The organism is Stenotrophomonas sp. Marseille-Q4652, assembly GCF_916618915.1.
GTDB lineage: Bacteria > Pseudomonadota > Gammaproteobacteria > Xanthomonadales > Xanthomonadaceae > Stenotrophomonas.
Window position 1 is genome coordinate 2,494,674 of record NZ_CAKAKE010000001.1, and the last position, 113,748, is coordinate 2,608,421.

The window sequence follows — 113,748 nt, forward strand, 5'->3', positions numbered from 1 at the left end:
CAATGTTTTTTATAAGTTGTGCTTATACTGCTCACGACATGTCGACCAAGCACTCCCCAAGTCCTCGTTTTTCCTACAAATCCGACCGGCTCAAGCCGCTGCGGGCGTTCTGCCAGACGGTGCGCCTGGGGTCGGTTTCGCGTGCCTCGGAGGCCCTGTTCGTCAGCCAGCCGGCAGTGAGCCAGCAGCTGCAGGCCCTGGAACGGGAACTGGGGGTCGTGCTGTTCGAGCGATCGGGCCGGCGCCTGGTGCCCAGCCGCGAGGGCCAGCTGCTGTACGAGATGGCGCAGCCGCTGGTGGAGAGCATCGACGGGCTGGAGGCCAGCTTCCGCGACAAGGTCCGCGGACTGGATGCGGGCGAGCTCAATATCGCCGCCAATTCCTCGACGATCCTTTATTTATTGCCGAAGATCGTTGAGCGGTTCCGGCAGCGGCACCCCACCGTGCGGCTCACCCTGCACAACGCGATCAGCGCCGACGGCACCGATCTGCTGCGCAGCGATGCCGCCGACCTGGCGGTAGGTTCGATGATGGACGTGCCGGCCGACCTGTCCTATGCGCCGGTGTACCGCTTCCAGCAGGTGCTCATCGCCCCGCCGGACCATCCGCTCACCGCGCGCAGGCACATCACCCTGGAGGACCTGTCGCCGTACCCGCTGGTGCTGCCGCCGCGGCGCCAGATCACCTGGCGCCTGGTCGACCTGGTGTTCCAGCAGCACCGCGTGCCCTACACCGTGGCGCTGGAGGTCGGTGGCTGGGAGGTGATCAAGCAGTACGTGGCCATGGGCATGGGCATCTCCATCGTCCCGGCGCTGTGCCTGAACGATGGCGACCGCGACAAGCTGGCGATCCGGACCATGGACGATTACTTCCCGGCGCGCAGCTACGGGGTGGTGGTGCGCAAGGGCAAGTTCCTGTCGCCCCAGGCCCGCGCCTTCGTCGAGCTGATCCAGCCGGACCTGTTCGCCCCGCGCAGCTACGACGACACCGGGCATTCGGACCGCTGAGCCGCGGACCGCGGCCTGCGCTGTACGCCGCCGATTACAACGCCGGCATCAGAGCGGATGGTGGCGACCGACCAGCGCGCCGGGGACCGACACACCGCTGCGCAGCGCGCGGGCCGGCTCGCGGATGCGCTGCGCGGCGTAGGCCAGGCTGCCGGCGAGGATGAAGGTGTAGGCCAGCAGCTCGGTGGTTTCCTCGATCGCGTTCTTGACCGCACGGATGTACTGCTCGCCGAGCAGCCCGGTCCACAGCGCGGTCATGCCGATCAGGCGCGCATAGAACAGCAGCAGCACCAGGCCGAGCAGCAGCACGGTGCCGGCGCGCGAGGTCAGGAAGCGCACCGTGCCCGACAGCGCCGCGCGCCAGTCGCGCAGGGCGTAGACCACGCTGCCGACAGCGAGCGGGGCGACCAGGTACTTCCACGCACCATGCACCACCACGTCCAGCACCGCGTCCATCTCGCGGATGAACATGCAGGCGAAGAAGCCGGCAGCCAGCACCGCAAAGCGGCGGTCCTCGGCACGGGCCAGCGCCAGCCGCACGAAAGCCAGGGTGCTGGCCAGCAGGAAGCCTTCCTGGGTCAGCTCGACCAGCGACCACTCGCCCACCGCATTGCCCAGCAGGTGGAGGTCGCAATACAGCAGCACGGCCGGCAGCGACACCATGACGCCGAACAGGCCAACACGCCGGACGTGGGCCAGCAGGAGGTCTTTGTTCACGCAACCACCTGCGCCGCGCGGCGCCATTGAAATCGAAGTGGCGGACCTACGGTCCGCGGCCGGGCGGAATTCCCCGGAGGGCGCGGATTATCGGCGTCGTGAAAATGTATGAAAACCGTTAAACACGGAACGGACCGTTATCGGCCATCTTCCGTTCAGGCAAAAGCAAACGGCAGGGTTTCCCCTGCCGTTTGCGATGTTGCTGGGGGAGCGTCTTACTTCAGGCCGCGGTTTTCCAGCAGCGGTTCGACGCTCGGGTCCTTGCCGCGGAAATCGCGGTAGAGCTTCGCAAGCTCGACACTGTTGCCGCGCGAGAGCACCTGCTCGCGGAACGCCTGTCCGTTGGCAGCGGTCAGCCCGCCATGCTCCTTGAACCACTGGAATGCATCGTGGTCGAGCACCTCGGCCCAGAAGTAGGCGTAGTAACCGGCCGAATAGCCGCCACCCCAGATGTGGTCGAAGTAGGTGGTGCGGTACCGCGGCGGCACCTGCGGCAGGTCGACCTTGTAGCGCTTGAGCGCCTCGGCCTCGAACGTGCCCACGTCCTGCAACGGCGCATCGGCCGGCAGCGTATGCCAGGCCAGGTCCAGCAGCGCGGCCGACAGGTACTCGGTGGTGGCATAGCCCTGGTTGAAGGTGCGCGCCTTGACGATCCTGTCCACCAGCTCCTGCGGCATCGCTTCGCCGGTCCTGTAGTGCCTGGCGTAGTTGGCGAACACCTTGGGATCCAGCGCCCAGTGTTCGTTGAACTGCGAGGGGAACTCGACGAAATCGCGCGAGGTGTTGGTGCCTGCCAGCGACGGGTACTTCACCGCCGAGAACATGCCGTGCAGCGCATGGCCGAACTCATGGAACATCGTGGTCACGTCGTCCCAGCTCAGCAACGCCGGCTGGCCGGCTGCGGGCTTGGTGAAGTTGCAGACGTTGTAGACCACCGGCCTGGTACCGGCCAGGCCATCCTGCTCGACGAACACGTCCATCCACGCGCCACCGGACTTGCTGTCGCGCTTGTAGTAGTCGGTATAGAACAGCGCGAGCGAGGTGCCGTCCCGGTCGAACACCTCGTACACCTTCATGTCCGGGTGATAGGTCGGGATGTCGGTGCGTGGCTTGAAGGTGATGCCGTACAGCTGCGTGGCGGCGAAGAACACGCCGTTGTGCAGCACGTTCTCCATCTCGAAGTACGGCTTGATCTGCGCCTCGTCCAGGTCGTACTGGGCCTTGCGCACCTGCTCGGCGTAGTAGTCCCAGTCCGAGGCGGCGGCCTTGAAGCCACCGTTCTGCGCGTCGATCACCTTCTGGATCTCGGCCAGTTTACCGCGGGCCTTGGCGGTGGCCGCCGGCACGGTGTCGGTCAGCAGCTTCAGTGCCGCGGCCGGGGTCTTGGCCATCTGGTCACCAAGGCTGTAGGCGGCGTAGTTCTCGAAACCGAGCAGCCTGGCCTTCTGCGCGCGCAGCTGGGCCAGGCGCTGCACGATCTGCCGCGTGTCATTGGCATCGCCGCGCTCGGCGCGGGTTTCCGAAGCCTTGAGCACGGCGGCGCGCTGCTCGCGATCGGCCAGCGACACCAGCACCGGCTGCTGGGTGGTGTTCTGTAGCGGCAGCAGGTATCTGCCCTCGAGGTTCCGGGCCTTGGCGTCGGCCGCGGCGGTATTGAGCGCATCCTCGTCCAGCCCGGCCAGTTTCGCCCTGTCGTCCACCACCACCGCTGCGGCCGCGGTCGCAGCGACCAGACGGTTGTGGAACTGGGTGGAGAGCGTGGTCTCCTCCACGTTGAGCTGGCGCATGGTGGCCTTGTCGGCGTCGGACAGCTCCGCACCGGCGCGCACCATGCCGTCGTAGTAGCGCTCGACCAGACGCTGCTGCACGGCGTCGAGCCCGGCCTCGGCACGCTGGTCGTAGACGGCCTTCACCCGCGCAAACAGCTTCGGGTCGAGGTTGATCTCGTCACCGTGCGCGGCCAGCCTGGGCGCCACTTCTTCCTGGATCTGCTGGCGCGCGTCGTTGGTATCGGCCTGCACGAGGCCGAAGAAGATGCGCGACACGCGGGTCAGGGTCTCGCCACTGCGCTCCAGCGCCTCGATGGTATTGGCGAAGCTGGCCGGCTCGGGGTTGTCGGCGATCTGGCGCACCTGCGCCAGATGCTGGCGCATGCCTTCCTCGAAGGCCGGCAGGTAGTGGCTGTCCTGAATGCGGTCGAACGGCGGCGCCTGGAACGGCAGCGTGCTGGCGCTCAGCAGCGGATTGGTCGAGGCATCGGCCGGCTGCTGCGCCGGCGGGTTCTGGGTATCGGACACGGGGGTGGACTCCTTGCCGGAACAGGCCGCCAGCGCAAGGCTGATGGCGGCGGCCAGTACTACGGTACGTGACATGAAAGGGCTCCTGGCGAGCGGGATGACCCGTCAACGCTACGCCCGGCCAGGGTGCCCGGCATGTGCCGGACGTGGTGGTTGGATCGGCCCGGTCTGGCCGCCTGCACGGCGGTGTTCAGGCGGTGCCGCGGTTCTTGCCCTGCCACGGCAGGTACCAGCGGCGAATCGCGGCCATGTCGGCGGCGTCATCGCCGGTGGTGTGGAACAGCGGCCCCAGGCCGATGACCTTGTCCGGGTAGTGGAAGTAGGCCGGCATGATCGGCACCTCGGCCAGCCGGGCGATCTTCAGGAAGCCGCCCTTCCATTCCTTGACCGGCTTGCGCGTGCCTTCCGGCGCGATCGTGTACCACATGCGCTCGGTGTTGCGCAGCAGCTCCACCGCCTGGCCGACGGTGCCCTGCGGCGAACTGCGGTCCAGCGGGATCACGCCCAGCGAGCGCAGCAGCGGCGCCAGTGGCCACCAGAACAGCTGCGCCTTGCCGAGCACGCGGATTTCCACGCCCATCGCGATCTTGGCCGCCAGCCCCCAGAACCCATCCCAATTGGACGAATGCGGCGCGGCGATCACCACCAGTCGCGGCTCGTCGGGAATCTGCCCGACCACGCGCCAGCCGCCCAGCCGCAGCACGGTGCGGCCGAACCAACGGGTAAAGGCATTCGGCTTGACCCGCGGCATGTTCGGGGGCAAGTCCGGCAGCAACGGCTTCCGGTCGTTCAAGCAGTCAGTCCCAGTTTCTTTGCGTGCGACCGCGCTTGATCTGCGAACGTTCGCGTTTGGCATCCAGACGGCGCAATTTTGAGCCATGGGTGGGCTTGGTCGCCACTCGCGCCTTGGGCACGCTCAGCCCGGCCTGGATGAAATGCACCAGCCGCTCGCGCGCGTCCTGGCGGTTGCGCTCCTGGGTGCGGAAGCGCTGCGCATCGATCACCAGCACGCCCTCGCCGGTCATGCGCCGGTCGCGCCGGGCCAGCAGGCGGGCGCGCAGCGGCTCGGGCAGCGAGGGCGAACCGGCCACGTCAAAACGCAGCTCGACCGCGGTGGAGACCTTGTTGACGTTCTGGCCGCCGGCGCCACTGGCGCGCACGAAGCGCTCGACGATCTCGGTCTCCGGGATCGCAAGTTGCGCGGTGATGTCGATCTGCCCGGTTGCCATGGGCGGCATTGTAGGCGGACGCCGGCCCGCTGCCCTATGCTCGGGCTTTCAACGCTGTCACCGGACTGACGCCATGCCCCTGCCCCGCCTGTTCCGCACCCGCCCCGCCCGGCTGCTGCTTGCCCTCGCACTGGCCACCGCCGCCGCGCCCGCGCTGGCCGCGCCGCCCAGCGATGCCGACGTCAACCGCCTGCTGGCCGCCTCGCGCGCACAGACCATGCTCGACGGCATGCTGCCGCAGATGGAGGCGATGCAGCAGCAGCAGTTCGCCGAACTGGCCCGCAGCCGCACGCTGACGCCGGAGCAGTCCGAGCGGATGCAGCGCATCCAGCAGCGCACAAACCAGACCATGCGCCAGGCACTGGCATGGTCGAAGATCCGCCCGCTGTACGCAGACATCTACAAGCAGACCTTCAGCAAGGAGGACGTGCTGGCGATGGCCGAGTTCTACGAGAGCGACGCCGGCCAGAGCCTGCTGGACAAGACCCCGCAGCTGATGCAGAACCTGATGGTCGCCATGCAGGCGCACATGCAGCCGCTGCTGGCCGACCTGCAGAAGGACCTGGACACGATCCTGGCCGAGCCTTCGGGCAACTGACCGCCGCTGCGGTTGCATGACGGACGGCGGCCACGGAGCCGCCGTCCGCGTTTCACGCCTGCGGCGCCGAGGTGTCCGGCAGCGCCGCGGCATCCCAGCCGAACAGGCCGAAGGCCCGCTGGAACTGCGCATCCAGTCCGGCACGGACATCCACCACCTGGCCATCGTGCGGATGGGTGAAGCGCAGGCGTTCGGCGTGCAGCAGCATGCGGTGCACGCCCTGCATGCGGAAGTTGCGGTTGTGGCGACCGTCGCCGTGGCTGGTGTCGCCGATCAGGTGGTGCGACAGGTGCTTGAGGTGGCGGCGGATCTGCCGGAAGCGACCGGTCTGCGGCTGGCAGCGCAGCAGCGCGTAACGCGAGGTGGCGAACTCACCCACCGGCACTGTCAGCTCGCCGGTGGCCAGGCGCTGGAAATGGGTGACGGCCTGTTTCTTGACCGGTTTGCCGGGGCCGCCATCGAGATCGTGGTCGACAGTGAAGGCGTCCTCGGCCGGCCAGCCGCGACACACGGCCAGGTAGTCCTTGCCGACGTCGCCGCCCATCAGGACCTTGCCAAGCAGGCTGGCGGTGTCGCGGTCGAAGGCCAGCAGCAGGCAGCCGCTGGTGGCGCGGTCCAGGCGGTGGACCAGGAAGATCGGCCTGCCCAGTTGCTCGCGCAGGCGGTCGGCGAGGAAGTCATCCTCGCCTCGGGCCAGCTTGCTGTCATGGACCATCAGCCCGGCCGGCTTGTCCACCACCGCCAGCCACGGGTCCTGGTACAGCAGGGTCAGCGCCGGCTCGACCGCGGCCGGCGCTGCTTCTTCGATTTCGCTCATCGACGCAGCCAGGCCGAGAGCAATGCGCCGGTACCGACCAGCCCGGTCAGCCACGACCACAGCGGCACCGAGGCCAGCTGCGGGCCGCTGGCCTGCAGGCCGTACAGCACCGCGGCAACGACCACCAGGCCGGCGCCGCCGATGGCGGTGACCACGCGGCGCTGCATGCGCTGCAGCGTCAGGTTCAGCGCGACCAGGTCCTGCGAGCGCATCGCCAGCTGGTGGCGGCCCTCGACCTGCTGGCGCAACCAGCCGTGCACCAGCGCCGGCATTTCCGGCGCGTGGGTCATGATTTCCGGCAGCCGCTTGCGCAGTTCGCGCAGGGTGCGGCGCGGACTGTAGCGCTCGACCAGGATGCGCTCGAGCACCGGCCTGGCCACCGCCCAGATGTCGATCTGCGGATCCAGCTGGCGACCCACGCCCTCGATGTTGAGCAGGGTCTTCTGCAGCAGTATCAGCTGCGGCTGCAGGGTCAGCTGGTAGCGCTGGGCCATGCGGAACAGCTTGAGCAGCACCTCGGCCAGCGAGATCTGCGACAGCGGCCGGGTGAAGTACGGCTCGCACACCGAGCGCACCGCCGCTTCCAGCTCGTCCAGGCGCAGGTGCGCCGGCATCCAGCCCGCTTCCACGTGCAGCGCGGCGATGCGCCGGTAGTCGCGGTTGAAGATGGCCATGAAGTTCTCTGCGAGGTAGTACTGATCCTCCTGCGAGAGCTGGCCCATGATGCCGAAGTCCAGTGCTATGAAACGCGGGTTGTCGCGGCGCGCCGGGTCGTTGTCGACCCAGATGTTGCCGGCGTGGGCATCGGCGTGGAAGAAGTTGTCGCGGAACACCTGGGTGTAGAACAGGCGCACGCCCTTGGCCGCGAGCATCCGGCGGTCGATGCCGGCCGCGTCCAGCGCGGCGATGTCATCGGAGGGAATGCCCCACACCCGCTCCAGGGTCAGCGCACGCTCGGCGGTGTGGCTCCAGACCACCTCCGGCACGTACAGGTCGTTCGAGTCCTGCCAGAAGCGGCGCAGCACGCTGGCGTTGGCGCCCTCGCGCTGCAGGTCCAGCTCGGCGGCCAGGGTGTTCTCGACCTCGGACACCACTTCCTGCGGACGGATCTTGTCAGCCCGCGGATGGGTGCGTTCGACCAGCGCGGCCATCGAGCGCAGCAGCGCGATGTCGGCGTCGATCTGTTCCTCGATGCCCGGGCGCAGCACCTTGACCACCACCTGGCGGCCGTCCGGCAACGTGGCCGCATGCACCTGGGCGATCGACGCCGAGGCCAGCGGCTGGGTATCGAAGCTGGCGAAGGCCTCGGCCACCGGCCGGCCCAGCGCCTGCTCGACGATCGCGCGCGCGGCATCGCCATCGAAGGGCTTGACCCGGTCCTGCAGCAGGGTCAGCTCCTCGGCCACGTCCGGCGGCACCAGGTCGCGGCGGGTGGAGAGGATCTGCCCGAACTTGACGAAGATCGGGCCCAGGTCCTGCAGCGCAAGACGCAGGCGCGCGCCCCGCGACTGCGCAGCGATGGCAGCCGATGCACGCGGCACGAACGGCTTGGCCAGGCGCAGCCAGCGCTCGGCCGGGGTGCCGTGCAGCAGGTCGTCCAGGCGGTAGCGCAGGATCACGCGGCCGATGCGGGCCGCACGCAGCGCCGCCTTCATGCCGCACCCCGCAGGCGCTGGATGCGCACGCCGATGCGCTCGACGTCATCGCGCAGCACGTCGACGTCGTCGAGGAAGGCTTCCAGCTCGGCACGCGGGATCACGTCGCGCGATTCCTCGGTGACGAACTCGGCCGCGGTCTGGGCCAGGTCCTCCGCGCCGCGACGCACGCGCAGCAGGGCCGAGCGCAGGGTGTTGGCGACCTGCACCCCGAGCACCTCGCCAAACACGCTGACGAAGGGTTGCTGCCAGTCCGGATCGAAACGCGTGGCCAGCTGCTGCAGGCGCCGCGCCAGTTCGGCATCACCGGAAACCTTCATCCTCCCGCCCGGCACGCTGTCGTTGCGGCGCACGCGTGCCATGAACGGCAACTGCGCCAGCACCCCGCCCAGGGTGCTGCGCACCGCCAGGTCGGGTTCGGTGGCCGGATCGACCGGGCCCACGGTCAGGCGCTGGCCACTGACCCCGATCTGCATTGCCAGGGAGGGCGATTCCAGGGTCAGCGCGATGCGCTGGCCGTCCAGCGGCTGCAGGGCGTTGCGGGTGTCCGGGTCCAGGGCGAGGGCGCGGTTGAGCGCCACTTCCAGGGCACGACCGGCCAGCGGCTTGAGGGATTTGAAGGGGGAGGCAGGCATGGGGCGCATTCTACCTGCCCGCCATCGCCGGATCGTGCGCGCGCCCGCGCCAGGCGCGCAGCCGGCGGCCGGAAGGTTCATGCTATGCACCCCTCATCGATAGCGTCAGGAGCAGCAAGTCCATGGGCAAGACCCGCGTCGGCATCATCTTCGGCGGTCGTTCGGCCGAGCACGAGGTCTCGCTGCAATCGGCGAAGAACATCGTCGATGCGCTGGACAAGCAGCGCTTCGACGTGACCCTGATCGGCATCGACAAGCAGGGCCTGTGGCACCTGTGCGACCCGGCCGACTTCCTGCTCAATGCCGACGACCCGGCGCGGATCGCGCTGAACGTGTCCGGCCAGGAACTGGCGGTGATGCCGGGCCGCGAGCGCCGGCAGCTGGTGCCGGTCGATGCGGCCGCGGTGCTGGAGCAGATCGACGTGGTGTTCCCGATCGTGCATGGCACGCTGGGCGAGGACGGTTCGCTGCAGGGCCTGCTGCGCATGGCCAACCTGCCCTTCGTCGGTTCCAGCGTGCTCGGCTCGGCGGCGGCGATGGACAAGGACGTGGCCAAGCGCCTGCTGCGCGATGCCGGACTCAACGTTGCCCCGTTCCTGTGCTTCAACCGCATTACCACGGCCACCGCCGACTACCAGGCGGTGGTCGACAGGCTGGGCCTGCCGCTGTTCGTCAAGCCGGCCAACCAGGGTTCGTCGGTGGGCGTGAGCAAGGCACGCAACGAGGCCGAGTTCCGCCAGGCGATGGAACTGGCGCTCTCGTTCGACCACAAGGTGCTGGTGGAATCGGCCATCAGTGGCCGCGAGATCGAATGTGCGGTGCTGGGCAACGAGCTGCCCGAAGCCAGCGTGTGCGGCGAGGTCGTCGTGCATGACGACTTCTACTCGTATGACACCAAGTACATCAGCGAGAGCGGCGCGGACATCGTGGTGCCGGCCGACATTTCCGCCGAGGCGCAGGAGAAGATCCGCCAGATCGCGGTACGCGCCTACCAGGCGCTGGACTGCGCCGGCCTGTCGCGGGTGGATGTGTTCCTGACCCCGGAAGGCGAGGTGGTGATCAACGAGATCAACACACTGCCTGGTTTCACCAAGATCAGCATGTATCCGAAATTGTGGGGGGCCAGCGGGCTGGGTTACAGCGCGCTGATCACGCGCCTGCTGGAACTGGCACTGGAGCGGCATGCGGCCGACAGGGCGCTGCGCAGCTCGATGTAATTCGAAAGGCTACAAACCTGGAACGGAAGCGGGCCGCACCGGCAACCGGTGCGGCCCGCATCGTCATACCTTGCGGCGGAACAGCGACACCACGGCAAGGATGAGGAAGACGACGAACAGGATCCAGGCGATATTGCCGGCGGCGCCAGCGATGCCGCTGAAACCAAGCACGGCGGCAATGATGGCGATCACGAAGAAGATGACGGCGTAATGCAGCATGGCGGGGTCCCTTGGGTGGTTGCGGGTCGGTTTGGCACGGCGCCATAGTCCAAGGAGGTGAGTCGTCATCGGGTGACGGCCGCAACACGAGGCCATCAAAATTTCAGTGTTGTGATCCGTGCGTCAATGCATACCTTTGCTGGATTACGCAGGCGTGCTCGCCTCTCCGAGGCGGCGCAGGCCTTCCTCGATCGACACCCTCGGCACGTAACCGAAGTCGCGGCGCGCCGGCTCCATGCTGTACCAGTGCGGCGTACAAAGCTGCTCGGCGAGAAAGCGGGTCATCGGCGGCTCGCTGCGCAGGCGCAGCAGCGGCCACAGCCGTTCGCACACCGCACCGATGCGGTAGGCCGCCTTGAAGCTGATCGAACGTTCAACGCCGGGCGCGCCGACAGCGGCCAGCAGCCGGTTGAGCAGGTCGCGCATCGGCAGCGGTTCGCCGTTGGAAATGAAGTAGGCCTTGCCGGCGCAGGCCGCGCCCACGGCCAGGTTTTCGAACGCATCGAAGTGCGCCTGCGCGGCGTTGTCGATGTAGGTGGTGTCGATCTTGTTCTGGCCATCGCCGACGAAGCGCAGGCGGCCGGCGCGCGCACGCTCTGCCAGGCGCGGCACCAGCTGCTGGTCGCCCGGACCCCAGATCAGGCGCGGACGCAGCGCAACGGTGGCCAGGTTTGCATCGTTGGCGGCCAGCACTTCCTGCTCGGCGATCGCCTTGGTCGCCGCATACGGCGCCTGGAAGTTCTCGCCGTACGGCACCTCGTCGGCGCCCAGGCCTTCCACCGGATGGGTGGCGCGGTGGGTCACGCTCGGGGTGGAGGTGTAGACCAGCCGGCCGATGCCATGCTGGCGACAGGCCGCCAACACGTTGCGGGTGCCGACCACGTTGGCCTGGAAGTAGCTGTCGTAGCTGCCCCACGCGCCGGCCTTGGCGGCGTTGTGGAAGACCGCATCGACACCCGCCGCGGCATGGCGGACCGCATTGGCATCGGCCAGGTCGCCACGGATCTGGCCCACGCCCAGCGCCTGCAGCTGCGGGTAGTGGCCACGGTTGAAGCTGAGCACCTGGTGCCCGCGCTCAACCAGCCCGCGGCACAGCGCCTGGCCCAGGAATCCGCCACCACCGGTGACCAGGATCTTCATGCCTTGTCCTTCAATTGCTCGCTTGCCCAGGCGCCGAGTTTCTCGCGCCCGATCTTGGCGTTGTGGCGGATGTCCACCGGGAAGCCCTTGTGCCGCAGGAAACAGCCGATGCGCGCGGTATGCGCATGGCGTGCGCCGAGCTGGCGCAGCTGCGCCTCGACCTGCGGCCACGCGGAGGCATCGACGCCCCTGGCCAACTCCACGCACAGCACCGGTCGCTGCGCGCCGGGCGCACCCACGCCAACCAGTGCGGTGCGCCGCACCTGCGGATGGGTGTTGAACACCGGCTCGACCTGCTCGGTGTACAGCGGTCCATCGGCCGCCTCCACGCGCTGGGTCTTGCGGCCGCAGAACCACAGCCGACCCTCGGCATCGAAATAGCCCACGTCGCCCATGCGATGGACGATGCGCCCGCTGCCATCTGCCAGGGTCTCGTGGATCTTGGCTGCGGCGGTGGCGGCCTCGCGGTTGAAATAGCTGTCGGTGGCGGTCGGCCCGGCGACGGTGATCTCGCCAACCTGGCCGGCCGGCAGCTCACGCACATCAACCCACTGCGCAATCGGGCGGTCGTCGATGGCGATGATGCGCACCACGTTCGGCGCGACCACCGCACCGACGCAGGTGCCGGCGCCGGCTTCGGTCGCCTCGCGGGTGGACTCCAGCTCGCGGCCCTCGATCACCGCCACCGGCAGGCACTCGGTGGCGCCATACGGCGTCCAGAACTGCGCGTCTTCCGGCAGCAGGGTGCGGATCCTGGCCACCACATCCGGTGGCACCGGCGCACCGGCCGAGGTCACCCGGCGCACGCCGGGCAGCGGCCGGCCGTAGTCGGCCAGCACCCGCATCAGCGCCGGCGAGCCGAACAGCTGGGTCACGCCGAAGCGGGCGATCGCATCGTGCAGCCGGCGCGGATTGGCGCTGGCCGGCCGGGTCGGGTCCATGTCCGGGATCACGCTGGTCAGCCCCAGCGCCGGATCAAACAACGCGAAAGGCGGGAAGGTCGGCAGGTCCACCCCGCCCGGCTCCATGCCGAAGGCATTGCGCAGCAGCTCGACCTGGCCGAGGAAATGGCGGTGGCGGTAGACCACCCCCTTGGGCACGCCGGTCGAGCCGGAGGTGAACAGGATCGCGGCGACCTCGTCCGGGTCGGTGGCCGCCAGCTGGCTGCCCGCTCCGGCACCGCGGGCTTCCAGCCGGGCCAGCGTGGTCCCGCCCCAGCCCCAGCGTCCGCCCACGGTGACGATGCGGGTGGCGCTGCGCGCCCAGCCCAGCAGCCGCCGCGCCAGCTGCGCCAGCGGGATGCCGATGAAGGCCTGCGGCTGCGCCTCGTCCAGGCACTGCCGCAGCGCGCGCTTGTCGATGCCCGGATCGACCAGCACCGGCACCGCGCCGACCTTGAACAGCGCGAACATCAGCAGGAAGAACTCCGGCGACGGCCGCACCATGACCACGGCGCGTACGCCGCGGCCGATGCCATGGGCGACCAGACCGGCGGCGATCGCATCGCTGCGGCGGTCCAGGGTGCGGTAGTCGAGGGTGACGTCGTAGGCGGCCAGGCCGTTGCCCTGGGCGCGGCGGCCGGGGCAGCGGATGGCGACCTGGTCCGGCCGCTCGCGCGCCAGTTGTGGCAGGCGGGCGGCGATGTTGCAGGGCTCGTTCATCGGGCTATTGTCGCCGCTGCAGAAAAATCTTGCGCGGCGCCGGCACGCGTGGAAAATCGCCGCCTCCCTCCTGTTCGCTGCCGCCCACGGCCGGTATCCCCATGCCCCATCCCTGCCTTACCTGTGGTGCCTGCTGTACCCAGTACCGGGTCGCCTTCCACTGGATGGAGTCGGACGAAGTCACCGAAGGCGGCGTGCCGCACCAGCTGACCCAGACGCTGGACCCGCATCGCCTGTGCATGCGCGGTACCCATTCCGATCCGATCCGCTGCGTGGCGCTGGATGCGGAGATCGGGGTGTATTCACGCTGCAGCATCCATCCCAACCGGCCCAGCGTGTGCCGCGAGGTCGATGCCTCGTGGGAATACGGCAAGCCCAGCTCGCAGTGCGACCGCGCGCGCATCGCCCATGGCATGGCAGCACTGACCCCGGCCGACTGGCGCTGGCGCGATGGCGCCGACAACGACGACGACCATCCCGACGACAACGGCAACAGCCCTTCGTCGCCGCCGACCACGCCGATCGCGGCCTGACACCTGCGGAGTTGCGCCACGCCAACACGACGGCGCGACGTCCTCGGCAGTGCCTCAGTCCAGCGGATGGCGCTGCAGGAACTCGCGCACCGCCGGCACGATCACTTCGTGCTTGTCTTCCAGCACGTAGTGGTTGGCATCCTCGAAGGCCATCACCTGCGCATCCGGCAGCGCTTGGCGGAAAGTGCGCAGGAACGGGTAGTCGAAACAGATGTCACGCAGGCCCCAGGCGATGAACGCCGGGCGGTCGGCAAACGAAGGCAGCGCTTCACCGGCACGGGTCAGCAGCGACCAGCCACGGTCTTCCGGCCCCAGCGGGATGTCCTGCATGAAGCGGATGGTCGAGATGCGGTTGTCCCAGTTGTCGTACGGGGCGACGTAGGCACGGCGCACGTCGGCCGGCATGCGGCGGCTCACGCCCAGCCACGAGGCACCGGCGGAGAACGCATTGAAGGTGCGGATCAGCCACTCGCCGGGCTTCCAGTGGCGGCCCAGCGCGATCTGCCACGGCATCTTCTTGTCGGCCGGCATCGGGAAGGCGGCGGTGTTGGTGATCACCAGGCGCTTGACCTGGTGATGGTGGCCCAGCGCCCAGCCAAACCCGATCATGCCGCCCCAGTCGTGCACGGCCAGGGTGATCGGACCGGTGATGCCCAGATGGTCGAGCAGTGCGGTCAGGTCATCCACGCGCGACTGCAGGGTGTAGTCGTAGCGGCTGTCATCGGGCTTGTCCGACAGGCCCATGCCGATGTGGTCCGGCACGATGCAGCGGTACGTGTCGCTCAGCCCGTTGACCAGGTGGCGCCACAGGTAGCTCCACGACGGATTGCCGTGCAGCATCACCACCACCTCGCCGTCGCGCGGGCCTTGGTCGACGTAGTTCATCCAAATGCCGGGACGCACTTCGAAGCGGTGGGTCGTGCTCGGGTAACCGGGGAACTGGCTCATCAGATCGCACCTGCAAAAAGGGCCGGCAGAACCGGCCCTGTGTTTCGTCGGGATCTGGCGCTTACCAGACCACTTCGGCCATCGAGCAGTTCAGGCCCGAGCCGATGCCCATCAGCGCGACGCGGTCGCCCTTCTTGAGCTTGCCCAGCTGGCGCAGCTTGCTCAGCACGATCGGCACGCTGGCCGGGCCGATGTTGCCGTACTCACCGAAGATGGTCATCACCTTCTTCGGGTCGATGCCGAAGGACTTGATGAAGGCATTGGTGTGCGGCTGGCTGACCTGGTGGATCACGAACTGGTCGATCTCCTCCACCGCCCAGCCGAGGCCGGCCTTGGCGGCGACGAAGGTCTTCTGCGCCAGCTTGATGCCTTCGATCAGCAGCATGCGGGTGTCGGTGACCATGCGGTCCAGGTTGCCAAGGCACAGCTTGTTCCATTCGTTGGCCGAACGGGTCACGCCGCCCTTGTAGCGCGGGGCTTCCGGGACCAGCTCGGTACGTGCCAGCACCATCGCCGCGGCGCCCGAACCGGTGGTCAGCGCCGCCAGTTCGTTGCGGAAGTCCTCGGCGGTCACGTCCGGGGCGGTCATGCGCTCGATGGTCTTTTCGTAGACCAGGTTCGAGGTTTCGCCGTCGACGATCAGCGCGTAGTCGATGTCGCCCCGCTCGAGCATGCGTGCAGCCACGTCCATGCCGTTGATGAAGGCCAGGCAGGCGTTGGCGATGTCAAAGCTCATGCACTGGTCGCCGGTGCCCAGGTTGCCGGACACGATGCTGGCCGTGGACGGCTCCAGGTAGTCGCGGCTGACCGAGGTGTTGACCAGCAGGCCGAGCTTGTCGGCGCCGATGCCGGCATCTTCCAGCGCCTGGCGCGCGGCCAGGGTGGCGGCGTCGGAGGCCTGCATGTCGGCGTCCCACAGGCGGCGGGCGTGGATGCCGGCGATGTCGCCGAGTACGTCGGTGCGGATGCCCAGACGATCCATCGTCGGCTGCAAGCGCTCGTTGATTTCCTTGGAAGTCAGCGTATGCGGCGCATCAATGTGCGCCAGTCCCGCGATCGAGACATTCTTGAAAAGCATCGGGATAGCGCCAAAGCGTCGGCGAAGGGGGCACTATTCTAGCCCCTGCCCGTTTTCACCGCATCTTTACGAATTCACGCCCGGGCGTATGGAAACGCGCTCAGCGGCGCGGGCAACTGTAGGCCTTGAAGCGCTGGCTGCCGTCCGACGGCGCGGCCGCGGCCTGCACGGCGTTGGCGCCGGCGCTGGGCGCCTCGTTGCGGGCCAGGGTTTCCAGTTCTTCCTGCACGCGCAGCGCATTGCGGTTGTAGAAGGCGACCTTGTCCTTCACCGAGACGACGATCTCGCCCTTGAGCTGGCAGCCACCCGGGATCGGCCCGGCGGGCAGCACCTGCACGGCCTTGCCGGCGGTCTCGATCGGCACCCAGGTGCAGGCGGTGGCGGTGGCGGCGATCAGGGCGGAAACAAGCAGTGCGCGCATGGGAAGACCTTGGCAGGGAACTGGGCGGATTGTGCCGCCGGCGGATGAATCGGTGCTGTGCCGCCGCCTGCACGGGGGCAGGCGGCGGCGGGTCTGCACTTTACTTGGAAGCGGCCGTGGACGTGACCGGCTTGCCGTCGGCGTCGACGATGCTTACCTCGCCAAGGCCCAAGGCGCGGATCGGCGCTTCGGTCTGCTTGAGGTCACCCACCACCACCCAGGTCAGGGCGTTCGGGTCCAGCGCCTTGGCCGCTTCGGCCACGTCGGCCGCGGTCAGCGACTCGATCTCGGCCTTGCGCTTGAACACGTAGTCATCCGGGCGCTGGTAGCGCACGTTGCTGGCGATGGTGCTCATCACCGCGGCGGCGGTCTCGTAGGCGCCGGGCAGGCTCAGGGTCTGGATGGCGCGGATGCGGGCGACTTCGGCATCGGTCGGCGGACGCTGGCCGGTGGCGAATTCGGTGATCTCGCGATGCAGCTCCTGCAGCGACTCGGCGGTCTTGTCGATCTGCACCGGCGCCATCGTCATCCACGGGCGCTGGCCCAGCGTGTTGCTGGCCGAGGCGCGCACGCCGTAGGACCAGTGCTTGTCCTCGCGCAGGTTCATGTTCAGGCGCGAGGTGAAGTCACCGCCCAGCACGCCGTTGGCCATGTCGAAGCGGATGGAGCCCGGATCCATGCTCGAGGGCACCACCTGGCCGACGATCAGGTTGGCCTGCACCGAGCCGGGCTGGTCCATCAGGTAGATGCGCGGCGTGGACGGACGCGCGACTTCGGCCGGGGCCGGCACCTTCGGGGCCGGGCCTTCACCCTTCCAGTCGCCGAGCACGCGGTTGAGCAGCGGCACGATCTCCTTCAGCGTGGTGTCGCCGACCACGACCAGGGTGGCACCTTCCGGACGGATCCAGTCCTTGTGGAACTGCACCAGGTCCTCGCGGCCCAGCGCGGCGATCGCGCCCTCGTCACCGCTGCCGGTGAACGGGATGGCGTACGGATGGCCGGCGCCGTACAGCAGCGGCGGCAGCACGCGCATGGCCATCGCGTTGGGCTGCACCTTCTCCTGCTTGATGCCGGCGATCCAGGTCGCCCTGACCCGGTCGATCTCGTGCTGATCGAAGCGCGGCTTGCGCAGCAGGTCGGCGAACAGGGCCAGCGACGGCGCCAGGTTCTCCTTCAGCGCCGAGCCGTAGATGGTCGCGCCATCGAGCGAGGCACCGGTGCCGAAACGGGCGCCCAGCGCATCGGCGGCATCGGCGAAGGCCAGCGAACCAAGCTCGCCCGCGCCTTCGTTGAGCATGTTCATGGTGAAGCTGGCGGTGCCGGGCTTGCGGCCCTGGTCGGCGGTGAAGCCGCCATCGAACTGGTAGCTCAGCTGCACCACCGGGATGTCATGGCGCTCGGCCAGGATCAGCTGGGTGCCGTTCTTCAGCGTGGCGCGCTGCAGGGCCGGGAATTTCAGCTCCGGGAACTTCTCGGTCTTCGGCACACCGGCGCTGCGGTCGACCTGGGCCGGGGTGGTGGTGTACTTCGGATCGACCGTCGGCATCTGGAACGGCGCCGGGGTTTCCGACGGCAGCTCGGCCAGCGGGGTACGCTCGCCCGGCTCGACCACGATGGTGTGGCTGCCCACGTCCAGCCACTTGCCGGCCACGGCCTTGATGTCGGCGGCGGTGGACTTGTCGATGTTGGCCAGCGAGGTGCGGAAGCAACCCGGATCGCCCTCGTACACGGCGCATTCGGCCAGCGCGTCGGCCTTGCCGCCGAAGCCGCCGATGCGCTCGATGCCACGGATGAAGCCGGAGCGGAACGCGGTCTTGGCGCGGGCCAGCTCGTCGGCGCTCGGGCCTTCATTGATCAGGCGGCGGATTTCCTCGTCGATGATCTGCTCGACCCGGGCCGGGTCCACGCCCTGCTTCACGGTGGCCATCACGATGAAGTTCGAGCCCAGCTGCGAGGCATAGGCGCCGGCGCTGATGTTGTCCACCAGCTTGTCGTTGTGCAGCAGGCGCTGGTCCAGACGCGAGGACTTGGCACCGCCAAGCACGCGCGCGAACAACTGCAGCTGGTCGATGTCCACGGTGCCGGTCTGGGCCACGTTCCAGGCGCGGTAGATGCGGGCCTGCGGCACCTTGTCGGCCATCACCTCGCGGGTGTCGGCATCGCGCTTGGCCACGTTGACCGCCGGCTGCGCCATGGTCGGGCCGGCCGGGATGTCGCCGAAGTACCTGGCCACCTTTTCCCTGGCGGTCTTGACGTCGATGTCGCCGGCCAGCACCAGCACCGCGTTGTTCGGGCCATACCAGGTCCGGAACCAGTTCTTGACGTCTTCCAGCGAGGCGGCATTGAGGTCGTTCATCGAGCCGATGACGCCGTGGTGGTACGGGTGGCCCGCCGGGTACAGCGCGCGGGTCAGCTTGTCCCAGACCTGGCCATAGGGCTGGTTCTCGCCCTGGCGCTTTTCGTTCTGGACCACGCCGCGCTGTTCATCCAGCGCCGCCTGGTCGACCGCGCCGAGCAGGTGGCCCATGCGGTCGGATTCCATCCACAGCGCCATGTCCAGCGCGGTGGTCGGCACGTTCTGGAAGTAGTTGGTGCGGTCGGTATTGGTGGTGCCGTTCTGGTCGGTGACGCCGACCTGCTTGAACGGTTCGAAGAACTCGCCGCGGTGGTTCTCGCTGGCCTGGAACATCAGGTGTTCGAACAGGTGCGCGAAACCGGTGCGACCGGCCGGCTCGTCCTTGGCACCGACGTGGTACCAGATGTTGACCGCCACCACCGGCGCCTTGCGGTCGGTGTGCACCACCACGCGCAGGCCGTTGGGCAGGGTGAATTCCTCATAAGGAATGTCCACGGAGGCCACGGAGGACTTGGCCTTGGCCAGGGCCGGGGCCGGCACGAAGGCCGCGCCTCCAAGCAGCGCCGCGGAGAGGGCCAGGGCCAGTGCGGCAGGGCGAATGACGGTCATTCCTTTGTCCTTGCTGATGAAAGGGACCGGAATGCTAGCCGGTTAACCGGCGGCCGCACATCGGTCGGCAGTCACGGGTACCCGCCCACCCCTTCCGAGCGGCCTGCGGGCGTCCGAGGCTGTCCGCCCTTGGGCCCGGCGGACGGCCGGACAGCGTGCGGACACTGGAGGCGCGGATAAATCGTCAGGAAATCAATTACTTGCGGTTGGCACGCATCCTGCGTCAGGAAATCATGCCGAAACGGCATTCAGACAAAAGCTGACTGGATGCTTAACGAAACGCAGGAATTGAAAATTTCCCTTGCGCCTCGAGTTTCGGTGTACTACCTTACTACCACACCACTGGTCACCAACACTAAACAGGTGCAGCATGAACGCTAAGTCCTTCGCCATCTCCATCGCCCTCGCCGCCGGATTGGTTTCGACCGCGCAGGCTTCTGACCGCATCGTGACCCTGGAAACCGTGCAGGTCCGTCCGTCGGCCGAGCAGATCGCCCAGCGCCAGCACGAACTGGCCAGCGACATCCCCACCCTGGCCTCCGTGCAGGTCCGCCCGACCGTCGGCCAGGTGGTCGAACTGGCCAACGAACAGGCCGCCCGCGAGTCGGTCGTGACCCTGGCCGCCGTCGAGGTCCGCCCGTCGGCCGAACAGCGCCAGGCCCTGGCCGCCGAAACGGCCTCGCAGGGCACTGGCTCGGTTGGCTCGGCTGCCATCGCCGCCGCCCTGGCCCAGCTGTCGGCCGTGCTGCCGGCGGTCCGCCCGGTGCCGGTGCATCTCCATGGCCTGGTCGTCGAAGCCGCCGCGCAGCTGGTCAAGCACTGAGTCCTCGCTCCCGATCCGGGAGCGGGGCCGGCGTAAACTGCGCCGATGACTGCCGCGCCCACCTTCGATGTCCTGCTGTTCCAACCGGAAATCCCGCCGAATACCGGCAACGTGATCCGCCTGTGTGCCAATACCGGCGCGCGGCTGCACCTGATAGAGCCGCTGGGCTTTGACCTCAGCGACCGGCAGCTCAAGCGCGCCGGGCTGGACTACCACGAGTACGCGCGGATGCAGGTCCACCCGGATCTGGAGACCGCGCTGGAACGCATCCAGCCCCGGCGCCTGTTCGCCCTGAGTACCCGCGGCAGCGTCCGCTACGACAGCGTTTCCTTCGCCGATGGCGATGCCTTCCTGTTCGGCCCGGAGACCCGCGGCCTGCCGCAGGACCTGCTCGATTCACTGCCCGACGGGCGGCGCCTGCGCCTGCCGATGCGCCCGGACAACCGCAGCCTCAACCTGTCCAACACCGTGGCGGTGGTGGTGTTCGAGGCATGGCGCCAGCACGGCTTTGCCGGCGGCGCCTGACCACCCGGCCCCGCCTGGCGCGGGGCCAGCTCCAGTCAGAACGCGTTGATCCCGGTCAGCTCGCGGCCGATCACCAGCTGGTGCACGGTTTCCGTGCCCTCGTAGGTGATCACCGATTCCAGGTTAAGCGCATGCCGGATCGCGCCGTGCTCGGTGGTGATACCCGCCCCACCCAGCAGGTCGCGGCACTCGCGGGCGATGTCGATCGCCATCCGGCAGTTGTTCCACTTGGCCAGCGAGACCTGCTGCGGCTGCATCGTGCCGGCCTCCTTGAGCCGGCCCAGCTGCAGCGCCAGCAGCTGCGCGGTGGTGATGCGCCGGGCCATCTCCGCCAGCTTGATCTGCGCACTCTGCGTGGCCGCCAGCGGCCGTCCGAACAGGATGCGCTCCTGGCTGTAGGCCAGGGTTTCGCGCAGGCAGGCCTGGGCCGCGCCGATCGGACCCCAGCTGATGCCGTAGCGGGCCTGGGTCAGGCAGCCCAGCGGGCCCCTGAGGCCGTTCACGTTGGGCAGGCGGTTGGCCTCGGGCACGCGCACGTTGTCGAAGAACAGCGCACCGGTCACCGAGGCGCGCAGGCTCATCTTGTGCTTGATCTCCTGCGCGCTGAAGCCGGGCGTGCCCTTCTCCACCACGAAGCCCTGCACGCCGTCGTCGGTATTCGCCCAGACGATGGCGATGTCGGCGATGGTGCCGTTGGTGATCCACATCTTGGCGCCGTTGATCACCCAGTCCCCGCCGTCCTTCCTGGCGTGGGTCTTCATGCTGGCCGGGTCCGAGCCGCCGTGGGCCTCGGTCAGGCCGAAGCAGCCGATCACCCTGCCGGCGGCCATGTCCGGCAGCCAGCGCAGGCGCTGCTCCTCGCTGCCGTAGGCGTAGACGGGGTACATGCACAGCGAGCTCTGCACCGAGACGAAGCTGCGCAGGCCCGAGTCGCCGCGCTCCAGCTCCTGGCAGATCAGGCCGTAGCTGACCGCGTTGAGCCCGGCACCGCCGTACTGCTCGGGCAGGGTGGAACCGAGCAGGCCGAGGCCGGCAATCTCCGGCACCAGCTCGGCCGGAAAGCGGCCCGCATCGAAGCAGTCACCGATGATCGGCAGCACCCGCTCGTCGGTGAAGCGCGCCACGCTCTGCTGCACCGCGCGCTCTTCGTCAGTGAGCAGGGAAGCGACATCGAACAGGTCAACCGGGTTCAGGGGCATGGGCACGGCTCGCGAAGCGATGGGCAGGCCCCGATGCTGGCCACAAGCCCGGACGAAGGCAAGGCGGCCGATCATTGCAGGCCGGCGGCGATCATGCTCGACCGCCCGGTTTGCGCCCCTGCGCGGCGGCGTCATCGCATCGCGATGACGGATCATCGGCCATCAAGGGTGGAGCGCGACGCCATCCTCGGCGAGAATCCAGTCATGTCGGCCGTTGCAACCAGTAACGGTACGTCCCCTTCCACAGGTCCCCGCCCCTTTCGGCGGCCCCAACCATGAGCCCCGCATCGCATGAATACTGACGCTGCCTCCGCCCTGCCGCCACGTGAAGCCATGGAATTCGACGTAGTGGTGGTCGGCGCCGGTCCGGCCGGCTTGGCCACGGCCATCCGCCTGCGCCAGCTGGCCGTTGAGAAAGGTCAGGAACTGAGCGTCTGCGTGCTGGAAAAGGGGTCCGAGCCCGGTGCCCACATCCTGTCCGGCGCGGTGATGGATCCGCGCGCCCTGTCCGAGCTGTTCCCCGACTGGCAGGAAAAGGGCGCACCGCTGAAGCAGGCGGTCACCCGCGACGAGTTCCTGTTCCTGGACGAAACCGGCGCCAAGGCCACCCCGCAGGCACTGCTGCCGGAGTGCTTCCACAACGAGGGCAACTACATCGTCTCGCTGGGCGAGGTCACCCGCTGGCTGGCGCAACAGGCCGAGGCGCTGGAAGTGGCGATCTTCCCGGGCTTTGCCGCCGCCGAGGTGCTCTACGACGAGGCCGGCGCGGTGATGGGCGTGGCCACCGGCGACATGGGCATCGGCAAGGACGGTACCCCGGGCCCGAACTTCGAGCGCGGCATGGAGCTGCACGCCAGATACACCGTGTTTGCCGAAGGCTCGCGCGGCCACCTCGGCCGCCAGCTGATCAGCCGCTTCAAGCTCGACAAAGGCCGTGACCCGCAGTCCTACGGTATCGGCATCAAGGAGCTGTGGCAGGCCGATCCGGCCAGGCACGAGCCGGGCCTGGTGGTCCACGCCGCCGGCTGGCCGCTGGACAGCGACACCTATGGCGGCTCGTTCCTGTACCACGCCGAGGGCGGCAAGATCGCGGTCGGCTTCGTGGTCGGGCTGGACTACAAAAATCCCTGGTTGAGCCCGTTCGAGGAGTTCCAGCGCTTCAAGACCCACCCGGCCATCGCCAGGCACCTGGAAGGCGGCAAGCGCATCGCCTACGGCGCGCGTGCGATCACCGCCGGCGGCATCCTGTCGCTGCCCAAGACCGTGTTCCCGGGCGGCGCGCTGGTCGGCTGCGAGGCCGGCTACCTCAATGCCAGCCGCATCAAGGGCAGCCACGCCGCGATCAAGACCGGCATGCTGGCCGCCGAGGCCGCGTTCGAGGCGCTGGCCGCCGGTCGTTCGCGCGACGAGCTGGCCGCCTATCCGGAAGCCTTCGAGAAGAGCTGGCTGCACGCCGAGCTGCTGCAGGCCAAGAACTTCAAGCAGTGGTTCAAGAAGGGCCGCACCGTGGCCACGCTGATGACCGGCATCGAACAGTGGCTGCTGCCCAAGCTCGGCATCCGCAATGCGCCCTGGACCATCCACCGCACCAAGGCCGACCACGAGTGCCTGGAACCGGCCGACCAGCACCCGAAGATCACCTATCCCAAGCCCGACGGCGTGCTGACCTTCGACCGCCTCAGCTCGGTGTTCCTGTCCTCGACCAACCACGACGAGGACCAGCCCAGCCACCTGACCCTGAAGGATCCGTCGATCCCGGTGGCAGTGAACCTGGCCACCTACGGCGGCCCGGAAGCGCGCTACTGCCCGGCCGGCGTCTACGAATTCGTCGGCGAAGGCAGCGACGTGCGGCTGCAGATCAATGCGCAGAACTGCGTGCACTGCAAGACCTGCGACATCAAGGACCCGACCCAGAACATCGTCTGGGTAACCCCGCAGGGCGGCGGCGGCCCGAACTACCCGTCGATGTAAGCCGACCAGCCGCGGCTGACTGGCAGCCGCGGCCATTGGATGAACAGGCCCGTCGCCGCCACGGCGGCGGGCGGATGGAAGGACAAAGATGTCGCGTAGCACCTGGCTGCTGCTTGGACTCGTGCTGCTGTTGCCGGCCTGCCGGCAGCGCGATGCATTCAATTCCGATGCAGGGCTGGATGCGCACCAGCGCGAATTGCGCCGTGCCTTCGCCGTTTGCGCCGGCTGCCATGACACCGACCCGGCGATGGGCCACCGCTTCGGCCCCAACCTGCACGGGGTGATCGGCCGCAAGGCCGGCAGTGCGCCCGGCTACGACTACACCGATGCGATGCGCCGCAGCGAGATCATCTGGGACGCCGAGCAGCTGGAACAGTTCCTGCACTCGCCCACCCGCGTGGTGCCCGGCACCCGCATGGTCAATTCCACCTCGGACCCGGCCCGCCGTCGGGCGGTGATCGAGTACCTGTCGCAGCAGCGCTAGGCCCGGCTCCCGGTCTGGGCGCGCGCTGCAATCGCCAAGCCGAAGCCGCACCCCACGGTTTTAATACCGCGTGAAGAAGTTCCCGCCTGGCGCCGGTAATTTATGTACCGGTCAGTTTGATATTCAGGGGAAGTTGGGCACCCTAACGGATAATTCACAACACCGCAGCGGCCTGGACCGCTCGGATATCCAAATAAGAAAGGTGATCCCGATGAAGAATTCACTGCTTGCCCTGGGCCTGCTGGCAACCCTGCCCTTCGCTGCTTCTGCGGCCGACGGCCTGTCCTACAACTACGTGGAAGGCGGTTACGTGAACACCGATGCCAAGGGCGGCGACGCTGATGGCTTCGGCATCAAGGGTTCGGTGGCCGTGGCTCCGAACTTCCACATCTTCGGTGACTACACCAACCAGGAAACCGATTTCGGCAACGTGGACGTCGACCAGTGGCGCCTGGGCGTGGGCTACAACCACCAGATCGCCCCCACCACCGACCTGCTGGCCCGCGCCGCCTACCAGAAGTTCGACCCGCAGTACGGTCCGGACTTCAACGGCTACAGCGCCGAAGTCGGCGTGCGTACCGCCTTCACCCCGATGTTCGAAGGCTACGCCCTGGCCGGCTACGAGGACTACAGCAAGAAGCACGGCATCAACCCGGACGGCGAGTTCTACGGCCGCGTCGGTGGCCTGGCCAAGTTCAACGCCAACTGGGGTGTGTCCGGCGAAGTGAAGCTGGCCAAGGGCGGCGACAAGGAATGGTTCGTCGGCCCGCGCTTCACCTGGTAAACCGCAACACGTTTCACGGCGCGCGACTCTCTCCCCCCGCGCCATCGAAGCCCGGTCATCGACCGGGCTTCTTCTTTTCCGGCTTCGGCTACCGCCGCTGCCGGCCGCAACAAAAAGAAAGCCCGGCATTGCCGGGGCCTTCTGCTGTCACATCGCAGTTTCGATCAGCGGAACAGGGTGTCCGGGTATTCCGGCTTCTGCTCGCGGGCCAGCAACTGCTGCAGGCCATCGACCGGGCTCAGCTCGCCATGCAGCACCCTGCGCACCGCGTTGGAGATCGGCAGTTCGATGCCATGGCGCTCGGCCTGGCGCATCACCTCGTCGGCGGTCTGGATCGATTCGACCACCTGGCCGATCTCGGCCACGGCTTCCTCGATGCCCTTGCCACGGCCCAGGGCCAGGCCCAGGCGACGGTTGCGCGACAGGTCGCCGGTGCAGGTCAGCACCAGGTCACCCAGGCCGGCCAGGCCCATCAGGGTCTCCGGGCGGGCACCGATCGCCGCGGCCAGCCGCAGCATCTCGTTCAGGCCACGGGTGATCAGGCCAGCACGGGCGTTGAGGCCCAGCTGCATGCCATCGGCCACGCCGGTGGCCACGGCCAGCACGTTCTTCATCGCCCCGCCAAGTTCGGCACCGACCATGTCGTCGCCGGTATAGGCACGGAAGGCCGGGCCGTGCAGGGCTTCGGCCACCTGCCTGGAAAATTCCGCGTCGTCGCCATGCACGGTGAGCGCGGTCGGCAGGCCCTGGGTCACTTCCTTGGCGAACGACGGTCCGGTGACCACCGCCAGCGGCACGTCCTCGCCCAGTACCTCGCGGGCGACCTCGTGCAGGAAACGCCCCGACCCGGGTTCGAAGCCCTTGGTCGCCCAGGCCACGCCGGCGCCGGCCGGACGCAGCGGCGCCAGCGCGCGCACCGTCTCGGCAAACGCATGCGAGGGCACCACCACCAGGATCCAGCCGGCATCACGCACGGCTTCGGCCAGGTCGGTGGTGGCACGCAGCGACTCGGGCAACGGGATGCCCGGCAGGTAGCGGGTGTTCTCGTGGCGCTGGTCGATCGCCTCCGCCATCGCCGCATCACGGCCCCACAGCACGGTCGGATGACCGTGCCGGGCGACCAGCGATGCCAACGCGGTGCCCCAGGAACCGGCACCGAGGACGGCAATCTTCTCCGGACTGCTACTCATCCGCTGCGGCGATCAGGCGTTGCCGGCCGGCTCGGAATCGGCCAGCGAGGTGCCTTCGGCCTGTTGCTGGCGCTGGCGCAGGGTCTCGGCGTACAGGCCGTCGAAGTTGATCGGCTGCAGGAAGAACGGCGGGAAGCCGCCGGCCTGGATCAGGTCCGACACCAGCGAACGCACGTACGGGAACAGGATGTTCGGGCACTGGGTGCCGAGCAGCACGTCGATGGCCTGCGGCTCCAGGCCCATCAGGCCGAACACGCCCGCCTGCTGCACTTCGGCCACGTAGGCGGTCTTGTCGCCGACCTTGCAGGTCAGGGTCACGCCGAGGACCACTTCGAAGGCGTTCTCGGCCAGGCGCTGCACGCGCTGGTTGAGGTTGAGCTGCAGTTCCGGCTGCGCATTCTCATTGAAGATGGCCGGGGAATTCGGGGATTCGAAAGAAACGTCCTTGACGTAGATCTTTTCGATGGTGAACGCCGGGCCGGTGGCGGCTTCAGCCGGGGCAACGGCGCCGTTGGTGTTCTCTTCGGACATTTCTCAAGACTCCAGTTACAAATTTCGGATAGTGGGATTGTTGCATGCAAAGCGATGGGGGCAGCCCGTCGCCTTCACAACGCCTTGACGCGGCTCAGGCGCGACCCTTGACCAGCGGCAGGTCGGCGGCCTGCCAGGCCATCACGCCGCCCTCGAGCACGTGGACCTGCTCGAAACCCTGCTTCTTCAACGCCTTGGCGGTCGAATGGGAGGTCACGCCGCTGCGGCACACCAGCACCACCGGCGACTGTCTGGCATTGGCCAGCAGCTTGTGCGAGGCATTGGCCTGGCTTGGCAGCACGTTGCGGCTGCCGGCGATGTGGCCCTTCTCGAAGTCGGCGCTGGCCGACAGGTCCAGCACCACGGCGCCGCCGTTGTTGATCAGCAGGGTCAGCTCGGCCGGCTTGAGCGACTTGTAACCCCGGAACAGGCGCGCGATCTCGGTGGCCACCAGGGCGACGGTCAGTCCCACCAGGGCGGTGGACAGCATCGGATTTCGGCCAGCGAAGGCCAGCAACTCTTCGTAATTCACTCAGGTCACGGGTCGATAAGCGGGCGCCGATTGTCGCACAAGCCCGCGCCGCGTCACCTTGTCGTTACTGGCCTTTCCACAGGTCCGGCAGGCCGGCGGACTGCCACCAGCGCTTGGCCTGTGCATCCCAGCGCCAGACCTCGCGGCCCTGCACGGTGCGTTCGGCCAGGGTGTTGCGGTTGATCACGCCGATCTCGATGCGGCGCTCGATCGAGCCATCGGGCAGGGTGCCGGCGCCACGTTCGCGGTAGCTGGATACCTGCAGCTGGCGGTAGCGCTCCATTTCCAGCTCGGTCAGCGGGTGGCTGGCCAGGTGCTCGGGATCGATGAAGCCCAGCGCCGTCTCGAAATCGCTCCAGCGGATCGCCGCGGTGTAGGCGTCCTGGGTCTGCGCCAGCTTGTTGCGCTGGCTGCGGTTCGGGCCCGCGGCGAGGCTGACGCCGGTGGCAGCGACGAGCAGGAGCAGCAGGGCGAGCTGGAGGATGCGACGCATGGCGAACCTCGTCCGGGGGTGCAGCATCCTAACCCCTGGCCATGGCCACGAAGCGGCCTTCCAGTTCGGCGGCAGGGCTGGCGTCCTCACCGATCACCGCGCGCACCGGGATCCGCGCGCGGCCGCGTCGGCCGAAGGTCGACAGGAACTCGTCCCAGTCCGCGCCAGGCAGGGCCGTGGCGGTGGCCAGCAGGTCGTCATAGACCGGCGCGAGGTAGCGGATCTGGCTGTCGGCCACATAGACATCGGCCTCGAAGCCGGCCTGGCGCAGGCGCAGGGTCACCAGCGCCCAGCCGGCCAGGGTCATGGCCGAGGCCAGGCTGCCGCCGAAGGCATTGCCCTTGTCATTGACGTTGGCCGCCAGCGGCGCGGACAGCTGCAGCTGGTCGCCGGAAAACCCGCGCAGCTCGATGCCCATCGCCTTTACCGGCGGCATGGCCGACAGCGTGGCCTGCAGTTGCTGGACCGGGGGAACAGTTGAATCGGGAACAGGGGTCATCGGCAGCGGGGACAACGACGGGCCCGCATAATGCCCGCAATGAACGCTCGTTGCGAAAGTACGCCGGCGCACGGTCCGCGCTGGCAGCTGATCTCGCTGCGCCCCCAGGACGCGCACGGCCCGATGCGGCGCGCCGCGGCACGCGTCGGTGCGGGCGTGATCGCTGTTTCCCCGTGGCGACTGGAGACGCTGGACGACGCCGCCAGCCGCGCACAACTGGCGCGGGCGCTGCAGGCCGGATGCATCGTGTTCACCAGCCCGGCGGCGGTGGCCGCCGCTGCACGGCTGGCCCCACTGGCCGCGACCGGCGGCACGGTGTTCGCAGTCGGTGCGGGTACCGCCAGGGCACTGCGTCGACACGGCGTGGCCGGGGTGGTGGCGCCCGGGCGCATGGACAGTGAGGGCCTGCTGGCGCTGCCGCCGCTGGCCTCGCCACGGGGACGGCAGGTGGCGCTGGTTACCGCACCCGGCGGCCGCGGGGTGATCGCCGCTTACCTGGAAAGCCATGGCGCCGAGCTGATCCGCGCCAACGTCTACCAGCGGGTGCCGCTGCCGTTGTCACCGCGCACGCTGACCAGGCTGGAACAGCTGCAGGGTCCGGCCGTGCTGGCGCTCAGCAGTAGCGAGGCGCTGGAACGGGTGTGGTCGCAACTGCCGCCAGCACTGCAGGGGCGCTGGCAGCAGCAGGTGCCGGTGGTGGCGGCCAGCACGCGCCTGGCCGAGCTGGCCCGTGGCCTGGGATTTGCCCGGGTCGATACCGCTGCCGGGCCAATGCCGGTGCAACTGGCCGATGCTGCCACACGGGTCGCGACCAAGGTCTAGCTCCGGCCGATCCGGCCAACCCTTGCGGGGTTGGCTGGTGACAGCGATCCTTGCGCCGCATGCCCTTGCCACAACCGCGTGGCAGCGCGGTGCACCAAGGACCGATGCCCGATGAATGAACCCGTTTCCCGTCCCGCCCGCCGCACCTGGCTGTGGGTGGCCGGTGCTGTCCTGCTCGTGCCCTGTGCGCTGGCGGTCTGGTATGGCCACCGCCAGTGGCAGGCGCACCAGACCCGCACGACGCTGGCCGAAGCGGCCACCACCCGCCAGCTGGAGGCACTGGAGCAGAGCATCCAGGCCCTGCGCCGCGACCAGCGCGCCAATGCCCGCGCCATCCAGGACGCCGCCGCCACCAACCGCGTGCTGCGCGACGAGGTGCTTGGGCTGGGCCAGCGCAGCGCGCTGCTGGAAGCCAACCTCGCCCAGCTGGCGGCCAGCAATCGTGGCAGCGTGCCGGCCCTGCGTCGCGAGGAAGCCGAACTGCTGCTGCGCCAGGCCCAGCAGCGGCTGGAGTACGCCGGCGACCTGGAAGGCGCCAGGCGTCTGTACGCGCTGGCGGCCGAGGCGCTGGCCGGCATCGACCAGCCCGGCGACCTCAACCTGCGCCAGGCGCTGATGCAGGAACGCGCCGCGCTTGATGCCCTCGGCCCGGGCGTGGTCACCCGGCTGGACGAACAGCTGCTGCAGCTGGGTCGCGACCTGCAGCAGGTCCCCGAACCGGCGCCGGTCGATGCCAAGGCCCCGTGGTGGCACCAGCTGCTGTCACCGCTTGTTCGCATCCAGCCCACGCAGGGCACGGTATTGGTGGGGCGTGCGGATCGCCTCGCCGCCCAGGATGCACTGCAGGTCGAACTGACCCTGGCTCGCGCGGCGCTGGCCCGCGGCGATGCCGACGGCTACCGCCAGGCGCTGGAGCGGGTGGAAGCCTGGCTGCTGCGGTTGTGGCCTGATTCGCCGACCCGTGCCACGCGCCAGGCCGAACTGCGGGCCCTGCGCGAGGCGGACCTCAACCCGGTGCTGCCGGAACTGGGCAGCACCCTGCAGCAACTGCGCGCCTTGCGCACCGGGAGAAACGATCCATGAAGCCGTTCCGCACCCTGCTGATCCTCGTGCTCGTCGCCGCGGTGGGCATCCTCGCCGCGCAATGGCTGGCCCACCAGCAGCAGTACGACCTGGGCCAGGTGGTGGTACAGGCAGGTGGCAACGACTACATCGCCACGCTGCCGCAGGCGGTGCTGGCGCTGGTGATCTTCCTGGTGGTGCTGTGGCTGCTGTGGACGCTGCTGCTGTCGCCGCTGCGCGCCTGGAACCGCTACCGCCGCAAGCAGGACCGCACCCGCCTGCTGGAAGGCCTGCAGGCGCTGGACCGCGGCCACTGGCAGCGCGCCGAGCGCCTGCTGCTGGCCGCGGCCAAGCACCCGGAAACCGCATCGACCGCCACCATCGCAGCGGTACGTGCCGCCGAGGCGCGGGGTGACCAGGCTGCCGCCAGCCAGCACCTGCTGCAGCTGGCCTCGATCGATGCCACCGACCACGCCCTGCTCAGCGCCGAACGCTGGCTGGCCCAGCAGCGTCCGCTCGACGCGATCAACGCGCTGGACGTTGCCGCCGCGCAGCCGTTGCCGCCGCGCGGGGTGCTGCTGCGTACCGAGGCCCTGGCCCAGGCCGGTCGCGCGGCCGAGGCCTACGGCCAGCTCGGCGCCCTGCGCCAGCAGCAGGTGCTACCGGCCGATGCGCTGGCGGCGCTGGAAGTACGCCTGGCCGCGCAGGCGCTGGACGAGGCCGCCGACGTCAACGCGCTGGCCACGCAGTGGGAGGCCACGCCCAAGGCCCTGCGCCTGAATCCGGTGGTGGTGTCGGCCTATGCCCGCCGCGCCGCGGAGCTGGGCTGGGAGGAACCGGCGATGCGCAGCCTGGAAACCGCACTGGACACGCGCTGGGACGAGTCGCTGGTCAGGGTCTACGGTTCCCTGCCCGGCCAGCGCTGGGACGCACGCAGCGCCACCGCTGGACGCTGGCTGCAGGCGCAGCCGTCCAGCATCAGCCTGCTGCTGACCTTGGCCCGGCTGGAACAGCAGCAGGGCAACTGGGCCCAGGCCGAGACCTATCTGCACCGTGCCGCTGCACAGGGTGCCGGCGCCCCGGCCTGGGAAGCGCTGGGCGAGGGATATGCCGCCCGTGGCGAGGACACGCTGGCGCGCCAGTGCCTGCTCAACGCCCTGCGCGAGCGTCGCGGCGAGCCGCCGCTGGTGCTGACCGAACACGCGCTGCACCCGCAGCTGCCCGAACAGCGCGATGAACACGGGCTGCCGCGACTGCACGACTGATCCATCCAGGCCGGAAATGAAAAGGGCGCTTCCCTGCGGAAGCGCCCTTCTTTTTGCCGGTCAGCGGTAGCTGCCCGGTCAGCGACCGGCTCAGCGCTCGATGATCGCCACCACGCCCATGCCGCCGGCGGTGCAGATCGAGACCAGCGCGCGGCCACCGCCGCGTTCGGCCAGCTGCTTGGCCGCAGTGGCGACCACGCGGCCGCCGGTGGCGGCGAACGGATGGCCGGCGGCCAGCGACGAACCGACCGGGTTGATCTTCGTCGGATCGATTGCGCCCAGCGGCGCGTCCAGGCCAAGGCGGTTGCGGCAGTAATCCTCGCTCTCCCACGCACGCAGGGTGCACAGCACCTGGGCGGCGAAGGCTTCGTGGATTTCGTAGATGTCGAAGTCCTGCAGGGTCAGGTTGTTGCGCTTGAGCATCTCGGCCACGGCCACGGTCGGGGCCATCAGCAGGCCTTCGCCATGCACGAAGTCCACCGCCGAGACGTGCGCATCGCGCAGGTAGGCCAGCGGCTCGTGGCCATGGGCACGGGCCCACTCCTCGCTGGCCAGCAGCACCGCCGAGGCGCCGTCGGTGAGCGGGGTCGAGTTGGCGGCGGTCAGGGTGCCGCGGCCGGAAACCTTGTCGAAGGCCGGCTTCAGCGTGGCCAGCTTCTCCAGCGAGGTGTCCGGACGCAGGATGTTGTCGCGCTCCACGCCGCGGAACGGCACCACCAGGTCGCTGAAGAAACCACGGTCATAGGCCGCGGCCAGCTTCTTGTGCGAGGACACCGCCCAGGCGTCCTGCTCCTGGCGGCTGATGTTCCACTGCTTGGCCATGTCCTCGCAGTGATCACCCATGCTCTTGCCGGTGCGCGGCTCGGCCACGCCCGGGAACTCGGGCTTGAGCTCGCCCAACTTGAAGCCACCCACCAGGGCCTTGAACTTGTCGCCGGTGGTCTTGGCACGATTGGCAGCCAGCAGGCGGGCGCGCAGCTTCTTGCCATAGACGATCGGCACGTCAGAGGTGGTGTCCGAACCGCCGCCGATGCCCGAGTCGATCTGGCCCAGGGCGATCTTGTTGGCCACGGTGATGATGGTGTCCAGCGAGGTGCCGCAGGCACGCTGCATGGTGATGCCCGGGGTCAGCGGCGACAGGCCCGAGGACAGCGCGGCCTCGCGGCCCAGGTTCCAGTCCGAGGGATGCTTGATCACCGCGCCCATCGCCACTTCGCCCAGCTGCTGGCCGTGCAGGCCAAAGCGCTCGACCAGGGCACCCAGCGTGCGCACCGACATCCCGAGGTTGCCGACGTCGGAATAAGCGGTGTTCTGGCGGCAGAAGGGAATGCGGACGCCACCGAGGATGGCGACTGGACGAGCGCTGGGCATGCGGATACCTGACAGGGAGGGAGGGGGCTGCAACGCTGCCTGCACACGGGGCAGGCATAATGTTGAAAGTGTAGCTTCCACCCAGTGATGGGCCAACAGAGAAACATGACCAATCCCCTTACCGGCATGCATGCCCTGGGCGTGCTCGCGCTGGAACTTGCCGGTGGCGCCTCCCCGCAACAGGCCGCGATGTCTTCCGAGCAGGCCGGCGAACTGGCCGAACGCATGGGCCGCGACCTGGCCAAGCTGGTGCCGCAGGTCGCCGGGATGGAACTGGTGTTCGCCGGTGCCCATTTCGATCCGGCCGAAGTGCTGCGCCCCGGCTGGCCGGTGCACCGTCGCCTGCTGGAACTGCAGCAGCGCGCGCCCGGCCGTGACCAGGGCCCGCGGCTGCTGGCCTTCGGTGCCGATGCGCAGGGCGAGATCCCGATGCCGCTGCAGGCCGATCCGGCGCTGACCGGCGGTTGCCTGCGCGTTCTGCCGTTCGCGCTGGTCGGCAACGATCCGCAGCAGGTGCAGGACGCGGCCACCGCACTGGAAGACGTGCTGCTGGCGCAGGGCATGGCCGAGGCCGATACCGCCCTGCTCGCCCAGCGCGCGCTCGGCGCGCAGATCGAACACGCACGCTACCTGACCCTGCACGACCTGGTGGCGATGATGTCGATGCAGTACGACAACCAGGGCCTGGCCGCGCTGTGGCCGCTGCTGGAAGCGGCGATGCTGCAGCCCGAGGCCGAGGAATGGCTGCAGGACGGCCCCGAGCCGCTGCTGCGCTATGCCAATGGCGAGGTGCGCATGGCCCTGTTCGATCCGGCCGGCTGGTGCGCCTACTACGCCCACGACGCTGGCGAATGCGAGCGCCTGCAGCGGGTGTACGAGCAGTACCTGATGCGCCAGCGGCAGATGGCCGCGGTGCTCGAGGCCCACGGCCTGGACGTGCTGTACGTGCACGTGCACGCCGGCCAGGACGCACGCCAGCTGCTGGCCAGCTGAGGCCTGTCACTGCAGCGGCGTGCATCGCCGCTGCACACCCGCGGCGCCACACTGCAGGCAGGTCACTGCCGGAGCGCCGCATGCACACCCCCGCCCCTACCCTGCACGGGATACTGGAAACCGCGCTGTACGTGGCCGACCTGGACACCTCGCGCCGCTTCTACCGCGATGTGCTCGGCCTGGAGCCGATGCACGACGACGCGCGCCTGTCTGCCTATGCGCTGGCCCCGGCCCAGGTGCTGCTGCTGTTCGAACGGGGCAGTACCGGGGAAACCGTGCGGATGCGGTCCGGCACGATTCCTCCGCACGGGGGCGATGGCGAGCAGCACCTGGCCTTTGCCATCGCCAGCGATGCGCTGGACGCGTGGGAACGGCATCTGGCCGACCTCGGCATCAGCATCGAAGGCCGCACCGACTGGCCCGCCGGTGGCCACAGCATCTATTTCCGCGACCCGGACCGGCACCTGCTGGAGCTGGCCACGCCCGGGTTGTGGCGCAACTACTGAAACCCGGCGGCGGCGATGTGGCCGCCGCCGGGACCGTGCTTACTGCGCAGCCTCGATCACCGCACAGGCCAGGCGCGCACCGGCGTTGCCGGTCGGCTGGGTGGTGTAGTCGTCCGGATCGGCGTGGACGATCAGGCCGCGGCCGATGATGTCGGCACCGTCGCCCTGGCCGATGTTGACGCTGGGCGAAACCGGACCATGCACGCGGGCATTGCCGTCGGCATCGGCCACGATGTTGGGCATGTCACCCCCGTGGTGGACCTCGCCGGTCACCGAACCGTGGTCGCGGCTGGCCGGGTTGAAGTGGCCACCGGCGCTGCTGCCGTCCGGCGCACTGCAGTCGCCCTTCTCGTGGATGTGGAAGCCGTGCTCGCTGCGCGGCGCCAGGCCGCTGACCTGGCCCATCGCGTGCAGCTTGCCGTCCACCTGCATGAACTCGATCGTGCCCTGCACCTGGCTGTCCTTGGTCGGCTGCAGCGTGGCACGGGCCAGCACCTGGCCCTGGCCGGCGTCATGGCTGGCGTGTTCGTCGCCGGCCGGCTGGGTATCGGCGGTGGCCGGCGCGGTGACCGGGGCTTGTTCGACCGCGGCGTTGTCCTGCGAGCCGCACGCGGCCAGGCCAAGCACGCACATGGCAATCAGGGGAGTAAGGGTCAGGCGCATGGTGTCTCCTTGGTTGGGTCGGGCGGGTTTCAACGGGTAACGCGGATCACGCCGCATGCCACGCGGGCACCGGCGTTGCCGGCCGGCTGGCTGCGGTAGTCGTCGGGTCGGGCATGCACCACCAGCGCCTTGCCGGCAACGTCATTGGCCGCACCGCCGCCGAGCGTCACCTGGCGCAGCAGCACGTCGACCTGGGCCACGCCCTCGTGGTCGGCCTGCAGGTTGTCCATGTCGCCGGCATGGTGGTCACCATTGCCGGCGCGGCCGTGTGGCGCGCCGGTGGGGTTGAAGTGGCCGCCGGCGCTGCTGGCATCGACCGCGCTGCAGTCGCCGCGCTCGTGCACGTGGAAGGCCGCGACCTGGCGCGGCGCCAGCCCGCCGATGACGCCGGTGATGCGCACGCCACCGGGCGCCGGCACCAGGGCCAGTCGCCCGCTGACCAGGCTGGCCGAGGCCGGGGCGAGGTTGGCCTCGGCCTGCTGCGCAGTGCTGACCGTGACCGGGGCGGGCGGCGGCGGCGGTGCCGGGGGCGGTGCGGAACTGCACGCGGCCAGGACCAGGGAAAGCGGCAGCAGGGGCACGAAGGCAGGCAGGCGTTGCATGTTCACTCCTCGGGTTGCATCGCGGCCGCGCTCCGGGCGCAGCCTGTCATATCGAAAATCCTGGCCGCTGGCGGCCAGCTGTCGGCCACGCTAGCGGCGGGCCGGTTCACGGGCCATGAAAGCTCAGCCGCGGCGGCGCCCGGTGCCGAGCTTGCGGGTCACGGTGTTGCGACCCAGGCCCAGCCGCGTGGCGGCCTCGGCGCGGCGGCCGTGGGTGAATTCCAGCGCGGCCTCGAGCAGGGCGGCATCCATCCGCTCGCGGGCCTCGGCATGCAGCCCTTCGGCCCCTTCGGCCAGGCGCTGCCGCGCCCACTGCGCCAGTTGCCGGTCCCAGGCGCCGGCCTCGGCGGCGACCGGCATGGCGCGCTGGCCACGGTTGAGCGCCTGCTCCACGTCGTGCGCGTCAATGACGTCGGCCGCAGCCAGTGCCGCCAGTCGCCAGCACACGTTCTGCAGCTCGCGCACATTGCCCGGCCAGTGGTGCGCACCCAGCGCGCGCAGGGCGGCCGGGCTCAGCCGCTTGGGCGGCATGTCCAGCCGGCGCGCGGCGGCGGCGAGGAAGTTCTCGGCCAGCTGGGGCACGTCGCCCAGGCGCTCGCGCAACGGCGGCAGCTGCAGCCGCACCATGTCCAGGCGGTGCAGCAGGTCGGCGCGGAACCTGCCCTGCGCGACCAGCGTTTCCAGGTCCTGGTGGGTGGCGGCGATCACCCGCACGTCGACGTGGATCAGCTCACGGCCGCCGACCCGGAAGAACTCGCCCTGGGCCAGCACGCGCAGCAGCCGGGTCTGCAGCGGCAGCGGCATGTCGCCGATCTCGTCCAGGAACAGGGTGCCGCCGTCGGCCTGCTCGAAGCGGCCGATGTGGCGGCGCTGCGCGCCGGTGAAGGCGCCCGCCTCGTGGCCGAACAGCTCGCTCTCCAGCAGTTCGGCCGGGATCGCGGCGGTGTTGAGCGCGACGAACGGGCCGTGCGCACGCGGTGATTCGCGATGCAGGGCATTGGCCACCAGCTCCTTGCCGGTGCCGGTCTCGCCGTTGATCAGCACCGACAACGGCGCCTGCGCCAGCTTGCCGATGGCGCGGAACAGCGCGCGCATCGCTGGCGCATCGCCGATCAGCTGCGGGGTCTCGCTGGCCGGTGCGGGCGTGGGCGCCGGCCCGGGTTCGTCGCCGGCATCGCTGCCCGCATCCGCGGGCAGCGCGCGGCGCGCCAGTTCCACCGCATCGTCCAGGTCGAACGGCTTGGACAGGAATTCGTGGGCGCCGCCGCGGAACGCGCCGGCGGTGCTGGCCACGTCGGTATAGGCCGACATCACGATCACCGGCAGTTGCGGGTGCGCGGCCTTGAGCTTTTCCAGCAGCACCAGGCCATCGTCGCCGGGCATGCGCACGTCGGTGAACAGCAGCACCGGCACCGGGCGCTCGTCCAGTGCCTGCAATGCCGCGGCGGCACTGTCGAAACCCTCGACCGCGTAGCCGGCCTCGCGCAACGCGGTGGACAGCACGAAGCGCACCGAGCGGTCGTCATCGACCACCCAGATGGACGGCGCGGTGGAAGACGGACTCATGGGTTGGCTCCGGTATCGGGCTCGGCGGCGGGCATCGGCAGCAGCACGGTGAAGACGGTATGGCCCGGGCGCGAGCGGTAGCTGAGGTGGCCACGGTGTTCGCGCGCGACCTGCTGGGCCAGGGCCAGGCCCAGCCCGGTGCCTTCGGCGCGGCCGCTGACCAGCGGCAGGAACAGGTGCTCGGCCAGTTCCTCGGGCACGCCGCGACCGTCGTCGACGATCTCTAGCCGCAGCGCCAGGGTGTGGATGTGCTCGGCGATGCGGGCGCCGTGCTCGACCCGGGTACGCAGCGTCACTGTGGTCGCGCCGGCCTGGATGGCATTGCTGACCAGGTTCCACGCGGCCTGGGTGAGGCGGTCGCTGTCGCCGGGGAACTCAGGGATGCTGGGGTCGTAGTCGCGCTGCAGCCGCACCGACCAGCCGGCCTCGTTCTCGGCCAGGCGCAGCACCCGCTCGAGCACGGCGTGGATGTTGAGCGGTGCATGCGGGCGCGCCGGGGCCGGCGACAGCAACTGGTCCAGCAGGGTGTTCAGGCGCTGGATCTCCGAGCCGATCAGCTCGATCAGCTCGCGCTCGTCGGCATCGCGGCCGTGCGCGCGCCGCGCCAGCAGTTGCGCCGCGCCCTTGAGGCCGGCCAGCGGATTGCGCAGTTCATGGGCCAGGCCCTTGAGCGCGGCGCTCAGCGCACCGGGCAGGGCGAGCGCCGGGTCCGAAACCTCGAACTCGTCGGTCGGATAGGCCTCCAGCAGCCAGCGGCCATCGTCCAGCCGGCTCAGCCAGCCCTCGGCAAAGCGCGGTGACTCGCCCGGCAGGGCCATCGCCAGCCGGTGCAGGCGCAGCACGTCCAGCTCATCGCGGGCCAGGAAGCGGGCCAAAGCCTCGCCCTGGGACTCCAGCGCGGCCAGCGGCTGGCCAAGCAGGCGCCGCCGGCTCACGCCCAGCCAGCGCGCGAACGCGGGATTGGTGCCTTCGATGCGGCCCTGGGCATCGGCCCAGGCCACGGGGGTGCCCAGCAGTTCCAGCGAAGGGGCTTCGGCAGGCGTCGACGTCATTGCACCAATTTAGTGCAAAACAGCGGAAAAGCCTCGGTTTCAGCCGCGTCGCTGCAGCAGCAGCGAGTGCAGGATGCGCGCGTCCTCGGCATCGAGTTCGGCTGGCAGGCTGTCACTGCCGCGGAACCGGCGATGGAAGGCGCGGACCGCGGCGGCCGGATCGGCCATCGGATACCCCAGCGCCTGCAGTCCCAGCCACGCATCGAAACCATCCGGCGCCGGGCCGTGGGCCGGGTCCGGCCACTCGCCGAAGCCGGCCTCGGCCAGCTGCTGCCACGGGAAGAAGCGGCTGGGGTCCTGCTTGCGGGTCGGCGCCAGGTCGGCGTGACCGATCACCTGCCGGCGCGGAATGCCCAGGCGCGTGCACAGCTCATCAAGCAGCCGCACCAGGGCGTCGATCTGCGCCGGCGCGAACGGGCTGTCGCCATCGTTGTCGATCTCGATGCCGATCGAGGCCGAGTTGAGGTCGGTGATCGCACCCCAGCTGCCGGGACCGGCATGCCAGGCGCGGCGGCCATCGGCCACCAGCTGGTAGAGGTCGCCATCGCGGCCGACCAGGTAGTGCGAGCTGACCTTGCCGCCGGAGTTGGCGCTGCGCAGCGTGTCCAGGCTTTCCTGCACCGAATCCTGGTCGGTGTGGTGCAGCACGATCAGCACGGGCTGGCGCGCGTTGTGGTTGGGCGACGGCACCCACTGCGCGAGCGGGTTGCGCTCGCTGCGCGGCGTGCTGGAACAGGCGGCCAGCGCCAGTACTGCAAGCGCGAGGGGCAGGAAACGATGCGGGGTCATGGTCCGATTCTACGTGCCGTCGCCGGTTGGTAACGATGCGTCGTTGGCCTCGACCGCGCCGGCATCGCCGCAGGCGCGTTGTACCCGCGCGTCCCAGAAGCGCCTGAGCTTTTCCGGATCATCCAGCGCGGAGCCGGTGTTGCGGCGGCCGTTGGCCTTGTCATGGGCCAGCCCGGCCAGGCGTGCTTCGCGGGAGGCTTTCGTCATCTCGCAGTAGTCCGCATCACGGACCTGCTCGCTCCCGGGCATCCACGCCCGCACGGGCGCCGATGCGGCGGTATCGGTGGTGATGGCCTGCGCGAGCGCGGGACCGACGAACGCCAGGGCGGCGCATATCAAGGCCTGGCGCGGGGTCATGGCGTGGGCCCCGGCTGCGGCAACGGCTTGCCCTTTGGCCACAGCAGCCACAGCTGGCCCTGTTGCTTCATGTGGCCGGCCAGGTCGCCGGCGGCGTCACCGGTACCCCAGAACAGGTCGGCGCGGATCTCGCCGACGATGGCGCCGCCGGTGTCCTGCGCGGCCACCGGGCGCACCAGTGGCGTGCCATCCGGGCGGGTGGTGGACAGCCACAGCAGGCTGCCCAGCGGCACCACCGTGCGGTCCACGGCCACGCTGTAGCCAGCGGTGAGGGGCACGTTCAACGAACCGCGCGGGCCCTCGGGGCTGTCGGGCCTGCGCTCGAAGAACACGTAACTGGGGTTGCTGCGCAGAAGCTCCGGCACCCGCGCCGGATTGGCCCGGGCCCAGCCGCGGATCGCTTCCATGCTGACCTGTTCCTGCGCCAGCTCACCCTGCTCCACCAGCCAGCGGCCAATGGCGCGGTAGGGATGGCCGTTCTGGTCGGCATAGGCCAGCCGCACCTGTTCGCCATTGTCCAGGCGCACGCGCCCGGAGCCCTGCACCTGCAGCAATTGCAGGTCCATCGGATCGGTCAGCCACGCCAGGATCGGCGCCTTGACGCCTTCTGCGGTGATGGTGGCCGCATCGGCATACGGCCTGAGCACGCGACCTTCCAGCCGGCCGCGCAGGCGCTTGCCCTTCAATTCCGGATGCACGCTCTCCAGATCCACCACCACCAGGTCTTCGGGCACGCCGTACACCGGCACCTGCGCACGTGCGGTGCGTACCAGGCTGCCCGGGTAGATCGGCTCGTAGTAGCCGGTGATCAGGCCATGGGAACGGTTGCCGGCCGCACGCAGCGCGTGGACGTCCAGCTGTCCACGCAGGAAGCTGCGGACGGCGTTGGCCTCGCTCGCCACCGTGGCGGCGACGGCACAGGTATCGGCCCAGACCGGATCGCGTTGCAGCCGCGGGCAGGCGCTGCGCCATGCATCGAAGCCGGTCAGCAGGTCGGCGTCGGCCACCGCCGGCAACGACGCCCAGTCGACTTTCGAATAGCGCGTGGTCGTTGACGTGCCGGCACCGCCGCGCTCGGCCACGGTGCTGCAGCCGGCCAGCATTGCCGTGGCAAGGAACAGGCAGGCAATCGCCCGGGATCGGAATTTCATGGACAGGCTCACGGCAAGGTCGCACGCAGACGGCCGGCAAGGATGCCATCGTGCGCTTGCCGGGTAGAAGAGAGGCGGCTGTGCAATGCGGCCACGCGCCACCAGGCCATGGATCGCCGGGCGCGTGCTGCAGATACACGACCGGCGGCGCGAGGCCGCCGGTCGGTGTTGCTGTGTGTGCAGGAGCGGGCTCCTGCTGCCAGGCTCAGGCCTCGTAGGCCGATTCGCCGTGCGAGGTGATGTCCAGGCCCTGGCGCTCGGCGTCCTCGCTGACACGCAGGCCGAACACGGCCTTGACCAGCAGCAGGGCGACGATGGTGACCACGGCGCACCAGGCGATGGTGAAGCCGACGCTGACCACCTGCACCCACACCTGGTGGCCGATGTCGAAGTCGGCCTCGCCGGTGCCGCCCAGCGACGGCGCGGTGAACACGCCGGTCAGGATCGCACCGACGATGCCACCGACGCCGTGCACGCCGAACACGTCGGCGGTGTCATCGACCCTGAGCAGCTTCTTCAGGCCGGTGACGCCCCACACGCAGATCGCACCGGCGGCCAGGCCAATCACGATCGCGCCCAGCGGACCGACCGTGCCGCAGGCCGGGGTGATGCCGACCAGGCCGGCAACCGCACCGGAGGCGGCGCCCAGCGCGGACGGCTTGCCCTTGCTGATGGCCTCGACCAGGGTCCAGCCCACGACCGCCGCCGAGGTGGCCAGGATGGTGTTGATGAAGGCCAGCGCGGCGGTGCTGTTGGCGGCCGCGGCCGAACCGGCGTTGAAGCCGAACCAGCCGATCCACAGCAGCGAGGCACCGATGAAGGTGAACGGCACGTTGTGCGGCTTCAGCGCGTTCTGGCCAAAACCAATGCGCTTGCCGACGAAGTAGGCGCCGATCAGGCCGGCGACACCGGCGTTGATGTGCACCACGGTACCGCCGGCGAAGTCGACCGCACCCAGTTCGCCCAGGTAGCCGCCGCCCCACACGATGTGCGCCATCGGCAGGTAGCTGAAGGTGAACCACAGCACCGAGAACAGCAGCACCGCCTTGAACTTGATGCGCTCGGCGAAGGCGCCGACGATCAGCGCGGTGGTGATGGCGGCGAAGGTCGACTGGAAGGCGACGAACAGCAGCTCCGGGATGGTGCCGCTGAGGCTGTCGATGGTGATGCCCTTCAGGAACGACTTCTCGGTGAACGAACCGAAGAACGCGTTGCTGTCGGTGAACACCACGCTGTAGCCGTAGAAGGCCCACAGCACGATCACCACCGAGGCCACGACCAGCACCTGGCTGAGCACCGACAGCACGTTCTTGCTGCGCACCAGGCCGCCGTAGAACAGGGCCAGGCCGGGCACGATCATCAGCAGCACCAGCAGGGTCGAGGTCAGCATCCAGGCGGTGTCGCCCGAATCCAGGCTGGCTTCTTCTTCGGCCGGCGCTTCTTCGGTGGCGGCGTTGGCCACCGGCGACGGTGCATCGGCCACTTCAGCGACCGGGGCTTCGACCGCCTCGGCCACCGGCGGCGCGTCGGCCTGCTGCGCGTTGGCATCGGAGGCGAAGGCAAACGCCGCCATCGCGCTGAGCAGCATCATCAGGCACACGCCATGGAACCGGGCCTGCCACCCGGTGAAAATTCGAGTCTTCATTGTGGGGCTCCGAGTGGGGTTAGAGCGCGTCGGCGCCGATCTCGCCGGTGCGGATGCGGACGACCTGTTCCAGTGCGGTGACGAAGATCTTTCCGTCGCCGATCTTGCCGGTGCCGGCCGCGGTGCGGATGGCCTCGACCACCGCCTCCATGCGGTCGTCGGTGACGGCAGTTTCGATCTTGATCTTGGGCAGGAAGTCGACGACGTATTCGGCGCCGCGGTACAGCTCGGTATGGCCCTTCTGGCGGCCAAAGCCCTTTACTTCGGTGACGGTGATGCCGGATACGCCAATTTCGGACAGGGCCTCGCGGACCTCGTCGAGCTTGAACGGCCGGATGATGGCGGAGATCAATTTCATGCGCATATCCCGATGGTGGATGGGTCCGGCGGCACGCCGCCGGGTCGGTTCATCCGCCAGCCGCAGGTGCGGCTGTGGCTGTTGCGCCGAACGTTGCATGGGCCTCGCGCCCGGCATGCAGGTGCACGCCGGCGGTGACGCGGGAGGGAGGGCTGGGCCCATGACACGCGTCGGTCTTTCTTACCCCTGGATTACAGAAGCCGGTACTGCACATGCGTCATCCTGGTTCCCCAACCGGGACCGCATGACCGGCGCCGGGCAGACCCGACGCTGGATTTGTCCCGCGGCGCGAAGCCCCGCGGAGGCTGGCGACGATGGCGGAGGGTGGGAGGGAGGGTCCTCCGCCATCGCCGCCGCTTGCTCAGGCGCTGTAGTACAGCTGGTATTCCAGCGGGTGCGTGGCAGCGCGGAACCTGGTCACTTCCTGCATCTTCAGCGCGATGTAGCCGTCGATGAAGTCGTCGCTCATCACGCCGCCGGCCTTGAGGAACTCGCGGTCCTTGTCCAGCGCTTCCAGCGCCTGGTCGAGCGAGGAGCAGACCTGCGGGATCAGCTTCTCTTCTTCCGGCGGCAGGTCGTACAGGTCCTTGTCGCTCGGTGCGCCCGGGTCGATCTGGTTACGGATGCCGTCCAGGCCGGCCATCATCAGCGCGGTGAAGGTCAGGTAGCCGGACTGGATCGGGTCCGGGAAGCGCATCTCGATGCGGCGCGCCTTCGGGTTGGTGACGAACGGGATGCGGCAGGACGCCGAACGGTTGCGGGCCGAGTAGGCCAGCATCACCGGCGCTTCGAAGCCCGGCACCAGGCGCTTGTAGGAGTTGGTACCGGCATTGGCGAAGGCGTTGATCGCCTTGGCGTGCTTGAAGATGCCGCCGATGTACCACAGCGCCAGCTGGCTGAGGCCGCCGTAGCCGTCACCGGAGAACAGGTTCTTGCCGTCCTTTGCCAGCGACTGGTGGACGTGCATGCCCGAACCGTTGTCACCGACGATCGGCTTGGGCATGAAGGTGGCGGTCTTGCCGTTGCGGTGGGCAACGTTCTTGACCACGTGCTTCAGGCGCAGCAGCTCGTCGGCCTTCTTGACCAGGGTGTTGAACTTGGCGCCGATCTCGCACTGGCCGGCGTTGGCCACTTCGTGGTGATGCACTTCGACGTCGATGCCGACGGCGGCCAGGGTCTTGCACATCTCGGCGCGCAGGTCGTGCAGCGAGTCGGTCGGCGGGACCGGGAAGTAGCCGCCCTTGACGGCCGGACGGTAGCCGGAGTTGGCGCCGTCGAACTTGTCACCGGTCGACCAGGCCGCTTCTTCGGAATTGATCTTGAAGAAGGTGTTGCCCATGTCGTTGGCGAAACGGACCGAATCGAAGATGAAGAATTCCGGCTCCGGACCGAAGAAGGCCAGCTCGGCGATGCCGGAGGACTTCAGGAAGGCTTCGGCGCGCTTGGCGATGCCGCGCGGGCAGCGGCCGTAGGACTGCATGGTGGCCGGGTCGAGCACGTCGCAGGTCAGCACCAGGGTCGGATCGGCGTAGAACGGGTCGACGTAGGCGGTGTCGGCATCGGGCATCAGCACCATGTCCGACTCGTTGATGCCCTTCCAGCCGGCGATCGAGCTGCCGTCGAACATCTTGCCTTCCTCGAACAGCGCCGGCTCGACGATCGAGGCCGGGAAGGTGACGTGCTGTTCGATGCCACGCATATCCACGAAACGCAGATCGACGAATTCGATCTGGTTGTCCTTGATCAGCTTCTCAACGTTTTCCAGGGACATCGGTTGAAACCTCGGGTGATGAATTTCGTGATGGGTGATCGCAAACCCCGTGCCAACTTTTCTCTCTTCACAAGTCCTTGATTTTGATGACGGCCGACGGGAATCACCAAAGCAGTTCGCACCGGATTGGTGCAAAAGCTAAGCACTGCACCAATATGGTGCGGTGATGTGATGGCGTATGCTTCCGCAGCCCTTTCCAAGTCGCTTCCCGATGTCCGACCTGTTTTCCGCCCTGCTGCTGGGCATCCTTGAAGGCCTCACCGAATTCCTGCCGATCTCCAGCACCGGGCATCTGCTGATCGCCCAGCACTGGCTGGGCTCTCGCTCGGACTTCTTCAACATCGTGGTCCAGGCCGGCGCGATCCTGGCCATCACCCTGGTGTTCCGGCAGCGCCTGTGGGCGCTGGCCACCGGCCTGCACCAGCGCGAGAACCGCGATTACGTGCTCAAGCTCGGCGTCGCCTTCCTGGTCACCGCGGTGGTCGGCCTGCCGGTGCGCCTGGCTGGCTGGGAACTGCCGGAAACGGTGACCCCGGTCGCATGGGCGCTGATCATCGGCGGCATCTGGATGATCCTGGTCGAGGCCTACACTGCGCGCCTGCCCGAACGCGACCAGGTGACGTGGACGGTAGCCATCGGCGTGGGCCTGGCGCAGGTGCTGGCCGGCGTGTTTCCCGGCACCTCGCGATCGGCCGCGGCGATCTTCCTGGCCATGCTGCTGGGCCTGAGCCGGCGTGCGGCGGCGACCGAGTTCGTGTTCCTGGTCGGCATTCCGACCATGTTTGCCGCCAGCGCCTATGCCTTCCTGGAACTGGCCAAGGACGGTGGGCTGGCCAGCGAGGCCTGGGACCAGGTCGGCATCGCCTTCGTTGCCGCGGTGGTGACCGGCTTTGCGGTGGTGCGCTGGCTGCTGGGCTACGTCAAGAAGCACCGTTACACGGTCTTCGCGGCCTATCGCCTGGTATTGGGCGCAGTGTTGCTGCTGTGGTTGCCTGCCGGCCAGTGAGCCCGGGGCGGTGCCACGGATGGCGCGCCACGGTCACCAAGGAGAGAACGATGAAGCGTGTACTGCTGCTGGCCCTGTTCCTGCCGCTGCTGCCGGCGTGCAGCAGGTCCCCGGCCGCCGATGGCGAGGCCGCGCCCAGCGCCGGTTCGCCCGAAGCCGCGGCGGCCACGCTGGACCACGGCGTGCTGCATGCCAACCACTGGCGGCTGGACCATGCCAGTGATCGGCTGGGCATGCGCATCGACGCGCTGGTGTTGCGCCCGAAGCAGCCGGTGACGCTGGATTTCGATGACGACCAGGTGCGCATCAGCAACACCTGCAACGCGATGAGTGGCCCGTACCGGATCGAGGGCGACGTGCTGATGATCGGGCCGCTGGCCGCGACCCGGCGCCTGTGCGCCGACAGCGGGCTGATGAAGCTGGACGGCATGCTGGCGGCCAGGCTGCAGCAGCCGCTGCAGGTGGAAGCGCTCGATGCCGGGGCGATGAAGCTGCTTACCGCCGACGGCGATCTTCTCGAGTTTGTCGGCGAGCCCACCGCGCAGACCCGTTATGGTGGGCCGGGCGAGACCCTGTTCCTGGAAGTGGCGGCGCAGACGCAGCCGTGCAGCAGCGGCGCAATGGCCGATGCGCAGTGCCTGCAGGTGCGGCAGCTGCGCTATGACGGAAACGGGTTGCGCCAGGGCGAGCCCGGCGCGTTCGGCCATTTCCATGGCCGCATCGAGGGCTATACCCACCAGCCCGGCACCCGCCAGGTGCTGCGCGTGCAGCGTTTCGAGGTGGCCGACCCGCCGGCCGATGGCCCCAGCCAGGCGTGGGTGCTCGATACCGTGGTCGAATCGGAAACCGCCGGCTGAAGGCCACTGCGCCGTGCGCAGTGGCCGTGGCGCTTACTTCAGGTCCGGATTCAACGTGTAGGTGCCATGCAGCGCGGCCTCAGCCAGCACATGGCCCTGCATCGCCCGCTGCACATCGGCGGCGGTGAAGGCCTCCGGCAGCGACAGGGCTGGCACGTCGAGCGCGAACACGCGGAAGAAGTAGCGGTGCATGCGCTCGTCGTTGAACGGCGGATACGGGCCGTCGTAACCCAGGTACTGGCCGGCCATGTCGGCGTTGCCGGCAAACCAGCCGGTGTAGTCGTTCACGCCCTGGCGTGCACCGGCCGGCCCTGCCGGCTGCTGCTTGCCGCGGGCAGTGAAGCCGTCGCTGCAGCTGCCGGCAGCGATCTCGCCGACGCTGGCCGGGATGTCGACCATCACCCAGTGCACGAAGTCGCAACGCGGCTGGTCGGCCGGGATGCGCACGTCCTCACGGCCGACCAGTTCCGGCACGGTCGGCACGTCCGGATCCACGCACAGCAGCACGAACGAAGCCGTACCCCCGGGCACCTCCGACCACGCCAGCTGCGGGTTGCGGTTGCCGGCAAAGCCATTGGCATCGCCGGCGGCAAATTCGGCCGGGATCGGCTGGCCGTTGTCGAAACTCGTGCTCGTCAGCTTCATCGCATCCTCCTGTGATCAGGCTTCGGGATAACCCAGGCGCACCGCCACCGGCGTGAGCAGGGCAAAGGCCGGGGCCAGCACGTCGGCGTACTTGCGCCAGTGGCCGCCCTCGATGGTGGTCGGGCCGAGGCTGCGCAACTGCGGGAACGGCAGGTTGAACGCGTGCTGCATCAGCTCGGCCATGGTCCGGGGATCATTGGCCGCATCGTCGATGCGCAGCAGCATGCTCGGGTACAGGTCCTGCTCGTGCAGGATCGCCACCTGCACCATCACCCGCGCCAGCCACTCGGCCGCCTGCTGCACCGAGGTCAGCGCCAACGGCGCCGGGGCCCCCAGGGCCAGCCACTCGATCAGCATGTCGCGCGGGTCGCGCAGCACGACCACCAGGCGCGCCTCGGGCAGCTGCGGACGCAGCGCCCACAGCAGCGCGTTGTCCCACCACAGCAGCCAGTCGACGATGTTGCCGTCCTGGATGCCGCGGGCCGGCAACTGGTCACGCCACTGCTGCACCAGCTCGGCCGGATCGAGTTCGTCGGTGGCCAGGCGCTGCAGCGTCTTGTAGTTCTGGAACGGGTCGTCGGGTGGATTGCCGGCAAAGCGGTCGCCGCGCACGGCCTGGCTGCGCGCGGCCATCATCTGCACCACGCGCTCCACGCCCGAGCCCGGCGCGCCCCAGATGAAAAGCGGACGTGCGGTGCGGGACCCGTCGATCGGCGCCAGCTCCGGCCAGCTGGCCGGCGAGCGCGCCTGCGGCGGCAGCGGCAGGCGGTTGGGCGCCAGATCGTTGTGCAGCGCGACCCAGGTGGCGATGGCGCCGGCGTAATCGCCGGCCCGCTCCTGCACGGCGCCCAGCCACGAACGCAGCGGTGCGTTGTTCTCCGGCGGGGCCTTGTCCACGATCGCCTGCACGTGCGCCACCGCGGCGGCCGGGTCACGCTCGAGCAGGGCCTGGACGATGCGCTGCTCGGCCGAGATACGGCCCGGCTCCAGCGCGATGATGCGGCGCGCGGTGGCTTCGGCGGCAGCCGGGTCCTTGCGCATGTCGCTGATGCGCATCAGCGCTTCCAGTGCCGGCAGGTGTTCCGGCATCGCCCCGGTCCAGCGTTCGACCACCGCCAGCGCGGCGTCGCTGCCGACCGGCTCGATCGCCAGCCGTGCCAGCCACAGCGCGTGCAGGCCCGGGTTGCGCTCGAGCTGCTCGTCCACGGTCTGGCGTGCTTCGTCTTCGGTACCCAGGCGCTGCCACGCCACCAGCAGCGCCTGCAGGGTGCGCTGGTCATCGGGAGCCACGGCCAGCACCTGGCGCAGGTGCGCGACGGCCTCGGCCGGACGGCCGGCTTCCAGGTGGGCCTCCCCGGCCAGCCGGCGCATCGCCGGGACATCGCCGCCGGGCAGCGCCAGCACGCGTTCCATCGCCTCGGCGGCGGCATCGGGCTGGCCCTGGCGGAACGACAGCTGGGCGATCAGCGCCCACAGCGCCGGGGTGGCAGCCACCGGGGCCACTTCCATCACGCGGCGGAAGGCATGTTCGGCAAAGGCCAGATGGTCCTTGGCCAGATAGGCCAGGCCGACGGCGTAGAGCACGCGCGGGTCATCGGGCAGCTGCGCGCTGGCCGCCGACAGCAGGCCCAGTGAACGATCGACGTCACCGCGACGCAGCGCGACCAGACCATCGACCAGGGCCAGCTGCACGTGGTCCGGCTCCAGCCGCGAGGCCACGCGGCTGACGCGCTCGGCTTCGTCCAGGTCGCCCTTGGCCAGCGCCAGGTGGGCCTGCATCACGTAGGCGTTGAACTGGTTGGGATCCAGCTCGGTGGTGCGCGCCAGTTCGGTGCCGGCGTCCTGCAGCTGGCGGGTGGCCAACAGCAGGCCGGCGCGCTGCAGGTGCAGGTCGGCATCTTCCGGGGCCAGCGACAGGGCCTGGTCCAGCGCGGCCAGCGATTCGGCGTTGTGCCCCTGCTGCTGCAGGGCCAGCGCCAGCCAGCGGTGCGCCTGGGACTGCTTCGGCTCGGCCTCCACCCACTGCCGCGCCAGGGCGGTGGCTTCGTCGGCGGCGTTGCGGCGCAGGGCTTCGATGATCTTGTCTTGCATGGCGGTCCGGCTTCGGGGCAAACCCGCATTGTAGCGGGCAACGCCAGCCCCGCCGGGTCAGCCGTGCAGGACCGCGACCAGCCGTTCGGCGACCCAGCGCTCGGCGAATCCGTCGCCGCGCATGTTCTCCAGGAAACCGCAGTGGCCGCCCCACGGCGCGATGTCCAGCTGTACCGACGGCGGCAGTTGCCAGTCGCTGAAGGTGGAAAACGGAATCACCGGATCGTCCTGCGCCATCAGGATGTCGGCTGGCACCTGCAGGCCGGCCAGCCGCGCGCCGGCGATGGAATAGCCATCGAAATACGCCTGCAGCGAGCCGAACTCGGTATGCCGCTCGACCAGCCAGCCGGTGAGCGAGCGGATGTCCAGCCGCAGCACGTCGTCGTCGCAGGCGGCCAGTTCCGGGAACAGCGCGCGCTTGCGGCGCAGCGATTCGGCCCACTTGCGGCGGAAATACCAGTCATACATCGCCGGGCCGCGCTCAATGCTGTCCATGGTCAGCGCCGGATCCAGCAGCGGGCACACCGAGGCGACCTTGTGCAGGGCGATGCCGGCGGCCGGCGCACGCAGGGCCAGGCGCAGCACGAAGTTGCCCCCCAGCGAGTAGCCGGCGGCCAGCAGCGGCAACTGCGGGAAGCGTCGCGCCACATCGGCGGTGGCCTGCACCACTTCGCCGATGCGGTTGGAATGGAAGATGCCGGGATTGAGGTGGTGGGTGTTGCCGTGGTCGCGGAAGTTCAGCCGCACCACGTCGAAGCCCCGTGCCAGCAGGTGCGCGGCGGTCATGCGCATGTAGCTGGATTCGGCACTGCCTTCCCAGCCGTGCAGCAGCAGGGCCACGCCGCGCGGATCACGCCCGGCCACCGAGCTGTGCCAGGCCTGCAGGCGCACGCCATCGCCGCCGTCGAGCAGCAGTTCCACCGTGTCCGCGCCACTGCGCTGGAGCAGGCGCTGGCCACGCAGCCGGCGCATCATGCTCGAGGCCAGCATCGACTGCAGGTGCGGATTGCGCAGCCAGCGCGGCGGCTGGTAATCGGCCGCACTGAGCAGCGCCGGTCGCAATGCCGGCTCCTGGTCCATGCTCGTGGCGAGCGACGGCGGCATCGCTTTAGCCGGTCATCGCCGCGACGATGCGTGCGCGCGAGGTCTCGGCGATGCGGCGCCGACCCTCGAGGTCGGCACTGGCGATCGGCTCGAGGAAATGCACCTCGGCCCGCCGCGGCGGCTCGCCGAGCAGGCGCACGAAGTTGGCGAAGAAACTCTCGCCCGGCCCGAAGGCGACCACGGTCTGCGCATCACCGCGCTCGCCGTAGCGCAGCGCCACCGGCTGTACCGGCACCCCGGCCTCGACCGCGGCCTGGAAGATGCGCGCATGGAACGGGCCGACCTCCTGGCCGCCGCGGGTGCGGCCTTCCGGGAACACGCCCACCGCCTTGCCCTGGACCAGGCGCAGGCGCATCTCCTCCATCACCCCGCCCAGTGATTCGGTGCTGCCGCGCTGGTGGAAGATGGTCTGGCCGCGAGCGGCCAGCCAGCCGACCAGCGGCCAGCTGGCGATTTCGCGCTTGGCGACGAAGCCCATCATCTTCTGGCTGTGCAGCATCTCGATGTCGACCCAGCTGACGTGGTTGGCCACGAACAGCACCGCCCCGTCGAGCGGCCTGCCATGGCGCTGCAGGCGGAAGCCGAACACCCACATCAGCCCGCCGGACCACAGGCGCACGGCCAGCTCTTCCAGCGGCTCGCCGTTGACCCGCAGCCGGCCCCACGGCGGCATCATCGCCAGCAGCGTCAGCGGCAGCATCAGCACGATGTGCAGCAACAGCAGCGGCAGTCGGTACAGGTAGCGGACCACGCGCATCACGCCACCTCCCGGAGCAGGCGAAGGCGCGTCGCCGCACGATGACGGATGCTCAAGCGGCACCTCCCGCCCGGCCGACCGGCACCACGGCCAGGGTCAGGCGCGAGATGCACACCGGCTTGCCCAGTTCATTCTCGATCGTGATTTCCCACACCTGGGTGGTACGCCCGACATGCAGCGCGCGCGCCGTGCCGATCACCGTGCCGCCGCGTACCGCGCGCAGGTGGTTGGCGTTGATCTCCAGCCCGACGCAGATCTGCCGGGCCGGGTCCACGCACAGGTTGCCGGCGGTGCTGCCCAGGGTTTCGGCCAGCACCACCGAGGCGCCGCCATGCAGCAGCCCGTAGGGCTGGCGGGTACGCACGTCCACCGGCATGGTGGCGCGCAGCCAGTCCTCGCCGGCGTCGATGAATTCGATGCCGAGGTGGGCGATCAGCGTGTCGCGGCTGAGGGCGTTGAGCGCGTCGAGGGAAACCGTCTGGCGAAAAACCTGGGGCATTGGAACTCGCGGCAAGGAATCAGAGGATGGGGGCCAGGCCGGCGCCGAACGCGGTGAGCATCCGTACCAGCAACCACTTGCCACCGACGTTGACCTCGGGGAAGTCGCCTACCGCGGTGTAGCAGCGGTAGAACCCCGGATCCTGCCGGCGCAACGGTTCCGGGCAGTCCTGGCCCGGGTTGAATTCATACACGGTAGCGTAACGCCACGGCCAGAAATCCAGCACCGGCAGCGCCTCGGAGGCCTTGCCGACGCTGTAGTTGAGCCCGGACAGCACGAACGGCTTCTGCCGCGGCGCCACCGTCCAGGCGTTCTCCGGCCGCGTGTCGCGCAGTATGCTCTGCGCCAACGCCTCGGCAAAGGCCGGGTCGTCGATGACCACCATGCCCTCGGTGTTGTAGTTCTCGCTGCGCGGATCGAAGTTGTGGGTGCCGATCACGCCGATCCGGCGATCGACCACCAGCGACTTGGCGTGCAGGCCCATGCGCGCGCCCTTGCGGGTTACCGACAACGGTTTGTTGACCGCCTTGCTCCCCAGGAACGAGGGCCGGGTCTCGGTGCGCAGGCGCTGGCGCTCGACCTCGCTGCCGACGGCGCGGCGGCGCGCACGCGCGTTCTCGTAGGCACTGCCCTGGCGCTGCAGGCCAGGACGCACCGGGGCGCTGCCCGGCCGCGGCGTGGCCTGGCGGTCACTGCGGTTGTGGGCGCCGCTGCCGGTGGCGCTGCCACCCAGCAGCCCGCGCCCGCCATCGCCGGTGTCCGCCGGCACCGGGTCGGGCTGGCGGTTGGCCTCGCTGACCGGCGGGTCGAGCGGGAACGGCTTGTACTCGTGGATGTTGAAGCCCAGCTCGCGCAGGTTGCGGCGTTTGTACTTGTAGGACAGCGCATAGACGATCGGGTTGTCGGTAGCGGCCAGGCTGTTGGTCGACACCACCACCCGCGGCGGCTGCGGGCGCCGGCGCAGCTGCCTGAACAGGTCCTGCGCCGGATCGGACAGCACCAGGTAGGGCGTCTGCAGCAGCACTTCACGTTCGGCGCCGGCGATGACCTGGTCCAGCCTCGGCTCGCCTGCGGTGACAGTGAACGACCCGGGATTGCGGCGGTGCTTGCGCGGCAGGTCGGCGACGTAGCTGACCGAACGCACCGGCAGCGCGGTATCGACGAAGCTGCGGGCGATGTGTTCGGCGTCGTTGGCCTGCCCGCTCACTCGCGCGATCCGCTCCGGGCGCTGGTAACTGTATTCGGGCAGTGGCGGCACGCCCCCGCGCAGCAGGGTGCGGCCGACGTCGTTCAGGCGCTCGGCCGGCACGCTGCGCCGCGCGCCCCAGAACGCATCGAAGTTGGCGGCCATCTCGCGCACTTCCGGCCCGGCCAGGACCACGTCGCGGTCGCGGAAGTTGTATTCGCTGTCCCAGTCGTAATAGTCGTCCTGGTAGTTGCGCCCGCCGACCACGCCGATGGCATCGTCGATCACCAGCAGCTTGTTGTGCATGCGCTGGTTGAAGCGGCGGAAGCAGCACAGCACGCTGCCGGCGTAATCGAGGTAGTTCAGCCGCGCCTTGCCGAAGCTGGGGTTGTACACCCGCAGCTGGAAGTTCTGGTGCGCGCCGGCCAGCGCGGCCAGCACCTCCAGGTCGGAGATCGCCGAGAGCTGGTCGATCAGCACCCGCACCTTGACCCCGCGCCGGGCCGCGGCCAGCAGCTCGTCGATCACCAGCCGGGCGCTGTCGTCGGTGTCGAAGATGTAGGTCTGCAGGTCGATGCTGCGGGTGGCGCTGCGCAGCAGGTTCAGCCGCGCGACCAGCGCGGCCTCGCCCTCGTCGAGGATGGTGGCGTAGTGGCGCGGCACCTGCGCGGTGGATTCGGTGAAGGCCCGGCCGCCCAGCGCGCGCAGCGGCGAGGCCAGCGCGCAGCGGTCGGCCTGGTCGCAGTCCAGTTCGCTGCTGCGTGCCTGCACGGCAATGCCGGCGGCACGCTCGCGCTCGACGCTGGTCAGCGACGCACAGCCGCTTCCCAGCACCAGCATCGCCAGTGCCAGCAGCCGCAGCAGCACGGTCACGGGGTGGGCACCTCGGTCAGGCGCCCGCGCATCAGGAAGGTCACTCGATCACTCAGGGCTATGTGCCAGCCATCCATGCCGTAGCGTCCACGCAGGACGGTACCGCGGCCGACGAGGTCGCAATCATAGCCGGGGCGGTCGCATCCGGCCGGCATCAAACGCAGCGTCTCGCGGTGGCGGATGCCGCGCAGGGTCAGAGTGCCCTGCAGGTCGCCGCCCTCGCTGACCAGCTCCGGCTCGAACGGCAGCGAATCGAACTCCACCACCGGATGGCGCTGGGTGTCGAAGAAATCCTCGCCACGCATCCAGCCTGTGTAGCGCGGCTTGCCGGGGATCTCCACGTACTGGCTGAACATCCGCAGCCGTACCTGCCTGCGGCCGTCGGCCAGGATCTCGATGCGGCCCTCGAAGCGCGGGAACTGGCCTTCGATGCGCTGGCCCAGGCGCGTGCGGATCTCGAAACCGAAATGCGAGCGCTGCGGGTCCAGCGCGATGTGCCCGCCGGCCGCGGCGGCCGGGGGCAGCAGCAACAGGAGCAGCAGTGCGGCGCGCAGCCTGCGCATTGCCGGTGTCAGGCCCGGGAGGCGTCCGCGCCGCTCACGGCCACCAGAACGCGGCCAGCCGGGCGATGCCGGGCTCGATTGGCGCGGCCATCGGCAGCGACAGCACCACCACCGAGGAGGTCGGCATGCCGCGGTAGTCACCGGACTGGCCGCTGTGCATCAGCGCCGCCAGCCGTTCCAGGCCCGGGTTGTGGCCGACCACCAGCACGCGCTCGAGGTCGCGGTGCTCGTCCACCACCGCGACCAGGGTGCCCGGGGTGGCCTCGTAGATGCGCTCGTCCAGGCGCTGCTCGACGTAGCCGGTCAGGCCCAGCACCGCTTCCAGGGTTTCCCGGGCGCGGCGCGCCGGCGAGCACAGCACGCGGTCGGGGACCAGCTTGTTCTCGACCAGCCAGCGCCCGGCCGCCTCGGCCTCGGCCAGGCCGTGCGGGGACAGCGGGCGGTCGATGTCGGCCTGGCCGGGGCTGGCCGGTTCGGCGTTGGCATGGCGCAGCAGGATCAGTTCGCGCATTCGGTCTTACTCCAGTCAGGCCTTGTCCAGCCAGTTGAGCAACGGTTCCCAGTCCTTCTGGTGCTCGCGCACCTGGGCAGAGTGGTAATCAAACAGGCTGCGCCCCAGCCCGACCATGACCACGTAGCCCTGGCTGTCCCGTAGTTGGGTGACGACGTCGTAGGGCCAGTCGGCCAGCATCTGCCTGGCCTGCTGCGAGGTCTGGGTCCAGTGCTTGGTGCGGTTGAGCACAAGGCCCACCGGCAGCGCACGCGTATGCACCCGGGGCACCGCGGCCAGGCTGTTGAGGAAGCCGACGATGGCCTCGATGTCCAGCGCCGAGGGCAGCACCGGCACCACCACCGCGTCGGCGGTGGCCAGGAACGGCTCCAGCTCCTGCGCATGGGCACCGGCGGGGGCGTCGATGATCACCTGCTCGGTGCCATCGGGCAGCAGCTTCTCCCAGGCCTTCCTGCGATAGACGTTGATCGGCAGCACCGCGCTTTCCAGTGCGGCCCGGCGCTGTGCCCAGCGCGTGCCCGAACCCTGGGGATCGGCATCGGCCAGCACCGTTGCCTGGCCGGACAGCGCCGAATGCGCTGCCAGATGGGTGGCGATGGTGGTCTTGCCCACACCGCCCTTGGAGCCGGCCACCAGGATCGTCTTCATGCACGCCTCGTTTCCGCGGGGACCGGGCCAGACTACACCGCCCCGAGTCAGGACAGCTAGACAAGCGCTGCCGCCGGGGCAACCGGCTTGCTATCGTTGCGCCCCAGCCACGGAGCGCCCATGAGCGAGCTGCAGGACCTGACCGCGCTGATCCGCGCCAACACTCCCCTGATCGTGATCGAGACGCCCGACGAGGGGCGGATCATCGATCTGTTCCGGCAGGCGCTCATGCACGTATGGCGTGCACTGCACCGCTGGTCGATCACCGAGGGCCTGCGCCGGCTGGACCTGGACACCGAGGACGAGCCATTCGGCCCGCCCGATGCCAGCGCCGTGCTGCGCATGATCCAGCAGGCCGAACAGCGCGGCATCTACCTGCTGCTCGATTTCCATCCCTACCTGGGCTACGCCAGCCACCAGCGCCTGCTGCGCGACATCGTCCAGCGCCGCCATTGCCAGCCGCACGTGCTGGTGCTGGTCGGCGCCAGGGTCGAACTGCCGGGCGAACTCGAAACGCTGGCCACCCGCTTCAACCCGCGCCTGCCCGATGCGGCCGCCCTGCTGAAGATGCTGCGCGAGGAAGCCGACGGCTATGCGCGTGAGCACGGCGGCCGCCGCGTCACCGTGGACAACGAGGCGGTGCAGCAGATCCTGCGCAACCTGCAGGGCCTGGCCCTGTCCGATGCACGGCGCATCGCCCGCCAGCTGATCTATGCCGACGGCGCGCTCGGTGCCGACGACCTGCCGCAGCTGGCGAAGCTGAAGTTCGAGATGCTCAACCGCAGCGGCAACCTGCACTACGAATACGACAGCGCACGCTTTGGCGATGTCGCCGGTGCCAGCCGCCTGAAGCGCTGGATCAACCAGCGCCGCGTCGCCTTCGTCTCCGGCAATGCACCGCCGGGGCTGGATCCACCGCGCGGGATGCTGCTGCTGGGCGTGCAGGGCTGCGGCAAGTCGATGCTGGCCAAGGCCACCGCCGCCGGCTTCGGCGTGCCGCTGCTGCGGCTGGATTTCGGCGCGCTGTACAACAAGTACCACGGCGAGACCGAGAAGAACCTGCGCGAGGCGCTGGCCTCGGCCGAGCAGCTGGCGCCGTGCGTGCTGTGGATCGACGAGATCGAGAAGGGCCTGTCCAGCGGCGGCGAGGACGGCGGCGTGTCACGCCGGGTGCTGGGCTACCTGCTGACCTGGCTGGCCGAGCGCAAGGCGCCGGTGTTCATCGTCGCCACCGCCAACCAGGTGCACGAGCTGCCGGCCGAACTGCTGCGCAAGGGCCGCTTCGACGAGATCTTCTTCGTCGACCTGCCCTCGCCCGATACCCGGGTCGAGCTGCTGCGCCTGCACCTGGGCAAGCGCGGGCTGGACCCGGACGGGTTCGCCCTGCCCGCGCTGGCCGCGGCCAGCGATGGCTTTTCCGGCGCAGAGATCGAACAGGCGGTGGTGGCCGGGCTGTACGCCGCCCATGCCGAACAGCGCCGGCTGGATACCGAACTGCTGATGGGCGAGATCCGTGGCACCCGGCCGCTGTCGGTGCTGATGGCCGAACAGGTGCAGGCCCTGCGTGAGTGGGCGCGCGAGCGCACCGTCCCGGCCGACTGAGCCGGCAGATCAGGTCGTCGGCATCCCCGGCTGCCAGTGCGGCGGTGGATGGATGGGCAGGCCGTGTGCGCGCAGCAGCCGCAGCAGGGTCGGCACCTCACCGTACCGTGCCACCTGCTGTGCGTGGCCGGTGGTCACGTCCACCCACGGGGCCGTCGCCTGCGCTACCCACTGCAATTGCCGGTAGCGCGCGTTCCATTCGGCCACCTGCTCAGGGTCCAGCGCCTGGCGACGCATGATCGCGATCCCGATCAGTGCCGTGATCAGGGTGGGGCTGTCGGCCATCAAGGTCGCCAGCTGCCGGCACTGCAGCACCTGTGACGAAGCCTGATCGGCAGCGGGACAATGTTTGTTGAGGAGCTGGGCCGAAGGCGCCGCCGTCGCCGCGGCAATGGCGAAGGCATGCACCGTCCGGGCACTGTCCATGCCCGCATCGCGAGGCAGCGCGTCGGTTGCCTGCAACAGCCTGGCCAGCCGCGACTGCATCGGGTCGTCAAAGCGCGATGCCGTGCTGGCCGCCTGCCACAGGGGCTCACGCCCGGCCTCGGGAACCAGCCCCAGCCGCAGCAGTTGCATTGCCGCGTCCTCATCCGCCAGCGCCGTGGTCATCCGCAGCACTTGTTCCTTCGGGCAGTCGTCCTCCAGGGCAAGGCAGGCCTGAAGGCCGGCGCTGGCCAGCTCCGGATCGCGCCCGCCATCGGCCATCGCCAGCTGCAGGATGGCGTGGTGATTCCATACCCCGGCACCACCGGGCTGCAGCAACAAAGCGGCATAGCGCTCGCGCAGGCTGCCAACGGCCATCATTGGCAACAGCTTTCCCAGTGCGGCCTGGTAGCGCGCATACATGGCTTCATCCTGCACGGCCGTGGTGGTTCCCGGCGCAGGTGCACTGGAAGTGCGGACCGGTGCGGGACCTGCCGCGGCGGGCGCGGCCTCCGCAGCGATGGCGGGCGCCTGGGTTGAAACCGGCTCCCGGCCACAGGCCTGCAGCAGCAACGCGCCGCCGACCAGCGCGATCCATCGGGCCGGCCTGCGGACCCGGCCCGGCAGCGCCTTCTTCATCGGTTCTCCGTCGATCGGCGCGCGAGTGCCGGTGCCCACCGCCTCATTGCCCGGCGGTCGGCGGCAGCTCCGGCTCCCAGCGGGCCGGCGGCTGCAGCGGGATGCTGGCCTGCACCAGCTGCTCCTCCCAGGCCGCACGCTCGCCACGGGCCGCCACATGCTGCAGGAATGCATGGACCGGCTGCTTGCCGACCAGTGCCACGCCACGCTGGAACAGCCATTCCAGCGCGCGGTGGCGCTGCTGCCAATGGGCGTGGTCTTCGGCGTCGGTGGCCAGGCTCGCGCGCAGGGCGGCGCCGAGGTTGGCCTGGGCCAGGGTCGGGCTGGCCGCCAGGGTTTCGAAGATCGCGCGGCACTGCTGGTCACGCAGCGATCCGGGCGCGGCCGCCTGGCACTGGCGGACGACTGCCATCGACGGGTCGTGCAGGGTGTCGATGGTCAGCGCGGCCACCGCGGTCGCCGCCAGCACGTCCTGGCCGCTGTAGGCCAGCCCGTCCAGCACGGTACCGGGCGGAGGCGGGAGCAGGTCCCAGCCGGCGCTGGCCTGCAGCAGGGCCGGCAGCTCGACGTCGAAACTGCTCAGGTAACGGCCCGACGCCGCGGCGGCAGCCTAGGATGCCTCGTCGATGTGGCCGGCGGCATCACCGCGCAGCCACGCGCCGGCATCGTCGCCCCCCAGCCGCTGATAGTTGGCGCGGGCCTGCCGGCAGTCGCTGTCGGTGGAACAGTGCAGCAGCGCAGCGCGGGCGACTAGCAACGAATCACCCGGCGCAACCAGTGCCTGCTGCAGCCATTGCCCGCGCAGGTTTTCCAGTTCCGGCGCCTGGATCCCGTTGGCGTCAAGGTCGCCCGTGGTGGTCAGCCGCCATGCGAGGTAAAGGTTTTCGGCACCGCCCTGCCTGGCCAGATCCCGGGCATGTGCCAACACACGGTCGTCGAAGCCGCGCTCCCAGGCCGGTTCCAGCGGCGGGGACGCCAGCACGGGCGCCACCACCGCCAGCAATGCACACAGCGTCCACCCATGCCCCTGCTTCATGCCTGTCCCCTCTTCCGTGTGAGGGCCGATCATGCCATGGCCGGGTCAGCCCAGCTGGCGGATCACCCAGACCCACGCCGGCAACGTCGCCAGCGACAGCACGATGCCGTAGCCGACCAGGGCGGCGGCCAGCCGTGGGGCGAGCTTGTGCGAGATCGCCAGCGCCGCGGCGGTGATCATGCTGGGCATGGCCGACTCCAGCACATTGGCCTGCAGCATCGCGCCGTGCAGCCCGAACAGCCAGGACAGCGGCACCGCCAGCGCCGGCATCACCGCCAGCTTGAGCAGCAGGCCGATGCCCAGCGGTGCCAGCTCGTCGCGGCCCAGCCGCAGCCGGATCGAGAAGCCCACCGCCAGCATCACCAGCGGCAGCATCGCATCGGACAGGCTCTTCAGTGCCGAGCCGATCCAGTGCGGCGGCTGCTCCGGCATCAGGGTCAGGGCGAACAGCAGCGCCCACAGCGGCGGGAATTTCGCCACCCGCAGCAGGATCTGCTTCGTGGCCGGCGGGGTCTGCCCGCTGTAGCGGGCCAGCACGTACAGGCCGAAGGTCGACAGCAGGATGAAGGTGCCGAACTGGTCATAGACCACCGCGTACGGCAGGGCGTCTTCACCCAGCAGCGCGCGCACCATCGGATAGCCGATGAAGCTGGAATTGCCCAGCGCCACGCACAGCAGCAGCACCGCGAAGGTCTGCCGCTCCAGCCGCAGCCAGCGCGCCAAGGGCACCAGGATGGCCAGGGTCGCCAGCATCAGCAGCCACGGGGTGGCAGCAATGCCCAGCAGCGACACGTCCAGGTGCAGGCGCGGCACGTAGGTCAGCACCGCCGCGGGCAGGCAGACGTAGAGCACTACCGCGTTGAGCACCTCGGCAGCGTTGTCCGGCAGGGTGCGGGTGCGCGAGAACAGCATGCCCAGGCCGAGCATGGCCAGGATCAGGCAGAACGCGTCAACGGCCATGGCGGCCTCCGCCTGCGGCAGTCCACGAAAGCGGGAAGACACGCAACCGGCGCGGGCCTGCCGCGCCGGGAATGAGCGACCGCACGGGCCAGTGCCCGCCTGCGGTGCCGGAACCGATGATCACCATCGGCTTATTGTGCCGCAACGCGGCATCGCGCGTTGCGGTCGCCGGGGCTCAGGGCCAGCTCGGCGGGTTCTGCACCCAGGCCTGGTGGACCTGCTGCAGCGTGGCTCGCTCTTCCTCGCGCCAGTCCGGCAGCAGCCGGGCGAAATTGTCGGGATTGCTCCACAGCTGCGGCTCGGTACGCACGGCGGCGGCAAACCACTGCACGGCCTCGTCCCTGCGGCCCAGCGTCCACAGCGCCAGCGCGTAGGTCGGCGGGATCCAGCCCGGGTTGCTGCGCAGCGTGGCCTGGGCGCCGGTCCATTCGCGCAGGGCCGCTTCGGCGTCGCCGGTGCGGTACAGGTCCCAGGCGTAGTTCCAGCGCACCGAACGGCCCAGCGTCGAGGACGCAGTGGAGGCGCCCATCGCCTCCGAATACAGCGTCCTGCCCAGGTCATGGCGACCCTGCGACATGGCCAGGCCGGCCAGCTGGGTCGTCGCCTCGACCACCTTGCGGCCACGCTCGCGCTGCTTCATCAGCTGGTCGAGCAGGTTGGCGCTGTCCGGCGCGATGACCACCACCGGTGCGGCGGCGGCGTCGGCGTCGAAATAGAACTCCTCGATCTTCGGCAGGCTCTGCGCCTGGACGGTGGTGACCCACAGGCCGGCGGCCAGGACCAGGCCGGCAAACATTCCCCTTGCTACTGCCATGAACTTCTTCCCCCTTCGTTGCACTGCCGTACCTCCCGGGTCTGATCCTACCCGCTGGGCGGGCCCGCCGCGACCCGGGCCCGGCCGGCGCGGACCCCACTGCTACAATCCCGCCCCTTCGCGGCGTGGCGTTGCCACGCATGCCGCCAGCCGACCTTTCAGAGGCCAGCCATGACCAGCACCGCCGAACTCACCTCCCCGTCTTCCGCCAACGCGCCGCTGTACGGGGTCCGGGACGACTACTACACGCTGGAGCACAAGTACACCCGTACCGACGGCCGCATCTACCTGAGCGGCGTGCAGGCGCTGGTACGCCTGCCGCTGATGCAGCAGCTGCGCGATGCCGCGGCCGGGCTGAATACCGGCGGCTTCATCAGTGGTTACCGCGGCAGCCCGCTGGGTGGCTTCGACCTGGAGCTGTGGCGGGCGCGCAGGCACCTGGAAGCAGCGAAGGTGAAGTTCGTGCCCGGCCTCAACGAGGACCTGGGCGCGACCATGGTCTGGGGCACGCAGCAGACCAACCTGTTCCCCGGTGCCACCGTCGATGGCGTGTTCGGCATGTGGTACGGCAAGGGCCCGGGCGTGGACCGCTGCGGCGACGTGTTCAAGCACGCCAACGCCGCCGGTACCTCCCGTCATGGTGGCGTGCTGGCGATGGCCGCCGACGACCATGCCTGCCGCAGCTCGACCCTGCCGCACGGCAGCGAGGAGGAATTCGTCAGCGCGATGATGCCGGTGCTCAACCCGGCTGGCGTGCAGGACATCCTCGACATGGGCCTGGTCGGCTGGGCGATGAGCCGCTACACCGGGCGCTGGATCGGCTTCAAGACCATTGCCGAGACCGTGGAGTCCTCGGCCTCGGTGGACGTGGACCCGTTCGCACGGCAGATCGTGCTGCCCGGCGACGACGAATTCGAGATGCCCGCCGGCGGGCTCAACATCCGCTGGCCGGACCCGCCGCTGGAACAGGAGATGCGCCTGCACCGCTACGCGGTGAAGGCCGCGCAGGCCTTTGCCCGCGCCAACCGCATCGACACCGTAGTGATGGATTCGCCGCACGCGCGGCTGGGCATCGTCACCACCGGCAAGAGCTACCTGGATGTGCTGCAGGCGCTGGAATACCTGGGCCTGGACGAGCGCGCCTGCGCCAACATCGGCATCCGCGTGTACAAGGTCGGCATGAGCTGGCCGCTGGAGCCGGAAGGCATCGCCGCCTTCGCCCGCGGGCTGGAAGACATCGTCGTGGTGGAGGAGAAGAAGGCCTTCATCGAGCGGCAGATGAAGGAGCAGTTCTACAACTGGCCCAGCGCCTGGGGCGCGCGCCCGTCCATCGTCGGCAAGTACGACGAGGCCGGCCAGTGGATCCTGCCGTCCACCGGCGAGCTGACCCCGGCCACCATCGCCGGCGTCATCGGCCGCCGCATCCAGCGTTTCTTCAACACCGAGTCCATCGAACAGCGCCTGCGCTGGATGGACGAGAAGGAAGCCGAGCTGGCGCTGCCGCGCGCGCAGTTCCCGCGCGTGCCGCACTACTGCTCCGGCTGCCCGCACAACACCTCCACCCGCGTGCCCGAAGGCTCGCGTGCGCTTGGTGGCATCGGTTGCCATTACATGGTGACGTGGATGGACCGCAGCACCGACACCTTCACCCACATGGGTGGCGAAGGTGTCACCTGGGCCGGGCAGGCGGCGTTCACCGATACCGAGCACGTGTTCCAGAACCTGGGCGATGGCACCTACTTCCACAGCGGCTCGCTGGCGATCCGCCAGGCCATCGCCGCCGGGGTCAACATCACCTACAAGATCCTCTACAACGACGCGGTGGCGATGACCGGTGGCCAGCCGGTGGACGGCACCCTGACCGTGCCGGACATCGCCCGGCAGATGCGCGCCGAGGGCGTGCAGACCATCGTGCTGGTGTCCGACGACATCGCCAAGTGGACCGCGCAGCGCCAGCTGTTCCCCGAAGGCGTGGAATTCCATGACCGCGCCGAGCTCGACGCCGTGCAGAAGCAACTGCGCACGGTGAAGGGCACCAGCATCCTGATCTACGACCAGACCTGCGCCACCGAGAAGCGGCGCCGGCGCAAGCGCGGCAAGCTGCCGGACCCGGCCAAGCGCACCATGATCAACTCGCTGGTGTGCGAGGGTTGCGGTGACTGCGGGCAGAAGAGCTTCTGCGTGTCGGTGCTGCCGAAGGAAACCGAGTACGGCCGCAAGCGTGGCATCGACCAGTCCAACTGCAACAAGGACTTCACCTGCACCACCGGCTTCTGCCCCAGCTTCGTCACCGTGCACGGCGGCCAGCCGCGCAAGGGTCGGCGCAGCGAGGCGGCCAGCCTGCTCGACAACCTGCCCGATCCGCGGTTCCGCAGCGACCTGTCCCGGCCCTGGAACATCCTGATCACCGGCGTCGGCGGCACCGGCGTGGTGACCATCGGCGCCCTGCTGGGCATGGCCGGCCACCTCGAGGGCAAGGGCGCCACCGTGCTCGACCAGACCGGCCTGGCGCAGAAGGGCGGCGCGGTCACCACCCACATCCGCATCGCGCGGCAGCCGGCGGACATCCACGCCGTGCGCATCGCCGCCGGCGAGGCCGACCTGGTGCTGGGCTGCGACATGGTCGTGGTCAACGACTACTGGGCGCTGTCCAAGGTGCGCCGTGAGCGTTCGGAAGTCGTGCTCAACACCTACGAGGCGATGCCGGGCACCTTCACCACGCAGCCGGACCTGCAGTTCCCGGCCGCGGACATCATCGCCGGCGTGCGCAAGGCGCTGGGTGGCCGCGAGCCGCTGCTGCTGGACGCCACCCAGCTGGCCACCGCGCTGCTGGGCGATGCCATTGCCGCCAACCTGTTCATCCTCGGCTACGCCTGGCAGCAGGGTCTGGTGCCGATCTCGTTCGAGGCGCTGATGCGCGCCATCGAGCTCAACGGCGCGGCCGTGGCGATGAACCAGCAGGCCTTCGCCTGGGGCCGGCTGGCCGCGATCGATCCGCTGGCGGTGCAGCAGGCTGCCGGGCTAGTGAACAACGTACCCACCGATGCCGAGCGCACCCCCGGCCCGCTGCGCAACCTGCCGCCGGGCCAGTGGGAAGGGCACGAGTGGGGTGCCAATGCCGCCCCGCGCGAGACCGGCGACGAGCGCGAACTGCGTGGCCTGCCCGATGCCGGCACCCAGGATGGCGAAGCGTTCGCACCGCTGGAAGACGGCAGCCTGTCGCGCTCGCTGGACGAGCTGATCGCCCGCCGCGCCGCCTTCCTGGTCGACTACCAGGACAAGGCGTACGCGGAGCGCTACACCAAGCTGGTCGCGCGCGTGCGCCAGGCCGAGCAACAGCACGCCCCCGGCTGCACCGCGCTGGCCGAGGCGGTGGCGCGTTACTACTTCAAGCTGCTGGCCTACAAGGACGAGTACGAGGTCGCCCGCCTGTACACCAGCGGCGAGTTCCAGCGCCGGCTGCAGCAGCAGTTCGAGGGCGACTACCAGGTGCGCTTCCACCTCGCGCCGCCGCTGTTTGCCAAGCGCGACGACAACGGACAGCTGGTCAAGAAGGAATACGGCCCGTGGATGTTCAAGGCCTTCGGCCTGCTGGCGAAGCTGAAGTTCCTGCGCGGCGGCCCGCTGGACATCTTCGGGCGCACCGAGGAGCGCCGCGGCGAGCGCCAGCTGATCGCCGATTACGAGGCGACGATCGAACTGCTGCTCAAGGACCTGTCGGCCGAACGCGTGGCACTGGCGGTGGAGATCGCCAGCATCCCCGAGCACATCCGCGGCTTCGGCCACGTCAAGGAACGCCACCTGCACGCGGCCAAGGCCCGCGAGGCGGCGCTGCTGGCGCAATGGCGCAACCCCAAGGCGCTGCACATCGTGCAGGCGGCGTAGGCCTCGGCAAGACCACGGGTTGCGCAACCGCCATGCAACCTATAAGTTGCATGGCGGAAATGCAATCTATATATTGCCTTTTGTTTGTGCAAGGCATAAGTTGCCCGTGCCCATCAGACAGGCGCTTGCCATGAGCAACAAACGCCACACCGTCCGTGCCGCCCACCAGCTGGGCCCGTTGATGCGGGCATTCCGCAAGCAGGCTGGTCTCAGCCAGGGCCAGCTTGGTGAACGCCTCGGCATTTCCCGGCAGGCCATTACCGCGCTGGAACGAGAGCCCGAAGCCGCTACGTTCGAGCGCCTGATGCGGGTATGGGCGGAGCTCGGTGTGGAGGTTTCCCTGCAACCACGCAGTCAGGACACCCCAGACACCGGGATGGAATGGTGAGCCATGGGCGAACTGCGCGTATGGATGAACGGCCTGGAGGTCGCCTCCTGGCAGGAGGGGTCCCGCACCGGTCCACGGCTGACCTACCTCCCGACGTGGCTTGAATCCGAACAGCCACGCCCGTTGTCGCTGTCATTGCCGTTGCTGCCGGCCGGAGAAAGCCATCGGGGCCCGCGGGTGACGGACTACTTCGACAACCTGCTTCCGGACAACGGCGTCATCCGCAATCGCATCCGCGACCGCTTCGGCATCCGCTCATCCGCTACGTTCGACCTGTTGCAGGAAATCGGCCGCGATTGCGTGGGCGCCGTGCAACTGCTTCCTCCCGGCAGGGCGCCTGAAGACATCCACGCCATCGACTGGCTGTCATTGAGTGACGCCGAGGTGGCTGACCGCCTGCAGGCGGTCACCAGCGCCTCACTGCCTGGCCGGCACGTGGAAGACGGGTTCCGCATCTCCATTGCCGGGGCACAGGAAAAGACTGCCTTCCTGCGCCATCACGACTACTGGTGCGTTCCCGTGGGCAGTACGCCCAGCACGCACATCTTCAAGTTGCCGCTAGGGCTGGTCGGCAACATGCGGGCCGACATGCATACATCGGTGGAGAACGAATGGTTGTGCATGCAGTTGCTGGCCGCGTTCGGCATTCCCGTTGCCAACACCTCGATCGGCAGGTTTGGCGACCAGCGAGCGCTGATAGTGGAACGCTTCGACCGCCGGCTCGCCCGCAACGGCCGCTGGTGGCTACGACTGCCGCAGGAAGACATGTGCCAGGCGTTCGGCCTGCCCTCGTCGCGTAAATACGAAAGCGATGGCGGTCCCGGCATCATGCAGATCATGGAACTGCTGCGGCAATCGGAGCAGCCGCAGGATCGCGCGATCTTCTTCAAGTCCCAGCTGCTGTTCTGGATGTTGGCGGCGACCGACGGGCATGCCAAGAACTTCAGCATCCACATAGAAGCGGCGGGACGCTTCCGGCTGACGCCGATCTACGACGTGCTTTCGGTCTACCCGATCCTCGGGCGTGGCCCGGACCAGCTCGATCCTCATACGGCAGCACTTGCGATGGCGGTTACAGGCACGAACCGGCACCGCAGGCTCATGCGGATCCGCCGTCGCCACTGGAACGACACCGCACGCGCCTGCGGTATCGCCGAAGGCGCCGAACCGTGGATCGGTGAACTGCTGGAGCGCGTCGACCCGGCCATCCAGGCGGTGCAGTCACGGCTGCCGCGCGACTTCCCTGATCATGTCGCAACTTCCATTTTCGCGGGTCTGCGAGAGGCGGCCACGCGATTGGCGGGCATGGCGCCGGACGCCTGACTGCAGCCCGCAACTCCGGGCAGGCGGAAGGTCGACAGATCCCAATGTGCCCGAACTGCTGCGCAACGATCCTGCTCACCAGACCCTCTGGCCGACGATCGGCCCCAGTGGCGCAATCCGTCGGCACCGTCCCTGTGGAGACGCTCGGCTCGACGCCTCAGCCGCGTCGCCACACCAGCAGCGCGTTGTTGGCCGGCATCGCCAGGTCCTCTTCCAGCACCAGCCCGTGCTGGCCGGCCAGCTGCTGCAGCGCGGCCAGGTCGCGGATGCCCGAGCGCGGGTCGCACGCCTTCAGCCAGGCATCGAAGGTCCGGTTGCTGTCGCTGGTGTACTGGCCATCGCGGTTGAACGGGCCGTAGCTGAAGAAGCGACCGCCGGCAGCGAGCACGCCCGGCAGTGCGGCGAACAGCACCTGCACGCAGTCCCAGCCCATGATGTGCAGGGTGTTGGCGGTGAACACGGCATCGAAGCCACCGGCCGGCAGTGGCGGCGCCGGCACCAGCCCTGCCTGCGGGTCGACCTGCAGCGGCCGCGGCGCCGGGGTGTTGGGCAGGGCGGCTTCGTCCAGCCACAGGCGCATGCCGGGCAGGTGGTCGGCGTGGTCCGAGCACTGCCAGGCCAGCTGCGGCAGCGCCGCGGCGAAATGCACCGCGTGCTGGCCGGTGCCGCTGCCGATCTCCAGCATGTGACGGGCGTCGCCCAGCCGCGGCCGCAGGGCGGTGAGGATCGGCTCGCGGTTGCGCTCGCAGGCTTCGGAGAAAGGCTTGGTGGGCATCGCGCGGCAATCCGGTATCGGGCGCACAGTCTGCCTGCAGGCATGACCGTGGTCACTTGTGGCCGTCGCCGCGGGCACCGAGAGTCGGTGGTCATGCTTGCGGCCGGGGGCCGCGCCACTGGAGCCTGCGCTGTGCACCGTCGTGACTTCCTGACCTTCTCCGGCCTGGGCGTGGCCGGCCTGATGCTGCCGCACGCGCGCCTGGTCGCCGCAGAGGAACTGCTGGCACCGGCCGACGTGGCCAGGCAGAAACTGCTGGCCGATACCGTGCTGGCCGCCGCGCACAAGGCCGGGGCCAGTTACTGCGACGTGCGCATTGGCCGCTATCTCAACCAGGCCATCGTCACCCGCGAGGACCGCGTCGAGAACGTGGTCAACAGCGAGTCGGCCGGCGTCGGCATCCGCGTCATCGTCAATGGCGCCTGGGGCTTTGCCGCCGCCCACCGGACCACGCCCGAGGGCCTGGCCACGGCTGTCGGCAATGCCGTGGCCATCGCCCGCGCCAATTCGAAGATCCAGAGCAGGCCGGTGCAGCTGGCGCCGCAGAAGGGCGTGGGCGAGGTGAGCTGGCGCACGCCGCTGAAACGCAACGCGATGGCGGTGCCGGTCAAGGACAAGGTCGAGCTGCTGCTGTCGGTCAACGCCGCGGCGATCAACGCCGGCGCCGACTTCATCAACTCGCAGCTGTTCCTGGTCAACGAACAGAAGTACTTCGCCTCCTCCGATGGCTCGTGGATCGACCAGGACGTACACCGGATCTGGCTGCCGTTCACCGCCACCGCGATCGACAAGGCCAGCGGCAAGTTCCGCACCCGCGCCGGGCTGTCGGCGCCGATGGGCATGGGCTATGAGTTCCTCGACGCCGACCCGTCCGGCCGCTACGAGCTGCCCGGCGGCGTGGTCGGCTATGGCCGCTCCTACGACCCGGTGGCCGATGCCATCGCCGCGGCGAAGCAGGCGCGCGAGAAGATCAAGGCGCCGTCGGTGAAGCCCGGCAAGTACGACCTGGTGCTGGATCCGTCCAACCTGTTCCTGACCATCCACGAGAACGTGGGCCATCCGCTGGAGCTGGACCGCGTGCTCGGCTACGAGGCCAACTACGCCGGCACCAGCTTCGCCACCCTGGACAAGCGCGAGTCCGGCTTCCGCTGGGGCAGCGACATCGTCAACTTCTTCGCCGACAAGACCCAGCCCGGTTCGCTGGGCGCGGTCGGCTACGACGACGAAGGGGTGAAGACCAAACAGTGGGACCTGGTCCGCGACGGCATCCTGGTCAACTACATGGCCACCCGCGACGAGGTCCACCTCCTCGGCGAGGATGCCTCGCACGGCTGCAGCTATGCCGACTCGTGGTCGTCGGTGCAGTTCCAGCGCATGGCCAACGTGTCGCTGGCTCCGGGCAGGGCGCCGCTGACCCCGCACGAGATGGTCAAAGACGTGGAGAACGGCATCTACATCCTCGGCCGCGGCTCGTACTCGATCGACCAGCAGCGCTACAACGCCCAGTTCGGCGGGCAGCTGTATTACCAGATCAAGGACGGCAAGATCGCCGGCATGGTCGAGGACGCCGCCTACCAGATCCGCACGCCGGAGTTCTGGAACGCCTGCAGCGCGATCTGCGACGAGCGCGACTTCCGCCTTGGCGGCTCGTTCTTCGACGGCAAGGGCCAGCCCTCGCAGGTCTCGGCGGTGTCGCATGGCGCGGCCACGACCCGTTTCAACGGCATCAACATCATCAACACCGCACGCAGCCTCGGCTGAGTGCGGTTGACCCTGTCGAAAGTCATTTGACGCTGGATCAGGGCCACCGCAAGAATCGAACGACCGCAACACGCCGTGCATTTCCCTGCTGTTTCCCCGCTCCCCGCCCCGTGCGGACTGGCCTGATGGAGAGCTGCCTTGCAAAGACGTGACTTCCTTGCCCTGACCGGGCTTACCGCGGGCGGCCTGATGCTGCCGTCGATGTTCGGCAAGGCGGTGGCTGCCGAGCAGCTGCTGACCGTGATCGACCCGGCGCTGAAGAAGCGCCTGGCCGACGACGCGCTCAATGCCGCGCGCGCCGCCGGCGCGACGTACTGCGACGTACGCATCGGCCGCTACCTGCGCCAGTTCGTGATCACCCGCGAGGACAAGGTGCAGAACGTGGTCAATGCCGAGTCCACCGGCACCGGCATCCGCGTCATCGTCAACGGCGCCTGGGGCTTTGCCGCGACCAACGACCTGAGCCCGGCCGGCGTGGTCAAGGCCGCGCAGCAGGCCGCGGCCATCGCCCGCGCCAACGCGAAGATCCATACCGCGCCGGTGCAGTTCGCCAAGGCGCCCGGCTACGGCGAGGTGTCGTGGAAGACGCCGATCCGCAAGAACTCGATGGAAGTGCCGATCAAGGACAAGGTAGACCTGCTGCTGGACGTCAACGCCGCGGCGCTGGCCGCCGGTGCCAGCTTCGTCAACTCGATGCTGTTCCTGGTCAACGAGCAGAAGTACTTCGCCTCCACCGATGGCTCCTACATCGACCAGGACGTGCACCGCATCTGGGCACCGATGACGGTCACCGCCATCGACAAGGCCAGCGGCAAGTTCCGCACCCGCGAGGGCCTGTCCGCGCCGATGGGCATGGGCTTCGAGTACCTGGACGGCGCGGCCGCCGGCAAGTTCGTCAGCCCCAACGGGGTGGTGAACTACGGCATGTCCTACGACATGAAGGAAGACGCGATCGCCGCGGCAAAGCAGGCGCAGGAAAAGCTCAAGGCGCCGTCGGTCAAGCCGGGCAAGTACGACCTGGTCCTCGATCCCTCGCATACCTGGCTGACCATCCACGAATCGGTCGGCCATCCGCTGGAGCTTGACCGCGTGCTCGGCTACGAGGCCAACTACGCCGGCACCAGCTTTGCCACCCTGGACAAGCGCGAGCAGCGTTTCCAGTACGGCAGCGAGCTGGTCAACATCTTCGCCGACAAGACCCAGCCCGGTTCGCTGGGCGCGGTCGCCTACGACGACGAAGGCGTCAAGACCAAGCAGTGGGACCTGATCCGCGACGGCAAGCTGGTCGATTACCAGACCATCCGCGACCAGGCCCACATCCTGGGCAAGACCGAGTCCGACGGCTGCTGCTATGCCGACTCGTGGTCTTCGGTGCAGTTCCAGCGCATGGCCAACGTATCGATGGCTGCCGGCAAGACCCCGCTGAGCGTGGCCGAGCTGATCAAGGACGTGGAGAACGGCATCTACATCATCGGTGACGGCTCGTTCTCGATCGACCAGCAGCGCTACAACGCGCAGTTCGGCGGCCAGCTGTTCTACGAGATCAAAAACGGCCAGATCACCCGCATGCTCGAGGACGTGGCCTACCAGATCCGCACCCCGGAATTCTGGAACGCCTGCGTGGCCATGGCCGACGAGCGCGACTACCGCCTGGGCGGCTCGTTCTTCGACGGCAAGGGCCAGCCGAGCCAGGTCTCGGCGGTTTCGCACGGCTCGTCTACCGCCCGCTTCAACGGCATCAACGTCATCAACACCGCACGCAGCCTCGGCTGACCGGTCAGGAGCCCCTGAACAATGAGCATCTTCACCGAACAGCAAGCCAAGGCGATCCTCGACAAGGTCCTCGCCCTGTCCAAGGCCGACGAGTGCACCGCCACCCTGGCCGGCTCGATCGACGGCAACATCCGTTTCGCACTGAACAACGTCTCCACCAGCGGCATCGTCGACAACACCGAGCTTGCCGTGCAGGTCGCCTTCGGCAAGCGCGTGGGTGTGGCCACCATCAATGAATTCGACGACGCCTCGCTCGAGCGCGTGGTGCGCCGTGCCGAGGACCTGGCGCGACTGGCCCCGGAGAACCCGGAGTTCATGCCGGCGATCGGCAAGCAGCAGTACACGCCGACCCCGACCTGGAGCGAGTCCACCGCGGCGATCGATCCCGAGTTCCGCGCCAGGGTCGCGGCCGACTCGATCGCACCGTGCCGCGGCAAGGGCCTGGTCGCCGCCGGCTTCCTCGATGACGGCAATTCGTTCTATGCCACGGCCAACAGCAACGGCAACTTCGCCTACCAGAAGTCGACCAACTTCAACTACACCTGCACCGTGCGTACCGAGGACGGCCGCGGTTCGGGCTGGGTCGGCCGCAGCCTGCAGCATGCCTCCGAGTTCGATGCCGGACGCGAGATCGAGATCGCCAAGCGCAAGGCGCTGGAATCGGCCGATGCCAAGGCGCTGGAGCCGGGCAAGTACACGGTGATCCTGGAGCCGGCCGCGGCCGCGGGCCTGATCAGCTTCATGATGAATTTCTTCGACGCACGCAGCGCCGATGAGGGCCGCAGCTTCCTTTCGAAGAAGGGGGGCGGCAACAAGCTGGGCGAGCAGGTCTACGACCCGCAGGTCAACCTGGTCGCCGACCCGTGGAACGAGATCGGACCGGTGCTGCCGTGGGACGGCGAGGGCATGCCGCGCCAGCGCATGCCGATCATCGAGAACGGCAAGGTCGCCAACATGTTCTATTCGCGCTACTGGGCGCAGAAGCTGGGCAAGGAGGCGATCGCGCGCCCCGGCAACCTGATCATGAGCGGCGGCACCAAGTCCACCGCCGAACTGGTGCGCGGCACGCAGAAGGGCATCCTCGTCACCCGTACCTGGTACATCCGCATGGTCGATCCGCAGACCGTGCTGCTGACCGGCCTGACCCGCGACGGCACCTTCTACATCGAGAACGGCCAGATCAAGTACCCGGTGAAGAACTTCCGCTTCAACGAGTCGCCGGTGATCATGCTCAACAACATCGACGAGCTGGGCAAGCCGGTGCGCGTGGCCGGTGACGAGTCGAGCATGGTGATGGTGATCCCGCCGATGCGCCTGCGCGATTTCACCTTCACCTCGCTGTCGGACGCGGTGTAAGCCAGTGGCGGAACGGGCCTGATGTCGATGTGCGTGCCCGTTCCGTTCCACTCCGTCCCGTGCCTGCACGGGGTGTTGCGATGAACCGGCGCCAGCTGCTTCAGGCGATGCTGGCCGCCGGTGCATTGGCGCAGTTGCCGCGCGCGCAGGCCCAGTCCAGCCGCTACGACTTCTGGTTCACCCGGTTGCGCTATGACAGCGGCGACTGGGACGTCGATGCGCGCATGCCGTCGAACCTGATCACCTCGCTGATCGACTACACCACGCTGCGCGTGGATCCCAACGAGCACGTGGTCGCGCTGTCCGACCCGAAGATGCTGGCCGCGCCGTTCTGTTACCTGGCCGGGCACAAGCTGGTGGAGTTCAACCCGGACGAGCGCCGCAACTTCGAGCGCTACCTGCGCAATGGCGGTTTTGTCTTTGTCGATGACTGCAACCACGACATCGATGGCCTGTTCGCCACCTCCTTCGAACGGCAGATGGCGCAGATCTTCGGACCGAGGGCGCTGAAGAAACTGCCCAACAACCACCCGCTGTACCGCAGCTTCTTCCAGTTTCCCGACGGTCCGCCGGCCACCGGCTTCGAGCTCAATGGCTGGGGCGATGACCTGGTCCATGACTACCTCAAGGGCCTGGAGTTCAACGGCCGCCTGGGCCTGCTCTACAGCAACAAGGACTACGGCTGCGAGTGGGACTATGACTGGCGCAACAAGCGCTTCCTGGCCGAAGACAACACCCGTTTCGGCGTGAACATCGTGATGTACGCGCTGACCCACTGATTCCCCACAGGTGATGCAATGAACGCCCCCGCTTCCGAACTCGATGCCCTGCTGCCGCGGCTGGGCGAACTGCGCGGTGCGCTGGCCCAGGCCGTGGTCGGCCAGGCCGACGTGGTCGAGCAGCTGCTGATCGGCCTGCTGGCCGGTGGCCACTGCCTGCTCGAAGGTGCGCCCGGGCTGGGCAAGACCCTGCTGGTGCGCTCGCTCGGCCAGGCGCTGGAGCTGCAGTTCCGCCGCGTGCAGTTCACCCCGGACCTGATGCCCAGCGACATCCTCGGCACCGAACTGCTGGAGGAGGACCACGGCACCGGCAAGCGCGCGTTCCGCTTCCAGAAGGGCCCCGTGTTCACCAACCTGCTGCTGGCCGACGAGCTCAACCGCACGCCGCCCAAGACCCAAGCCGCGCTGCTGGAAGCGATGGCCGAGCGCACCGTCAGCTATGCCGGCACGACCTGGGAGCTGCCGTCGCCGTTCTTCGTGCTGGCCACGCAGAACCCGATCGAACAGGCCGGCACCTACCCGCTGCCCGAGGCGCAGCTGGACCGCTTCCTGCTGCATGTGCGCGTGGATTACCCCAGCGAACAGGAAGAGCAGGACATCCTGGCGCAGACCACCGGCAGCGGCAGCGGCGTGGTGCCGAAGGTGATGGACGCCGAGGCGGTGAAAACCCTGCAGGCGGCGGTGCGCCAGGTGCATGTCGGCCCGGACCTGCTGGCGTGGATCACCCGCCTCGTACGCGCCAGTCGTCCTGGCGAGGGCGCACCGGCGCAGGTCAACCACTGGGTGAAGTGGGGCGCCGGCCCGCGCGCCGGGCAGTCGCTGGTACTCGCGGCCAAGGCACGGGCGCTGCTGCACGGACGCCTGGCCGCCACCCGCGAGGACGTCACCGTACTGGCGGCGCCGGTGATGCGCCACCGCCTGCTGCTTTCGTTCAATGCCGAGGCCGAACAGGTCGGCGCCGACCAGGTGGTCGCCGCGCTGCTGTCCGCCATGCCCTACCCGGCCTGAGTTCCCGTCTGTCGTGAGCACCGCCGCGCCGCTGGTTCCCGCCGAGGTCCGCAACCGCCTGAAGGCGTTGCGGCTGGTGCCGCGCCGCGCGTCCGGCAGCCACGGCATCGGCCAGCACGCCAGCCGCAGCCGCGGCGCCGGGCTCGAATTCGCCCAGTACCGCGCCTACGAGCCGGGCGATGAGCTGCGCCAGGTCGACTGGAAGTTGTACGCACGCTCGGACCGGTTCTTCGTGCGCGAGTCCGAGCGCGAAAGCCCGATCACGGTGTGGCTGCTGCTCGATGCCAGCGCCTCGATGCAGCAGGCCGACCGCACGCGGCCGCAATGGAGCCGCCTGCACGCGGCGCGATCACTGGCCGCCTGCGTGGCCGAGCTGGCGCTGGCCCAGGGCGACCGCTTCGGCCTGGCGGCGATCGGTGGCGATGGCCTGCAACTGCTGCCGGCCGGCCAGGGACTACGCCAGCGCGACCAGCTGCACCTGCAGTTGCAGCGCGTGCAGGCCAGCGGCCAGTGGCCCGAAGCCAACACGTTGCGGCCGCTGTGGGAGCGCGTGGCCGCCAGCGACCTGGTGTTCGCCATCAGCGATGGTTTCGAGCCCGGTTTTGTCGAACTGCTGGAGCGGCTGTCGGCCGCACGCCGCGAGGTGGTGTTCGCGCAGCTGCTGACCGCCGAGGAACGCGACTTCCCGTTCGATGCCGGCTACCGCTTCGTCGACCCGGAAACCGCCCGCGAGCTGCGCGGTGATGGCCGTGCGCTGCGCCAGGACTACCTGCGCCGCTTTGGCGAGGCGCAGGCGCAACTGCAGGCGCGCCTGCATGCGGCCGGGGTGGTGCAGGCCACCACGTATCTAGACCAGCCCGTCGATACCGTGCTGCAGGCGCTGTACGCACGCCGGGGCGCGCGATGAGCCTGTCGCTGCTGTTCCCGGTTGGCCTGCTTGCACTTGGCGCGTTGCTGCTGCCGATCCTGCTGCACCTGCAGCGGCGTCCGCCCGAACAGGTGCTGCCCTTTGCCGCCCTGCGCTGGCTCGGCCTGCAGGCGCGTCCCAGCCGCAAGCTGCGCCTGCAGCAGTGGCTGTTGCTGCTGGTCCGCCTGCTGTTGCTGGCCACCCTCGCCCTGCTGCTGGCCGGCCCGCTGCTGCACGGCGTGCGTGGCAACGCGCAGCCGGTGCGCGCCGTGGTGCCCGGGCTGTCGCCACCGCCGGCCGACGACAGCCATCACGATGTGTGGCTGGCCGAAGGCTTCCCGCCAATCCAGCCCGGGCAGCTGGCGCCGGATCGCCACCAGCCGGTAAGCAGCCTGCTGCGCCAGCTCGATGCCGAACTGCCGTCCGGTGTCGCCCTGCAGGTGCAGGTGCCGGCGCGCCTGCTGGGGGTGGACGGACAGGTGCCGCGGCTGTCGCGGCCAGTGGACTGGCAGGTGCAGCCTTCTCCGGAAGAAGCACCCGCGCCGCAGGAAGCCGCGTTGCCGCGCCTGGTGATCCGCCACGATCCCGCCCATGCCGACGCAGCGCGCTGGCTGCGTGCAGTCGCGCTGGCCTGGCAGGCAGAGGAGGCGGCCGACGTCGCCCCCACCGACGTGCCGGTCACGGCGGCCGATGCCAATACCGTGATTGCCTGGCTCAGCGAGGCACCGCTGCCGGATGCACTGGCCTCACATCCGGGCGTGGTGCTGCTCGCCACGCCGCCACCCTCCAGCGCGCGCGTGCTGCTGGACAACGGCCAGGGCCGCGCCCTGCTGGTGGCTGGTGATGCCCCCGGCCGCCTGCACTGGGCACTGCCGCTGACGCCGGCCAGCGCCCCACTGCTGCTCGAGGCCGATTTCCCGCAGCGGCTGCTGCAAGCCGTGCGGCCGTCGCCACTGCCCACGGTGGCTGATGCCGCTGACCACGCCCCGCGTACCGGCGCACAGGCTCCGGCACCGAAGCCGGCAGCGCTGGCCCCATGGCTGGCCCTGCTCGCCGGCATGCTGTGGCTGCTGGAGCGCGTGCTCGCCAGCCTTCGCCCGCGCACGGAGGTGGCATGAATCCGCACGCCCATCGCCTGTGGCAACAGGCCAGGCGCCAGCGCGTACGCCAGGCCGGCTGGCTGCTGCTGACGCCGGCGATCGCCACCGTCATCACCCTCCCGGTGCTGGAAGGCTGGGCGATGGGCTTCCTGCTCGCGTCGATGGCGCTGTTGGCGCTGTGGCTGGGGCGCACGCTGCGGGCGATGGACCCGCGCTGGCTGGTACGCCAGCTCAACCATGATCCCGCGCTGCAGGACAGTGCCGACCTGCTGCTGGCCCCGGCCGACTCGCTCAATCCGCTGCAGCAGCGCTTGCGCGGCCAGCTCGAGCTGCATCTGCCCAGCCATGCGCCGCTGACCACGCCATGGCCACGCTGGGGCCGCAGCCTGAGCGTGCTCGCCGCGGTGCTGCTGGTCCTGGCCACGCGGTTGCCGCCGCTGTGGACGCCCTCGCAGGTGCCGGCCAGCAGCGGCACGCCCGCCAGCAGCCAGACCGCCACCGCGGTGCCGGTGCTGGAACAGATCTCGCTGCAGGTACGCCCGCCGGCCTACAGCGGCCAGCCACTGCAGCAGCTCGACGTGCTCGAGGCCAGGGCGCTGGCCGGCAGTCGCCTGCACTGGCGGCTGGGTTTCAGCACGCCGGTCGACTCGGCGCAGCTGCAGTTCCACGATGGCCGCGTGCTGGACCTGGCACGCCGCGAGGATGGACTCTGGGATGGTGACCTGGTGCTGGATCGCGATGCGCTCTACCGCATCGTCACCGAGCCGGCGCTGGCCGATACCCGCCTGCACCGGCTGCACAGCGTGGCCGATGCACCGCCGCAGGTGCGCGTGCTGCAACCCGAGCAGGCGCTCACCCCGGCCCCGGCGCAGCAGAAGACATGGAGCCTGCAGTTCGAGGCCAGCGACGACATCGGCCTGGCCACCAGTGCCCAGCTGCTGGTCACCCTGGCCCAAGGCAGCGGCGAACAGATCACCAGCCGCGAGACCCGCCTTACCCTGCAGGGCAGCGGCAATGCCACCCGCAAGCGCTTCAGCCACACCCTGGACCTGGCCGCACTCAGTGCCGGCCCGGGCGATGACGTGATCGCGCGGCTGACCGTACGCGACAACCGCCAGCCGCAGCCGCAATCGACGCACAGCGCCAGCGTGATCCTGCGCCTGGCCAGCGAGGAACAGCAGCAGGCCAGCGACCTGGAAGGCGCGATCAAGAAGGTCATGCCGGCCTACTTCCGCAGCCAGCGGCAGATCATCCTTGATGCCGAGGCGCTGATCGCCCAGCGTCGCCAGCTCGACGAGTCGCGCTTCGTGCAGCGCTCCGATGCCATCGGCGTGGACCAGCGCATCCTGCGCCTGCGCTATGGCCAGTTCCTTGGCGAGGAAGCCGAAGGCGGACCCAAGCCACCACCGGGCCTGCCTACCGCCGATGGCGAGGACGGCGACACCCACGCGCACGAGGCGGGCGACGGACACGATCACGACCATGCCGATGGCAAGGGCAGCGAACCCGTCATGGGCACCGGCAAGGTGCAGGACCTGCTGGCCGAGTACGGCCACACCCACGACCACGCCGAAGCGGCGACCCTGCTCGACCCGCAGACCCGCGCCACGCTCAAGGCCGCGCTCGATGCAATGTGGCTGTCCGAAGGCGAGCTGCGCCAGGGTCGCCCGCAGCAGGCGCTGCCGCACGCCTACCGGGCACTGGGCTTCATCAAGCAGGTGCAGCAGTCCGAACGCATCTACCTGGCGCGGCTGGGTCCGCAGCTGCCGCCTATCGATGCCGCCCGGCGCATGACCGGCAAGCGCGATGGCCTGGCCTCGCGTCGCCTGCCACTGGCCCCAGCACCGGTAACCGCCACGCCGTTGCCGGCGCTGTGGCAGGCGATGCAGGCGCGGCAGCCGCTGGACCTGGGTGGGCTGTCGTCGTGGCTGCAAGCCAACGGCAACGGGCTCGACGACCCGCTCTCGCTCACCGCCGCCGCCGAGACCGCGCAGGTCGAGCCGGACTGCGCGCCGTGCCGCGACGAGCTGCGGCGGCAACTGTGGCAGGCGTGGCCGCAACCGCTGACCCGTCCACGCCCGCGCACCGCGCCCGACGCAATGGGCCAGCGCTATCTCGATGCCATGGAGGGCAAGTGATGGACGCCTTGTCGCTGGCTACCGCCGTGCTCCTGCTGCTGGCTTGCCTGTACGGCATGGTTGCGTCCTGGCGTCGTGGTGGCAGCGCGCTGCGGAGGACAACGCTGACCGTACTGCAGCTGCTGGCCACCGCCAGCCTGTGGTTGGTGCTGCATCCGCCCCCGGTGACCGTGCCCGGCGATGCCGGCGTGGTGCTGGCCAGCCCCGGTGCTGTGGTTCCTTCCACCGCCCGCGATCTCCCGGCATTCGCCCTGCCCGAAGCCGGAACGGATGCCGCGGGCAAGCCCGTGTCGGACCTGGGCACCCTGCTGCGCCAGCAACCGCAGCTCGGCCGCCTCATCCTGATCGGCGATGGCCTGCCCGCACGCGACCGCCGGCCGTGGCCGCTGGCCATCGAACACCAGGTGCCGGGCCTGCGCGGCTTCGTGCAGCTGCAACCGGTAACGCCGGTAGCCCCGGGCGCGCGCTTCTGGGTGCAGGGCCAGGCACGCGACGCCGCCTCGGCCACGGTCGAGCTGCGCGACCCGGCCGGGCGCGTGGTGGCCAGCCAGGTGCTGGGCGAAGACGGCCACTTCCAGCTCGGCGCCAGCGTGCGCGATCCGGCCCTCCTCGAGTTCCAGCTGCAGTTGCGCGATGGCGAACAGGCCCTGCTCGACCAGGCACCAGTGCCGGTCCACGTGATCGAGCCGCCGGCACTGCGACTGTGGCACCTGGCCGGCGCGCCCAACCCGGAAGCCAAATACCTGCAGCGCTGGGCCATCGATGCCGGGCTGCGCCTGCGTCGCCAGCTGCCCGCCGGCGGCGGCGTGGTGCTGGGTGATGCCCCGCTGGCACTCGACGCCCGCCAGCTCGCCGAAACCGACGTGCTGCTGCTCGACGAACGCAGCCTGCTGGCTCTGGGCAGCAGCGGCCGCCAGCGCCTTCGCGCGGCGGTGCGCGAGGGCCTGGGCGTACTGGTGCAGCCACTGGCCGGCGATGCCGCGGGACTGAAGAACGCACTGGCCGAACTTGGCCTGCCGGTGGATGGCGACGGCCGGCCACGCCCGTTCGCGCTCGAAGCGCGCGCGCCCTCCCCCGAACAACTGGCGGTGCAGCGCGGCCCTCGCGCCACGCATGGCATCGCCGATACCGCGGCCCCATCGCTGGAACAGTCATCGCTGCGCCCGCGCGATGCCGGCGCCCAGCCGCTGCACGCGGGCAACGACATCGTGGTCGGCGCATGGCAGGCCGTGGGCCGCGGCCGCGTCGGCCTGCTCGACGTCGGCAACAGCTACGCACTGGTGCTGGCCGGTCGCCCGGAACTGCACGCCCAGCTGTGGGCCGAAGCGCTGGGCCAGGTCGCCCGCCCCACTACAGGCGAAGAACAGGCACCGACGCTGACCGGCCGCGCCTGGCGCGACGAGCGCAGCGTGCTGTGCGGCATCACCGACAACGCCTTGGTCGAAAGCCTGTCAGGCAACCAGCAGCGCCTGCGCATGGATCCCGCCACACCCGGCTGCGCCGCGTGGTGGCCAGAGCACAGCGGCTGGCACCATCTCGGCGACCACGCGCTCTACGTCTTCGACCCAACCGACGCCCCCACCCTGCACCGCGCCGACACCCAGGCCGCCACCGCAGTGCTGATCAACGCCCCGACACCAGCGTCAGCGCAGACGACCACCACCCAACCCGGCCCCCGCTGGCCGTGGTGGCTGGCGTTCGTGTTGCTGGTCGGGCTGCTTTGGTGGATGGAGAAACGTCGCGACGCTATTTAGAAGCTTTGGTGCCAGTCCGGCGGCAAGGTCGTCGCGGGAACTCCGTTCTTGCATCGCAACGGGATCGGGTGGCCATCATGCCGGCCGAGATTGCCTCTCACTACCATCGTCGACGGAAGCCGTTTTGTACGGAATGGATCGATGCGTGCACAGCATATTCCTAGGCATCAAGTTAATCCGGCAACGCACTAGAACGCCGAGAACTACTTGATCTCTGGTATGTCTTGAGAGGGCATCCTCAGCTCGAGAGACCTGATCGCATTCCAACATTCGTCCTTCTTCGCCCACTCCGAAACCATGCGGCCGTTCGCGGACCTGTGGATCGCCTGGTTAACCTCCACCGCCCACACACGGATCTGCGCTTTGAAGGCCTCAGAGATGTCCTGCTGATCCCAGATCCGGTCAAGCTCGATGCGATCCGCGTAAGTGCGGGAAATTATCGAAACCAGATAGATCGCGATGTTTCCCTGGAAGGCGGGAAACATCGGACGGACAAGTGAGTGGACCCGCTTGAAGAAGATCACCTTGGCGATCATGCGCTTGTATCCCTGCACGTCGGGAATGACCTCTTCGCCCTGCTCTTCCCGGCTGCGGATATCGTCCATGAAGCGTGCGAAGTTCTTCTGACCACCCAGGCTCGCCAAGTCCGGGCGGCCGTCCCATGCATTCAAGAATTTCGCCAGATCGGTCTTGGTCAACCGGCGAGCGGGAGGAACCACCACAGTCTTGAGGTTCCGGTACTTGGCAGGCGTGGTTCCTTCGCGAACCAGCATCGTGGTGTAGCTGCCGGCAGCCCGCTCATAGAACCATCGCCCCACGCCATCCGGGCAGTAGACCCTGTTGGATATCTTCTCCAGCTCGACATGGAACGGCGCATTGGCCGAAAGATCGGACTGCTTCACAGCATTCTGGCTGTTCGCATACCGCGAGATATCCGAGATCATCGCCTCCTCGGCCGCAGGATCGTCCGCTTTCAGGACGACCACCTTTGCCGGCACGCGGACCCGTCCCAGGTCGGTCTCCGGGTGTTTCTTCTTGGTGAAGTAGATGGAGGCGGTTGTCTGTCCGCCGTTGACGATCTGCATGCCTTTCAGCCAGGCGATACCCGGGCCACCGTCCCCGGTCTTTCCCAGGCGGACCTCGTCCGCGACGATGACGATGCCATTGTTGTAGGCAACGAACTTCTCTGGATCCGAGCGCAGTGTCGACTGGATTCCCTTATTCACCTTGCCAGTGGCGGTCAGAAAGGACCGGACGTTCGCCTCAAGCAGCCGCGCACCGTACTTCTCATAGAGGAACCTGAGCACTTCGCCCGGCAGTACGGTCATCGCATAGTCGTATGTGTCCGCTTCACCGTGGATATAGACACATGGGAGCGGACCGCCTGCGACATCGTCGAAGTTCACGACGAGCTCGTCACGCGGCTTCCCCTCGGACCAGTGGCGGTGGAGCCGCTCGATGTCCATCACCTCGAGTTTCACGGTCTTTCCGCGGATCTCCCGGGCCTTGAAGTTCTTGGTCTTGACCTGGCCATCAGTCAGGACATAGATCCGGATTTCATCAAGTCCCGCGTAACCCTTCTCGATATGGAGTGCCAGCTCATGCGCTTCGTTGGCAGGGTCCACGGACGCTGCCAACTTGCCCTGTGCTGACAGAGAAAGGAAGCGCAGACACTGCTCAGCAGCCTTCTGCGTCACCGAATCTGCAACAGGCTGCAACGTGTCGGCGTCGAGGTACACGCTTACGAACAGGTCCAGGCGGTCCCCCTCCGAGGAAACGGAGTAGCCACTGAGCTTGATGTTCGCGGTGCCCACCTTGGTGTCGTAGTGGCAGACCTCCGGCTCGTGGGTCATACCAACTTCTTCCATGTGGCGCATCACGATCTCGGAGAAGACCAGCTCCGGATAGGGATAGGCAGTGCCGGATACGCTCATCCGCTCGGCGATCTCACCGGCAACTTCCGCACGCGTCTGAGCAAGAAATTCAATCAGTTCCATGTTTTGCCGTCCCCAAGACTTTCAATAATTGCTCCAAACTTCGAAGCGATCTCAGGTATCACTTCAAGATCCAGCGCGTACTTGGCGCGCTGGACGCCCGCCGGAACATTCCCGCTGACCAGTCTGGGCGAGTCGGACCGGACCAGCTTGTAGCCGATGTGCTGCAAGAAGAAGCGACGGCTGTACTTTTCAGCCATCGAGTCGACATATCCAGCCGAGATCAGCTTGTCCTTCAAGGCCAGAGGACTTCCTGTCTCCTCCGCCAGGACGGCTTCCAGCTCAGCGCATATCTCCGGAAGTGTCCGGCCGTCTGGTGACAGGGAAAGGCGGACCGCAGCCACGTAAAGCGGTTGGCGAAGGGAATCATCCAGCTGCTCAAGGCTTCCTATTTCGGCGACAAATCCCCCGGGGGAAACTGTCGACTTGACTTCCAGTGCCCCCGTTCCAATCAGGTAGTCCTGAAGGCCGTCCTCGGGACCAGCCCAGTAGCTGACAGCGTCAGCGGCCGGCACGCCGCTGCCTATCATGTCGCGCAATACGACCAGCTCACCGAACAGGCCAAGCTCCGCTTCCGGACTGAGAACCCCGAAGCGATCCCGCTTCATGAAGTCCTGCCACGCACGGATCCGGCCCAGCATGGCAGCCCGGATCCGCTCACCGTCGTAGCCGCCGACCTGCGAGAACAGGGCGAGCAGATCCGCCGCCATCATTGCAAAGAGTGCCGGCTGGCCAGCGCTGGTCCGGCTAAGCGCGAACCAGGTCCAGTCACCAGCCGAATCCACAGGGTCGATGTAGGCGACGCTGAAGCCCTGCCCGCGTGGCAGGTCTGCGTCTGAGCCGACACGCAGCCCCCTCGTTCCGATGATCAGCGATTCCTCCCGACCCGGAAACCATCTTCCCGCCTGCACGACGCCATTTTTGCCACGGACAACGTCGATCACTCTCCAGCCCTGACCGCCCTCCATTCCCGCCAGAGCACGCCATGCGGATGCCAGCTGCTCTTGGTCACTCGGCACCATAGTCCTGCTCCCACGCGACATTGTTGATCTTGTAATCGATCTTCACCCCCGATTCGCTCTCAGGAAAACTGACACCGAAAGCAACCAGGCCAGGTGTGGCTTCATCCAGCTTTAAACGTGACTCGGTGGGATCAAGCACATAAAGCACAAGGAGACCTGCCTCGGGATGGGCTTCCACGCCGTCGCCACCGCAGCCCTTGACTCGCCGGATCGAGGGCCCGCTCGGAACTTCTGGAGTGCCGGCCTTCTTTGCCCTTGCCCAGGCCTCGGCGGTCAGCTGAAGCGCTGCGTTCCACTGGCGCTCATCGATATCAATTGCCTCATCCTTCGGATCAAGCAGGACACCTATCGAGTGCCGGTCCTCGAACTGGCCCTCCTCCTTGCGCCTGACCATGTTCACTGAAATCCCAGGCGCAAGTTCGCTCGGTCTCCCATCCCTGATACCAAGCAGCGCCACATTCCAATCCTTCAACTCCCCGGATCCGACCATTGCATCAATGAAGTCCGCCAAGGCAATGCTGTTTACCCTGTGGGATGCCTCACTGGTGCGATACCCGCGCAGGAAATCGACCACGGACGAGCTGGGAACCCTGCGCCAGAGATGTCCATACCATTGATACTTGGAGGGGCCGTATCCCAGGCATGGATTCACCTCCCCAGCTCTGCCAAGAGACTCGATGAAGGCGGATGCGGACTTGAAGTTTCTTCCCAGAACGCCGCCATCCCGAGGCAGCGAAACGGTTTGCATCAGCTGTCCACTGAATGAAAGCCGCAAGGTTCTTGCGCTTCGCATCTTGAGCTGCGAGGTCACAAGCAGTTCCGTGTGGGACTGGATCTTGAGGCCGTACTCCCTGGGCGTGGCCCCGGAACTTGCCATCAGATCAAACTCCTCGCGCAGCTCCGCCGCCGCATCGGTAATGTGGCGGAACCAGCGAACAAGGTCTGGAGAGGTGTAGATGCGCCCAAGGTCCAGATATCCGGGTCTGTAGCCGAACCAGCGCCCCATCTGCATGAGTGTGTCGTACATCTTGGACGCACGCAGGAAGTAGCTCGTGCACAAACCCTCCAGGGTCAAGCCACGCGCCAGCTTGTCACCACCGACCGCGATGACCTTCAGACCCTTTTCCCTGGCTTCCTCGTAGTCGAGAACGTCCTTCGCCGTGCCATTTATCATCCGCACGTCAATGTCATGGATGACATCCGGGAGAACCGTCAGGATCTCCTCCCAGCTCGGGTCGTGGTCCGGAAGGTCGCCCAGACCGGCGGCCCGGACCTGCCGCGTCGCGGGGATGAAGTCCGCTTCCCACAATGCCTGAAGCTGCTCAAGCAGCTCCTCGTGCTCAATCCCACGCGTCACCCGCTGGCGGACGCTTCTCATGTACTCCGACACCTGCTGGTGTACAGCGGCCTGCACCGAGTTGAACCTCGTAACATGGACCAGCATGGAGCTGTGCTGACTTCCCTGGCCCCGGAGTTGGCGCACGGCACAGGCAATCAGGAATGAGTGCAACGCCTCCCTGAGACTGGGCGGAAGATCTTCGGACTTCGAGTAGAGAGGCACATGTGTGGGCTTGTGCTTGGCAGGCATCCACCCGGACTCGCCGCTGCAGAAGTCCTCCACCTCTTTGACAAGTGGCAACTCCCCATCTCTTCCGTCTGGACCCGGCTGGCCGAACACCCGTGACGGTCCGACGTAGTTTGAAGGGGCAGCAAGGTTCTGGATGAACGCCGACGGGAACAGGTCAGGACCTTCCGACCTGGTCCTGCCACGTTCATGGATGAAAATGTTGGCGAACGGTGTCGCGGTGTACCCCACATAGGCGGCACGGGAGAAGGAATTCAGGATCCGCCGTATCAGTTTGTTGATGGTCGTCGGCTGATGCTCGGGGTCTGGATTCCCTTCCGCATCCACAACGGTTTCGCCAGTGTCGACCGACGCGTTGTCTGCTTCATCATCAATGATGAGAAGCGGAAACTTGGTCACTCTCTTGGTAACCCTTGGCAAGGGATCGTTCTTGTCGTTGTCGATCTCTTCCGCGGAAAGGGGGAGATCCGCAACATGGTTCTGGATCCACTTCAGCAGCTGGACCAGGACCGACTTGTTCTTCTTTACAACGAACAACCATGGTCGCTGCTCGGGAGAGATCGCAAGATGTGTGGCCGCGCGCCTGTTGAAGTCGCCATTGTTGGCGCGTGTCGTTGCACAGTTGGGGTTGATCGAATGATCCGTGTCGATATTCCCGACCCCGATGCGCCGTTTGACATTCGAGACGCCACTGGTCTCGTAACCCAGGAACCCCTCCTCAAGGCGGATCTGCGTCTGCGAGCGGAGGTTGTTGTGCAGGCCGGCGAGGACAATGATCACCTTGTACTGCGCATCCGCAGCCTTGCAGATGAGGCCGGTGTAGTTTGCGGTCTTGCCGGACTGCACGTGCCCCACAACAAGGCCGCGGCGGTCCCATGTTCCGGGACGCAGGGGGTCCTCCAGCTGCCCGAGGATCCGGTCGGTGGACTTGTCCAGTGCGTCAACCGCCGTCCACGAGAGCTTCTTCTCCAGCATCTCCCGATAGCGCTGCCAGTAGCGCCAGTTTCTCTTCCGCTGCGCATCCAGCCAGGCCACGTGGTCCTTGGCGTCCACCAGTGAACTGTCTTCGCCGATCCAGATACTGAAACGCCGGATCAGCTCGTCAGTCACCGCATTCCGGTCCAGACCAACCGCCCATCTTGGGTTCATCCGCAGAACCAGATCCATCTTCTCCGAGATAAGGGCTGGCGTGATTGCCGGCCTGTCATCCTCGCCCAGAAGGAGCTCCTGGGTGATCTTGATGACGCTAGCTGCACTGGATTCACTCATTGCGTTGTTCCGCTCGGATCATGGGAGGAAACCTCGTCCGGAAGGCTTGCCACCAGATCCGGATGAAGATCGAAAGGTTCTGTCGCGAGAAGCTGCCTGCGGGCAAGTTCCGGAGACATCCCCTTGAGGGTTATGAGGTTGCGATAGAAGACAAGCAGGACCTGCATCACCTCGGAAGAAGGTGTGGAGGTGAAGCCGGCCCTTGCCTGTTCACCTGATTCGGCCGTATCCAGCCAGATGCGCTGGACAGGAATCGTCTCCTCAAGGACTCGGAGCATTGCTTCGACACGCTCCGCGGTATCCCCCTCCCTCTCCAGCAGTGGCTGCACGGCCGGATGGGAGCGGTCTACGAGGTACTTCCTTCCAGACGTGAGGTCCTTCGAGATCCAGACAGGAGCAACCTCCTCACTGCGACCCACGGAGGTATTGGACTGGGCGCGGTGCAGGAATACCCTCCTCGCCCGCTCCCGCGCATCCTCGGCAAGCCGCGTCAGCTGGTCGCGCAATCTCACAGGTGGGTGCGCGGTCGACTTCCGTATGTCGATCTTCCAGTCCGTATCCGAGGAGTTCGGTATGTCGAGCCGGATGCGGGCCAGCCTGTGGGACTCGTCCTTCGACCATGAGCGACCACGTCCCAAGCCAAGCCAGCTGCCCGGAACCAGAAGCCGCCGCCCCCGGTACACATAGAACCCCTGCTGGGACGACCAGCCATCCGGCCCGCCAGCCTCGAGAAACTCCTTGTCTGTCATCCGATCCTTGTGCGGAAGCACATGGGTACGGGCGTAGACCTTCCAGCCCGCTGCACCGATCGGTACCTCTGGTGAGCGCCACGTTGCCGGATGCCAGGTCAGGAACGGATCCCATGCCCGGACCTTCCGACCATTGACGCGCAGCTCAACCGAAGAGCCACTTCCGTCAAGGAACCGATGGAAAACCATGCCCAGATGGCGTTCAACCCGATCGATCAGATCCAGGAAGTCCTGATCCTTGAAGCCGCTCGAGACGATCCTGTCCAGGACCTCCCACAGGACGATCGTTCCGTGCTCCTTCTGATCAAGAGATGCGATCCTGTCCCTGGAGCCGTTGTCCGGGCCCTCCAGAAGAAGCCAGTCCCCTCCGGCCTCATTCGCCAGGAAGTCCAGATCCCAGCGCAGGCAGCTGCTGTTGCGATACCTGCGGCTCGCAACTGTCAGACGTCGGCACTGCGAGAAGGACGCGGTCTTGAGTCCCATTCCGAATCTGCCAAGGTCGGAAGAGCTCCGCTCCACAAGTGGATTCCGTTCGGCGAGTCTCATCGCCTGATCGAGCTCGGGATCGGTCATTCCATGACCATCGTCGCCAATGGCGATCCAGCTCTCGCCGCCATTCCAGTGGAAGTCGACGTCAATCCTCTTCGCGCCTGCGGATATGCTGTTGTCGATGAGGTCGGCAAGGGCCGACTCGGTCGTATAGCCAAGCCCTCTCAGGGCCTCGATCGTCCCATCGGCCCTCGGCGGCGCACTCCTTGTCATGTATCCCTTCATTCCACAGTCGCTCCGTCGGGCTTCTTCTGGCTCAACTTGTAGGCAGCCAGAACTTCACTGCGTGCCGGATGCCTCAACACGCTTAGAGCCTTGGCCTCGATCTGCCTGATCCGCTCACGCGTCACGTTGAACAGGCGTCCCACCTCTTCGAGGGTCTTCTCGTTGCCATCAATGAGCCCGAAGCGGTGACAGATCACAGCCGCCTGCTTTTCTGAAAGATCCGACACGCAGGCCCGTACCGTCTTGACCAGCCCCCATTCCATCGCCACGTCCTCAGGCCCCGGACACTGGTCAGGGAAGGACATGGCCTCCTCGTACACCCCTGTTCCATCGTCGTAGCTTCCGGGCTCGGAGACCAGTGCAAGGGCCTTCCGCACCTCGGCGACGCTCATCTGGCTCTTGCGGGCGAGGTTCTCTACGGCGACGTCCGCGGCACGATCCGCACCCTCCGCCCTTGCAACAGCGTCCAGCTTTGTCCGCTTCTCAAGCATGTGGACCGGAATCCTGATCATCCGCCCCTTGTCCGCGATCGCCCGGGTGATCGCCTGGCGGATCCACCAGGTGCCATATGTTGAGAACTTCGTGCCTCGCGAGAAGTCGAACTTGTCGATGCCACGCATGAGTCCCAGGCACCCCTCCTGGATCAGATCCGTCCTGGGCAGCGGCGACCAGTAGTACTTGTTGGCGATCGATGCAACGAGCCGCAGATTGGCCTCGACCATCTCGCTCGTCAGATGGTCAAGCCTTGCTACCGCCGCATCCAGTTGTGCGCAATGGTTCCCCGCTGTTTCCACCGCGGACCTGATCCATCTGATGCCCGACCCTGTCAGCTGAAGATCCTGGATCAGTACGACAAGGACATGCTCGCGCTCGGAACCATCAGTTAGGGCGCCCGCCCGTTCTACTATTTCCCGGATGGACCCATGGATTGCCCTGAACTGCTCGGCATCGCCGCCTGCAGCGTCTGGTTCCCCGTCTCCATCCCGCTCCTCGTCATCTGACAAGGCTTCCGGAGCAGTGGCTGCCGGGGACGCAAACTCCTCCGACGCCTGCGTGGATGCATCCATACGACTGATGCTTCCAACCCGCAGCTCCCCTGAAGCAATGGCCTTCTCCATTCCAAGGAGCGCATCCAGAGCTTCAGGGTCTCTGGCTATTGCACGGCATCCATCTGCGATAGCCGCCGCGATCAGGCGGCCGATCCGCTGTTCTCCGTCACGATCCAGGATTTCCGATCGGCCAAGTGCCCGGTTCAGATGGAAGCCCGGGTCATTTCGGCGCGAATCCATCTCGACCATATAACGGTCGGCCACCTCGAGCAGGTCCTCGTCGACCTCGTCAAGGTCTTCGATATCGGACTCCGAGCACCACTGCTCATCCTCATCCGCGACAACGACTCCAAGGTCACCGAGAAGCTGCACGAGATGGCGATACATGTCGCCGTCGGATGAGCCCTCCATCCTCCATGCGAGCCTGCGTATGCGCCCAGCCCGGACAAGTCCTTCTGATTGCCCATCCAGTAGCATGGAAGCGAAGTGGAGCCGTCCATGTTCATCGAATACCGTCCGCCGTGCCTCCAGCTCCTCCACGTCCGGGAGCTCGATACGCAGATCGGACCAGTCGGCGTCGGAATCACGTATCCGGAGCGTGGTCAACGCTGCCTGGGACTGGGATACGGAGTTCCGGAGGATCGTGTCATCCTCGGGAACCTTCACATCCTCTTCCACCTCCCAGCCACCAAACTCCGGAGGTGTCTCCTCTTCTTCGAAGCCCAGACCAGGCTCCACCTTGGGCTGCGATCCGTGGTTCCGCAAAAGGTCTGCAAGCGCGGAAAAACCTCCACGCTGCGCAATCGCTGCGGCGTCGAGTCCCTCGTCATCGGTGGCCATATGATTGGCGCCATGCGCCAGCAGCAGATGGCACAGCTCAACATGCCCCTTCGCTGCGGCCAGCATCAGCAGCGTCCGCCCATGCTGATCCCTGGCCTCGGTACTGCCGCCACCATCGAGATGGGTCTGCACAAGCTCGACGCTGCCCTGCGAGATCGCAAGGCGCAGAAGGGGCCTGATGACAGGTTGGGATGATCTATGGTCCATTGGTCCTACGTCCATTGGTCCTACCAGATCATCCCGGCAGCAAGCCGGGTGCAGAGCTGTTCCAGCGTTCCTTCCCCGTATACATCGTCATTCCCCAAGGATCGCCCAGACAACCTTCGCAATCTCACGGGCGATCATTGGTGGCACCGCGTTGCCCACCTGCACGTACTGCTGGGTCCTGTTGCCGAGGAATAGATAGTCATCCGGGAACGTCTGGAGCCGCGCGGCCTCGCGGACCGTCAGACTCCGGCACTGCCGCTGGTCCCAGTGGATGAAGGCGTGGCCGTCCTTGGAAAGGTGGCTCGTGACCGTGTTCGCCACCCGGTCGCGCCGCTGGACGCGGAAGCGGTCCGCGAACGCACCGCTTGTCCAGTTCTCGTGGGCTGGCGCAAGTTGTCGCGGGAAATCGTCGCTTGAAGGGGAGCGGCCCTTGGCCTTGGCGAAGGCGGCACAGAACATGTAGCGCCCCAGGTCGGACTGCATGTGTCCGCGTGTCTCGTGGTTGAGAACGACGGTCTGCCCGGCACTCCGCAGCTTCTCCGTGAACCAGTTGCCCCCATCACCGTAATCCGCCGAGCTGCGCGGCAACGCGTGCGCTGGCTTCAGCCTTGCAAGCCGGGCGGACACGTCGACCATGTTGGAGCCGAGCAGTCTGACAATCCTGTCCCGTTCGGCCTCCATCGCCCTGCGCCACAGCCCGGCGTCATCCGCCTGCCGACTCAGACCACTGCGGAGCTTTGGCAGGCCGCCCAAGGCTGTCTCGGCCGAGACCTCCGGAACCTTGGGGATGCCCGGGATCTTCGCAATCCTCGGATGAAGGAGGTCCTCGCGGACGCCCATGATGATGACGCGATGGCGCGCCTGCGGGATACCGTGATCCTCGCAGCGGATGAGGAATGCTGCAGGATCTCCCTCGACAAGCGCGGATGTACGCTCCGTACCTTCGTCCACATGGATCGGAAGAAGGACATAACGTCCCTCCCTGCCCGTCGCCTGGGAAGATCCGGTCAGTGCGACACGCGGATCGGAGAGGTCACGCATGATGGCCGTGAACATCTCATTGTCGCCAACCTTCGACGTCAGGATGCCCTTCACGTTCTCCATGATGAAGACGGCAGGTGAGAATTCCGCGAGGATTCCGAGGTACTGCCGGTAGAGGAAGTGCTTGGTTGTGCCCTTGGTCCTGAATCCCCTCACGTTCTGCTGGCGCACCCGCCCAACCACGGAATAGGCCTGACAGGGTGGACCACCGATCAGGATCAGCTCGTCGAACTGGTCCTTCACCTTCGAAATCCTGTCAATCAGGATGCTGTTGTCCTTCTCCTCGCCAAGGGTGAGGTTCAGGGCCTCCTCTTCAGCCTGCCTCCACAGTTCGCTCCACTTCCCGCCGCCGAAATGCACCGAGGGCGGCGCCCCAGTACCCCTCGCAACCTGCTCAAGATAGGAATAGTAATCCTTCGGAACCTCACCTTCCTGACGGGTCAGAAGGCGGTAGAACGCCCTCAACCGGAGAGTGGCGTGGGCCGATTTCTCCATCTCCGCGGATACGGCCAGCTCGAACGGGCGGACGCCCGAGCCCGGGGACGGTTCAAAGCTGCTGAAACCCTCACCCAGCCCACCGGGGCCTGCGAAGATGTCGATTACTCCGACCGTGTTTCTTTTGCGCTTGGTTGTTGCTAGCAAGACTTAGGACTCTGACGATATGGTTGATGTAATGAGCGCCGTTGATCGCTCAGCATTGATGTCCCGTATCCGGGGCAAGAACACGGCGCCGGAAGTGCGCCTCCGCAAAATTCTCTGGCGAAAGGGCCTCCGCTACCGCCTTCATGGAGCGCGGCTTCCCGGCAGACCAGACCTGGTGTTCCCGCGCTGGCGCGCGGCGGTGTTCGTGCACGGCTGCTTCTGGCACCGTCACACCGGATGCCCGCTGTTCCGCCTGCCGAAGACACGGACCGAGTTCTGGGAAGAGAAGCTTCGCCTCAACCAGCAGAGGGACAGCCGCGCTGTCCACGACCTTGTGGAACGGGGCTGGAAGGTCGCCGTGGCATGGGAATGTGCCATCCGGTCCGCACCGGAGGCGGTGGGCCGGGAACTGGTTGAATGGATAAGGCATGGGGAAGGCAACATCGCAATCGAGGCCGATGGCACTACGTGCGCGACACGCGCACTCAAGTGCGCCCGTTCCTGAGCATACTGTTGCCACGGATCACCCCCCGTCAGAATATACCGCCACTGCCCTTCAGGACGATAAGACCCAACGGTCTCAGGGCCGGAGATCTCGCCCGGAATACCGTCTCGCGTCCCCCCAGTCCTAGCTCGCGGCAGAAATCCGGCAGGCAGCGAGCTGATGAGCGCAGCAGCACGTACGGTACCAGAGCGGTACCGAGGTCTGACCTCTTTTACGGACATCATCGAATCATCGTCTCTGGCCACGGCATCCCGATGGCCTGGACAAGCTGGTCACGCCTGACAAGAAGATCATTCTTCCGGACAACCCGGCTTGGCGCTCCCATCCGACGTACCTGAAGTGGCACAAAGAGCACTGCTTTAAGCGCTGACTTCTAATCTTTGACTGAGCAGTCTCCGGGCCGCATTCACAGCCCGGAGTACGCAATGCTCTCTCACTTCCTCGCAGTAAAGATCGGCGTCAGGTAGTCGCGGGTGCCTTGGATGCGCTCCAGGTGCGGGTAGCGCAGGCCGTCGTGGTAGTCGATCTGCAGGGTGCGGTAGGTATCCAGCTCCCTGACCAGCAGGGTGATCGGCTCGGCACTGTCCTTGGCCGCGCGCACGGCCTGTTCGAGCTCGTCGCCGCTGTACTGCAGGCCGTTGACCGCGACCAGTTGCATGCCGGTGCCGATGCCGGCGTTGAAGGCCGGGCTGTCCCAGCGCACTTCGCCGACCTTGCCGCTGCCGTCCACGCTCACGCCGAGCGAGTAGATGAAGTTGGCGCCGCGGCCCTTGCCCACGGCCTTCTGGTAGGCGCTGGGCTTGTCGCGGTAGACCAGACGCCAGCCGCTGGCCTCGATGCCGGCGGTCAGCCCGACGCGGCCCTCGACGCGGTCGCGCAGGAAGCTCTCCCAGTCGCCGGTGGGCTGGATCTTCTCCAGCGTGGCGACCACGTCGTCGAAGGTGTAGGTGTCCGGGCGTTCCCACACGCCATCGTCCTGGCCGAAGAAGGCGCGGGCGAAGTCATCCAGGCTGCGCTTACCGCCGCTGAGCTGGCGCAGGCGCACGTCGGCCTCCAGCCACAGCATCTGCCCGCCCTGGTAGTAGTCCTCGCTCATCTGGTAGTTGCGGTAGGGCTTGGGCTTGCGGCGGGCGATCACCGGGTCGTTGGTGGTGTCGCCCATCGAGCGCCATTCCAGACCCGGGCGGTTGTCGGCATAGGTGGCGGCGACCAGCGCCAGCGCATCGCGCGAGGCCTCCATCGGGCGCAGCCCGGCACGGGCGGTCAGCACGTTGCCCCAGTACTGGGTCTGGCCTTCGTAGACCCACAGCAGGCTGCCCTGCATCGGCACGTTGTAGTGCGGCGTGGTCAGGTCGGCCGGGCGGCGGTACTTGCCGTCCCAGGAGTGGGCGTACTCGTGGCCGAGCAGGTCGGTGCTGCCGATCTTGGCGTCCCAGCCGCTGAAGTAGTCCCGGTCCTCGGTGTTCTCGCTGGAGCGCTGGTGCTCCAGGCCGATGCCGCCGAGCTGGCTGGTGACGGCGAACAGGAAGTCGTAGTGGTCGTAGTGCTCGGCGCCGAACAGCCTGCGCGCCTGCTCGATGAGCTTGCGGTGCTGCTCGATGTGCTCGGGCTTGGCGTCCAGGTCCTTGGCGCGGTCGGCGAACACGTTCAGGCGCACCGGGCGGGTGCCGGGAGCGGACAGCTCGATGGTGCGGGCGTGGCGGCCGGCGAACACCGGCGAGTCGACCAGGATCTCGAGGTTGGCCGGCACGTAGTGCACGGTGTCGCCGTCGCGGCGGGCCTGCGGCAGCGCGCTGGCCGCTTCCCAGCCGGCCGGGTAACGCACGCTGGCTTGGTAGGTGATGGCGCTGGCGGCGTGGCCGGCCGGGTACAGCACCATCGCGTTCCACTGCAGGTTGAGCAGGTTGGGGGTCATCACCGTGCGGCCCTGGGCCGAATCGGTCGGGCTGAGGAACTGGTAGTCCATCTGCAGCTCGGTGACGCCCTCGGGCACGCGCACGTTGAAGGTGTAGACGTCCAGCGGATCGCGCTGCCAGTCCAGGCGCTGGCCGTTGGCGCTGATCACTAGGCCGGCGAGCTTCTCGATCTGGCCGGTAGGCGAGTGGTTGCCCGGCAGCCAGGCCGGATAGTGGAAGCGGCGCTCACCGGCACTGACTGGCACGGTCTGGCGCACCGAGAACACGCGCTGGCCGAGGTTGGTGGCATCGATCTCGAGCCGGACCGTGCCCGGGTAGGCGGCCTGGCTGATCTCCACGCCGCGCGCGTCGACCGTTACCGCTGCCGGCGTCGCCTGCACCCCACCGGCGCCCATCAAGGCCAGCGCCAGTACCGTCCACTGCAATCCCCGCATCCTGCTGTCCCCGAAATGGAAAGACCCGATGGTGACCCAAGCGGCGCTGCTGCGACATGGGTCGAAGGGCATGGACGCGCTCAGGCGTCCTGCAGTTTTGCGAACTCGACCGCGAGGTGGTCGACCAGCGCGCGCACCGAGGGCAGCAGACCGCGGCGCGAGGGGAACACGAGGTGGATCAGTTCCTGCGGCGGCGCCCAGTCGGGCAGCAGGTGCACCAGCCGGCCCTTGCCAAGCGCGTCGTGCACGATCATCCGCGGCAGCTGCACCACGCCGACGCCGGCGCAGGCGGCCTCACGCAGGGCGAGCATGCCGCGGGTGACCAGCCGCGGCCGATACGGTACTTCGGCCACAGCACCGTCGGGACCCAGCAGGCGCCAGACGTGTTCGTCCTGCGGCTGGCCCAGGGCGAGGCTGGGCAGCTGGCCGAGGTCGGCCGGACCCTGCGGGGTGCCGTGGCGCGCCAGCAGGTCCGGGCTGGCCACCAGCACCTGGCGGCGTTCGCCCAGCACCCGCAGTACCAGCTCGCTGTCCTGCAGCGGCGGCGGGCGCACGCGGATGGCCAGGTCCAGGCCCTCGGCGATCACGTCGACCCGGCGGTTGGTCGCTTCCAGCTGCAGCTGCACGTCGGGGCAGGTGGCCATGAACCCGGCCAGCATCCGGCCCACGCCGAAATCCAGCAGGGTGGTCGGGCAGCTCAGGCGCACGGTGCCGCGCGGCTGGCTGCGGGTCAGCTCGATCGCTTCGGTGGCGGCCTCGGCCTCGACCAGCATCGCCTGCACGTGGGAATGAAAGGTCTGCCCGGCCTCGGTGACCGAGAAGCGGCGCGTGGAACGCTGGATCAGGCGCACGCCCAGCCGTTCCTCCAGCAGGGCGACACGCCGGCTCAGCTTGGACTTGGGCTCGCCCAGCGCCCGGCCGGCCGCGGCGAAACCGCCGTGCTCGACCACCTTGGCGAAGTAGTAGAGGTCGTTGAGGTCGTGCATCACCGGTCCATCGTTCACCAGATAGGACTATGAGAGCACTTTTTGCCGACTACTGCGCCCAGCGTTGCACCCATATCGTTACCTGCAACGAGGCGCATGCCGCGCCCGCAACCGGAGCAATGCAATGAAGAAGATCAGCGGCCTGTACAGCGCCCCCCGCCCGCACTGGGTCGGCGACGGTTTCCCGGTGCGCTCGCTGTTCTCCTACAACACCCACGGGCACCAGCTCAGCCCGTTCCTGCTGCTGGACCATGCCGGTCCGGCGCAGTTCGACCCGGCACCGACCCCGCGTGGCGTCGGCCAGCATCCGCACCGTGGCTTCGAGACCGTGACCATCGTCTATGACGGCGAGGTCGAGCACCGCGATTCCACCGGCGCCGGCGGCGTGATCGGTCCGGGCGACGTGCAGTGGATGACGGCCGCGGCCGGGATCCTGCACGAGGAGTTCCACTCCCACGACTTTACCCGCAAGGGCGGCCGGCTGGAGATGGTGCAGCTGTGGGTCAACCTGCCGGCGGCCGACAAGATGGCCACGCCCGGTTACCAGAGCATCACCAGCGCCGACATTCCGGTGGTGGCGCTGGACGGCGATGCCGGCAAGGTGCGGGTGATTGCCGGCCAGTTCGGCGGTGCCAGGGGCCCGGCACGCACCTTCACCCCGATGGACGTGTGGGACCTGCGCCTGAACCGCGATGCCAGCACCACGCTGGACTTCGCCGAGGGCCACACCGTGGCGATGGTGGTGCTGCACGGCACGGTGCTGGCCAACGACAGCCAGGTCGCCCGCGAGGGGCAGATGCTGCTGTTCGACCGTGCCGCTGGCCAGGTGAAGCTGGAAGCCAATGCCGAGGCCACCGTGCTGGTATTGGCCGGCGAGCCGATCGACGAGCCGATCGCCGGTTACGGGCCGTTCGTGATGAACACCCAGGAGCAGATCCAGCAGGCGATCGAGGACTTCAACAGCGGTCGCTTCGGCCAGATGCCGAACTGACCCGCGGCGAGGACAAGGCCCGTGCACTGCACGGGCCTCTTTGTTGCTGCACGTGCACTCATCGAACCATCCCACGCCTGTGCCTTGCTCGCATGCGCCGACCCCATCGCGCTTTGGCTGGTGGCCCGGTCACAGATTGGCGCATCCATCGGTTTGGCCCCTTGCTGCAGGCGTAGAAACGGCAGCGCAGGGGGCACTTCACCGTGGGAACCGCTGATCATGAAACGCCATCACCTGGCAGCGCAGGCTGCCGTGCTCGTCGCGTTGTCCGCTCCGCCCGCCTTCGCCGCACCCACCGGAACCGCGCTGCCTGCCGAGGATGCTCTGCTCGCCCACCTGCAGCAGGAAGAAGCCGAGCTGCGCCCGCAGCGGCAGGTATTCCAGCGCCATTTCCGCCAGGCCTATGCGCGCTATCCGTCGATCCCCGCCGGCACCCTGGAGGCGATCGCCTTCGTGCAGTCGCGCTGGCAGCACCTGCAGCCCGATACCCCACTGCAGGCCGAAGCCCACCACCACATGCCGGCCGCGCATGGCGTGATGGGCCTGTACGCCGGTGATGGCTTTGCCGACCAGGTCGGCGAGGCCGCGCGGTTGCTGGGCGTGCCGGCCGAACGCGTGCGCGCCGATGCACTGACCAACATCCTGGGCGCCGCCGCGCTGCTGGATGCGCAGATCCGCCACGACCTGCCGCAGGCCGGACGCGCCGATCGCCTGGGCAGGCCCGCCAGTGTCACGCCCGAGGCGATTCGTCCGGCACTGATGCGCTACGCCGGCTTCTCGCCCTCGCCCGCGGCCGCCGCACAGGCCAGCGCGGTAGGCGAGTACGCCCGCACCAGTTTTGCCTACGACGTGCTGCTGGCGATGGACCGGGGCGTGGATGACCGCGGCATCGTCGTACCCGAGCGGGCGATTGCCTGGGAGGACGCCTTCGACGTGCCGCAGCTGGTCAAGCTGCGTGCGCCGATGCTGCGGCTGGACGTGGCCAACGACCGGGTCGAGACCGAGGCCTATGTGGTCGACCCGGTGAGCGAGACCCTGCGCGAACGCCACGCCGCCAGCGTCGGCCCGGCGACCGATGCCACCATCCAGAGCACCGACTATGGCCCGGCGATCTGGGACCCGGCATCGGCGTCCAACTACACCGCCTCGCGCAGTTCGTCGATCAGCGCGGTGACCCTCCACACCGCGCAGGGCAGCTATGCCGGGACGATTTCCTGGTTCAAGAACGCCAGCGCCCAGGTCAGCGCGCACTACGTGATCCGCAGCTCCGACGGACAGGTCACGCAGATGGTGCGCGATGCCCACACCGCCTGGCACGTGCGCAACCAGAACAGCTACACGCTGGGCATCGAGCACGAGGGCTACGTCAACAACAGCTCCTGGTACACCAGCGCGATGTACAACGCCTCGGCGGCGCTGGTGCGAAATTTCTGCAGCAAGTACAGCGCGATCTCCTGCACCAGTGCCTACAAGGGCGCGGCCAGCAGCGGCATCAACGTCCAGCCGGACAGCGTCAGGATCAAGGGCCACCAGCACTTCAGCGGGCAGACCCACACCGACCCCGGCATCAACTGGAACTGGGCCAGCTACTACAGCCTGCTCAACCCGGGCAGCGGCGGTGGCAGCGGCACGACCAAGATCCTGGACAGCTTCGAGAGCAGCGTTGGCCACTTCACCACCAGCCCGGCGTACTCGGGCAGCACCACCGGCATCTCCACCGCCTCGACCACCACCCGCGACTGCACCACGCGCAAGAACGGCAGCTGCTCGCTGCGGGTGCTGCTCAAGGACAACACCAGCACCACCGCGGCATGGAACGTGCGGCTGCTGTCGGGCACCGGAACCCCCGGCAGCAACACCACGCTGAGCCGCGCCAACGGCAGCATCGGCTTCTGGGTGTGGACCGGCGGCAGCGGCGTCAGCGTGGGCGTTGGCATCGACGACAGCGACGGCACCGAGCGCTCGACCAGCAAGGCAATCCCGGCCAACACCTGGACCTACGTGTCGTGGTCGCTGACCGATTCGTCGCAGTGGAATGCGTGGGTATCGGGCAACGGCGCGATCACCGCCGGCAGCGTCACCCTCGATGCGATCTGGCTGTACCGGGCCAACACGTCCTACGACGTCAACGTCTACATCGACGACGTGCAGATCCGGAACTGATCCGGCCCCGGGGACGCCGCAGTGGCGTCCCCGTTCCTGCCCGCCAGCCTCGCGTCAGTGCTGCGCGGGCAGCTGTTCCAGCGCGCGCAGTTGTGCGGCCAGCGGCGTGGCCAGCGCCTCTTCTGTATCGGCGGCGGCGCTGCGATGGTCGGCGTCATCGACATGGCCCTGCAGCGCCAGCACGGTGCGCGCCTCGTTGCCAAAGCACGCCTCGTCGATGCGCTGCAGGCCATTGCGACAGGCGGCCACCAGCAGCGCGATGGCCAGCCGCTCGCCCAGTGGATCGCTGGCCCGCCCGTGGTCTTGGTACAGGCGCCGCACGGCGTCCAGCGCCTGTTGCCACAGTTCGTGCAGGCGGTGATGCGGATAACGCGGGTCGCCACCGGTCACGGCGGTAGTGTGCAGCTGCACGTCGAGCGGCGCACCATTGGCTTCCCTGGCCAGCTGCAGCAGCTGGTCCGCCAGCGATGCCACGCCCCCCGTGGCGGCCCGCGCCCATGCGGCTGCCAGCGCCTCGACGTCGCTGCTGGCGGCCTGCAGCTGTTTCCAGTCGCCGGTGGCGTTGTCGGATTTCGCCAGTGCCTCGATCCGCGCAGCCAGTGCCTGCAGCTGTGCGTGGTCGAACACCAAGGTTGCACGCGTGCGTGACCGCAGCGGGCCTGTGCCATCGGCGGCGGTCAACGCCTGGTTGAGCGCTGCGATGTGGCCGGCATGATCTGCGCCACGCAGGTCGACGTGCAGGGCCAGGCAGGCATCGCCCTCGCTACCGTCCAGTCGCCGCCAGCTGGTGATCGAGGCATGGGCATCACCGGCAAGCTCCCAGCCACTGACGCGGACCTGGCTGCCATCGGCGCGCCGAAGCTGCAGCGCGCGCGTGGCCCCGTTGTTTCCGTAGGCGCCCTGCCACTGCACGCTGGACAGAGCGACCGCCTCGCTGCCCGCGACGAGCTCGCCGCTGCCGAGGAGATGCGCATAGGCCTGCTGGCCTGCCGGCTCGCCCAGCTCGAAGGTGGCGATCATCAGTCGCGCGGGCTGGGCTTCGGTATCCAGCGACACGCCCGCCCACGACAGCGGCCCGCTGCCATCGAGCCTGCGCAGCAAAGCAGTGGAGCCCAGCAGCACGCGCAGCGTGGAATCGGCAATACGCTCCACCCGCCAGGCCGTGTCCGCAGCCGCCACACCCAGCCCCGCGGCGACATGGGCAAAGCCTGCCGCCAGTGGGGTGCCGGCAAAGTCGGCCGCCTGCAGCGTCAGCCGAGCGCCCACCGGAAGGGTGAGCGGATCGAACGGATGCATTGTCGCCGCCAGCAACGCATCACCATCGGCGGATACGCTGGCCAGGTAATGGCCACGCACGCCGGCGCGGGCGCGCGGATCGGCCAGGCTGCCGCGACGCCGCGCCTCGGCCTCGCGCTGCGCGCCGGTAAGCAGTTCCATGTCGATGCGGTAATCGACCCGCCCATCGACGCTGGTGCCGGCAAACGTGACCGCGCGTGCCTCGAACAGCGAGCCGCCGGACAGCTGCAGCACATCCACGCGCTGCGCGCCGGGCATGTCGCGCTCCGGTGGCAACCATTGCAGGTGGGGCCCGGTCATGTCGGGCCCGGGAGACGGCGTGTCCATGCCGACGTGCCTGGGGGAGGCATTCATGGCGAATTCCCGTGGGGTTCCAATCGATTCTAGTAAGCGCGCCACGGGCAAACCGGGATGCCCGCGACGTTTCCTGGCAACAGTGTTCGGCGTTATCCAGACCGTGCGACACGCGCGGTTGTCACTGTGACTTCCGGCCCAGTTCTTCCGCACACGCGATCGCAATCACGTCACATGACCGACGTGGAGGCGTGATGCAGGCAGGGACAAGGACACCGCACGAGCGATGGCGGCGCTCGGCCACGGTGCTGCAGGTCGATGGCGCCATCGCCACCGTGCGGGTGGAACGTCCGTGGTTCATCGACCATCCGCAGCTGGGCCGCCTCGACGGATGCTGGGTGATCGTCAATGCGCCGTGGCGGTCCAGACGCAAGCCACAAGCAGGTGGGAGCACGCGCAATGAATACGCCACGGCATGACGTGGATCGCACAGCGCAGGCGATTCCTACAAAAGTACAGTGTCGCGCCAGGCATCCGGGTTGTTACCGTCCCGGGCCTTGTTCCCCCACCGGTACTGCCATGAGCGCTCCCACCCAGGACAGCCTGTCTGCCCGTTTCGCCCTGCGCTGCGCCCGCTTCTCCGAACGCTGGTTCCCTGATTCCTGGGTGTTCGCGGCGTTGGCGCTGGGCGTAGTCAGCATCGCGGCGATGCTCAACGGCGGTGCCGCAACCGATACCGCCAAGGCCTTCGGTGACGGTTTCTGGAGCCTGATCCCCTTCACCATGCAGATGGCCTTCGTGGTCATCGGTGGCTACGTGGTGGCCAGCTCCGGCCCGGCCTCGCGACTGATCGACCGGTTGGCGGCGCTGCCGTCGAGCGGTCGCGGTGCGGTCACCCTGGTGGCGGCGGTGTCGATGTTTTCCTCGCTGCTCAACTGGGGCCTGAGCCTGGTGTTCGCCGGCCTGCTGGTGCGTGCGCTGGCCCGCCGCACCGAACTGAAAATGGATTACCGCGCGGCCGGTGCGGCCGGTTACCTCGGCCTGGGCGCGACCTGGGCGCTGGGCCTCTCGTCCTCGGCCGCGCAGCTGCAGGCCAACCCGGGCAGCCTGCCGCCGTCGATCCTGTCGATCACCGGCGTCATTCCCTTCACCGAGACGATCTTCCTGTGGCAGTCCGGCGTGCTGCTCGGCGCGCTGGTGATCGCCTCGCTGGTCGTGGCCCATGTCACCGCGCCGGGCGCCTCGTCGGCGAAGACGGCCGAAGACTGCGGCGTGGACGTGCAGCCCACCGCGGTGGCGGCGCCGAAGAAGGCTTCGCGCCCGGGCGAATGGCTGGAGTACAGCCCGCTGCTGATCATCATGCTGGTGCTGCTGGCCGCCGGCTGGCTGGTGCACGAGTTCTCGACCAAGCCGGCGATCCAGGCCATCTCCGGGCTCAACACCTACAACCTGCTGTTCCTGATGGCCGGCGCGCTGCTGCACTGGCGCCCGCGCAGCTTCCTCGATGCGGTGTCGCGCGCGGTGCCGTCCACCGCCGGCGTGCTGATCCAGTTCCCGCTGTACGGCTCGATCGCCGCGATCATGACCAACGTCACCGGCAACGACGGCCACAGCGTCGCCCACCTGATCTCGGCCGGCTTCACCAGCGTGGCCAGCCACGACAGCTACGCGGTGCTGATGGGCAGCTATTCGGCGGTGCTGGGCTTCTTCATCCCCTCCGGCGGCGGCAAATGGATCATCGAAGCGCCGTACGTGATGATGATCGCCAACGACCTGCGCTATCACCTCGGCTGGGCGGTGCAGATCTACAACGCCGCCGAAGCGCTGCCGAACCTGATCAACCCGTTCTACATGCTGCCGCTGCTGGGCGTGCTGGGCCTGAGGGCGCGCGACCTGATCGGCTTCACCTTCGTGCAGCTGCTGGTGCATACGCCGCTGGTGCTGCTCCTGCTGTGGCTGCTCGGCACCACGCTGACCTACACGCCACCGGTCATGCCCTGAGCCACTCCGACGCCCCGCACATGCGGGGCGTTGTCCATTGCGCGCTTGACGGCTCCGGGCGCCACTGGCTATCAAGCCTGCATCCCTTCCGTGGAGCCAGCCGATGCGCCCAGCCCTGCCCCGTGCCCTGTCCGTGCTGTTGTGCATCGCCCTGCCGGCACTGGCGCATGAGCCCATTGCCACGGTGCGCGTGGCCTTCAACCGCGATGGCGTGACCGCCACGCAGGTGCATGGCCTGGCCGATGTCCGCCAGCAGCGTGCGGTCACTGCCGATGACCCGGTGCGCATCGCCTCGATCTCCAAGCTGGTGCTGACGATGGGCGTGATGCGGCTGGTCGAGGAGGGCAAGCTCGACCTCGATGCCGACGTCTCGCAGTACCTGGGCTGGCAACTGCGCCATCCGCAGTATCCGCAGGTGCCGATCACGCTGCGGATGATGCTTTCCCACCAGTCCGGGCTGACCGACGAGGCCGGCTACTGGGCCACGCCACTGGATGGCGAGACCCGCGAGCTGCTTGACGACCCGCGCGCCTGGGACCCGCATGCCCCCGGCACCTGGTTCCGCTATACCAACCTCAACTTCCCGCTGATCGCCGGGGCGATGGAACGCGCCACCGGCGAGCGCTTCGACCTGCTGATGCAGCGGCTGGTGCTGGCCCCGGCCGGGATCGAGGCCTGTTACGGCTGGGAAACCTGCAGCGATGATTTCGCCCGCCGCGCCGTGGTGCTGTACGACGACAAGGGCGAACCGGCGGTGGACGACAACCACGCCGGCAAGCCGGCCTGCAATGTGCGCCGCGCCCGCGATGGCAGCTGCGATCTTTCGCTGTGGCAGCCCGGTCGCAATGGCGGTGCGTTCTCGCCGCAGGGCGGGCTGCGGATCTCGGCCAACGGCCTGGCCCGCGTCGGCCGCCTGCTGCTCAACGGAGGGCAGATCGATGGCGCGCGCATCCTGCGCCCCGAATCGGTGCAGGCGATGACCACGCCGCAATGGACCTACCAGCCCGGCAACGGCCAGACCTGGGAAGACGGCGAGCCCGAACCGCCGCCGGGCGTGCCGCGCGCCACGCTGTGCCGCTACGGCCTGTCCACGATCACTCTGGCCAGCGGTCATCCGGACTGCGGTGATGACCCGTTCGGCGACGGCGTGGCCCGCGTCGGCCATTCCGGCAATGCCTACGGGCTGCGTTCGGGCCTGTGGATCGATCCCGCCAGCGGCACCGGCGTGGCCTACTTCGCCACCGGCATGGACGGCGCACCACTGGGCACGCATTCGGCCTACACCGCGGTGGAGGAACAACTCGCGACAGGCAAGCCTTCCAGCGAACCGCGATAAGGCACCATAACCGTCATCCCCACCCAAGGAAGCACCATGCACGGATGCCGCACTGCCTAGGCGCTTGCCGGTGGGCTGATCGCCATCGCAGTACTGCTGGCCTCGTGGCCGACCGATGCGCAGACAGTGCGCGCGGCAAGGGGCGTATCTGCGCCGGGAGCCACTCCACCGGGACGTCAGCCGCACAACTCGATGGCCCGCGACACCACGCCCTTCAACTGCGAGCAATACCGCGGCCATCCGCATCCGGGCATGGTGGGCTTCTGCCAGGGCATCGAGAACATGACGCTGCAGGACGAGGCCCGCCGGCAGGGCAGGCCCGCGCCGTCGTCATCCGTGATCCAGTGCCCGGCATGGGCAGTCCCGAAGCCAAGGCCCTGGGGTACGCCTGCATAGGGGGCCAGGCTTTCCGGCGCCTGGCCAACGGCTGGGAACAGGTCGCTGCCGCCGGTGGCAGCTGGCAGCGGTGCCAGGGCGGCTAGCGCGACTTCAGCGCGCGGGCACCCAGGTGCCACCCATCGACGTGCACGAGGCCGGCAGCGAGGCCAGGTTCTCGCCGTGGCGCTGGTAGTAGAAGCCGTCCATGCCGGTGTTGCCCATGTTGCGGCAGCTGCCCTGCGCCGGGGTCGGGCAGCGCTGCACGTACTCGATCTTCGCCGGGACACTGCCCATCTGCACGAACGCGTCGCCCAGGCCCTCGCAGGCTTTTTTGAATTCGGCCACCGAATACTTGCCGTTGGACTGCATGCAGTCGCGCACGTCCTCGTCCACTCCCAGCGCCGGAATCACCACGCGCCCGGCGATGATGCAGGCCTGCTGCGGCCCACCGCTGCCCCTGGGCTGCCGTGCCTGCAGCTGCCGCCGCACATGCTCGGCCGCGTCGTAGTTGTCCACATCCATGTCGAGGTCGTCATCGTCGTCCGGATCGAAGCGGTCCGCGCCGGCAGGTGGTGCGGCAACGCTGGGAATCGCGGCCATCCCGGCCGGAAGAAGAATGCACAGCGCAAGCAACAGCGAACGCGGGGAAATCGACATGCCATCGGGTCCTTGATGAAAGCGCCGGATCATCGGCCAAGGCATGCCGGGGCGCAACAGCATGTTCCAGCCAGCCCCGTCGGTTTTTACGGAGGCATAAAACGCCGCTGTCGATACTCGGCCTCCCTGCCCCTCCCCGGTACCCACGATGAAACGCACCCTGTCCCGCCTGCTGCTGCCGGCCCTGCTGCTGGCCGCCGCCCTGCCCGCCACTGCCCAGGAACCCGCCGAATCCGAGCCCAACGAGGCCGTCGCGTCGGTGGACCTGGACCGCTACGCCGGCCGCTGGTACGAGATCGCCCACCTGCCGATGTATTTCCAACGCAAGTGCGTGGGCGATACCACCGCCGAATACACCCCGCAGCCTGACGGCACCATGGCCGTGCTCAACCGTTGCCGCACCGAGGACGGCAGCTTCCAGCAGGCCGATGGCGAGGCCCGCAAGGTCGACGGCAGCACCTCAAAGCTGGAAGTGCGTTTCGCCCCGGGCTGGCTGTCGTGGCTGCCGATGGTGTGGGGTGACTACTGGGTGATCGCGCTGGACCCGGATTACCAGTGGGCCATGGTCGGCGCGCCCAAGGCCGACTACCTGTGGATCCTGTCGCGCACGCCGACGCTGGACGAGGGCATCCGCAAGGAGCTGATGGCCAAGGCCCGGCGCATGGGCTATCCGGTGGACAAGGTCGAGCTCACCCCACAGGGGACGGCCACGCAGGAGCAGGCCGGGCGCGACTGACGGCCCACGTGCAATGTGGCGCTCGCACAGCCAGCGCCGCTTCGTTAAGTTACGCCATCCTGGCCGCCAGCTCGGCGGCCAGACTCCATTGATGGCCGCAACGTGACCGCCTCCGCCTAGCACCCTTCGCTCGCGACCTGCGAGAACTGCCACACCGCCCTGCAGGGCCATTACTGCCATGTGTGCGGGCAGTCCGCGCATGATCCGACCCGGCACCTGGGACATGCGATCGAGGAGGTGTTCGAGTCTTTCTGGCACCTGGACGGGCGCATCTTCCGCACCCTGCGCGACCTGCCGGTTCCCGGCCGCATCGCCCGCAACTACCTCGACGGAAAACGCGTCACCTACGTGCAGCCGCTGCGGCTGTTCGTGATCCTCACGCTGTTCACCTTCTTCGTCATGAAGCTCACCGTGCACGGCAGCACGACGTTGAACGTGGTGACCCGGGACGACACCTTCACCACCGCCGCGACCGTGGCCGAAGTGGAGGCGCGGCGTGACCAGGCACTGGCCGAGCTGGACGAAAGCGTCCGCCAGGCCCCGGCGATGGCCGGGGCAATGGTCGCTCCGCGCAGGGCCCTGGAACTTGCCGCCGACCGCCGCCTGGCCGAGCTGCGCGGCGAGCCGTTGCCCACCAGCGAGGACACCGGCCTGACCCTGAACTTCCAGTCCAACGGCAAGCGCTGGGATCCGCAGACCAATCCGGTGAAGTGGGACGGCGTGCCGCAGTTCGTCAACGACTTCGTCAACCGCCGCCTGGTGCGCATGCAGGAAAACGTGCAGCGCATGGGCAACGATGCCGGCGCGTACTTCACCGCCATCCTCACCGCGCTGCCAGGCGCGCTGTTCTTGCTGATGCCGGTGTTCGCGCTGGTGCTGCGGGTGATCTACCTGCGCCGCCCGATCGGCTACCTGGGACACCTGGTGGTGGCGCTGTACAGCCATGCCTGGCTGATGGTGGTGATCCTGGCCACCACCCTGGTCAACGCCGCCGGCACCGCGCTCGGGATCTCCGACACCGGCCCGCTGATCATCAGCGGCCTGCTGTGGATGACGGTGCCGCTGTACCTGCTGGTGATGCAGCAGCGGGTCTACGGCGGCCGCTGGTGGTTGACCCTGCTGCGCTACCTGTTCATTGGCGGCGTGTATTTCTGGCTGGTGGGGGCGGCGGTGATCTACGCCGTTTTCGCCGGCATCAGCGCCTGACCCCGCACTGGATAAAAAAAAACAGGCCCCATGACGGGGCCTGTTTCGTTGTTGCCGGGTCCGATCAACGGTGCAGGACGATGTCGGCGATCACGCCCGAGGCGATGGCCACCAGCAGCGACTGGTTGTCCACGCGCCGCCACTCGTAACCGCGCGGCGGCTGGCGCAGGCCGGCGTACCTCCAGTCGTTGATGCGGACCGCACTTACGTGCGGCGGCAGGCGGTCACCGCGACGGGGGGCGACCACGACCGGACGGGCCGGAGCGTGGCGCACCACCGACGGCGGCGCATGACGGACGGACGGGGGCGCCGCGACATGACGCGGGGCAGTCACATGCTTCGGCTGCATGACCGGCGGCTTGGGGCCATGCTGCGGACCCTTGTGCGCGGGGGCGGCCATGGCCGAACCGGAGGCCAGCAGGGCGAGGGACAGGACGGTGGCAGTGATGTGCTTCATGGCGTTTCCCTTGGCTCGCAGCGTCGATGTGCTGCGGTAGGTCCAAGCTAGCGCCGCGAAAATGAACGGGCTCCTGCTGTTCCGGCCCTGCCGATGTCGCTTTGTACCGATATGTAACGAGGCGGCAACCGGTGTTTCATCGCGTGTCGGCGCGGCCTGTTCTGCTGCATTTCGACACGGATCCGCTGCCGGCACAGGTCGCGCCATCGCTGATCGATGCTGTCCTGGCGCAGTGAGCCGGGGGCGCCCGCCTGATCAGATGTCCTTGTAGCTGTTGGCCGCTGCGATCACGGCAGTCAGCCGTTCGCTCTCGGCCTTGGGGTCTTCGCCGAGGACCTGCCGGTTGCCGAAGTCCCTGGCCCCGCCGAAGCGATGGTAGACCTGCACCATGCGCTCGCTGGCATTACGGACTTCCAGCGTGGTCCACGCGCCGTCGCCGCTCACGCCCCCGATGCGCACACGCTTGCTGATGCGCTGACCGGGCTTGAGCCCGCCCTCCTGCTCGAAGTTGGTGGTGGCCCAGTAGCTGGCGACGGGGGTTTCACCGCCGTCCACGTGCAGCTGCAGGTTCCAGTCCATCTTGCTGAGCGACAGGTCACTGCCGTTGTCGATGACCATGTGCACCACTGGCATCAGGCCGAAAAAGTCCTTTTCCAGTTTCAGCCGCACTTCCGGCACGGTGATCCGCATCAGGCGGGCACGCATGGCCTCGGCCGCTGCAGCCCGGGGAGCCAGCTCGGCGATGCGGGCCGGGTACTTCTCCAGCACCGCGGCCACTTCGCCACGGATGATCTGGCGCGGCGTGGCGTGGCGTGCGGGTAGCGCGCGTGCAACTGGTCCTGGTCGATATCCGACACGGCCCAGTTGAAGGCCTTCTGCTCGTGATCGCTCATCTGCGCGAACGCCGGGTTGAGCGAGGCGAAGTAGGCGTCACTGCCCTGGCCAGTGACCAACTTGCGATCCAGCGGGCCGGCGCAGGCGACCAGCAGCACGCACAGGGCCAGCAAGCAAAGGGCACGGAGCAGGTTGTTTCGATTCAGCATGGGCATCCCGGTCAATCCGGTCTACGCCGCCGGGGGGCTACGGCGTTGCCTGGTGATCGCCCGGTGGCGGTGCGGGCGCGTCCTCGGCCCAGCGCGCGGCGCGCGCCCACTGCTCGTCGTCCAGCGGCGGTGGCCGCGCCGCGGCCCCCTGGATCTGGTCGGGGCCGCCGGTGGCCTTGTTGAGCCAGCGCCCGCCAAGGATCACGCCCTTGGTGATGCCGTACATGATGTAGCCGTGGTAATCGAGCGCGATCTGCTCGGGCGTCGGCGGGTTCCTGAAGCGCTTTGCGAAGGTGTTGGGCGGCGGCGCGAACGGATCGCGCAGCGGTTCCTCGTCCTCCGGCCTGATCGCGCGCACCTCGCCCAGCGTCACCGGCTCGCGTCCGTCATCGGCCGACGGTTTTGCGACATCGGCCGGCTGCGCCCGCGCCACATCCCATGGCGCCATGGCCAGCACCACCATTCCCATCCAGACCCTGTTGCACATTCCATTCCCTGGCAGCTGTCGATCCGGCGGCGAGCTTAGGCCGGCCCGCCTTTGGATTTCGTTAGCCAAGCTGACAGGTTCAGCCTGTGGCGCGTGTCGGTCTCACAGGCTGAGACCCCGCTGTGGTTCCATGGCGCCCTTTGACCGGCACCGGATCCTGATGGCGTTTTCCCTCGCTCCCCGCACCGAAGCCAGCGAACGGGCGCTGGCCACCACCGACGGCCTGCCCTCGCGCGATGGCGCGTTGCTCGGCCAGCGGCTGGCGCGGCGTTATGGCGACCGCATCACCGGCAGCTTCACCATTCCCGGCCGCGAAGGCAGCTACGCGCCGATCCCCGACGACGTGCCCGGGGCACTGAAGGCCGCGCTCAAGGCGCGCGGTATCGAACGCCTGTACTCGCACCAGGCCCAGGCCTGGCAGGCGACCCAGCGCGGCGAGCACGTGGCCATCGTCACCCCGACCGCCTCGGGCAAGTCGCTGTGCTACACCCTGCCGGTGGTCAGCGCGGCGATGCAGGGCAATGCCAAGGCGCTGTACCTGTTCCCGACCAAGGCGCTGGCCCAGGACCAGGTGGCCGAGCTGCTGGACCTCAACCGCGCCGGCGACCTCGGCCTGAAGGCCTTCACCTTCGATGGCGACACGCCGGGCGACGCACGCCAGGCCATCCGCCTGCATGGCGACATCGTCGTGTCCAACCCGGACATGCTGCACCAGGCGATCCTGCCGCATCACACCAAGTGGGCGCAGTTCTTCGAGAACCTGCGCTACGTGGTGATCGACGAGATCCACACCTACCGCGGCGTGTTCGGCAGCCACGTCACCAACGTGCTGCGCCGGCTCAAGCGCATCTGCGCGTTCTACGGCGTGCAACCGCAGTTCATCCTGTGCTCGGCGACGATCGGCAACCCGCATGCGCACGCGCAGGCGCTGGTGGAGGAGGCGGTCACCGCGATCACCGAATCCGGCGCGCCCTCCGGCGACAAGCACGTGCTGCTGTGGAACCCGCCGGTAGTCAACGCCGATCTCGGCCTGCGTGCCTCGGCCCGTTCTCAGGCCAACCGCATCGCCCGCATCGCGATCAAGAGCGGGCTGAAGACGCTGGTGTTCGCGCAGAGCCGGCTGATGGTCGAGGTGCTGACCAAGTACCTGAAGGACATCTTCGACCACGACCCGCGCAAGCCGCCACGCATCCGTGGCTACCGCGGTGGCTACCTGCCGACCGAGCGCCGCGAGGTGGAGCGGGCGATGCGCGCCGGCGACATCGATGGCATCGTCTCCACCTCCGCGCTGGAGCTGGGCGTGGACATCGGCGCGCTCGACGTGGTCGTGCTCAACGGCTATCCCGGCAGCGTGGCCGCGACCTGGCAGCGCTTCGGCCGCGCCGGTCGTCGCCAGCAGCCGTCGCTGGGCGTGATGGTGGCCAGCAGCCAGCCGCTGGACCAGTACGTGGTGCGGCATCCGGACTTCTTCGCCAATGCCAGCCCGGAGCACGCGCGGATCTCGCCGGACCAGCCGCTGATCCTGTTCGACCACATCCGCTGCGCGGCGTTCGAGCTGCCGTTCCTGGCCGGCGAGCCGTTCGGCCCGATCGACCCACTGGTGTTCCTCGAGGCGCTGGCCGAGACCGAGGTGATCCACCGCGAGGGCGACCGCTGGGAGTGGATTGCCGACAGCTACCCGGCCAATGCGGTGAGCCTGCGCGCGGTGGCCGACGGCAACTTCGTGGTGGTGGACCGCAGCGACGGCAAGCAGCAGATCATTGCCGAGGTCGACTACTCGGCCGCGGCGCTGACCCTGTACGAGGGCGCGATCCACATGGTGCAGTCCACCCCCTACCAGGTGGAGCGGCTGGACTGGGACGGCCGCAAGGCCTACGTCACCCGCACCCACGTGGACTACTACACCGACTCGATCGACTTCACCAAGCTCAAGGTGCTGGACCGTTTCGACGGCAACGGCGCCGGCCGCGGTGACAGCCACCACGGCGAGGTGCACGTGGTGCGGCGCGTGGCCGGCTACAAGAAGATCCGCTACTACACCCACGAGAACATCGGCTACGGCCCGGTCAACCTGCCCGACCAGGAACTGCACACCACCGCGGTGTGGTGGCAGTTGCCGCAGGCCACCCTGCTACGCGCGTTTGCCAGCCGCCAGGATGCGCTCGATGGTTTCCTCGGCGCGGCCTATGCGCTGCACATCGTCGCCATCGTGGCGGTGATGGCCGACGCGCGCGACCTGCAGAAGGCGGTGGGCAGCGGCGATGGCGCCTGGTTCGCGGTGGCCGACCAGACCGGCCGCGGCCAGCTGCGTGGCCACGAGGACGGCGAAGGCTCGGTCGAGCTGATGCAGGCCTTCGTGCCGACCGTCTACCTGTACGACAACTTCCCCGGCGGCGTTGGCCTCAGCGAGCCACTGTGGCAGCGCCAGGCCGAACTGGTGCAGCGCGCGCTCGAACTGGTGCAGCGTTGCGACTGTGCCGCCGGCTGCCCAGCCTGCGTCGGCCCGGTGCTGGCCGCGCAGGAGGAAGGCCAGGCAACCACGCCGCGCTCGCTGGCGCTGACTGTGCTGTCGCTGCTGTCCGACCAGCATTGCGATTCAGTACCGACGGTGGGCATGTGCGAGGAGGCGCTGGACCTGCTGGCATGAGCATCAGTCTGGACAAGCTCAAGGCGCTGCGCCGCCAGGCCGGACAGGTCGTTGCCACCCCGGCGACGGACAAACCTGCAGCAGCGGCGCCGGCGACCGTGCGCGATGCCGCCGCCGGTGACACCGCGGCCGAAGTGCCGGCCAATCCGCCGGCAGCGCCTGCGCGCGAGACCTCGGTGTTCGGCTGGGTCGAGCAGATCCGGCACAAGCCGGCCGAGCCGGCGCCGCCTGTCCAGCCGGTAACCACCGCCCCGGTCCGGCGCGTGGCCGACGGTGCCGCGTTGCGCCGCCTGCTGGGCTCGCGCAACCGCGCCATTGCCGAGGTCCGGAGCCCGGCGCGCAGTGGGCCGGTCGACCGCGAACTGCCCGGCACCGAGGTCGCGCCCGGGCTGCACCTGATCGAGGCGTTCCTGCCGCAGCCGATCCCCCGGCAACCGCTGTCGCTGGCCTTCAGCAAGCGCCCGGAAGAACATGTCGCCCCGGCCGACCTGCTGTTCTTCGATACCGAGACCACCGGCCTGGCCGGGGGCACCGGCACCCGCGCCTTCATGATCGGCGCCGCCGACTGGCACCACGATCCGGCGCGTGGCGAGGGCCTGCGCGTGCGCCAGCTGCTGATGGCGACGATGGCCGCCGAGAACGCGATGCTGGAACTGTTCGCCAGCTGGCTGGCACCGACCACGGTGCTGTCCAGCTACAACGGCCGCTGCTACGACGCCCCGCTGCTCAAGACCCGCTACCGCCTGGCCCGGCGTGCCGAGCCGCTGTCGGCGCTGGACCATGTCGACCTGCTGTTCCCGACCCGTCGCCGCTACCGCGGCACCTGGGAGAACTGCCGGCTGGCCACGATCGAGCGCCAGCTGCTGCGCATCGCCCGCGAGGACGACCTGCCAGGCTCCGAGGCGCCGGCGGCGTGGCTGGGCTACCTGCGCGGCGGCAGCGCGCGCAACCTGCGCCGCGTCGGCGAGCACAACCACCAGGACGTGGTGACCCTGGCCCAGTTGTTCCTGCGCCTGGTCGAGGAACAGAAGAACGACGACGAGCGCCTGGCACTGGGCATCACCGGGGAAGCGCTGGTCGGTTGAGCAACGCCGCCGGCACTACACATGCCGGCAGTATCGGAAGCCCGTGAAAAAAGCCCGCATGTGCGGGCTCTCTGGATCGCCGGCAGTAATGCTCAACCGTGGGTCGGCCGGGCGATGCCGTTGCGGATGGACTGTTCGATCAGTTGCCGCGCCTCGCGCCGGGCCCGCTCACTGGCTGCTGCCTGCTTGCGACCCAGTTCGGCCTGCTGCTTGGCCAGCTCGGTCTGGCGTGCGGCCAGCTGTTCCATCTCCTGGTGCACGCCGGAGGCTTCCAGTTCGCGCTGCGCATTCCTCACCTTCAGCTCGGCCTGCTCGCGTGCCTTGCGTGCGGCCTCGCTGTCGCCGGCATGGGCCCGCGCCTGGCGGGCGTGCTCGGCCGCCAGTGCCGCCATGCGTTCGCCCATTTCGCCCAAGCGTCCGCCCAGTTCGCCCTGGCGTTCACCGAGCTTGCCCTGCTGGTCGCCCAGTCGGCCCTGGGCCTGGCCCAGGCGCATGGTTTCGGCGTGCAGGTCGTGGAAGCGGGCCAGCGTGGCGGCATCGCGGACCACGTATTCGCGGCCTTCTTGGCGCACCCACAGCACGCCCTTGCCGTCGTCGAGACTGCGCGCGGCCTGGAGGTCCTGGGCCGAGCCGTTCATGACGTTGTGCCCGTCCTTCACCAGCACGAAGGCGTCGCGGTTGTCATGGCCCAGCCGCAGGCTGCCGTGGGTGACGGTTTCGGCGCCGGGAACCGGTGCCGGGGGCGCTGGCGGAGCAGGCGGAGCCTTGGGAGCCCGGGGCGCAGGCGGCGCGGGGGGTGCATCCGGCATCGGCGGCGCCGTCACCACCGGCACGGCGGGCATCGGCGGCGGGGACGGAGGCGATGGCATCGCCGGGGCCGCCGGGACTGGTGGCGGCGGCGGTACGACCGGCATTGCCACCAGCCGCAGCGGCAGTACGCCCAGCACGGTGACCGCGGCGAGGATCAGCCCGGCGCCCAGCCGCGGGAAGGAAGAGGTGTCCTGCAACATGAGCAATCTCCGCTTGAGACTGAGGAAGGAGGGCGACGCGCTGGCCAGGCCGGCAGCCGGTCGCGGGGCAATGCCCAGCTGCAGCAGCAGCCGGCCATAGTGCTGGCGGCAGTGGCGGTTGCCGGCGATCACCGCCGCATCCACCGCCACCTCGCGGGCAATGGCGTATTCGCGGGCGGCCAGTTGCACCAGCGGGTGGAAGAAGAACAGGTGCTGGGCCAGCGCCGGCACCAGGCCCAGCCACAGGTCATGGCGCTGCAGGTGGACCAGCTCGTGGGTCAGCGCCATGTCCAGCTCGTCGTCGTCCATCCGCGCCAAGCCATGGGCCGGCAGCAGCAGGACCGGACGCCACGGACCGACCAGTTGCGGCGAGTCGATCGCCTCGCCCAGCATCAGCCGCGGCGCACGGCGCAGGCCATGGGCTTCCGCCGCCAGCTGCAGCGCGGCGTTGAGCTTGGCGTCGTCGCAGGGCCGGGCGTGGCGCAGCTGTTCGCGGCTGGCCCGCCAGGCCCGCACCGTGCGCAGGCCCGTCACGCCGACCCCGGCCAGCCACAATGCGAGCAGGGCATGGCTCCACGACCACGTCGGCGACGTGGCTTCAAGCGCCATCGGGACGACCGTCGCTTCGACCGGCGCGATGGCCACGGCCTGCTGCACCACCACCTCGGTACCGGGCGCGGGCAGCAGCGGCACTTCCAGCGGCGACAGCCACGCCAGGCCCAGCACCGCCTGCAGCGCGACCAGCCACCACAGCGCGCACTGGGTCCGGGCCGGCAAACGCTTCACGTAGCGGCACAGCAGCCACACCACCGCTACCAGCACCACGCTCTGCAGGCTGGTGGCCCACAGCCGCTCCGCCAGGTGATCCATGAATGCATGCATGGTTCAGCCCTCCCGCCGCTGCGACTGCAGCTTTGACACCAGTGCTTCGAGTTCGGCCAGCTCGTCGTCGCTGACCTCGGCCTTCTCGGCCATCCACGCCACGAACGGCGACACCGAGCCCTGCAGGGTCTTCTCGACGAAGGTCGCCACCGCGCCCTGCACCACGTCCTGCTGCTCGGCCGTAGTCTGGTAGCGGTACACGCCATCCACCGGCTCGCGTTGCAAGTAGGCCTTGGAGCGCAGCCGCTCCATCATCGTCAGGATCGTGGAACGGGCCAGGCCACGCGGTTCGCCGAACCCGGCGGCCACCTCGCCGACGCTGGCCGGCTCGTTCTCTCCGATGTACTGCAGCAGGGCCAGTTCCTGGTCCCCGATCGTCTTGCGGCGCATTGCTCCGACTCCGTGATTACATTTGTCGTCACCGTAGGCATGACGACACTTGTAGTCAACCAGCCGGAAGTCACCCCCCGCGCCGTTACGTTGGCGTCCGTTCAGCCGCGCGGAGTCGTGAAGACCTGGCTCTCGATGCCCCAGCGTGCGAACTCGCCCTCGAAATCGGCCAGGGTCAGCAGCCCCATGCAGGCCTGCGCCCCGGACTCCAGTTCGCGGCCAGCCGCAAGCTGGCGGGCCAGCAGCACTGCGGCAAGGCACGGAATCTCCGGCCCGTGCAGCATCGGCGCGGTCAGGTCCCAGTACAGGGTGTGCGGCTGGCCGCCGCGCTGGCCACGCAGCGCGATGCGCATGCCGCCGAGGTCGGTACCGAA

General features: G+C 68.3%; 102 protein-coding genes and 1 pseudogene (1 of these 103 cut by a window edge). 40 read left to right on the forward strand and 63 right to left on the reverse strand.

The annotated features are described in order from the left end of the window. The first annotated feature begins 38 nt into the window (after window positions 1–38). Window positions 39–1,007 carry a LysR family transcriptional regulator gene (locus tag LG380_RS11880; RefSeq protein ID WP_225765364.1) on the forward strand — a complete coding sequence of 323 codons (969 nt, stop codon included), beginning with the start codon at window positions 39–41 and terminating at the stop codon, window positions 1,005–1,007. A gap of 48 nt (window positions 1,008–1,055) precedes the next feature. Here LG380_RS11880 and LG380_RS11885 read toward each other — a convergent pair whose 3' ends face one another. From LG380_RS11885 to arfB, 4 genes are all read right to left on the reverse strand, one after another. Beyond that, window positions 1,056–1,724: a hypothetical protein gene (locus LG380_RS11885; protein WP_225765365.1), complete on the reverse strand. Its 669-nt coding sequence runs from the start codon at window positions 1,722–1,724 to the stop codon at window positions 1,056–1,058. A gap of 215 nt (window positions 1,725–1,939) precedes the next feature. Then, window positions 1,940–4,096, reverse strand: a complete 2,157-nt coding sequence (gene dcp / locus LG380_RS11890) for a peptidyl-dipeptidase Dcp (RefSeq protein WP_225765366.1) — start codon at window positions 4,094–4,096, stop codon at window positions 1,940–1,942. 115 nt (window positions 4,097–4,211) lie between these two features. After that, window positions 4,212–4,772, reverse strand: a complete 561-nt coding sequence (locus LG380_RS11895) for a lysophospholipid acyltransferase family protein (protein ID WP_225766593.1) — start codon at window positions 4,770–4,772, stop codon at window positions 4,212–4,214. A gap of 46 nt (window positions 4,773–4,818) precedes the next feature. Further along, a complete protein-coding gene (gene arfB / locus LG380_RS11900) occupies window positions 4,819–5,250 on the reverse strand; it encodes an alternative ribosome rescue aminoacyl-tRNA hydrolase ArfB (protein ID WP_225765367.1) in 432 nt (143 codons plus the stop codon). 73 nt (window positions 5,251–5,323) lie between these two features. Here arfB and LG380_RS11905 point away from each other — a divergent pair, with 73 nt between their 5' ends. Then, complete coding sequence (locus LG380_RS11905; RefSeq protein WP_225765368.1) at window positions 5,324–5,848, forward strand: DUF2059 domain-containing protein; 525 nt, start codon at window positions 5,324–5,326, stop codon at window positions 5,846–5,848. 52 nt (window positions 5,849–5,900) lie between these two features. Here the strand turns inward: LG380_RS11905 and LG380_RS11910 are convergent, their stop codons facing one another. From LG380_RS11910 to LG380_RS11920, 3 genes are read right to left on the reverse strand one after another with little or no spacing between them, the layout of a single operon-like run. After that, window positions 5,901–6,665 carry a pseudouridine synthase gene (locus tag LG380_RS11910; RefSeq protein WP_225765369.1) on the reverse strand — a complete coding sequence of 255 codons (765 nt, stop codon included), beginning with the start codon at window positions 6,663–6,665 and terminating at the stop codon, window positions 5,901–5,903. Next, the gene (ubiB, locus tag LG380_RS11915; RefSeq protein WP_225765370.1) at window positions 6,662–8,320 is read right to left on the reverse strand and encodes a ubiquinone biosynthesis regulatory protein kinase UbiB; all 1,659 of its coding nucleotides are present in this window, start codon (window positions 8,318–8,320) and stop codon (window positions 6,662–6,664) included. Before ubiB ends, LG380_RS11910 begins: the two co-directional genes overlap by 4 nt. After that, window positions 8,317–8,955: an SCP2 sterol-binding domain-containing protein gene (locus LG380_RS11920; RefSeq protein WP_225765372.1), complete on the reverse strand. Its 639-nt coding sequence runs from the start codon at window positions 8,953–8,955 to the stop codon at window positions 8,317–8,319. The genes ubiB and LG380_RS11920 overlap by 4 nt, the downstream gene beginning before the upstream one ends. Before the next feature lie 122 nt (window positions 8,956–9,077). Here LG380_RS11920 and ddlA point away from each other — a divergent pair, with 122 nt between their 5' ends. Beyond that, window positions 9,078–10,172: a D-alanine--D-alanine ligase gene (gene ddlA / locus LG380_RS11925; RefSeq protein WP_225765374.1), complete on the forward strand. Its 1,095-nt coding sequence runs from the start codon at window positions 9,078–9,080 to the stop codon at window positions 10,170–10,172. A gap of 63 nt (window positions 10,173–10,235) precedes the next feature. Here the strand turns inward: ddlA and LG380_RS11930 are convergent, their stop codons facing one another. The 3 genes from LG380_RS11930 to oleC form a co-directional block, all read right to left on the reverse strand. Further along, window positions 10,236–10,391 (reverse strand): DUF1328 domain-containing protein, encoded by a 156-nt coding sequence (locus LG380_RS11930; RefSeq protein WP_225765376.1) that lies wholly within the window; start codon window positions 10,389–10,391, stop codon window positions 10,236–10,238. Between the two features lie 144 nt (window positions 10,392–10,535). After that, the gene (gene oleD, locus LG380_RS11935; protein ID WP_225765378.1) at window positions 10,536–11,531 is read right to left on the reverse strand and encodes a 2-alkyl-3-oxoalkanoate reductase; all 996 of its coding nucleotides are present in this window, start codon (window positions 11,529–11,531) and stop codon (window positions 10,536–10,538) included. Then, window positions 11,528–13,192 (reverse strand): olefin beta-lactone synthetase, encoded by a 1,665-nt coding sequence (gene oleC / locus LG380_RS11940; protein ID WP_225765380.1) that lies wholly within the window; start codon window positions 13,190–13,192, stop codon window positions 11,528–11,530. Before oleC ends, oleD begins: the two co-directional genes overlap by 4 nt. Window positions 13,193–13,293: 101 nt before the next feature. Here oleC and LG380_RS11945 point away from each other — a divergent pair, with 101 nt between their 5' ends. Next, a complete protein-coding gene (locus tag LG380_RS11945) occupies window positions 13,294–13,725 on the forward strand; it encodes a YkgJ family cysteine cluster protein (protein ID WP_225765382.1) in 432 nt (143 codons plus the stop codon). Between the two features lie 54 nt (window positions 13,726–13,779). On the opposite strand, the gene LG380_RS11950 is transcribed toward LG380_RS11945, so the two are convergent. The 4 genes from LG380_RS11950 to LG380_RS11965 form a co-directional block, all read right to left on the reverse strand. Beyond that, window positions 13,780–14,673, reverse strand: a complete 894-nt coding sequence (locus LG380_RS11950) for an alpha/beta fold hydrolase (protein ID WP_225765384.1) — start codon at window positions 14,671–14,673, stop codon at window positions 13,780–13,782. A 61-nt stretch (window positions 14,674–14,734) separates the two neighbouring features. Further along, a complete protein-coding gene (locus LG380_RS11955) occupies window positions 14,735–15,751 on the reverse strand; it encodes a 3-oxoacyl-ACP synthase III (protein WP_225765386.1) in 1,017 nt (338 codons plus the stop codon). 100 nt (window positions 15,752–15,851) lie between these two features. Beyond that, on the reverse strand, window positions 15,852–16,172 hold the full coding sequence (locus LG380_RS11960) for a DUF4156 domain-containing protein (protein ID WP_225765388.1): 321 nt from the start codon (window positions 16,170–16,172) through the stop codon (window positions 15,852–15,854). 100 nt (window positions 16,173–16,272) lie between these two features. After that, a complete protein-coding gene (locus LG380_RS11965; protein ID WP_225765390.1) occupies window positions 16,273–19,137 on the reverse strand; it encodes a pitrilysin family protein in 2,865 nt (954 codons plus the stop codon). 370 nt (window positions 19,138–19,507) lie between these two features. On the opposite strand from LG380_RS11965, the gene LG380_RS11970 reads away from it, so the two are divergent. Both LG380_RS11970 and trmL read left to right on the forward strand, forming a co-directional pair. Next, complete coding sequence (locus LG380_RS11970; protein ID WP_225765391.1) at window positions 19,508–19,960, forward strand: hypothetical protein; 453 nt, start codon at window positions 19,508–19,510, stop codon at window positions 19,958–19,960. Between the two features lie 45 nt (window positions 19,961–20,005). Then, complete coding sequence (gene trmL / locus LG380_RS11975) at window positions 20,006–20,485, forward strand: tRNA (uridine(34)/cytosine(34)/5-carboxymethylaminomethyluridine(34)-2'-O)-methyltransferase TrmL (protein WP_225765392.1); 480 nt, start codon at window positions 20,006–20,008, stop codon at window positions 20,483–20,485. 35 nt (window positions 20,486–20,520) lie between these two features. Here the strand turns inward: trmL and LG380_RS11980 are convergent, their stop codons facing one another. Further along, the gene (locus LG380_RS11980; protein WP_225765393.1) at window positions 20,521–21,684 is read right to left on the reverse strand and encodes an acyl-CoA dehydrogenase family protein; all 1,164 of its coding nucleotides are present in this window, start codon (window positions 21,682–21,684) and stop codon (window positions 20,521–20,523) included. A 291-nt stretch (window positions 21,685–21,975) separates the two neighbouring features. On the opposite strand from LG380_RS11980, the gene LG380_RS11985 reads away from it, so the two are divergent. From LG380_RS11985 to LG380_RS11995, 3 genes are all read left to right on the forward strand, one after another. Continuing rightward, on the forward strand, window positions 21,976–23,655 hold the full coding sequence (locus tag LG380_RS11985) for an electron transfer flavoprotein-ubiquinone oxidoreductase (protein ID WP_225765394.1): 1,680 nt from the start codon (window positions 21,976–21,978) through the stop codon (window positions 23,653–23,655). Between the two features lie 88 nt (window positions 23,656–23,743). Next, window positions 23,744–24,139, forward strand: a complete 396-nt coding sequence (locus tag LG380_RS11990; protein WP_225765395.1) for a c-type cytochrome — start codon at window positions 23,744–23,746, stop codon at window positions 24,137–24,139. A gap of 211 nt (window positions 24,140–24,350) precedes the next feature. Further along, window positions 24,351–24,923, forward strand: coding sequence for an Ax21 family protein (locus LG380_RS11995; protein WP_225765396.1), 573 nt, complete (start codon window positions 24,351–24,353; stop codon window positions 24,921–24,923). Between the two features lie 164 nt (window positions 24,924–25,087). Here the strand turns inward: LG380_RS11995 and LG380_RS12000 are convergent, their stop codons facing one another. The 5 genes from LG380_RS12000 to LG380_RS12020 all read right to left on the reverse strand — a co-directional run bounded on the left by LG380_RS12000 (window position 25,088) and on the right by LG380_RS12020 (window position 28,168). Further along, window positions 25,088–26,113, reverse strand: a complete 1,026-nt coding sequence (locus LG380_RS12000) for an NAD(P)H-dependent glycerol-3-phosphate dehydrogenase (protein WP_225765397.1) — start codon at window positions 26,111–26,113, stop codon at window positions 25,088–25,090. Window positions 26,114–26,125: 12 nt separating this feature from the next. Further along, window positions 26,126–26,644, reverse strand: coding sequence for a protein-export chaperone SecB (gene secB / locus LG380_RS12005; protein WP_225765398.1), 519 nt, complete (start codon window positions 26,642–26,644; stop codon window positions 26,126–26,128). Between the two features lie 94 nt (window positions 26,645–26,738). Continuing rightward, on the reverse strand, window positions 26,739–27,176 hold the full coding sequence (locus tag LG380_RS12010) for a rhodanese-like domain-containing protein (protein WP_225765399.1): 438 nt from the start codon (window positions 27,174–27,176) through the stop codon (window positions 26,739–26,741). Between the two features lie 64 nt (window positions 27,177–27,240). Beyond that, window positions 27,241–27,669, reverse strand: a complete 429-nt coding sequence (locus tag LG380_RS12015; protein WP_225765400.1) for a hypothetical protein — start codon at window positions 27,667–27,669, stop codon at window positions 27,241–27,243. A gap of 28 nt (window positions 27,670–27,697) precedes the next feature. Continuing rightward, window positions 27,698–28,168: a YiiD C-terminal domain-containing protein gene (locus LG380_RS12020; protein WP_225765402.1), complete on the reverse strand. Its 471-nt coding sequence runs from the start codon at window positions 28,166–28,168 to the stop codon at window positions 27,698–27,700. A 39-nt stretch (window positions 28,169–28,207) separates the two neighbouring features. Between LG380_RS12020 and LG380_RS12025 the strand changes: the two genes are divergently transcribed. From LG380_RS12025 to LG380_RS12035, 3 genes are all read left to right on the forward strand, one after another. Then, on the forward strand, window positions 28,208–28,990 hold the full coding sequence (locus LG380_RS12025; protein ID WP_225765404.1) for a uroporphyrinogen-III synthase: 783 nt from the start codon (window positions 28,208–28,210) through the stop codon (window positions 28,988–28,990). Between the two features lie 111 nt (window positions 28,991–29,101). Continuing rightward, window positions 29,102–30,073 carry a uroporphyrinogen-III C-methyltransferase gene (locus LG380_RS12030; RefSeq protein WP_225765405.1) on the forward strand — a complete coding sequence of 324 codons (972 nt, stop codon included), beginning with the start codon at window positions 29,102–29,104 and terminating at the stop codon, window positions 30,071–30,073. Then, complete coding sequence (locus tag LG380_RS12035) at window positions 30,070–31,317, forward strand: heme biosynthesis HemY N-terminal domain-containing protein (protein WP_225765406.1); 1,248 nt, start codon at window positions 30,070–30,072, stop codon at window positions 31,315–31,317. The genes LG380_RS12030 and LG380_RS12035 overlap by 4 nt, the downstream gene beginning before the upstream one ends. A gap of 90 nt (window positions 31,318–31,407) precedes the next feature. Here LG380_RS12035 and LG380_RS12040 read toward each other — a convergent pair whose 3' ends face one another. Then, on the reverse strand, window positions 31,408–32,688 hold the full coding sequence (locus tag LG380_RS12040) for an acetyl-CoA C-acetyltransferase (RefSeq protein ID WP_225765407.1): 1,281 nt from the start codon (window positions 32,686–32,688) through the stop codon (window positions 31,408–31,410). A gap of 87 nt (window positions 32,689–32,775) precedes the next feature. Here LG380_RS12040 and LG380_RS12045 point away from each other — a divergent pair, with 87 nt between their 5' ends. Then, window positions 32,776–33,681 (forward strand): hypothetical protein, encoded by a 906-nt coding sequence (locus LG380_RS12045; RefSeq protein ID WP_225765408.1) that lies wholly within the window; start codon window positions 32,776–32,778, stop codon window positions 33,679–33,681. Window positions 33,682–33,761: 80 nt separating this feature from the next. Next, entirely contained in the window at window positions 33,762–34,187 is a 426-nt protein-coding gene (locus LG380_RS12050; protein WP_225765409.1) for a VOC family protein, read from the forward strand. A gap of 39 nt (window positions 34,188–34,226) precedes the next feature. Here LG380_RS12050 and LG380_RS12055 read toward each other — a convergent pair whose 3' ends face one another. The 10 genes from LG380_RS12055 to glnA all read right to left on the reverse strand — a co-directional run bounded on the left by LG380_RS12055 (window position 34,227) and on the right by glnA (window position 44,141). Then, entirely contained in the window at window positions 34,227–34,850 is a 624-nt protein-coding gene (locus LG380_RS12055; RefSeq protein WP_225765410.1) for a superoxide dismutase family protein, read from the reverse strand. A 29-nt stretch (window positions 34,851–34,879) separates the two neighbouring features. Then, window positions 34,880–35,452, reverse strand: a complete 573-nt coding sequence (locus LG380_RS12060) for a superoxide dismutase family protein (RefSeq protein ID WP_225765411.1) — start codon at window positions 35,450–35,452, stop codon at window positions 34,880–34,882. A 123-nt stretch (window positions 35,453–35,575) separates the two neighbouring features. Continuing rightward, window positions 35,576–37,018 carry a nitrogen regulation protein NR(I) gene (gene ntrC / locus LG380_RS12065; protein ID WP_225765412.1) on the reverse strand — a complete coding sequence of 481 codons (1,443 nt, stop codon included), beginning with the start codon at window positions 37,016–37,018 and terminating at the stop codon, window positions 35,576–35,578. Next, window positions 37,015–38,070 carry an ATP-binding protein gene (locus LG380_RS12070; protein ID WP_225765414.1) on the reverse strand — a complete coding sequence of 352 codons (1,056 nt, stop codon included), beginning with the start codon at window positions 38,068–38,070 and terminating at the stop codon, window positions 37,015–37,017. The genes ntrC and LG380_RS12070 overlap by 4 nt, the downstream gene beginning before the upstream one ends. A gap of 39 nt (window positions 38,071–38,109) precedes the next feature. Further along, window positions 38,110–38,859, reverse strand: coding sequence for an N-acetylmuramoyl-L-alanine amidase (locus LG380_RS12075; RefSeq protein ID WP_225765416.1), 750 nt, complete (start codon window positions 38,857–38,859; stop codon window positions 38,110–38,112). A gap of 9 nt (window positions 38,860–38,868) precedes the next feature. Beyond that, window positions 38,869–39,216 carry a hypothetical protein gene (locus LG380_RS12080; protein ID WP_225765418.1) on the reverse strand — a complete coding sequence of 116 codons (348 nt, stop codon included), beginning with the start codon at window positions 39,214–39,216 and terminating at the stop codon, window positions 38,869–38,871. Then, window positions 39,213–40,367, reverse strand: a complete 1,155-nt coding sequence (locus LG380_RS12085; RefSeq protein WP_225765420.1) for an MltA domain-containing protein — start codon at window positions 40,365–40,367, stop codon at window positions 39,213–39,215. The genes LG380_RS12080 and LG380_RS12085 overlap by 4 nt, the downstream gene beginning before the upstream one ends. Before the next feature lie 205 nt (window positions 40,368–40,572). Beyond that, window positions 40,573–42,012 (reverse strand): ammonium transporter, encoded by a 1,440-nt coding sequence (gene amt, locus LG380_RS12090; RefSeq protein ID WP_225765421.1) that lies wholly within the window; start codon window positions 42,010–42,012, stop codon window positions 40,573–40,575. A 19-nt stretch (window positions 42,013–42,031) separates the two neighbouring features. Beyond that, window positions 42,032–42,370, reverse strand: a complete 339-nt coding sequence (locus LG380_RS12095; protein WP_225765423.1) for a P-II family nitrogen regulator — start codon at window positions 42,368–42,370, stop codon at window positions 42,032–42,034. 361 nt (window positions 42,371–42,731) lie between these two features. Then, window positions 42,732–44,141 carry a type I glutamate--ammonia ligase gene (gene glnA, locus LG380_RS12100; protein WP_225765424.1) on the reverse strand — a complete coding sequence of 470 codons (1,410 nt, stop codon included), beginning with the start codon at window positions 44,139–44,141 and terminating at the stop codon, window positions 42,732–42,734. A gap of 211 nt (window positions 44,142–44,352) precedes the next feature. Between glnA and LG380_RS12105 the strand changes: the two genes are divergently transcribed. Together LG380_RS12105 and LG380_RS12110 are read left to right on the forward strand one after the other, a co-directional pair. Continuing rightward, window positions 44,353–45,147, forward strand: coding sequence for an undecaprenyl-diphosphate phosphatase (locus LG380_RS12105; protein WP_225765426.1), 795 nt, complete (start codon window positions 44,353–44,355; stop codon window positions 45,145–45,147). A gap of 50 nt (window positions 45,148–45,197) precedes the next feature. Then, window positions 45,198–46,004, forward strand: coding sequence for an META and DUF4377 domain-containing protein (locus LG380_RS12110; protein WP_225765428.1), 807 nt, complete (start codon window positions 45,198–45,200; stop codon window positions 46,002–46,004). 33 nt (window positions 46,005–46,037) lie between these two features. Here LG380_RS12110 and LG380_RS12115 read toward each other — a convergent pair whose 3' ends face one another. The 9 genes from LG380_RS12115 to LG380_RS12155 are packed head-to-tail and all read right to left on the reverse strand — an operon-like array spanning window position 46,038 to window position 54,881. Further along, window positions 46,038–46,649, reverse strand: a complete 612-nt coding sequence (locus LG380_RS12115; RefSeq protein ID WP_225765430.1) for a YbhB/YbcL family Raf kinase inhibitor-like protein — start codon at window positions 46,647–46,649, stop codon at window positions 46,038–46,040. A gap of 15 nt (window positions 46,650–46,664) precedes the next feature. Continuing rightward, window positions 46,665–48,740 (reverse strand): tetratricopeptide repeat protein, encoded by a 2,076-nt coding sequence (locus LG380_RS12120; RefSeq protein ID WP_225765432.1) that lies wholly within the window; start codon window positions 48,738–48,740, stop codon window positions 46,665–46,667. A gap of 57 nt (window positions 48,741–48,797) precedes the next feature. Then, a complete protein-coding gene (locus LG380_RS12125; RefSeq protein WP_225766595.1) occupies window positions 48,798–49,820 on the reverse strand; it encodes an alpha/beta fold hydrolase in 1,023 nt (340 codons plus the stop codon). Between the two features lie 28 nt (window positions 49,821–49,848). After that, a complete protein-coding gene (locus LG380_RS12130) occupies window positions 49,849–50,601 on the reverse strand; it encodes a lysophospholipid acyltransferase family protein (RefSeq protein ID WP_225765434.1) in 753 nt (250 codons plus the stop codon). Between the two features lie 52 nt (window positions 50,602–50,653). Further along, window positions 50,654–51,100, reverse strand: coding sequence for a hotdog fold thioesterase (locus LG380_RS12135; RefSeq protein ID WP_225765435.1), 447 nt, complete (start codon window positions 51,098–51,100; stop codon window positions 50,654–50,656). A gap of 19 nt (window positions 51,101–51,119) precedes the next feature. Beyond that, the gene (locus tag LG380_RS12140) at window positions 51,120–53,159 is read right to left on the reverse strand and encodes a phospholipase D family protein (protein WP_225765437.1); all 2,040 of its coding nucleotides are present in this window, start codon (window positions 53,157–53,159) and stop codon (window positions 51,120–51,122) included. After that, a complete protein-coding gene (locus tag LG380_RS12145) occupies window positions 53,156–53,722 on the reverse strand; it encodes a YceI family protein (RefSeq protein WP_225765439.1) in 567 nt (188 codons plus the stop codon). The genes LG380_RS12140 and LG380_RS12145 overlap by 4 nt, the downstream gene beginning before the upstream one ends. A gap of 34 nt (window positions 53,723–53,756) precedes the next feature. Continuing rightward, window positions 53,757–54,233 carry a histidine phosphatase family protein gene (locus tag LG380_RS12150; protein WP_225765441.1) on the reverse strand — a complete coding sequence of 159 codons (477 nt, stop codon included), beginning with the start codon at window positions 54,231–54,233 and terminating at the stop codon, window positions 53,757–53,759. Window positions 54,234–54,248: 15 nt separating this feature from the next. Next, window positions 54,249–54,881, reverse strand: a complete 633-nt coding sequence (locus LG380_RS12155) for a ParA family protein (RefSeq protein WP_225765443.1) — start codon at window positions 54,879–54,881, stop codon at window positions 54,249–54,251. Between the two features lie 120 nt (window positions 54,882–55,001). On the opposite strand from LG380_RS12155, the gene LG380_RS12160 reads away from it, so the two are divergent. After that, the gene (locus LG380_RS12160) at window positions 55,002–56,483 is read left to right on the forward strand and encodes an AAA family ATPase (protein WP_225765444.1); all 1,482 of its coding nucleotides are present in this window, start codon (window positions 55,002–55,004) and stop codon (window positions 56,481–56,483) included. A gap of 9 nt (window positions 56,484–56,492) precedes the next feature. Here the strand turns inward: LG380_RS12160 and LG380_RS12165 are convergent, their stop codons facing one another. From LG380_RS12165 to LG380_RS12185, 5 genes are all read right to left on the reverse strand, one after another. Further along, window positions 56,493–57,545 carry a hypothetical protein gene (locus LG380_RS12165; protein ID WP_225765447.1) on the reverse strand — a complete coding sequence of 351 codons (1,053 nt, stop codon included), beginning with the start codon at window positions 57,543–57,545 and terminating at the stop codon, window positions 56,493–56,495. A gap of 43 nt (window positions 57,546–57,588) precedes the next feature. Then, on the reverse strand, window positions 57,589–58,047 hold the full coding sequence (locus tag LG380_RS12170) for a hypothetical protein (protein WP_225765449.1): 459 nt from the start codon (window positions 58,045–58,047) through the stop codon (window positions 57,589–57,591). Between the two features lie 108 nt (window positions 58,048–58,155). Continuing rightward, window positions 58,156–58,581: a hypothetical protein gene (locus tag LG380_RS12175; RefSeq protein ID WP_225765450.1), complete on the reverse strand. Its 426-nt coding sequence runs from the start codon at window positions 58,579–58,581 to the stop codon at window positions 58,156–58,158. Window positions 58,582–58,626: 45 nt separating this feature from the next. Then, on the reverse strand, window positions 58,627–59,541 hold the full coding sequence (locus LG380_RS12180; protein WP_225765452.1) for an AEC family transporter: 915 nt from the start codon (window positions 59,539–59,541) through the stop codon (window positions 58,627–58,629). Window positions 59,542–59,716: 175 nt separating this feature from the next. Continuing rightward, window positions 59,717–60,355 (reverse strand): tetratricopeptide repeat protein, encoded by a 639-nt coding sequence (locus tag LG380_RS12185; protein WP_225765454.1) that lies wholly within the window; start codon window positions 60,353–60,355, stop codon window positions 59,717–59,719. Between the two features lie 171 nt (window positions 60,356–60,526). On the opposite strand from LG380_RS12185, the gene LG380_RS12190 reads away from it, so the two are divergent. From LG380_RS12190 to LG380_RS12200, 3 genes are all read left to right on the forward strand, one after another. After that, the gene (locus tag LG380_RS12190) at window positions 60,527–64,240 is read left to right on the forward strand and encodes an indolepyruvate ferredoxin oxidoreductase family protein (protein ID WP_225765455.1); all 3,714 of its coding nucleotides are present in this window, start codon (window positions 60,527–60,529) and stop codon (window positions 64,238–64,240) included. 130 nt (window positions 64,241–64,370) lie between these two features. Beyond that, complete coding sequence (locus tag LG380_RS12195) at window positions 64,371–64,628, forward strand: helix-turn-helix domain-containing protein (RefSeq protein WP_225765456.1); 258 nt, start codon at window positions 64,371–64,373, stop codon at window positions 64,626–64,628. A 3-nt stretch (window positions 64,629–64,631) separates the two neighbouring features. Next, window positions 64,632–65,951 carry a type II toxin-antitoxin system HipA family toxin gene (locus tag LG380_RS12200; RefSeq protein WP_225765457.1) on the forward strand — a complete coding sequence of 440 codons (1,320 nt, stop codon included), beginning with the start codon at window positions 64,632–64,634 and terminating at the stop codon, window positions 65,949–65,951. A 157-nt stretch (window positions 65,952–66,108) separates the two neighbouring features. Here LG380_RS12200 and LG380_RS12205 read toward each other — a convergent pair whose 3' ends face one another. Continuing rightward, window positions 66,109–66,726, reverse strand: a complete 618-nt coding sequence (locus LG380_RS12205) for a DUF938 domain-containing protein (protein WP_225765458.1) — start codon at window positions 66,724–66,726, stop codon at window positions 66,109–66,111. Window positions 66,727–66,858: 132 nt separating this feature from the next. Between LG380_RS12205 and LG380_RS12210 the strand changes: the two genes are divergently transcribed. The 9 genes from LG380_RS12210 to LG380_RS12250 all read left to right on the forward strand — a co-directional run bounded on the left by LG380_RS12210 (window position 66,859) and on the right by LG380_RS12250 (window position 79,302). Continuing rightward, window positions 66,859–68,487, forward strand: coding sequence for a TldD/PmbA family protein (locus tag LG380_RS12210; protein ID WP_225765459.1), 1,629 nt, complete (start codon window positions 66,859–66,861; stop codon window positions 68,485–68,487). A gap of 138 nt (window positions 68,488–68,625) precedes the next feature. After that, window positions 68,626–70,260 (forward strand): TldD/PmbA family protein, encoded by a 1,635-nt coding sequence (locus LG380_RS12215; RefSeq protein WP_225765460.1) that lies wholly within the window; start codon window positions 68,626–68,628, stop codon window positions 70,258–70,260. A 21-nt stretch (window positions 70,261–70,281) separates the two neighbouring features. Continuing rightward, a complete protein-coding gene (locus LG380_RS12220) occupies window positions 70,282–71,616 on the forward strand; it encodes a TldD/PmbA family protein (RefSeq protein ID WP_225765461.1) in 1,335 nt (444 codons plus the stop codon). Between the two features lie 107 nt (window positions 71,617–71,723). Beyond that, window positions 71,724–72,395: a DUF4159 domain-containing protein gene (locus tag LG380_RS12225; RefSeq protein WP_225766597.1), complete on the forward strand. Its 672-nt coding sequence runs from the start codon at window positions 71,724–71,726 to the stop codon at window positions 72,393–72,395. Window positions 72,396–72,413: 18 nt separating this feature from the next. Then, on the forward strand, window positions 72,414–73,403 hold the full coding sequence (locus tag LG380_RS12230; protein ID WP_225765462.1) for a MoxR family ATPase: 990 nt from the start codon (window positions 72,414–72,416) through the stop codon (window positions 73,401–73,403). Window positions 73,404–73,416: 13 nt separating this feature from the next. Beyond that, window positions 73,417–74,310 (forward strand): DUF58 domain-containing protein, encoded by an 894-nt coding sequence (locus tag LG380_RS12235; protein ID WP_225765463.1) that lies wholly within the window; start codon window positions 73,417–73,419, stop codon window positions 74,308–74,310. Then, on the forward strand, window positions 74,307–75,428 hold the full coding sequence (locus LG380_RS12240) for a BatA domain-containing protein (RefSeq protein ID WP_225765466.1): 1,122 nt from the start codon (window positions 74,307–74,309) through the stop codon (window positions 75,426–75,428). Before LG380_RS12235 ends, LG380_RS12240 begins: the two co-directional genes overlap by 4 nt. Further along, window positions 75,425–77,548: a hypothetical protein gene (locus tag LG380_RS12245; RefSeq protein ID WP_225765468.1), complete on the forward strand. Its 2,124-nt coding sequence runs from the start codon at window positions 75,425–75,427 to the stop codon at window positions 77,546–77,548. The genes LG380_RS12240 and LG380_RS12245 overlap by 4 nt, the downstream gene beginning before the upstream one ends. Further along, on the forward strand, window positions 77,548–79,302 hold the full coding sequence (locus LG380_RS12250) for a hypothetical protein (protein WP_225765470.1): 1,755 nt from the start codon (window positions 77,548–77,550) through the stop codon (window positions 79,300–79,302). Before LG380_RS12245 ends, LG380_RS12250 begins: the two co-directional genes overlap by 1 nt. Before the next feature lie 203 nt (window positions 79,303–79,505). On the opposite strand, the gene LG380_RS12255 is transcribed toward LG380_RS12250, so the two are convergent. From LG380_RS12255 to LG380_RS12280, 6 genes are all read right to left on the reverse strand, one after another. Beyond that, the gene (locus LG380_RS12255) at window positions 79,506–81,299 is read right to left on the reverse strand and encodes an AIPR family protein (protein WP_225765471.1); all 1,794 of its coding nucleotides are present in this window, start codon (window positions 81,297–81,299) and stop codon (window positions 79,506–79,508) included. Further along, on the reverse strand, window positions 81,290–82,339 hold the full coding sequence (locus LG380_RS12260; RefSeq protein WP_318780082.1) for a PD-(D/E)XK motif protein: 1,050 nt from the start codon (window positions 82,337–82,339) through the stop codon (window positions 81,290–81,292). Before LG380_RS12260 ends, LG380_RS12255 begins: the two co-directional genes overlap by 10 nt. Next, window positions 82,305–85,172 carry a Z1 domain-containing protein gene (locus LG380_RS12265; protein ID WP_225765473.1) on the reverse strand — a complete coding sequence of 956 codons (2,868 nt, stop codon included), beginning with the start codon at window positions 85,170–85,172 and terminating at the stop codon, window positions 82,305–82,307. Before LG380_RS12265 ends, LG380_RS12260 begins: the two co-directional genes overlap by 35 nt. Next, entirely contained in the window at window positions 85,169–86,695 is a 1,527-nt protein-coding gene (locus LG380_RS12270) for an ATP-binding protein (RefSeq protein WP_225765474.1), read from the reverse strand. The genes LG380_RS12265 and LG380_RS12270 overlap by 4 nt, the downstream gene beginning before the upstream one ends. Further along, complete coding sequence (locus tag LG380_RS12275) at window positions 86,692–88,806, reverse strand: sigma-70 family RNA polymerase sigma factor (protein WP_343237793.1); 2,115 nt, start codon at window positions 88,804–88,806, stop codon at window positions 86,692–86,694. Before LG380_RS12275 ends, LG380_RS12270 begins: the two co-directional genes overlap by 4 nt. A gap of 72 nt (window positions 88,807–88,878) precedes the next feature. Further along, window positions 88,879–90,474: a DNA cytosine methyltransferase gene (locus tag LG380_RS12280; protein ID WP_225765476.1), complete on the reverse strand. Its 1,596-nt coding sequence runs from the start codon at window positions 90,472–90,474 to the stop codon at window positions 88,879–88,881. 31 nt (window positions 90,475–90,505) lie between these two features. On the opposite strand from LG380_RS12280, the gene LG380_RS12285 reads away from it, so the two are divergent. Beyond that, the gene (locus LG380_RS12285) at window positions 90,506–90,979 is read left to right on the forward strand and encodes a very short patch repair endonuclease (RefSeq protein WP_225765477.1); all 474 of its coding nucleotides are present in this window, start codon (window positions 90,506–90,508) and stop codon (window positions 90,977–90,979) included. Window positions 90,980–91,412: 433 nt separating this feature from the next. Here LG380_RS12285 and LG380_RS12290 read toward each other — a convergent pair whose 3' ends face one another. Beyond that, the gene (locus LG380_RS12290) at window positions 91,413–93,320 is read right to left on the reverse strand and encodes a peptidase M61 (RefSeq protein ID WP_225765478.1); all 1,908 of its coding nucleotides are present in this window, start codon (window positions 93,318–93,320) and stop codon (window positions 91,413–91,415) included. 89 nt (window positions 93,321–93,409) lie between these two features. Further along, a complete protein-coding gene (locus tag LG380_RS12295; protein ID WP_225765481.1) occupies window positions 93,410–94,315 on the reverse strand; it encodes a LysR family transcriptional regulator in 906 nt (301 codons plus the stop codon). Between the two features lie 124 nt (window positions 94,316–94,439). Here LG380_RS12295 and LG380_RS12300 point away from each other — a divergent pair, with 124 nt between their 5' ends. Further along, on the forward strand, window positions 94,440–95,306 hold the full coding sequence (locus tag LG380_RS12300; protein ID WP_225765483.1) for a pirin family protein: 867 nt from the start codon (window positions 94,440–94,442) through the stop codon (window positions 95,304–95,306). A 219-nt stretch (window positions 95,307–95,525) separates the two neighbouring features. Next, window positions 95,526–97,469, forward strand: coding sequence for a peptidoglycan recognition family protein (locus LG380_RS12305; RefSeq protein ID WP_225765484.1), 1,944 nt, complete (start codon window positions 95,526–95,528; stop codon window positions 97,467–97,469). A 54-nt stretch (window positions 97,470–97,523) separates the two neighbouring features. Here LG380_RS12305 and LG380_RS12310 read toward each other — a convergent pair whose 3' ends face one another. Further along, window positions 97,524–99,119 (reverse strand): XVIPCD domain-containing protein, encoded by a 1,596-nt coding sequence (locus LG380_RS12310; protein WP_225765486.1) that lies wholly within the window; start codon window positions 99,117–99,119, stop codon window positions 97,524–97,526. A 194-nt stretch (window positions 99,120–99,313) separates the two neighbouring features. Here LG380_RS12310 and LG380_RS12315 point away from each other — a divergent pair, with 194 nt between their 5' ends. The 4 genes and pseudogenes from LG380_RS12315 to LG380_RS15905 all read left to right on the forward strand — a co-directional run bounded on the left by LG380_RS12315 (window position 99,314) and on the right by LG380_RS15905 (window position 102,878). Further along, window positions 99,314–99,538 (forward strand): nuclear transport factor 2 family protein, encoded by a 225-nt coding sequence (locus tag LG380_RS12315; protein ID WP_225765488.1) that lies wholly within the window; start codon window positions 99,314–99,316, stop codon window positions 99,536–99,538. Between the two features lie 100 nt (window positions 99,539–99,638). Continuing rightward, window positions 99,639–101,060, forward strand: a complete 1,422-nt coding sequence (locus LG380_RS12320; protein WP_225765490.1) for a TIGR00366 family protein — start codon at window positions 99,639–99,641, stop codon at window positions 101,058–101,060. Between the two features lie 103 nt (window positions 101,061–101,163). Beyond that, window positions 101,164–102,396, forward strand: coding sequence for a serine hydrolase domain-containing protein (locus LG380_RS12325; RefSeq protein WP_225765492.1), 1,233 nt, complete (start codon window positions 101,164–101,166; stop codon window positions 102,394–102,396). Window positions 102,397–102,471: 75 nt separating this feature from the next. Further along, a pseudogene (locus LG380_RS15905) lies at window positions 102,472–102,878 on the forward strand (hypothetical protein). Window positions 102,879–102,885: 7 nt separating this feature from the next. On the opposite strand, the gene LG380_RS12335 reads toward LG380_RS15905, so the two are convergent. Next, window positions 102,886–103,431 carry a hypothetical protein gene (locus LG380_RS12335; protein ID WP_225765495.1) on the reverse strand — a complete coding sequence of 182 codons (546 nt, stop codon included), beginning with the start codon at window positions 103,429–103,431 and terminating at the stop codon, window positions 102,886–102,888. 169 nt (window positions 103,432–103,600) lie between these two features. Between LG380_RS12335 and LG380_RS12340 the strand changes: the two genes are divergently transcribed. Continuing rightward, window positions 103,601–104,167 carry a lipocalin family protein gene (locus LG380_RS12340; protein WP_225766599.1) on the forward strand — a complete coding sequence of 189 codons (567 nt, stop codon included), beginning with the start codon at window positions 103,601–103,603 and terminating at the stop codon, window positions 104,165–104,167. 237 nt (window positions 104,168–104,404) lie between these two features. Beyond that, a complete protein-coding gene (locus LG380_RS12345; protein WP_225765497.1) occupies window positions 104,405–105,373 on the forward strand; it encodes a DUF3667 domain-containing protein in 969 nt (322 codons plus the stop codon). A gap of 64 nt (window positions 105,374–105,437) precedes the next feature. Here LG380_RS12345 and LG380_RS12350 read toward each other — a convergent pair whose 3' ends face one another. From LG380_RS12350 to LG380_RS12365, 4 genes are all read right to left on the reverse strand, one after another. Then, entirely contained in the window at window positions 105,438–105,830 is a 393-nt protein-coding gene (locus LG380_RS12350; RefSeq protein WP_225765498.1) for an RcnB family protein, read from the reverse strand. 255 nt (window positions 105,831–106,085) lie between these two features. Next, window positions 106,086–106,535 (reverse strand): hypothetical protein, encoded by a 450-nt coding sequence (locus LG380_RS12355; protein WP_225765499.1) that lies wholly within the window; start codon window positions 106,533–106,535, stop codon window positions 106,086–106,088. Next, complete coding sequence (locus tag LG380_RS12360) at window positions 106,520–106,879, reverse strand: hypothetical protein (protein WP_225765500.1); 360 nt, start codon at window positions 106,877–106,879, stop codon at window positions 106,520–106,522. The genes LG380_RS12355 and LG380_RS12360 overlap by 16 nt, the downstream gene beginning before the upstream one ends. A 31-nt stretch (window positions 106,880–106,910) precedes the next feature. Then, window positions 106,911–107,360, reverse strand: a complete 450-nt coding sequence (locus LG380_RS12365; RefSeq protein WP_225765501.1) for a hypothetical protein — start codon at window positions 107,358–107,360, stop codon at window positions 106,911–106,913. Window positions 107,361–107,517: 157 nt separating this feature from the next. Here LG380_RS12365 and LG380_RS12370 point away from each other — a divergent pair, with 157 nt between their 5' ends. Together LG380_RS12370 and LG380_RS12375 are read left to right on the forward strand one after the other, a co-directional pair. Continuing rightward, a complete protein-coding gene (locus tag LG380_RS12370; RefSeq protein WP_225766601.1) occupies window positions 107,518–110,007 on the forward strand; it encodes a DEAD/DEAH box helicase in 2,490 nt (829 codons plus the stop codon). Beyond that, window positions 110,004–111,092, forward strand: coding sequence for a ribonuclease H-like domain-containing protein (locus LG380_RS12375; RefSeq protein WP_225765502.1), 1,089 nt, complete (start codon window positions 110,004–110,006; stop codon window positions 111,090–111,092). Before LG380_RS12370 ends, LG380_RS12375 begins: the two co-directional genes overlap by 4 nt. 92 nt (window positions 111,093–111,184) lie before the next feature. Here the strand turns inward: LG380_RS12375 and LG380_RS12380 are convergent, their stop codons facing one another. The 3 genes from LG380_RS12380 to LG380_RS12390 all read right to left on the reverse strand — a co-directional run. Beyond that, on the reverse strand, window positions 111,185–112,984 hold the full coding sequence (locus LG380_RS12380) for a M56 family metallopeptidase (protein WP_225765503.1): 1,800 nt from the start codon (window positions 112,982–112,984) through the stop codon (window positions 111,185–111,187). Window positions 112,985–112,987: 3 nt separating this feature from the next. Next, window positions 112,988–113,374 (reverse strand): BlaI/MecI/CopY family transcriptional regulator, encoded by a 387-nt coding sequence (locus LG380_RS12385; RefSeq protein ID WP_225765504.1) that lies wholly within the window; start codon window positions 113,372–113,374, stop codon window positions 112,988–112,990. 101 nt (window positions 113,375–113,475) lie between these two features. Next, window positions 113,476–113,748: the final stretch of a saccharopine dehydrogenase NADP-binding domain-containing protein gene (locus tag LG380_RS12390; protein WP_225765505.1), read on the reverse strand. It continues 846 nt past the right edge of the window; only the last 273 of its 1,119 coding nucleotides appear in the window; its start codon lies beyond the right edge, outside the window; its stop codon occupies window positions 113,476–113,478.

Coding starts and splice junctions, on each gene's coding strand:
- LG380_RS12360 (WP_225765500.1), bottom strand. CDS start 106,879: ATGCCCATGCTGAATCGAAACAACCTGCTCCGTGCCCTTTGCTTGCTG.
- LG380_RS12380 (WP_225765503.1), bottom strand. CDS start 112,984: ATGCATGCATTCATGGATCACCTGGCGGAGCGGCTGTGGGCCACCAGC.
- LG380_RS12325 (WP_225765492.1), top strand. CDS start 101,164: ATGCGCCCAGCCCTGCCCCGTGCCCTGTCCGTGCTGTTGTGCATCGCC.
- LG380_RS12020 (WP_225765402.1), bottom strand. CDS start 28,168: ATGACCCCTGTTCCCGATTCAACTGTTCCCCCGGTCCAGCAACTGCAG.
- LG380_RS12030 (WP_225765405.1), top strand. CDS start 29,102: ATGAATGAACCCGTTTCCCGTCCCGCCCGCCGCACCTGGCTGTGGGTG.
- LG380_RS12070 (WP_225765414.1), bottom strand. CDS start 38,070: ATGACGTCGACGCCTGCCGAAGCCCCTTCGCTGGAACTGCTGGGCACC.
- LG380_RS12185 (WP_225765454.1), bottom strand. CDS start 60,355: ATGGCAGTAGCAAGGGGAATGTTTGCCGGCCTGGTCCTGGCCGCCGGC.
- LG380_RS11910 (WP_225765369.1), bottom strand. CDS start 6,665: ATGAGCGAAATCGAAGAAGCAGCGCCGGCCGCGGTCGAGCCGGCGCTG.
- arfB (WP_225765367.1), bottom strand. CDS start 5,250: ATGGCAACCGGGCAGATCGACATCACCGCGCAACTTGCGATCCCGGAG.
- oleD (WP_225765378.1), bottom strand. CDS start 11,531: ATGAAGATCCTGGTCACCGGTGGTGGCGGATTCCTGGGCCAGGCGCTG.
- LG380_RS12050 (WP_225765409.1), top strand. CDS start 33,762: ATGCACACCCCCGCCCCTACCCTGCACGGGATACTGGAAACCGCGCTG.
- LG380_RS12200 (WP_225765457.1), top strand. CDS start 64,632: ATGGGCGAACTGCGCGTATGGATGAACGGCCTGGAGGTCGCCTCCTGG.
- LG380_RS12385 (WP_225765504.1), bottom strand. CDS start 113,374: ATGCGCCGCAAGACGATCGGGGACCAGGAACTGGCCCTGCTGCAGTAC.
- ubiB (WP_225765370.1), bottom strand. CDS start 8,320: ATGAAGGCGGCGCTGCGTGCGGCCCGCATCGGCCGCGTGATCCTGCGC.
- LG380_RS11920 (WP_225765372.1), bottom strand. CDS start 8,955: ATGCCTGCCTCCCCCTTCAAATCCCTCAAGCCGCTGGCCGGTCGTGCC.
- LG380_RS11970 (WP_225765391.1), top strand. CDS start 19,508: ATGAACGCTAAGTCCTTCGCCATCTCCATCGCCCTCGCCGCCGGATTG.
- LG380_RS12355 (WP_225765499.1), bottom strand. CDS start 106,535: ATGCGTGCCCGCCTGATGCGGATCACCGTGCCGGAAGTGCGGCTGAAA.
- LG380_RS12250 (WP_225765470.1), top strand. CDS start 77,548: ATGGACGCCTTGTCGCTGGCTACCGCCGTGCTCCTGCTGCTGGCTTGC.
- LG380_RS12265 (WP_225765473.1), bottom strand. CDS start 85,172: ATGAGTGAATCCAGTGCAGCTAGCGTCATCAAGATCACCCAGGAGCTC.
- LG380_RS12310 (WP_225765486.1), bottom strand. CDS start 99,119: ATGAATGCCTCCCCCAGGCACGTCGGCATGGACACGCCGTCTCCCGGG.
- LG380_RS11960 (WP_225765388.1), bottom strand. CDS start 16,172: ATGCGCGCACTGCTTGTTTCCGCCCTGATCGCCGCCACCGCCACCGCC.
- ddlA (WP_225765374.1), top strand. CDS start 9,078: ATGGGCAAGACCCGCGTCGGCATCATCTTCGGCGGTCGTTCGGCCGAG.
- LG380_RS12180 (WP_225765452.1), bottom strand. CDS start 59,541: ATGGCCGTTGACGCGTTCTGCCTGATCCTGGCCATGCTCGGCCTGGGC.
- LG380_RS12105 (WP_225765426.1), top strand. CDS start 44,353: ATGTCCGACCTGTTTTCCGCCCTGCTGCTGGGCATCCTTGAAGGCCTC.
- ntrC (WP_225765412.1), bottom strand. CDS start 37,018: ATGAGTCCGTCTTCCACCGCGCCGTCCATCTGGGTGGTCGATGACGAC.
- LG380_RS11995 (WP_225765396.1), top strand. CDS start 24,351: ATGAAGAATTCACTGCTTGCCCTGGGCCTGCTGGCAACCCTGCCCTTC.
- LG380_RS12315 (WP_225765488.1), top strand. CDS start 99,314: ATGCAGGCAGGGACAAGGACACCGCACGAGCGATGGCGGCGCTCGGCC.
- LG380_RS12130 (WP_225765434.1), bottom strand. CDS start 50,601: ATGCGCGTGGTCCGCTACCTGTACCGACTGCCGCTGCTGTTGCTGCAC.
- LG380_RS12115 (WP_225765430.1), bottom strand. CDS start 46,649: ATGAAGCTGACGAGCACGAGTTTCGACAACGGCCAGCCGATCCCGGCC.
- dcp (WP_225765366.1), bottom strand. CDS start 4,096: ATGTCACGTACCGTAGTACTGGCCGCCGCCATCAGCCTTGCGCTGGCG.
- LG380_RS12190 (WP_225765455.1), top strand. CDS start 60,527: ATGACCAGCACCGCCGAACTCACCTCCCCGTCTTCCGCCAACGCGCCG.
- LG380_RS12225 (WP_225766597.1), top strand. CDS start 71,724: ATGCTGGCCGCCGGTGCATTGGCGCAGTTGCCGCGCGCGCAGGCCCAG.
- LG380_RS12285 (WP_225765477.1), top strand. CDS start 90,506: ATGAGCGCCGTTGATCGCTCAGCATTGATGTCCCGTATCCGGGGCAAG.
- trmL (WP_225765392.1), top strand. CDS start 20,006: ATGACTGCCGCGCCCACCTTCGATGTCCTGCTGTTCCAACCGGAAATC.
- LG380_RS12025 (WP_225765404.1), top strand. CDS start 28,208: ATGAACGCTCGTTGCGAAAGTACGCCGGCGCACGGTCCGCGCTGGCAG.
- LG380_RS12205 (WP_225765458.1), bottom strand. CDS start 66,726: ATGCCCACCAAGCCTTTCTCCGAAGCCTGCGAGCGCAACCGCGAGCCG.
- LG380_RS12055 (WP_225765410.1), bottom strand. CDS start 34,850: ATGCGCCTGACCCTTACTCCCCTGATTGCCATGTGCGTGCTTGGCCTG.
- LG380_RS12320 (WP_225765490.1), top strand. CDS start 99,639: ATGAGCGCTCCCACCCAGGACAGCCTGTCTGCCCGTTTCGCCCTGCGC.
- LG380_RS11905 (WP_225765368.1), top strand. CDS start 5,324: ATGCCCCTGCCCCGCCTGTTCCGCACCCGCCCCGCCCGGCTGCTGCTT.
- LG380_RS12040 (WP_225765407.1), bottom strand. CDS start 32,688: ATGCCCAGCGCTCGTCCAGTCGCCATCCTCGGTGGCGTCCGCATTCCC.
- LG380_RS11985 (WP_225765394.1), top strand. CDS start 21,976: ATGAATACTGACGCTGCCTCCGCCCTGCCGCCACGTGAAGCCATGGAA.
- LG380_RS12150 (WP_225765441.1), bottom strand. CDS start 54,233: ATGCGCGAACTGATCCTGCTGCGCCATGCCAACGCCGAACCGGCCAGC.
- LG380_RS12120 (WP_225765432.1), bottom strand. CDS start 48,740: ATGCAAGACAAGATCATCGAAGCCCTGCGCCGCAACGCCGCCGACGAA.
- LG380_RS12270 (WP_225765474.1), bottom strand. CDS start 86,695: ATGAAGGGATACATGACAAGGAGTGCGCCGCCGAGGGCCGATGGGACG.
- LG380_RS12365 (WP_225765501.1), bottom strand. CDS start 107,360: ATGTGCAACAGGGTCTGGATGGGAATGGTGGTGCTGGCCATGGCGCCA.
- LG380_RS12160 (WP_225765444.1), top strand. CDS start 55,002: ATGAGCGAGCTGCAGGACCTGACCGCGCTGATCCGCGCCAACACTCCC.
- LG380_RS12110 (WP_225765428.1), top strand. CDS start 45,198: ATGAAGCGTGTACTGCTGCTGGCCCTGTTCCTGCCGCTGCTGCCGGCG.
- oleC (WP_225765380.1), bottom strand. CDS start 13,192: ATGAACGAGCCCTGCAACATCGCCGCCCGCCTGCCACAACTGGCGCGC.
- LG380_RS12095 (WP_225765423.1), bottom strand. CDS start 42,370: ATGAAATTGATCTCCGCCATCATCCGGCCGTTCAAGCTCGACGAGGTC.
- LG380_RS12015 (WP_225765400.1), bottom strand. CDS start 27,669: ATGCGTCGCATCCTCCAGCTCGCCCTGCTGCTCCTGCTCGTCGCTGCC.
- LG380_RS11930 (WP_225765376.1), bottom strand. CDS start 10,391: ATGCTGCATTACGCCGTCATCTTCTTCGTGATCGCCATCATTGCCGCC.
- LG380_RS11945 (WP_225765382.1), top strand. CDS start 13,294: ATGCCCCATCCCTGCCTTACCTGTGGTGCCTGCTGTACCCAGTACCGG.
- LG380_RS12175 (WP_225765450.1), bottom strand. CDS start 58,581: ATGAAGCAGGGGCATGGGTGGACGCTGTGTGCATTGCTGGCGGTGGTG.
- LG380_RS12085 (WP_225765420.1), bottom strand. CDS start 40,367: ATGAAATTCCGATCCCGGGCGATTGCCTGCCTGTTCCTTGCCACGGCA.
- amt (WP_225765421.1), bottom strand. CDS start 42,012: ATGAAGACTCGAATTTTCACCGGGTGGCAGGCCCGGTTCCATGGCGTG.
- LG380_RS12295 (WP_225765481.1), bottom strand. CDS start 94,315: ATGCACGACCTCAACGACCTCTACTACTTCGCCAAGGTGGTCGAGCAC.
- LG380_RS12275 (WP_343237793.1), bottom strand. CDS start 88,806: ATGGACGTAGGACCAATGGACCATAGATCATCCCAACCTGTCATCAGG.
- LG380_RS12375 (WP_225765502.1), top strand. CDS start 110,004: ATGAGCATCAGTCTGGACAAGCTCAAGGCGCTGCGCCGCCAGGCCGGA.
- LG380_RS12230 (WP_225765462.1), top strand. CDS start 72,414: ATGAACGCCCCCGCTTCCGAACTCGATGCCCTGCTGCCGCGGCTGGGC.
- glnA (WP_225765424.1), bottom strand. CDS start 44,141: ATGTCCCTGGAAAACGTTGAGAAGCTGATCAAGGACAACCAGATCGAA.
- LG380_RS11990 (WP_225765395.1), top strand. CDS start 23,744: ATGTCGCGTAGCACCTGGCTGCTGCTTGGACTCGTGCTGCTGTTGCCG.
- LG380_RS12080 (WP_225765418.1), bottom strand. CDS start 39,216: ATGACCCCGCGCCAGGCCTTGATATGCGCCGCCCTGGCGTTCGTCGGT.
- LG380_RS12125 (WP_225766595.1), bottom strand. CDS start 49,820: ATGGACCAGGAGCCGGCATTGCGACCGGCGCTGCTCAGTGCGGCCGAT.
- LG380_RS12155 (WP_225765443.1), bottom strand. CDS start 54,881: ATGAAGACGATCCTGGTGGCCGGCTCCAAGGGCGGTGTGGGCAAGACC.
- LG380_RS11895 (WP_225766593.1), bottom strand. CDS start 4,772: ATGCCGCGGGTCAAGCCGAATGCCTTTACCCGTTGGTTCGGCCGCACC.
- LG380_RS12145 (WP_225765439.1), bottom strand. CDS start 53,722: ATGCGCAGGCTGCGCGCCGCACTGCTGCTCCTGTTGCTGCTGCCCCCG.
- LG380_RS11965 (WP_225765390.1), bottom strand. CDS start 19,137: ATGACCGTCATTCGCCCTGCCGCACTGGCCCTGGCCCTCTCCGCGGCG.
- LG380_RS12165 (WP_225765447.1), bottom strand. CDS start 57,545: ATGAAGAAGGCGCTGCCGGGCCGGGTCCGCAGGCCGGCCCGATGGATC.
- LG380_RS12240 (WP_225765466.1), top strand. CDS start 74,307: ATGAGCCTGTCGCTGCTGTTCCCGGTTGGCCTGCTTGCACTTGGCGCG.
- LG380_RS12060 (WP_225765411.1), bottom strand. CDS start 35,452: ATGCAACGCCTGCCTGCCTTCGTGCCCCTGCTGCCGCTTTCCCTGGTC.
- LG380_RS12335 (WP_225765495.1), bottom strand. CDS start 103,431: ATGTCGATTTCCCCGCGTTCGCTGTTGCTTGCGCTGTGCATTCTTCTT.
- LG380_RS12000 (WP_225765397.1), bottom strand. CDS start 26,113: ATGAGTAGCAGTCCGGAGAAGATTGCCGTCCTCGGTGCCGGTTCCTGG.
- LG380_RS12300 (WP_225765483.1), top strand. CDS start 94,440: ATGAAGAAGATCAGCGGCCTGTACAGCGCCCCCCGCCCGCACTGGGTC.
- LG380_RS12245 (WP_225765468.1), top strand. CDS start 75,425: ATGAATCCGCACGCCCATCGCCTGTGGCAACAGGCCAGGCGCCAGCGC.
- LG380_RS11955 (WP_225765386.1), bottom strand. CDS start 15,751: ATGCTTTTCAAGAATGTCTCGATCGCGGGACTGGCGCACATTGATGCG.
- LG380_RS12045 (WP_225765408.1), top strand. CDS start 32,776: ATGGGCCAACAGAGAAACATGACCAATCCCCTTACCGGCATGCATGCC.
- LG380_RS12260 (WP_318780082.1), bottom strand. CDS start 82,339: ATGTCGCGTGGGAGCAGGACTATGGTGCCGAGTGACCAAGAGCAGCTG.
- LG380_RS12220 (WP_225765461.1), top strand. CDS start 70,282: ATGAGCATCTTCACCGAACAGCAAGCCAAGGCGATCCTCGACAAGGTC.
- LG380_RS11980 (WP_225765393.1), bottom strand. CDS start 21,684: ATGCCCCTGAACCCGGTTGACCTGTTCGATGTCGCTTCCCTGCTCACT.
- LG380_RS12350 (WP_225765498.1), bottom strand. CDS start 105,830: ATGAAGCACATCACTGCCACCGTCCTGTCCCTCGCCCTGCTGGCCTCC.
- LG380_RS12075 (WP_225765416.1), bottom strand. CDS start 38,859: ATGACCCCGCATCGTTTCCTGCCCCTCGCGCTTGCAGTACTGGCGCTG.
- secB (WP_225765398.1), bottom strand. CDS start 26,644: ATGTCCGAAGAGAACACCAACGGCGCCGTTGCCCCGGCTGAAGCCGCC.
- LG380_RS12255 (WP_225765471.1), bottom strand. CDS start 81,299: ATGGAACTGATTGAATTTCTTGCTCAGACGCGTGCGGAAGTTGCCGGT.
- LG380_RS12035 (WP_225765406.1), top strand. CDS start 30,070: ATGAAGCCGTTCCGCACCCTGCTGATCCTCGTGCTCGTCGCCGCGGTG.
- LG380_RS11950 (WP_225765384.1), bottom strand. CDS start 14,673: ATGAGCCAGTTCCCCGGTTACCCGAGCACGACCCACCGCTTCGAAGTG.
- LG380_RS12135 (WP_225765435.1), bottom strand. CDS start 51,100: ATGCCCCAGGTTTTTCGCCAGACGGTTTCCCTCGACGCGCTCAACGCC.
- LG380_RS12195 (WP_225765456.1), top strand. CDS start 64,371: ATGAGCAACAAACGCCACACCGTCCGTGCCGCCCACCAGCTGGGCCCG.
- LG380_RS11880 (WP_225765364.1), top strand. CDS start 39: ATGTCGACCAAGCACTCCCCAAGTCCTCGTTTTTCCTACAAATCCGAC.
- LG380_RS12305 (WP_225765484.1), top strand. CDS start 95,526: ATGAAACGCCATCACCTGGCAGCGCAGGCTGCCGTGCTCGTCGCGTTG.